Annotated in this window: 107 protein-coding genes and 1 riboswitch; of the genes, 92 read left to right on the top strand and 15 right to left on the bottom strand. The window is 47.0% G+C overall.

All coding sequences use genetic code 11. From position 1 onward, the window contains the following. Positions 1-181 precede the first annotated feature (181 nt). Positions 182-1,705 carry a C40 family peptidase gene (locus BQ9856_RS20945; protein ID WP_077612738.1) on the top strand — a complete coding sequence of 508 codons (1,524 nt, stop codon included), beginning with the start codon at positions 182-184 and terminating at the stop codon, positions 1,703-1,705. Between the two features lie 21 nt (positions 1,706-1,726). Next, positions 1,727-3,082, top strand: coding sequence for an MATE family efflux transporter (locus tag BQ9856_RS20940; protein ID WP_442855554.1), 1,356 nt, complete (start codon positions 1,727-1,729; stop codon positions 3,080-3,082). On the opposite strand, the gene BQ9856_RS20935 is transcribed toward BQ9856_RS20940, so the two are convergent. Next, positions 3,072-5,339: a sensor histidine kinase gene (locus tag BQ9856_RS20935; protein ID WP_077612736.1), complete on the bottom strand. Its 2,268-nt coding sequence runs from the start codon at positions 5,337-5,339 to the stop codon at positions 3,072-3,074. The two genes, BQ9856_RS20940 and BQ9856_RS20935, sit on opposite strands and share 11 nt — an antisense overlap. Positions 5,340-5,347: 8 nt before the next feature. Continuing rightward, positions 5,348-6,043, bottom strand: a complete 696-nt coding sequence (locus BQ9856_RS20930; RefSeq protein WP_077612735.1) for a response regulator transcription factor — start codon at positions 6,041-6,043, stop codon at positions 5,348-5,350. Between the two features lie 228 nt (positions 6,044-6,271). Between BQ9856_RS20930 and BQ9856_RS20925 the strand changes: the two genes are divergently transcribed. Beyond that, positions 6,272-7,012 carry a LysM peptidoglycan-binding domain-containing protein gene (locus BQ9856_RS20925; protein WP_235839276.1) on the top strand — a complete coding sequence of 247 codons (741 nt, stop codon included), beginning with the start codon at positions 6,272-6,274 and terminating at the stop codon, positions 7,010-7,012. A gap of 27 nt (positions 7,013-7,039) precedes the next feature. Here the strand turns inward: BQ9856_RS20925 and BQ9856_RS20920 are convergent, their stop codons facing one another. Further along, positions 7,040-8,623, bottom strand: a complete 1,584-nt coding sequence (locus BQ9856_RS20920) for a recombinase family protein (protein WP_077612734.1) — start codon at positions 8,621-8,623, stop codon at positions 7,040-7,042. A gap of 259 nt (positions 8,624-8,882) precedes the next feature. Between BQ9856_RS20920 and BQ9856_RS24645 the strand changes: the two genes are divergently transcribed. The 21 genes from BQ9856_RS24645 (at position 8,883) to BQ9856_RS20820 (ending at position 28,936) form a co-directional block, all read left to right on the top strand. After that, a complete protein-coding gene (locus BQ9856_RS24645) occupies positions 8,883-9,056 on the top strand; it encodes a hypothetical protein (protein WP_159442053.1) in 174 nt (57 codons plus the stop codon). Positions 9,057-9,293: 237 nt separating this feature from the next. Next, the gene (locus tag BQ9856_RS20915) at positions 9,294-10,802 is read left to right on the top strand and encodes a peptide MFS transporter (RefSeq protein ID WP_077612733.1); all 1,509 of its coding nucleotides are present in this window, start codon (positions 9,294-9,296) and stop codon (positions 10,800-10,802) included. A gap of 30 nt (positions 10,803-10,832) precedes the next feature. Then, a complete protein-coding gene (locus BQ9856_RS20910) occupies positions 10,833-11,933 on the top strand; it encodes a hypothetical protein (protein WP_200801333.1) in 1,101 nt (366 codons plus the stop codon). Between the two features lie 37 nt (positions 11,934-11,970). Continuing rightward, the gene (locus BQ9856_RS20905) at positions 11,971-13,050 is read left to right on the top strand and encodes a M24 family metallopeptidase (protein ID WP_159442052.1); all 1,080 of its coding nucleotides are present in this window, start codon (positions 11,971-11,973) and stop codon (positions 13,048-13,050) included. A gap of 174 nt (positions 13,051-13,224) precedes the next feature. After that, on the top strand, positions 13,225-13,782 hold the full coding sequence (locus BQ9856_RS20900; protein WP_077612730.1) for a helix-turn-helix domain-containing protein: 558 nt from the start codon (positions 13,225-13,227) through the stop codon (positions 13,780-13,782). A 108-nt stretch (positions 13,783-13,890) separates the two neighbouring features. Next, positions 13,891-14,286, top strand: coding sequence for a glycosyl hydrolase family 18 protein (locus BQ9856_RS20895; protein ID WP_442855553.1), 396 nt, complete (start codon positions 13,891-13,893; stop codon positions 14,284-14,286). 206 nt (positions 14,287-14,492) lie between these two features. After that, entirely contained in the window at positions 14,493-15,317 is an 825-nt protein-coding gene (gene larE / locus BQ9856_RS20890) for an ATP-dependent sacrificial sulfur transferase LarE (RefSeq protein WP_077612729.1), read from the top strand. 336 nt (positions 15,318-15,653) lie between these two features. After that, positions 15,654-16,700, top strand: a complete 1,047-nt coding sequence (locus BQ9856_RS20885) for a methionine ABC transporter ATP-binding protein (RefSeq protein ID WP_077613483.1) — start codon at positions 15,654-15,656, stop codon at positions 16,698-16,700. Further along, positions 16,681-17,361 carry a methionine ABC transporter permease gene (locus BQ9856_RS20880; RefSeq protein WP_077612728.1) on the top strand — a complete coding sequence of 227 codons (681 nt, stop codon included), beginning with the start codon at positions 16,681-16,683 and terminating at the stop codon, positions 17,359-17,361. The genes BQ9856_RS20885 and BQ9856_RS20880 overlap by 20 nt, the downstream gene beginning before the upstream one ends. A gap of 26 nt (positions 17,362-17,387) precedes the next feature. Further along, positions 17,388-18,347: an L-lactate dehydrogenase gene (locus tag BQ9856_RS20875; protein ID WP_077612727.1), complete on the top strand. Its 960-nt coding sequence runs from the start codon at positions 17,388-17,390 to the stop codon at positions 18,345-18,347. 34 nt (positions 18,348-18,381) lie between these two features. Further along, positions 18,382-19,314 carry a MetQ/NlpA family ABC transporter substrate-binding protein gene (locus BQ9856_RS20870; protein WP_077612726.1) on the top strand — a complete coding sequence of 311 codons (933 nt, stop codon included), beginning with the start codon at positions 18,382-18,384 and terminating at the stop codon, positions 19,312-19,314. A gap of 32 nt (positions 19,315-19,346) precedes the next feature. Next, positions 19,347-20,513 (top strand): pyridoxal phosphate-dependent aminotransferase, encoded by a 1,167-nt coding sequence (locus tag BQ9856_RS20865; protein ID WP_077612725.1) that lies wholly within the window; start codon positions 19,347-19,349, stop codon positions 20,511-20,513. Positions 20,514-20,581: 68 nt separating this feature from the next. Next, positions 20,582-20,818: a hypothetical protein gene (locus BQ9856_RS20860; RefSeq protein ID WP_235839275.1), complete on the top strand. Its 237-nt coding sequence runs from the start codon at positions 20,582-20,584 to the stop codon at positions 20,816-20,818. A 114-nt stretch (positions 20,819-20,932) separates the two neighbouring features. Then, the gene (locus tag BQ9856_RS20855; RefSeq protein WP_077612724.1) at positions 20,933-21,910 is read left to right on the top strand and encodes a leucine-rich repeat protein; all 978 of its coding nucleotides are present in this window, start codon (positions 20,933-20,935) and stop codon (positions 21,908-21,910) included. 45 nt (positions 21,911-21,955) lie between these two features. After that, complete coding sequence (locus tag BQ9856_RS20850; RefSeq protein ID WP_077612723.1) at positions 21,956-23,275, top strand: vWA domain-containing protein; 1,320 nt, start codon at positions 21,956-21,958, stop codon at positions 23,273-23,275. 14 nt (positions 23,276-23,289) lie between these two features. Beyond that, positions 23,290-24,804: an ATP-binding protein gene (locus BQ9856_RS20845; RefSeq protein WP_077612722.1), complete on the top strand. Its 1,515-nt coding sequence runs from the start codon at positions 23,290-23,292 to the stop codon at positions 24,802-24,804. Positions 24,805-24,858: 54 nt separating this feature from the next. After that, a complete protein-coding gene (locus BQ9856_RS20840) occupies positions 24,859-25,071 on the top strand; it encodes a DUF378 domain-containing protein (protein ID WP_077612721.1) in 213 nt (70 codons plus the stop codon). A 220-nt stretch (positions 25,072-25,291) separates the two neighbouring features. Beyond that, the gene (locus BQ9856_RS20835; RefSeq protein ID WP_077612720.1) at positions 25,292-26,101 is read left to right on the top strand and encodes a tyrosine-type recombinase/integrase; all 810 of its coding nucleotides are present in this window, start codon (positions 25,292-25,294) and stop codon (positions 26,099-26,101) included. Between the two features lie 381 nt (positions 26,102-26,482). After that, a complete protein-coding gene (locus BQ9856_RS20830) occupies positions 26,483-26,686 on the top strand; it encodes a carbon storage regulator (protein ID WP_077612719.1) in 204 nt (67 codons plus the stop codon). A 109-nt stretch (positions 26,687-26,795) separates the two neighbouring features. Further along, entirely contained in the window at positions 26,796-28,370 is a 1,575-nt protein-coding gene (locus tag BQ9856_RS20825; RefSeq protein ID WP_077612718.1) for a flagellin N-terminal helical domain-containing protein, read from the top strand. A gap of 185 nt (positions 28,371-28,555) precedes the next feature. Then, positions 28,556-28,936 (top strand): zinc ribbon domain-containing protein, encoded by a 381-nt coding sequence (locus BQ9856_RS20820; protein WP_077612717.1) that lies wholly within the window; start codon positions 28,556-28,558, stop codon positions 28,934-28,936. Positions 28,937-29,009: 73 nt separating this feature from the next. Here the strand turns inward: BQ9856_RS20820 and BQ9856_RS20815 are convergent, their stop codons facing one another. Further along, entirely contained in the window at positions 29,010-29,579 is a 570-nt protein-coding gene (locus tag BQ9856_RS20815; RefSeq protein ID WP_077612716.1) for a nitroreductase family protein, read from the bottom strand. Positions 29,580-29,688: 109 nt separating this feature from the next. Here BQ9856_RS20815 and BQ9856_RS20810 point away from each other — a divergent pair, with 109 nt between their 5' ends. From BQ9856_RS20810 to BQ9856_RS20710, 21 genes are all read left to right on the top strand, one after another. Next, positions 29,689-30,015 carry an MmcQ/YjbR family DNA-binding protein gene (locus BQ9856_RS20810; RefSeq protein ID WP_077612715.1) on the top strand — a complete coding sequence of 109 codons (327 nt, stop codon included), beginning with the start codon at positions 29,689-29,691 and terminating at the stop codon, positions 30,013-30,015. Positions 30,016-30,360: 345 nt separating this feature from the next. Then, positions 30,361-30,687 (top strand): hypothetical protein, encoded by a 327-nt coding sequence (locus BQ9856_RS20805; RefSeq protein ID WP_077612714.1) that lies wholly within the window; start codon positions 30,361-30,363, stop codon positions 30,685-30,687. A 147-nt stretch (positions 30,688-30,834) separates the two neighbouring features. After that, on the top strand, positions 30,835-31,581 hold the full coding sequence (locus tag BQ9856_RS20800; protein ID WP_077612713.1) for an MBL fold metallo-hydrolase: 747 nt from the start codon (positions 30,835-30,837) through the stop codon (positions 31,579-31,581). A 76-nt stretch (positions 31,582-31,657) separates the two neighbouring features. Further along, a complete protein-coding gene (locus BQ9856_RS20795; RefSeq protein WP_077612712.1) occupies positions 31,658-32,947 on the top strand; it encodes a dihydroorotase in 1,290 nt (429 codons plus the stop codon). A gap of 9 nt (positions 32,948-32,956) precedes the next feature. Continuing rightward, on the top strand, positions 32,957-34,555 hold the full coding sequence (locus BQ9856_RS20790; RefSeq protein ID WP_077612711.1) for a hypothetical protein: 1,599 nt from the start codon (positions 32,957-32,959) through the stop codon (positions 34,553-34,555). Positions 34,556-34,640: 85 nt separating this feature from the next. Next, complete coding sequence (locus tag BQ9856_RS20785) at positions 34,641-35,525, top strand: amino acid ABC transporter substrate-binding protein (protein WP_139348804.1); 885 nt, start codon at positions 34,641-34,643, stop codon at positions 35,523-35,525. Positions 35,526-35,599: 74 nt separating this feature from the next. Beyond that, the gene (locus BQ9856_RS20780) at positions 35,600-36,250 is read left to right on the top strand and encodes an amino acid ABC transporter permease (RefSeq protein ID WP_077612709.1); all 651 of its coding nucleotides are present in this window, start codon (positions 35,600-35,602) and stop codon (positions 36,248-36,250) included. A gap of 12 nt (positions 36,251-36,262) precedes the next feature. Then, entirely contained in the window at positions 36,263-37,027 is a 765-nt protein-coding gene (locus BQ9856_RS20775) for an amino acid ABC transporter ATP-binding protein (protein ID WP_077612708.1), read from the top strand. A gap of 101 nt (positions 37,028-37,128) precedes the next feature. Then, a complete protein-coding gene (locus BQ9856_RS20770; protein WP_077612707.1) occupies positions 37,129-37,785 on the top strand; it encodes a hypothetical protein in 657 nt (218 codons plus the stop codon). Positions 37,786-37,991: 206 nt separating this feature from the next. Beyond that, complete coding sequence (locus BQ9856_RS20765) at positions 37,992-39,632, top strand: ABC-F family ATP-binding cassette domain-containing protein (RefSeq protein WP_077612706.1); 1,641 nt, start codon at positions 37,992-37,994, stop codon at positions 39,630-39,632. A gap of 152 nt (positions 39,633-39,784) precedes the next feature. Next, a complete protein-coding gene (locus BQ9856_RS20760) occupies positions 39,785-40,807 on the top strand; it encodes a LacI family DNA-binding transcriptional regulator (protein ID WP_077612705.1) in 1,023 nt (340 codons plus the stop codon). Between the two features lie 118 nt (positions 40,808-40,925). Further along, positions 40,926-42,293, top strand: a complete 1,368-nt coding sequence (locus tag BQ9856_RS20755) for a PTS transporter subunit EIIC (protein ID WP_077612704.1) — start codon at positions 40,926-40,928, stop codon at positions 42,291-42,293. Positions 42,294-42,361: 68 nt separating this feature from the next. After that, complete coding sequence (locus BQ9856_RS20750; protein WP_077612703.1) at positions 42,362-43,996, top strand: hypothetical protein; 1,635 nt, start codon at positions 42,362-42,364, stop codon at positions 43,994-43,996. A 52-nt stretch (positions 43,997-44,048) separates the two neighbouring features. Further along, a complete protein-coding gene (gene yiaK / locus BQ9856_RS20745) occupies positions 44,049-45,053 on the top strand; it encodes a 3-dehydro-L-gulonate 2-dehydrogenase (RefSeq protein ID WP_442855552.1) in 1,005 nt (334 codons plus the stop codon). A gap of 128 nt (positions 45,054-45,181) precedes the next feature. Continuing rightward, positions 45,182-45,952, top strand: a complete 771-nt coding sequence (gene cbiQ, locus BQ9856_RS20740; protein WP_077612702.1) for a cobalt ECF transporter T component CbiQ — start codon at positions 45,182-45,184, stop codon at positions 45,950-45,952. A gap of 44 nt (positions 45,953-45,996) precedes the next feature. After that, entirely contained in the window at positions 45,997-46,833 is an 837-nt protein-coding gene (locus BQ9856_RS20735) for an energy-coupling factor ABC transporter ATP-binding protein (protein ID WP_077613481.1), read from the top strand. Between the two features lie 26 nt (positions 46,834-46,859). Beyond that, positions 46,860-47,044: riboswitch (cobalamin riboswitch) on the top strand. A 281-nt stretch (positions 47,045-47,325) separates the two neighbouring features. Beyond that, entirely contained in the window at positions 47,326-48,072 is a 747-nt protein-coding gene (locus BQ9856_RS20730) for an energy-coupling factor ABC transporter permease (protein ID WP_077612701.1), read from the top strand. 3 nt (positions 48,073-48,075) lie between these two features. After that, positions 48,076-48,393, top strand: coding sequence for an energy-coupling factor ABC transporter substrate-binding protein (locus BQ9856_RS20725; protein WP_077612700.1), 318 nt, complete (start codon positions 48,076-48,078; stop codon positions 48,391-48,393). Between the two features lie 97 nt (positions 48,394-48,490). After that, a complete protein-coding gene (locus BQ9856_RS20720; RefSeq protein ID WP_077612699.1) occupies positions 48,491-49,246 on the top strand; it encodes an exodeoxyribonuclease III in 756 nt (251 codons plus the stop codon). A 28-nt stretch (positions 49,247-49,274) separates the two neighbouring features. Further along, a complete protein-coding gene (gene abc-f, locus BQ9856_RS20715; protein ID WP_077612698.1) occupies positions 49,275-51,134 on the top strand; it encodes a ribosomal protection-like ABC-F family protein in 1,860 nt (619 codons plus the stop codon). Between the two features lie 54 nt (positions 51,135-51,188). After that, on the top strand, positions 51,189-53,033 hold the full coding sequence (locus BQ9856_RS20710) for an alpha amylase C-terminal domain-containing protein (protein WP_077612697.1): 1,845 nt from the start codon (positions 51,189-51,191) through the stop codon (positions 53,031-53,033). Here BQ9856_RS20710 and BQ9856_RS20705 read toward each other — a convergent pair. Further along, complete coding sequence (locus tag BQ9856_RS20705; protein WP_077612696.1) at positions 53,030-53,740, bottom strand: GntR family transcriptional regulator; 711 nt, start codon at positions 53,738-53,740, stop codon at positions 53,030-53,032. The two genes, BQ9856_RS20710 and BQ9856_RS20705, sit on opposite strands and share 4 nt — an antisense overlap. 224 nt (positions 53,741-53,964) lie before the next feature. Here BQ9856_RS20705 and BQ9856_RS20700 point away from each other — a divergent pair, with 224 nt between their 5' ends. From BQ9856_RS20700 to BQ9856_RS20660, 8 genes are all read left to right on the top strand, one after another. Next, positions 53,965-54,411, top strand: coding sequence for a PTS sugar transporter subunit IIA (locus BQ9856_RS20700; protein WP_077612695.1), 447 nt, complete (start codon positions 53,965-53,967; stop codon positions 54,409-54,411). 41 nt (positions 54,412-54,452) lie between these two features. Further along, complete coding sequence (locus tag BQ9856_RS20695) at positions 54,453-54,938, top strand: PTS sugar transporter subunit IIB (RefSeq protein ID WP_077612694.1); 486 nt, start codon at positions 54,453-54,455, stop codon at positions 54,936-54,938. Between the two features lie 19 nt (positions 54,939-54,957). Continuing rightward, the gene (locus tag BQ9856_RS20690) at positions 54,958-55,749 is read left to right on the top strand and encodes a PTS mannose/fructose/sorbose/N-acetylgalactosamine transporter subunit IIC (RefSeq protein ID WP_077612693.1); all 792 of its coding nucleotides are present in this window, start codon (positions 54,958-54,960) and stop codon (positions 55,747-55,749) included. After that, positions 55,749-56,582, top strand: coding sequence for a PTS system mannose/fructose/sorbose family transporter subunit IID (locus tag BQ9856_RS20685; RefSeq protein WP_077612692.1), 834 nt, complete (start codon positions 55,749-55,751; stop codon positions 56,580-56,582). The genes BQ9856_RS20690 and BQ9856_RS20685 overlap by 1 nt, the downstream gene beginning before the upstream one ends. Next, positions 56,582-57,724 (top strand): SIS domain-containing protein, encoded by a 1,143-nt coding sequence (locus tag BQ9856_RS20680; protein ID WP_235839274.1) that lies wholly within the window; start codon positions 56,582-56,584, stop codon positions 57,722-57,724. The genes BQ9856_RS20685 and BQ9856_RS20680 overlap by 1 nt, the downstream gene beginning before the upstream one ends. After that, complete coding sequence (locus tag BQ9856_RS20675; RefSeq protein ID WP_077612691.1) at positions 57,717-58,373, top strand: HAD family hydrolase; 657 nt, start codon at positions 57,717-57,719, stop codon at positions 58,371-58,373. The genes BQ9856_RS20680 and BQ9856_RS20675 overlap by 8 nt, the downstream gene beginning before the upstream one ends. 413 nt (positions 58,374-58,786) lie before the next feature. Beyond that, positions 58,787-60,208, top strand: coding sequence for an arginine-ornithine antiporter (gene arcD, locus BQ9856_RS20665; RefSeq protein WP_077612689.1), 1,422 nt, complete (start codon positions 58,787-58,789; stop codon positions 60,206-60,208). Between the two features lie 145 nt (positions 60,209-60,353). Beyond that, positions 60,354-61,349, top strand: a complete 996-nt coding sequence (locus BQ9856_RS20660) for a response regulator transcription factor (protein ID WP_077612688.1) — start codon at positions 60,354-60,356, stop codon at positions 61,347-61,349. 6 nt (positions 61,350-61,355) lie between these two features. Here BQ9856_RS20660 and BQ9856_RS20655 read toward each other — a convergent pair whose 3' ends face one another. After that, on the bottom strand, positions 61,356-62,306 hold the full coding sequence (locus tag BQ9856_RS20655) for a helix-turn-helix transcriptional regulator (RefSeq protein ID WP_159442051.1): 951 nt from the start codon (positions 62,304-62,306) through the stop codon (positions 61,356-61,358). Between the two features lie 247 nt (positions 62,307-62,553). Between BQ9856_RS20655 and arcA the strand changes: the two genes are divergently transcribed. The 6 genes from arcA (at position 62,554) to BQ9856_RS20625 (ending at position 68,016) form a co-directional block, all read left to right on the top strand. Then, positions 62,554-63,792 (top strand): arginine deiminase, encoded by a 1,239-nt coding sequence (gene arcA / locus BQ9856_RS20650; RefSeq protein ID WP_077612686.1) that lies wholly within the window; start codon positions 62,554-62,556, stop codon positions 63,790-63,792. 18 nt (positions 63,793-63,810) lie between these two features. Then, positions 63,811-64,803, top strand: a complete 993-nt coding sequence (argF, locus tag BQ9856_RS20645) for an ornithine carbamoyltransferase (RefSeq protein WP_077612685.1) — start codon at positions 63,811-63,813, stop codon at positions 64,801-64,803. A 14-nt stretch (positions 64,804-64,817) separates the two neighbouring features. Beyond that, positions 64,818-65,756: a carbamate kinase gene (gene arcC / locus BQ9856_RS20640; RefSeq protein ID WP_077612684.1), complete on the top strand. Its 939-nt coding sequence runs from the start codon at positions 64,818-64,820 to the stop codon at positions 65,754-65,756. 154 nt (positions 65,757-65,910) lie between these two features. Next, a complete protein-coding gene (locus BQ9856_RS20635) occupies positions 65,911-67,155 on the top strand; it encodes an AraC family transcriptional regulator (RefSeq protein WP_077612683.1) in 1,245 nt (414 codons plus the stop codon). Between the two features lie 22 nt (positions 67,156-67,177). Continuing rightward, positions 67,178-67,525 carry a hypothetical protein gene (locus BQ9856_RS20630; RefSeq protein ID WP_077612682.1) on the top strand — a complete coding sequence of 116 codons (348 nt, stop codon included), beginning with the start codon at positions 67,178-67,180 and terminating at the stop codon, positions 67,523-67,525. 26 nt (positions 67,526-67,551) lie between these two features. Beyond that, a complete protein-coding gene (locus BQ9856_RS20625) occupies positions 67,552-68,016 on the top strand; it encodes an arginine repressor (RefSeq protein ID WP_077612681.1) in 465 nt (154 codons plus the stop codon). Positions 68,017-68,112: 96 nt separating this feature from the next. On the opposite strand, the gene BQ9856_RS20620 is transcribed toward BQ9856_RS20625, so the two are convergent. The 5 genes from BQ9856_RS20620 to BQ9856_RS20600 all read right to left on the bottom strand — a co-directional run bounded on the left by BQ9856_RS20620 (position 68,113) and on the right by BQ9856_RS20600 (position 73,247). Further along, complete coding sequence (locus tag BQ9856_RS20620; RefSeq protein WP_077612680.1) at positions 68,113-69,066, bottom strand: hydroxyacid dehydrogenase; 954 nt, start codon at positions 69,064-69,066, stop codon at positions 68,113-68,115. A gap of 149 nt (positions 69,067-69,215) precedes the next feature. Beyond that, complete coding sequence (locus BQ9856_RS20615; RefSeq protein ID WP_077612679.1) at positions 69,216-70,448, bottom strand: NAD(P)/FAD-dependent oxidoreductase; 1,233 nt, start codon at positions 70,446-70,448, stop codon at positions 69,216-69,218. Next, positions 70,445-70,897 (bottom strand): 4Fe-4S dicluster domain-containing protein, encoded by a 453-nt coding sequence (locus tag BQ9856_RS20610; RefSeq protein ID WP_077612678.1) that lies wholly within the window; start codon positions 70,895-70,897, stop codon positions 70,445-70,447. The genes BQ9856_RS20615 and BQ9856_RS20610 overlap by 4 nt, the downstream gene beginning before the upstream one ends. Positions 70,898-70,908: 11 nt before the next feature. Continuing rightward, entirely contained in the window at positions 70,909-72,792 is a 1,884-nt protein-coding gene (cooS, locus tag BQ9856_RS20605; RefSeq protein ID WP_077612677.1) for an anaerobic carbon-monoxide dehydrogenase catalytic subunit, read from the bottom strand. Between the two features lie 53 nt (positions 72,793-72,845). Next, the gene (locus BQ9856_RS20600; RefSeq protein WP_077612676.1) at positions 72,846-73,247 is read right to left on the bottom strand and encodes an RrF2 family transcriptional regulator; all 402 of its coding nucleotides are present in this window, start codon (positions 73,245-73,247) and stop codon (positions 72,846-72,848) included. Between the two features lie 230 nt (positions 73,248-73,477). Between BQ9856_RS20600 and BQ9856_RS20595 the strand changes: the two genes are divergently transcribed. The 3 genes from BQ9856_RS20595 to BQ9856_RS20585 are packed head-to-tail and all read left to right on the top strand — an operon-like array spanning position 73,478 to position 76,672. Next, positions 73,478-74,206: a polyphosphate polymerase domain-containing protein gene (locus tag BQ9856_RS20595; protein ID WP_077612675.1), complete on the top strand. Its 729-nt coding sequence runs from the start codon at positions 73,478-73,480 to the stop codon at positions 74,204-74,206. Next, positions 74,199-74,888 (top strand): DUF4956 domain-containing protein, encoded by a 690-nt coding sequence (locus tag BQ9856_RS20590; protein ID WP_077612674.1) that lies wholly within the window; start codon positions 74,199-74,201, stop codon positions 74,886-74,888. The genes BQ9856_RS20595 and BQ9856_RS20590 overlap by 8 nt, the downstream gene beginning before the upstream one ends. Then, the gene (locus BQ9856_RS20585; RefSeq protein ID WP_077612673.1) at positions 74,888-76,672 is read left to right on the top strand and encodes a carbohydrate-binding domain-containing protein; all 1,785 of its coding nucleotides are present in this window, start codon (positions 74,888-74,890) and stop codon (positions 76,670-76,672) included. Before BQ9856_RS20590 ends, BQ9856_RS20585 begins: the two co-directional genes overlap by 1 nt. Here BQ9856_RS20585 and BQ9856_RS20580 read toward each other — a convergent pair. After that, the gene (locus BQ9856_RS20580) at positions 76,669-77,151 is read right to left on the bottom strand and encodes an S-ribosylhomocysteine lyase (protein WP_077613479.1); all 483 of its coding nucleotides are present in this window, start codon (positions 77,149-77,151) and stop codon (positions 76,669-76,671) included. The two genes, BQ9856_RS20585 and BQ9856_RS20580, sit on opposite strands and share 4 nt — an antisense overlap. Positions 77,152-77,346: 195 nt before the next feature. Here BQ9856_RS20580 and BQ9856_RS20575 point away from each other — a divergent pair, with 195 nt between their 5' ends. The 10 genes from BQ9856_RS20575 (at position 77,347) to BQ9856_RS20530 (ending at position 90,346) form a co-directional block, all read left to right on the top strand. Continuing rightward, on the top strand, positions 77,347-79,953 hold the full coding sequence (locus BQ9856_RS20575; protein WP_077612672.1) for a cation-translocating P-type ATPase: 2,607 nt from the start codon (positions 77,347-77,349) through the stop codon (positions 79,951-79,953). A 200-nt stretch (positions 79,954-80,153) separates the two neighbouring features. Beyond that, positions 80,154-81,656, top strand: coding sequence for a glycerol kinase GlpK (gene glpK, locus BQ9856_RS20570; RefSeq protein WP_077612671.1), 1,503 nt, complete (start codon positions 80,154-80,156; stop codon positions 81,654-81,656). A gap of 178 nt (positions 81,657-81,834) precedes the next feature. Beyond that, a complete protein-coding gene (locus BQ9856_RS20565; protein ID WP_442855602.1) occupies positions 81,835-83,268 on the top strand; it encodes an NAD(P)/FAD-dependent oxidoreductase in 1,434 nt (477 codons plus the stop codon). Between the two features lie 13 nt (positions 83,269-83,281). Beyond that, positions 83,282-84,547: an NAD(P)/FAD-dependent oxidoreductase gene (locus BQ9856_RS20560; RefSeq protein ID WP_077612670.1), complete on the top strand. Its 1,266-nt coding sequence runs from the start codon at positions 83,282-83,284 to the stop codon at positions 84,545-84,547. Between the two features lies 1 nt (position 84,548). After that, positions 84,549-84,911: a DUF1667 domain-containing protein gene (locus tag BQ9856_RS20555; protein ID WP_077612669.1), complete on the top strand. Its 363-nt coding sequence runs from the start codon at positions 84,549-84,551 to the stop codon at positions 84,909-84,911. A 179-nt stretch (positions 84,912-85,090) separates the two neighbouring features. Continuing rightward, a complete protein-coding gene (locus BQ9856_RS20550) occupies positions 85,091-85,915 on the top strand; it encodes a glycerophosphodiester phosphodiesterase (RefSeq protein WP_077612668.1) in 825 nt (274 codons plus the stop codon). A gap of 95 nt (positions 85,916-86,010) precedes the next feature. Then, positions 86,011-86,571, top strand: coding sequence for a glycerol-3-phosphate responsive antiterminator (locus tag BQ9856_RS20545; RefSeq protein WP_077612667.1), 561 nt, complete (start codon positions 86,011-86,013; stop codon positions 86,569-86,571). Between the two features lie 12 nt (positions 86,572-86,583). After that, on the top strand, positions 86,584-87,483 hold the full coding sequence (locus tag BQ9856_RS20540) for a fumarylacetoacetate hydrolase family protein (RefSeq protein WP_077612666.1): 900 nt from the start codon (positions 86,584-86,586) through the stop codon (positions 87,481-87,483). Between the two features lie 568 nt (positions 87,484-88,051). After that, the gene (locus tag BQ9856_RS20535) at positions 88,052-89,242 is read left to right on the top strand and encodes an acetate/propionate family kinase (RefSeq protein WP_077612665.1); all 1,191 of its coding nucleotides are present in this window, start codon (positions 88,052-88,054) and stop codon (positions 89,240-89,242) included. A 219-nt stretch (positions 89,243-89,461) separates the two neighbouring features. Beyond that, entirely contained in the window at positions 89,462-90,346 is an 885-nt protein-coding gene (locus BQ9856_RS20530) for a hypothetical protein (RefSeq protein WP_235839273.1), read from the top strand. Positions 90,347-90,427: 81 nt separating this feature from the next. Here BQ9856_RS20530 and BQ9856_RS20525 read toward each other — a convergent pair whose 3' ends face one another. Then, positions 90,428-90,883 (bottom strand): GlcG/HbpS family heme-binding protein, encoded by a 456-nt coding sequence (locus BQ9856_RS20525; RefSeq protein ID WP_077612664.1) that lies wholly within the window; start codon positions 90,881-90,883, stop codon positions 90,428-90,430. Positions 90,884-91,147: 264 nt separating this feature from the next. Here BQ9856_RS20525 and BQ9856_RS20520 point away from each other — a divergent pair, with 264 nt between their 5' ends. The 17 genes from BQ9856_RS20520 (at position 91,148) to BQ9856_RS20440 (ending at position 107,616) form a co-directional block, all read left to right on the top strand. Further along, complete coding sequence (locus tag BQ9856_RS20520; RefSeq protein ID WP_077612663.1) at positions 91,148-91,720, top strand: DJ-1/PfpI family protein; 573 nt, start codon at positions 91,148-91,150, stop codon at positions 91,718-91,720. Between the two features lie 170 nt (positions 91,721-91,890). Next, on the top strand, positions 91,891-94,416 hold the full coding sequence (locus BQ9856_RS20515; RefSeq protein ID WP_077612662.1) for a glycyl radical protein: 2,526 nt from the start codon (positions 91,891-91,893) through the stop codon (positions 94,414-94,416). 35 nt (positions 94,417-94,451) lie between these two features. Continuing rightward, the gene (locus BQ9856_RS20510; protein WP_077612661.1) at positions 94,452-95,369 is read left to right on the top strand and encodes a glycyl-radical enzyme activating protein; all 918 of its coding nucleotides are present in this window, start codon (positions 94,452-94,454) and stop codon (positions 95,367-95,369) included. Positions 95,370-95,396: 27 nt separating this feature from the next. Further along, positions 95,397-96,191 carry a propanediol utilization microcompartment protein PduB gene (gene pduB, locus BQ9856_RS20505; protein WP_077612660.1) on the top strand — a complete coding sequence of 265 codons (795 nt, stop codon included), beginning with the start codon at positions 95,397-95,399 and terminating at the stop codon, positions 96,189-96,191. A 45-nt stretch (positions 96,192-96,236) separates the two neighbouring features. Continuing rightward, on the top strand, positions 96,237-96,521 hold the full coding sequence (pduA, locus tag BQ9856_RS20500; protein WP_077612659.1) for a propanediol utilization microcompartment protein PduA: 285 nt from the start codon (positions 96,237-96,239) through the stop codon (positions 96,519-96,521). Between the two features lie 5 nt (positions 96,522-96,526). Continuing rightward, positions 96,527-97,291 carry a hypothetical protein gene (locus BQ9856_RS20495; protein WP_077612658.1) on the top strand — a complete coding sequence of 255 codons (765 nt, stop codon included), beginning with the start codon at positions 96,527-96,529 and terminating at the stop codon, positions 97,289-97,291. A gap of 15 nt (positions 97,292-97,306) precedes the next feature. After that, entirely contained in the window at positions 97,307-97,726 is a 420-nt protein-coding gene (locus BQ9856_RS20490) for a BMC domain-containing protein (protein ID WP_077612657.1), read from the top strand. Positions 97,727-97,790: 64 nt separating this feature from the next. Continuing rightward, positions 97,791-98,054: a EutN/CcmL family microcompartment protein gene (locus BQ9856_RS20485; protein ID WP_077612656.1), complete on the top strand. Its 264-nt coding sequence runs from the start codon at positions 97,791-97,793 to the stop codon at positions 98,052-98,054. 49 nt (positions 98,055-98,103) lie between these two features. Beyond that, positions 98,104-99,417: an aldehyde dehydrogenase family protein gene (locus BQ9856_RS20480; RefSeq protein WP_077612655.1), complete on the top strand. Its 1,314-nt coding sequence runs from the start codon at positions 98,104-98,106 to the stop codon at positions 99,415-99,417. Positions 99,418-99,443: 26 nt separating this feature from the next. Continuing rightward, complete coding sequence (metK, locus tag BQ9856_RS20475) at positions 99,444-100,625, top strand: methionine adenosyltransferase (protein WP_077612654.1); 1,182 nt, start codon at positions 99,444-99,446, stop codon at positions 100,623-100,625. An 84-nt stretch (positions 100,626-100,709) separates the two neighbouring features. Then, entirely contained in the window at positions 100,710-100,988 is a 279-nt protein-coding gene (locus BQ9856_RS20470) for a BMC domain-containing protein (protein WP_077612653.1), read from the top strand. A 38-nt stretch (positions 100,989-101,026) separates the two neighbouring features. After that, positions 101,027-101,665 carry a phosphate propanoyltransferase gene (locus tag BQ9856_RS20465; RefSeq protein ID WP_077612652.1) on the top strand — a complete coding sequence of 213 codons (639 nt, stop codon included), beginning with the start codon at positions 101,027-101,029 and terminating at the stop codon, positions 101,663-101,665. Positions 101,666-101,684: 19 nt separating this feature from the next. Next, positions 101,685-102,509, top strand: coding sequence for an ethanolamine utilization protein EutJ (gene eutJ, locus BQ9856_RS20460; RefSeq protein WP_077612651.1), 825 nt, complete (start codon positions 101,685-101,687; stop codon positions 102,507-102,509). Between the two features lie 21 nt (positions 102,510-102,530). Beyond that, positions 102,531-103,946 carry an aldehyde dehydrogenase family protein gene (locus BQ9856_RS20455; RefSeq protein WP_200801387.1) on the top strand — a complete coding sequence of 472 codons (1,416 nt, stop codon included), beginning with the start codon at positions 102,531-102,533 and terminating at the stop codon, positions 103,944-103,946. A 46-nt stretch (positions 103,947-103,992) separates the two neighbouring features. Continuing rightward, positions 103,993-105,108, top strand: coding sequence for a 1-propanol dehydrogenase PduQ (locus BQ9856_RS20450; protein ID WP_077612650.1), 1,116 nt, complete (start codon positions 103,993-103,995; stop codon positions 105,106-105,108). Between the two features lie 154 nt (positions 105,109-105,262). Next, positions 105,263-106,600 carry a PocR ligand-binding domain-containing protein gene (locus tag BQ9856_RS20445; RefSeq protein ID WP_235839271.1) on the top strand — a complete coding sequence of 446 codons (1,338 nt, stop codon included), beginning with the start codon at positions 105,263-105,265 and terminating at the stop codon, positions 106,598-106,600. Beyond that, positions 106,597-107,616, top strand: a complete 1,020-nt coding sequence (locus BQ9856_RS20440) for a response regulator (RefSeq protein ID WP_235839270.1) — start codon at positions 106,597-106,599, stop codon at positions 107,614-107,616. Before BQ9856_RS20445 ends, BQ9856_RS20440 begins: the two co-directional genes overlap by 4 nt. 197 nt (positions 107,617-107,813) lie before the next feature. Here the strand turns inward: BQ9856_RS20440 and BQ9856_RS25365 are convergent, their stop codons facing one another. After that, positions 107,814-107,906, bottom strand: a complete 93-nt coding sequence (locus BQ9856_RS25365) for a putative holin-like toxin (RefSeq protein WP_235839269.1) — start codon at positions 107,904-107,906, stop codon at positions 107,814-107,816. A 332-nt stretch (positions 107,907-108,238) separates the two neighbouring features. Between BQ9856_RS25365 and BQ9856_RS20435 the strand changes: the two genes are divergently transcribed. Genes BQ9856_RS20435 through BQ9856_RS20425 form a run of 3 tightly spaced genes read left to right on the top strand, consistent with a single transcriptional unit; the run spans position 108,239 to position 114,139 of the window. Continuing rightward, on the top strand, positions 108,239-111,106 hold the full coding sequence (locus tag BQ9856_RS20435; RefSeq protein WP_077612649.1) for a glycoside hydrolase family 3 N-terminal domain-containing protein: 2,868 nt from the start codon (positions 108,239-108,241) through the stop codon (positions 111,104-111,106). Continuing rightward, complete coding sequence (locus BQ9856_RS20430) at positions 111,103-113,532, top strand: glycoside hydrolase family 3 C-terminal domain-containing protein (RefSeq protein WP_235839268.1); 2,430 nt, start codon at positions 111,103-111,105, stop codon at positions 113,530-113,532. Before BQ9856_RS20435 ends, BQ9856_RS20430 begins: the two co-directional genes overlap by 4 nt. Positions 113,533-113,545: 13 nt before the next feature. Then, positions 113,546-114,139, top strand: coding sequence for a hypothetical protein (locus BQ9856_RS20425; protein ID WP_077612648.1), 594 nt, complete (start codon positions 113,546-113,548; stop codon positions 114,137-114,139). A gap of 180 nt (positions 114,140-114,319) precedes the next feature. Here BQ9856_RS20425 and BQ9856_RS20420 read toward each other — a convergent pair. Then, a partial coding sequence (locus BQ9856_RS20420) for a transposase (RefSeq protein WP_139348654.1) occupies positions 114,320-115,343 on the bottom strand: 1,024 nt, incomplete at its 5' end.

The following is a 115,343-nucleotide window of genomic DNA, read 5'->3' as shown; positions in this document are numbered from 1 at the left end:
TCTAACTGCGTTTTCCTTATTTTTACTATATCACAACCTGTGTTTCCGTGCAATGAGATAAATTCCCTTTCCCTTTCCGGCAGATTTATGCTAAAATAGACCTGATTTTACATAAAAAGCACCCTTCGGGTATTCCTTTATACCCAAAAACATGGACGTAATTAGGAAAGGAATCTGATTTATGAATATAATATGGAAAAGGCGCTCTGTATATTCCGTGCTTATGGCGGCAGCGGCTGCCTCTCTTCTGGCTGGCTGCCAAAAGACAGAAACGGTTACGGCCCTTGACGGAGCCACACCTTCCATTGCCATAGCAACGGAAGAAAAGAAGGAACTTAAGCCGATTGGCGTACTCACCCCGGGTGGAGACTTAATGCCAAGGCTTTCCGATGTTCCGGCATTAAAAGAGAATCCAATCCCTGAGTATTTGCGGAACGGAGTGGAGCATCCCGTGGTGGCAAGCCTTCAGGAACGCCTGATGGATCTGGGCTTTATGGACAATGATGAACCGACTCAGTACTTTGGAAGCGTGACAGAGGCGGCCGTTAAGACGTACCAGCGGCAGAACGGCCTGGCTCAGGATGGGATTGTGGGTCAGGAGACTTTAAATAGCATTATGTCACCTTCAGCCAAATATTATGCCGTATCCAAAGGCGTAGCGGGCGATGACATCTCAAGGATCCAGAACCGTCTTTATGAATTGGGATATCTGGCAAATTCCGGACAGATTTCGGGAAGCTTTGGGGATGAAACGGAAGCGGCGGTCAAAAAGCTCCAGGAAGTCAATGGCTTAAACATAGATGGAAAAGTAGGACGCCAGACCATAAATTTACTCTACAGCGATGAGATCAAACCCAATTTTCTGGCTTATGGGGAAAAAAGCGATGTTGTTTTATCCTGCCAGCAGCGTCTTAAGGAGCTGGGATATTTAACCACTACCCCGGATGGAGCCTACGGCGATGACACAGTGACTGCAGTCAAACAGTTCCAGTCCCGTAATGACCTGGTGGTGGATGGGTATTTAGGGCCCTCCACCCGGCTTGCCTTAACCAGTGCGGAGGCCCAGCCAAACGGTTTGATGCTGGGAGAACAGGGGGAATCCGTCACCCGGATCCAGCAGCTGTTAAATAAATATGGATATCTGGCCTCTTCCAATGTAACAGGCTACTATGGTGAGGTGACAGAAAAAGCGGTAAAGGCATTCCAGAGCAACAATGGACTGAACGCGGATGGATCTGTGGGCCAGCAAACCATGAACAAGCTTACGGGAAGCGGGGTCAAAACAGCTGGCTCCTCCGGTTCCTCCGGCGGATCAGGCAAAGGCGGGACCGTTAAGGGAGGTTCCGGCGTAAGCGGACTTCTTTCCATTGCCAGGTCCAAATTGGGACGCCCCTATGTATGGGGAGCAAAGGGGCCGAATTCCTTTGACTGTTCCGGATTTATATACTGGTCCCTCAATCAGGCCGGAGTCAGACAGAGCTATTTAACCTCATCCGGCTGGAGAAACGTAGGGAAATATACGAAGATCACCAGCTTTGGAAGCCTGCAGGCAGGGGATATCGTTGTAGTGAGCGGACATGTGGGAATCGCAGCCGGAGGCGGAAAAGTGATCGATGCCTCTTCCAGTAACGGACGTGTGGTAGAACGTTCTTTAAGCTCCTGGTGGAAGAACAACTTTATCTGTGGCTGGCGTATATTTGGATAGGATTGGTTTAGAATAATGAGTATGAAAAAGCAGAAAAAAGCAATTGATATGATAACGGATCCGCCGGGAAGGGCTCTTCTTCTCTTCGCCCTTCCCCTGATACTTGGGAATTTATTTCAACAGTTTTATAATATCATAGACTCTGTGGTGGTGGGACGCTTTGTGGGCGAGGAAGCTCTGGCGTCCGTAGGTGCATCCTATTCCATCACCAATGTGTTCATTGCCATTGCCGTAGGGGGCGGGATCGGAAGCTCGGTGGTCGTATCCCAGTTCTTAGGGGCAAAGCAGACCGGGAACATGAAGACCGCCATATCCACCACTCTTATAAACTTTCTGTCGGTCAGTGTGGTGCTCGGCGGTCTGGGACTTCTTTTCAATAATCAGATTTTAAGCTGGATGAACACCCCGGATAATGTATTTCATGATGCGTCGGTGTATTTAAGCATTTATTTTATAGGGCTTCCTTTCTTATTCATGTATAATGTACAGGCCTCAGTTTTTCAGGCCCTGGGAGATTCGAAGACACCTTTATATCTGCTTGTCTTTTCCTCCCTTTTAAACATTGCCCTGGATCTGGTTTTCGTGACCCGGTTTTTCATGGGAGTTGCCGGTGTGGCAATTGCTACCCTGATTGCCCAGGGTCTGTCGGCAGTATTATCCTTTGTCATTCTGATAAAACGCCTGAAGACCTATGAGATGACAGAAACGTTTCGTCTCTATGACTGGAATATGATGTTTCATATGATGCGTGTTGCCATTCCATCGACGCTCCAGCAGTCCATCGTCCACATCGGAATGCTCATGGTCCAGTCCGTGGTCAATGTGTTCGGTTCCGCGGTCATGGCCGGTTTTGCGGCGGGAACCCGCATTGAGTCCATCTGCATTGTTCCCATGCTGGCGTTGGGAAATGCCATGTCCACCTATACTGCCCAGAATATTGGTGCGGGGAAAACCGGCCGGGTGAGAAAGGGCTACCGTTACTGCTATGCCATGGCAGGTGTGTTTGCGGTCGTGATCTGCCTTATCATGGTGGCCTGGGGGGATGTCTTTATCCGGAGCTTTTTAAATGAGGGCAGTGCGGATACCGCATTCCAGACAGGTATGGGGTATGTCCGGTTTATCTCGTTTTTCTATATATGTATTGGATTAAAAGCGACCACAGACGGGCTTTTACGCGGTGCAGGAGATGTGGTGGTATTCACGGCCGCCAATCTGGTTAATCTGGCAATCCGTGTATCGGTAGCGGCTGTTTTTGCTCCGGTCATTGGCGTCCAGGCCGTTTGGTTTGCGGTTCCAATGGGCTGGACGGCCAATTATATCATTTCTTTTATCCGGTATCTTACGGGGAAATGGGAGAAGATCCGGCTTATTTCTTAACAGGAAAAGCCACTCCTGCCTTAAATAAGTCCCCGTCAATGTAAAGCTTGAATTCCCCGCCCTGAAGCTCGGTTAAGCTCTTGGCGATGGATATTCCCAGGCCGCTTCCTTCGGTAGTCCGGGCAACATCACCGCGGACGAAACGTTCCGTCAGTTCGTCCGCGCGTATATTTAACGGGTTTTCAGAAATATTCTTCATGGTGAAAACTACCATGTCCTCTTCTCTTGTAATGTCTACGTATACCCGGCTGTGTTCCATGGCATATTTGAATGCATTGTTATAAAGGTTCTCAAGAACTCTCCACAGATATCTGCCGTCCGCTTCGATCAAAATGGATTCGGCAGGAAGGGTGGATACCAATTCCAGATGGCGGATGGAAAATTTCTCTTCAAACTCTCCGTTGGTCTGATGGATCAATTCTACAAAGTCAATGCTTGCGATTTCCAGCTTTAGGTTGCCGGAGCTGGCCTTGGAGGCTTCTACTAAATCTTCGGTCAGGGTCTTTAATCTCTGGGACTTCTGTTCCAGGACTTCCAAGTATCCCTGGATTTTCGGGTCCTGGATCCGCTCCCTTTTTATGAGGTCCACATAGTTGATGATGGATGTAAGGGGAGTCTTAATGTCATGGGATACATTGGTGATAAGATCCGCTTTCAGGCGTTCGCTCCGGACCTTTTCCTGTAAGGCTGCCTCCAGTCCGGTGCTGATGTGGTTGATGTTCTCAGCCAGTTCCCGCTCTTTTCCATTAAATTTACCGGTGTCGATTTTATAAGTGGTGTCGCCCTGGGATATGTTTAACAGGGCCTGGTTGACCTGGTCAGTTTCCCAGGCGTTTTTATACATCTGGTGGAAGACCCAGAAATCAAGGCAGAAAAACAGTACGGCCACCGCTCCCATAAGGATCCGCGATTCCAGACTGCTATAGGTAAATAACAAGAAGCAAAAAGCCAGTATCATGGCAATGTTAAAGGTCAGGAATACGGCATAGGAAATCATGATCCGTGTGGTGAAACGGTGGTGTTTAATATACAGGGATATGTTTTTAAGCCCACGGTTTATCAGGCTGCCGGACCAGAGCGTGCCGGCTTTATACCGTTTTAAAATGCTTAAGGCGGCAGTCAGTCCGACCGCGTAATAAATCAGGACCCGCAGCACCAGTTCCCCGTAATACCATTGTTCATCGGCCAGAAACAGATGGATGATCTTATATGCCAGCTGATCGGAAAGAAACAGGGCGCAGACAGCTGCAGCGGAAAAAAGAATCAGGCAGCTTTCCGCAGGAAGCCGGTCAATCCGGTCCAGCCGGATGGCGTCATATTCGTTGGCCTCATGTCCGGTTAAGCATATTAGAAGATACAGGGTCGCTGCACAGCCTAAAATGCCCAGGCCCAGGCTTATCATTCCGATGATAAATAAAATGCGCATGCGGTCATAGGAAGCCGCAGCCTGTGCATAGGCGTCATTGTATGGATAGTCAGTATCCACTGCCACCGTCATATGATAATTGCCGTTGTTATAGGGATTCATCTTCTCCAGCTGGGAGGAAATATCTTTCGGGGCAGAGTTTAAGTTGGAGTCCACGTAAAGTCCCTCTCCGGTGACATAAAGGTATCTTCCCATGGCTTTAAAGTCATCTAAGGTTTTGCCGGAGACATTGCTGTAAAGCTTGAAATCCTCCGCAGTGTTCTGATAGAGGATCTCAAATTTCAAGTTGCTGGAATTCTGGATAAAACGGTAATAAAAAGAATAGTAGTTGCCTAAGTGGGTGAGCACCTCATAGGACAGCTCGTCCAGGGTGAGAAAGGCTTCTCCCGGTTCTGTGGCCTGGAAATCCGGTTCGTAGGCCCGGTAATCCACCCGTACATCCGAGTCTCCGTCACTCGAATCCGGATGGCCGCCGCTCACCTTAAACTGTTCATTCAGATAAAAACCAAGGGACTTGGCCCGGCGGATCATCTCGTCTACGGTGTATTCACTGGTCGTTCCGGGGCCATCTGTGACGCGGATGATGGGCTTTGAATAATCCAGCCTTCCGTTGGTTTCAAATACTTCCTTATATTTTACATAATTGAAAATATCGTCAATATCGGATTTGAACTGGCGGGTGAAGGCGGGCGTGTCCTCATAGGTCTCATGGGTGATCCAGCTGATGCCCTCTCCGTAATGGGCGTTGTTGTACATGATGGTGACACCGATAACAACAAGAAGGGAGAAGAGCACATGCATGAGAACCACAAATTCTTTTTTTTTCTTCATAAGCGCTCCTATTGTTTCTCGATCTTATAGCCTACGCCCCATACGACTTTTAAATAGCGGGGTTCTCTGGGGTTGATTTCTATTTTTTCCCGGATGTGCCGGATGTGCACAGCTACGGTATTGTCCGCCCCAATGGCCTCCTCGTTCCAGATCTGCTCGTATATCTCATCAATGGAAAATACCTTTCCCGCATTTTTTACCAGAAGCAGCAGGATGTTATACTCAATGGGAGTCAGCTTGATCAGCTCATCATCCACGGTAACTTCCTTATTGTCATCATTAATGGCCAGTCCTCCGCATTTGTATACCTGTCCTGTGGGCTGCTGGTTCATATTGCCCAGCTGGGTGTAGCGGCGCAGCTGGGATTTTACCCGGGCTACCAGTTCTAACGGGTTAAAGGGCTTGGTAATATAATCATCCGCCCCGATGTTTAATCCGAGAATTTTATCGGTGTCCTCGGATTTGGCGGAAAGGATAATGATGGGAATGCTGCTGTTCTCACGGACCTTTAAGGTGGTGCGGATTCCGTCAAGTCCCGGCATCATTACGTCCAGAATCATTAAATCCACCTCATTCCCTTCCAAAAGCTCCAGGGCTTCAAAGCCGTCATAGGCTTTGATCACGTGAAATCCCTCTCCGGTCAAATATATATCAATCGCTTCTACAATCTGTTTGTCATCATCACATACTAAGATATTCTGCATACGAAAACCTCCTTTTCCATTATTATACCATGAAAGCAACGGGTCAGACGCCGCGAAGCGGCATTTGATAAATGCAACATGATAATATACGCTTGCGTCTATTATACAACGAAGGCAGTAAAAAATCACATTACTTTTTTATGAAGAAACGGAAAAAAGCTGTCCGTTCAATCATGTTTCGGATTTTTTCAACATATGTTTTACCAATTCTGGTAAAAGGATGCTTTTATGAAAATTTATGTGGTACAGCAGGGGGACAATGTTGACGCCATTGCCCAGTCCCAGGGTATTCCGGTAGAAACTCTGGTATTTGATAACCAGATTGATCCCCCATACCGCCTGGCTGTAGGCCAGGCGCTCTATATTAATGACGAAACACCTTTGGAAGACAGGACCCCTCTTTATGTATTTGGTTATGCATATCCGTTTATAAGTCCGGAAAATCTTGATAACACACTTCCCTTTTTGACAGATTTATATGTTTTTTCCTATGGTTTTACTTTGGAGGGAGATCTGGTTCCGCCTATGGTTTCGGAAGACTGGATGCTGGAGCGGGCCGTACAGTCCGGAGTGCGTCCCATTCTGACTCTGACTCCCCTGGGACCTGACGGGCGCTTTAACAACAATCTGGTCAGCACGGTGGTACATAATACGGATGTCCAGCAGCGGCTGGTCTGGAATCTGGGCCTTAAGATGCAGGAAAAAGGCTACGGAGGCATGGATTTTGACTTCGAATATATTATGGGGGATGACCGGCTGGCTTATGCAGCTTTTGTCAAGCGGACCACACAGATCATGAACCAGTTCGGCTATCAGGTCACGGTGGCCCTGGCCCCCAAGACCTCGGCGGAGCAGCCCGGGCTTTTGTATGAAGGAGTTGATTACCGGCTTTTGGGTGAAGCGGCCAACCGGGTGTTTCTTATGACATATGAATGGGGATATACATATGAACCGATAAGCTATAGGTAATTTTTAACCCGGAAGAAGAACCGTATTTTAGCGGCTTTCCGGGATTCTGGGATAAAACTGTAATGTGAAATTCGCCGTGTTTCCGGCGCCTTTTTTATTTCGTTCCGTCTTTAAGTAGTCAATATGATTCAATACATTTCTTAGCATGGAGTTTCGCAGCCTGACATCATCTATTTCCCAATACACATCAACTAAATGCTTTATGGCCGGAATGAAATCCCTTTTTGCCTGCTCTCTGGCAGCTGTGCGGTCACGCTCCTCTTTTAAATGTCCTAATTCTGTGATTAATTCTGTTTTCTGGCTTTCCAGGATTTTATGCCGTTCCTGGAATAGATCCAGGGAGTAAACACCTTGCTCTAACAGATCGAAAGCCTTATTGAGCTGTTTTAAAATCTGATTGTACTTTTCCTCCAGGCTGTGGATAGAGTTTTCTAAGACGGACAAAGCTGTCTCATGATCTTTATAGGATTCCTCAAACCAGTCTAATTCATACTCTGGGATCCATTCTTTTAATCCTTCAATGACCTGATCCTCTATCAGGGAGAGAGGAGAAGAAATATTATCACATTTGCTGTTAGGACAGCGCAGGATTGCATAGCGAAGTCTTGTATTGCTGGGCTGCCGGGTCATCATGGTGCCGCATTTGGCGCAGTACACCAGTCCGGAAAGCGGATTTTGTAAAGCATTCGCAGCATTCATGGGATTTGGTTTGCCCGCTTTGATTTTCTGGGCCAATTCGTATTTCTCTTCTTTTATTATTGCAGGAAAGCGTCCGCGGACTATTTCACAGCCCGGATCCTTCGGTCTGGTCTCAATTATCTTTCCATTTATCATTTGCTTATGTACCTTGCGCCATTGCCATCTTTGGTATCCGGCATAAGCAGGATTGCTTAGAATGTCAATGATGGATGAAGCGGACCACGGTTTTCCGCTTCGGGAGGGTACGTCCAGCTCGTTTAACCGGTCCCGGATCTGGTAGGAGCCAAATGGGGCATAGCTGCCATTTTCCTGGAGTTCACCGCTGATATAAAGTTCATAGATGTATTCAACGATCTTTGCCTCTTCCGGTATGATCTCCAGCGTGTAGCCTTTGTCTCCTTTGTGTTTGACCTTTTCATAACCATACGGAGCGGTTCCGGCTATGTACCAGCCGTCACGGAAGGCGGCGATGCGGCCTCTCTGGATTCTGCGGTTGATGGTTTTATATTCCCGGCGGGACATGAAGAGGTTGAATTCAAAGTATTCTTCATCGAACTCATCGGAAGGATCATAGATTTTCAGGGGAGTGATAATTTTTGTATTGCTGAATTTAAATGCCTCAGCTACGGTTCCCTGGTCTTTTGTGTCGCCTCTGGCCAGACGTTCTACCTCCATGACAAGAACGCCTTCCCACATACCCTGCATGACTTCTAATAGTGCTTGCTGCATCTTCGGCCGTGCGGATATGGTTTCTCCGGATACCAGTTCTTTGTAAACGGCACCTACTTGAAGCCCCATTTTTACGGCAAGTTCAGTTAACAGTTGTTCATGGCGGGCTAAGGTTTCGCCTTCGCCCCGGGCTTCTGCTTCTTTGTCGGCCCGGCTTTTACGTAAATACATGAGGTATGACATAGGTGCCTCCTTTTTGTTTCGTTGTAAGGATACGGTTTGATCACAAAACCAGGTCTGATCCTACCCCCATTTAAAATTTTATTAAAATGCCAGTGGTTTTAAACCTTTTTGGCAAATTTTATCCAATTTCTGTTTCGCCTTATAGTAGGATTTTAAATAAAGCGTAACCATGTTCTCTACAGTATTTCAACTTCGTAACCGTAATATGGAAAGGTGTACAACCCGTCACACATAGAATCTGTTAGAAAGGGGCGGTGACATGGCAAGTAAGCCGGTAAAGGAAATAAAGAAGGGAGATACTACTTTTATTTTCTATGATGACTATTGCAAAGACACAACACCTGAAGAGGTTGACACCATTCTAAAGCAAATTGCAAGAGAGGTTTTACCCGCTTTAAGAGCGGCCCATTTACATACAGAGGATACCGCCTGATGGCGGAGCCGGCGGACAAGCAGGTGGAGGCTGAAGAATGGAATGCTGATTCTATCGATAGATTGATCAAAAAGGAATATAATAATCCCGGATTCATATATATGAATAAATAATCATGATTATGAAAATGCAAAATATTAACCGTACAAAGTAATTTTTTGGGGGAGGGAGAAAGCAGCTATGAAGTGGTGTGGATTGGCAGAAGCAGAAAAAGTGAAAGAGAGGAAGTGAAAAGATATGGAAGACAGATCAAAGACTTCCGAAAACAGTTCGGAAAATGAAGTGTTATTAAATGATACTGCATTCCTGGGACAGCCAAAAGGAGTCGGGACTTTAAGTTTTATGCAGCTTTGCAATTCTTTTTCAAATTATGGAATGACTGCGGTATTGATTTACTATCTGTATACTGCCGCACCGGCCGGACTCGGTTTTACCAAACAGAATGCCGCACAGCTTTTGTCACTTTATTCGGGAGCAATTGCTTTGACAGGAATCGTGGGCAGTTATATATGTGACAGAATCCTGGGATGCAGGAAATCCCTTTTTGCAGCGAGGAGTTTCAATGTAATTGGTTTTGTGTGCCTTGCACTGCCTCTGGGTGTGGGCGGTTATGCCATGGCAATGGCATGTCTTGCTATTGGACCGATGTTTGGAGGCAGATGCCTGGAGGCATTGCTTGGAAAGTTTTATGATAAAGCGGATGGGAGACGTGACAGTGCCTATACCATTACTTATGTGATTTCCAATATTGGGGCAGCAGCTCCTGTGATTTCCGGAGCACTGGCAGCAGCCTTTGGCTATCATTCGGCCTTTGCTTCCTGCGCAGTTCTTTCGGCAGTCAGCCTGATTGTATATGCGGTCACCTATAAACCGTTTTTTGGAAATATTGGTATTGAACCGGATGATCCGCTTCCGGATGATAAAAAACGCTCTTTTATTGGAAAGCTGGCATTGGTCCTTGCAGCGGCAATCGTAATTCTTTCGGTACTTTTTATTTCCGGTACGCTGTCTATTCCTGCATTTGCCAATGGAGTCAGCACTGCATCTATTGTGATTCCGATTGTATATTTTGTATTTATTTTTGTAAGTAACAAGACGGAGAAATATGAAAAGAAGAAAGTGCTTTGCCTGGTTCCGGCATTTTTCTGCAATGCGCTTACACTGCTGATCTGGACACAGACTATTTCCATCCTTGCGATTTTTTATGAGGAAAAAGTAAACCGTATCATTTTGGGAAAAGAAATAGCAGCAGCTTCGTTTCAGACATTGCCGGCAGTGCTTGCAGTGATCATAGGAAGTTTCCTTACGTTTCTCTGGACAAAGCTTGGGAAAAAACAGCCTTATGGAACAACCAAAATGGGAGTTGGCACCATGCTCTGGGGGCTGGGTGCATTGCTTATTGCGTTTCTGTATGCAGCATTTCCGGGAGATATTAAAATCAATGCATTGTGGATCGTATTATTCTATGCGGTGCTGATGCTTGGGGAAGGATTTACCAGTCCGGTAGGATATTCCCTTACTGCAGTAGCTTCTCCAAGGGCCTTTCAGGCACAAATGATGACGGTATGGGGAATGTCCATGTCAACAGGGGCAGCCTTGAACACGTTGATTGTCAATTTCTATCAGGAGGGAAAGGAAGTCCCGTTTTTCCTTGGAATAGGAGGACTGGTATGTGTGGCTGGACTGCTGATGGCGGTTTTCGGCAAAAAACTCGGCAATATTCTCGGCCTTGGAAAAGTATCTTAATCTGATATAATGGAAAGGATGGAAAAAAGGATGGAAGAGGATCTCAACACTCCTAAGATTATTCGTGCAGTTTTAATTGATGACCGGAGGATTGAATTATATTGGAACACCCAGATACAGGGAGCGTATGATGAGCGGTCTTTTGCTGTCCGGTATCATGGAGAAATACGAAAATTGACTCATTGGACAAAGGATAAGGAATGGGATTATGGCACGGTTTATCAGAAGGAATCTATGCGTACTACTTTGTGCCTGGAGGAGCCGGTAAATCCGGCTTTGGCAGGAAAACTGACGGTTCAGGTAACCGGAAATATGGCGGATCTGATGGACTGTCCGGTAAATCGGGAAATAATATACCAGGTGACCTATGAAGCTTATTATACACAATTTTTGATCTGCGGATCCGGAGTCACAGTGAAAGCAGGGAAAACAGTCAGTCAAAAAACAATGAAGCTTGCGGCTTCTATTATTGATATCATGTTGGAAAAGATTCCGGAAGCAGCAGAAGTGCTGGTAAAGAAAAAGGCTGAGCTTGCCATTTTTGGGCTGAAAGAAAATGCTTATGATATACCGGAACACCGGCAGGGATATTTATTGGCAACCAGGCCGGTTGCGGGGTTCGGCGGGGATAAAAACAACCCGGTATCTTCTATTTCAGAGGCAAATGTTATCCGGCTCCGAAGCGGCCGGTATGCAACCAGATATTCGCATGAAATGATTCTTGTACATGAATACGGACATGCGATTCATCTGGTTGGGATCAATGCACTTGAGGACAGGAGCCTGGCGGAGCAGGTGAAAAATGCTTATAAGCATGCAAAAGATTCCGGGTTATGGCCCCACACTTATGCAATCAGCAATTATGAAGAATACTTTGCAACACTTGGTACGGTGTGGTTCAATGTTATGCAGGAGGGGGTGGATGGCCGGTGGGATGGCATTCGCGGTCCGGTCAATACACGTGAAGAATTGTATATTTATGATCCGGAGGGCTATGAGCTCATGAAACGGATTTATCCGGAGAAAACACTTCCTGCACCGTGGAATAATAACAGGGATGCTTACAATATTGACGGAAGCCCGAGGTTGTATGATATTGGGAAAGAATTTGCCTGGGATTTCATACAATGATGGAATGAAGATTAAAAAGAATGCAGGAGGAGACAGGATGAATCAACGTTTGAAAGTAATTTTAGAGCATATGGAATCGGACAGACTGGAAGGACTGATAATCAGCAAAGGGTCGGATATCAAGTATCTGACCGGATTTACCGGGGAATATGGAACGTCGGTTCTTCTGGTAACAGGTAAAGCGTGTTATTTTGTTACGGATAACCGCTTTACCTGTCAGGCGGTGCAAGAGACAGAGGGGCTGGAAGTGCTGGCTTACGGCAGCGGTTCGAGTTATTTTAAACAGATAGGGACCCTGATCAAAGAGAATGGAATAAAGGTATGCGGAATTTATGGTAAGGATCTTTCTTATGCGGATTGTATGGATGTAAAAAATTTAAACCCGACGGCTGAATTCATTGAAGCAAACCCATACATAGAAGAAATGCGGGCAGTCAAAACCCCGGAGGAGATAGAAACGATCCAGAATGCCTGCAATATTTCGGTGCGGTCTTTTTATGCACTTTTGGATGTCATAAAACCGGGAGTTACGGAAATTGATATTGCCAATGAATTGGAGTATCAGTTCCGCAGCAGAGGCGGTTCTGGTTTCTGCTTTGCCACAATTGTTGCTTCCGGACCGGATAATGGTGCCAATTGCCATGCAACAGCTTCCATGCGCAGGATACAGCAGGGAGACTTTGTGACAATTGATTTTGGAACCTATTATAATGATTACTGTTCCGATATTACGCGTACAGTGGCGATCGGAAAAGCAGGGAATCCCGAGCTATATAAAATGTTTGAAGTTGTAAAGCAGGCGAAAGATGCAGGCGAAAAGAGACTGAAGCCAGGGCTTGCCATGAGTGAGCTGAGCAAAATCATCACCGGTTTTATAGAAGCAAACGGTTATAAGATTCCTCATGGCCCAGGACATAGTTTTGGTCTGGATATTCATGAAGTGCCTTATATTTCAGCAGAGAACAGTTATCAGCTTCAGGCAGGTGTGATTCATACGATTGAACCTGGAATTTATATCCCAGGTGTTGGAGGCGTCCGGCAGGAAGATGATTATTTGATTACTGATACAGGTTACAGACGTTTGACCCATATCACAGATGATTTGATTGTGCTGTAATTTGTGGGATAAAACGGAGCAGAATAAGAATGTATTTGATGCGGCAGGGCCAATTGTGTGATTGGCCCTTCCAGTTGTCATACAGCGGATATTATTGTAAAATAGGAAAGTATTCATTCATATAGAATGCCAAAGGTATTCTTATATTGGAAATATATTTAAGAGAGAGAGTTTATGAATAAAATCGAGGACATTGAGAAGATTGGAGAAAGAATCAGGGATTTGCGAAAGCGAAGATCGATGACTATACAGCAGTTGGCACAGTATACAAGCCTGTCTATAGGTCACTTAAGTAATATTGAAAGGAACCAGACCAGTCCGACATTACGGGATCTGAATACAATTTGCACCGCTATGGATGTATCCCTGATGGACATAATCAATACAAATGAAGAAGAAAAATTATTTATGCCTAAAGAGGAGCAGACTGTCAGAGATTACCCGGAATTAAAGCAGCAGGTCAGGATGTTTGATTTTGGCAGGCACAGTGATTTTTATGAATATATAATTTATTATGCAGGGAAATGTCAGATTGTTGAAAATGTGCATACATTTCCTGAAATGTGCACTGTTTTGAAGGGAGAGCTTCATATTACTACGGATGGCAACACTTATGTTCTTCAAGAGGGCGATGCGCTTTATATTAAGGCAAGAAGTCCGCATATCGTAGTGAATAAAGGGAAAGAAGACTGTGTTACATTCTGGCATCATCAGAAGAAAATAAGAAATTAGGAAATAATGTAACAGTTGATTTTGTTTATTCAATAAATTTTAGTATATAACCTATCACCTCTCGGCCCATATACTTTTGGCCCTCCTATGGCAGTCGCCCCCATTAATATGGTCAGAAGAGTGGTGGAATATGCTTTAACTGAGATCCCAAAGGAAAAAATCAGCCTTGGAATTCCCAATTATGGATACGACTGGCCGCTGCCTTATGAAAGAGGAGTAACAAGGGCCGAAACCATCAGCAACCTGGAAGCAGTCCAGATTGCCATTGAGCATGGAGCGGAGATCCAGTTTGATGAAGTCGCCATGTCTCCTTTCTTCCATTATTGGCAGTATGGAATCCAGCATGAGGTATGGTTTGAGGATGCGAGAAGCTACAGGGCTAAGTTTGATTTGATCCGGGAATTTGGACTGACCGGTGCCGGCTATTGGCAGCTTATGCAGTTCTTCCGGGCCAACTGGCTGCTGTTAGAGGATATGTTTGAGATAAAGAAAATTGGAGACTGATTCCCATTATGGGGATACCGGCAGGCTGACTGCGGGTATCCCCCGTTCTTTGCCGCCTGGGTAAGCCAAAAATGATTGACATGCAAATGATATATTGCTATAATCCCTATTAACATACTTGAATAGTCTGCTATAAGAAAAAAGGGCAAATAACCGGAACTGCTTTCGCTTTTACGGCAGTTTTACGTCTTATTTAAGGAGTGCGTATGACATTACAGGAAAAAAATAAAGAACTTAAGACCTATCTTTCTCAGCTGGAGAGCGTTGCCGTTGCCTTTTCATCGGGCGTCGACTCCACATTCCTGCTGAAAACCGCTCACAATGTTCTGGGAGACCGGGTCATTGCCGTTACCGCCCGCTCCTGTTCCTTTCCTGAGAGGGAATTAAGGGAGGCGGTGGAATTTTGCAGGGAGGAAGGAATCCGGCATTTTATTGTGGACAGCGAAGAACTGGATATAGAGGGCTTTAGCAGTAATCCGAAGAACCGCTGCTACTTATGTAAGCATGAACTGTTTGAGAAAGTTTCCGACATAGCGGCTGAAAATGGTATTGCTCAGATTGCGGAAGGTTCCAATGTAGATGACAATGGCGATTACCGCCCTGGCTTAAAAGCCGTGGCAGAATTAAATATACGAAGTCCGCTGCGGTATGCCGGGCTGACCAAGGCAGATATCAGAGAGCTTTCCAGGCAGATGGGATTAAAAACCTGGGATAAACAGTCCTTTGCCTGTTTATCCAGCCGTTTTGTCTATGGGGAGACCATTACAAGAGAAAAGCTGTCCATGGTCGACCGGGCGGAGCAGCAGCTGCTGGATATGGGATTTAAGCAGGTACGGGTCCGCATTCATGGAACCATAGCCCGGATTGAAGTGCTGCCTTCCCAGCTATGCGAACTGGCGGCGGAGCCAAAAAGACAGGAAATACTGGCTGCGTTTCATCAGCTGGGCTTCTCTTATGTGACGGCCGATTTGGATGGTTACCGCATGGGAAGCATGAATTTAACGCTTCAGGAGGAAACAAGCCAGGTCTGACCGCTCAGAAAAATAAAGATATTTTTTATTTATTTGAGTTGACAACTGCAGATTACGGTGCTATTATACCAACAAAACCAGTAGGTTAATTAGGTTGAAGGAGGGAATACAGAATGGCAAAAGAGATGAACACAATGATGCTCTGTAAGTGTATGTGTATGGACATGGCAATGTCCATGATGTGTTGTGCTCATTTTTATGTCTGTGCTCCCAGCTTCTCTTATAACCGAAAGCTATCATTGTACCACTGATTTCACGCACAGCGCGTAATCTCAAAAATGGTAGATCAAGAGCGGGGGCCTTACGGCTGCCCGCTTTTTTAGAGGAGGAATGAATGTGATTCAACTGGAGAATATCTCAAAGACTTTCGGAACAGGTCCTTATGAGGTAAATGCAATTCAGAATGTATCGTTGTCCATCGGAAGAGGTGAGATATTTGGCATCATCGGTTTTTCAGGAGCGGGTAAATCGACTCTGGTCCGGTGCATCAACCTGCTGGAGACTCCCACAAGCGGCAGGGTAACCGTGGATGGACAGGAGCTTACAGCGTTATCCCAAAAAGAACTGCGGACCGCCAGAAAGCGTATCGGCATGATCTTCCAGCACTTTAATCTGATGCGCTCCCGCACTGTGTTTGGAAATGTGGCATTTCCTCTTAAGGGCAGCGGCTTGTCTAAGCAGGAAACGGCTGAAAAAGTAAGGGAGCTGCTGAAGCTGGTAGACATTGCAGAGAAAGAAAATGCCTATCCGGGCCAGTTATCCGGCGGTCAGAAGCAGCGGGTCGCCATCGCGCGGGCACTGGCCAACGATCCGAAAGTGCTTTTATGCGATGAGGCCACCAGTGCACTGGATCCCCAGACTACAAAGTCAATTTTACAGCTTCTCCAAAAGCTGAACAAACAGCTGGGGATCACGGTTGTCGTCATTACCCATGAAATGGCGGTTATCAAGGAGATCTGCGGACGTGTTGCTGTCATGGAAAAGGGGCAGGTCGTAGAGCAGGGGGAGGTATTTTCCATCTTTGCAAGTCCCAGAGAACCGGTGACCCGGGACTTCATTCGTACGACTTCAAATCTGCAGAAGATTGAAGGGCTGCTGGCGGAGGATTCCCCGGTTACGAGACTGAAGCCCGGCGAAATGGTCGTCCGGCTGACCTATGTGCAGAAAAATGTATCGGAGCCGTTGATTTCTACGGTATCCAGGAAATTCGACATCGACTTGAACATCATTTTTTCCGATATTGAAATTGTCCAGGATGCGCCCATAGGCGGCACCGTAGCTATCCTGAGCGGAGAGCGGGGACAAATGACAGAGGCAATGGATTATCTGATTGAAAAAAATGTAGGAGTGGAGGTGATTGCAGATGCAGGAGCTGCTTCATAATATCATACCCAATGTGATGGGAAAGCTGCCTGCTTTTTATGAGGCCATCGGAGATACGCTTATCATGGCACTCTGGTCCGGATCCATCTCGTTTGTATTGGGCCTGGTTCTTGGAGTGATCATCACCGTAACAAGGCCTTCCGGCATTTTGGAAAACAGAGGTGTCTATCAGGTCCTGGATAAGATCATCAATTTCTTCCGCTCCATCCCTTTTATTATCCTGTTAACCGGAGTGATGCCGTTATCAAGGCTGATCATGGGAACAGCCATCGGCGTTGAGGGGGCGATTGTTCCACTGGTATTCGGCACGGTTCCCTTTTTTGCCCGTCAGATCGAAAGCGCACTGGCTGAAATCGACCATGGTCTGATCGAAGCGGCGCTGTCAATGGGCTCCGGTCCCTTAGAGATTATATTCCGGGTTTACTTACGGGAGAGTATCGCAGGAATCGCCCGCAGTACCACCATCACGGCCATAAGCCTGCTGGGGCTCACTGCAATGGCAGGTGTGGTCGGAGCAGGAGGTCTGGGGGATTTTGCCATTCGGTACGGCCATGACCGCAATCAGACGGATGTGACTTATGTTACCGTACTGGCTCTGGTACTGATGGTCAGCATCATTCAAATCATCGGTAATCAGGTGGTAAAGAAGAATACCCATTAATGGGATGAGAAAAAGGAGGATGTGGAATGGAATTGCAAAGAAGAAAAATCGTGATTATCGGCGCCGGTCATGTGGGATCCCATGCGGGATACGCACTGATCTCCCAGGGACTTGCCGAGGAGATTGTTTACATAGATACGGACGGGAAAAAAGCAGCGGCCCAGGCCATGGATTTATTTGATGCCACGGTTTATCTGCCGAAGCGGTCCATTGTCCGGGCAGGAAGCTATGATGACGCGGGAGATGCCGATCTACTCATTGTGGCTGCCGGTCCGCTGCCGGATATGAGCAAGGGGCAGACACGGATGGATACGCTGCGGCAGACCATTGAGATCATAAAGGAGGTGGCAGAGCACATCCGTGCTTCCGGTTTCGGCGGAATCATCCTGAATATTTCCAATCCCGCTGATGTAGTCACCCATTATATCCAGTACGCTTTGGAATATCCGCCCGAAAAGATTTTTTCTACCAGCACCACGCTGGACAGTGCAAGGCTTAAGAGAGCGCTGTCAGAGGCTGCCGGAATTGACCAGAAATCGATTCAGGCATATGCCCTGGGCGAGCATGGAGAAAGCCAGATGGTTCCCTGGTCTGCCGTTACCATTGGAGGAAAGCCTTTGAATCAACTGATGGCGGAACAGCCCGATACCTACGGAAAACTGGACCTGGAAGCCATTGCAGCGGAAGGGCGGGCCGGAGGCTGGCATATATTGGCCGGAAAAGGCTCCACGGAATTCGGTATCGGAGCGGCCATTGCTGAGGTGGTACGTGCCGTATTTGGTGATGAAAACCGCATTCTGCCGGTTTCCACGCTGCTTACCGGACAGTATGGGCAGACCGGTGTCTACGCCAGTGTACCGGCGATTTTGAACCGCCATGGGGTAGCCGGTGTGATCGAGTTGTCTTTAACCGAAGCAGAACAGGAGCAGTTTTATGAGTCTTGCCGGACGATGAAAGAAAATTATCAGCTGGCACTCACCCTATAACAAAAAATAAAAACAAAAATTGGAGGAATCGATTATGAAAATCAAAAAACTTATTGCCTTTTTCCTATCCGCATCTACACTTGCCCTGGCCCTTACGGCCTGCGGTGCAGGGGCGGATAAAAGCGGTGGTTCACAAAGCAGTGCGTCCGCTGAGACAGCGTCTCAAACAGCATCTCAAACAGCCGGGGCCGCAACGGAAGCCGCAAAACCGGTTACCGTAAAGCTGGGCGTGGTGGGCAGCATTTATGAGGATCTGTGGGCGCCTGCTAAGGAAGCATTAAAGAATGAGGGAATTACTCTTGAAATTGTTCAGTTTTCCGATTATGTCACCCCCAACAACGCCCTGGCCAACGGAGAAATCGATTTGAATGCATTCCAGCACCGTATTTATCTGGAAAGTGAGATCGAAAACTATGGTTACAAGATTGAAAATATCGGAAATACCTTTATCATCCCTCTGAACCTCTACTCCGGTAAAATAACTTCCGTGGAAGAGATAAAGGACGGGGATACCATTGCCATTCCAAACGATGTGACCAACGGCGGCCGTGCGTTAAAAGTGCTGGAAGCTGCCGGCCTGATCAAAATAAAGCAGGAGGCAGGCTTTAATCCCACGGTGGATGATATTGAAACCTATCATACAGAGATCAGGATCGAAGAGCTGGCTTCCAATACCATTCCGTCTGCTCTGGCTGATGTGACTGCCGGGATCGTTAACGGCAATTATGCCCTGGATTTCGGTCTGAAAACAGAAGAGGCCATATTCAAAGACACCAGTCTTGATGAAGAAAAATACTGGAACCTGATCGCAGCCCGCAGTGAGGACCTGTCTGATCCGGAAAAGGCGGCTTTGTACCAGAAGATTGTAAAGGCCTTCCAGTCTCCGGAGACCGAGAAGGTGTTTAACGATACCTATGGCGGCTATTTTATCAAGGCAGGCTGGGATCAGGATATGTTTACCAAATAAAGCCGGGGCCTATATAACAGGAGGAGAACAAGATGCAAAAATTATCTGATCGGACAGCGGCCTTTACGGATTCTGTCATCCGCCGCATGACGCGGATTTCCAACCAATACGGTGCAGTGAACCTGTCACAGGGCTTTCCTGACTTTGAGCCGCCGAAAGAGATACTGGACCGGATGAAAGAGGTGGCCTATGAAGATTTCCATCAATATTCCATTACCTGGGGTGCCGAAAATTTCCGGGAAGCACTGGCAGCCAAGCAGTCTGAGCTTATGGGCCGTGAAATCGATCCGGGCAGCGAGATCGTAGTTACCTGCGGCAGTACGGAAGCCATGATGGCGGCTATGATGACGGTGGCAAATCCCGGAGATAAGGTAATCGTATTCTCTCCATTTTACGAAAACTATGGTGCAGATACCATACTCTCAGGTGCAGAACCCATTTATGTACCTCTTCATCCGCCTGCATTTGATTTTGACCCGGCTGAACTGGAAGCAGCTTTTCGGCAGCATCCAAAGGCGTTGGTCCTCTGTAACCCATCCAATCCCTGCGGAAAGGTATTTACGCAGGAGGAGTTAAGCTATATTACCGGTCTGGCAAAAAAATATGATGTGTATGTGATCACCGATGAGGTGTATGAACATATCGTCTATGCACCGCACCGCCATATTTATTTCGCCTCTCTTCCTGATATGTGGGAGCGGACCATATCCTGCAGCTCTTTATCTAAAACTTATTCCATTACGGGTTGGCGCCTTGGCTATATCATCGCACCCCCGGAAATCGTGAATGTTGCAAGAAAAGTCCATGATTTTCTTACTGTAGGGGCAGCTGCGCCCCTTCAGGAGGCCGTTATTCCCGGACTTCGCTTCGGAAAGGATTACTATGACGGCCTGCTTGCAAAATATACCCATAAGCGGGACCTGTTTTTGAAAGGTCTCGATGACATCGGACTGGTCCATACGGTGCCGGAGGGAGCTTACTATGTCATGATGGATATCTCTGAGTTCCATTATGAAAGTGATCTGGAATTTTGTGAGGCTTTAGCCAGGGATGTGGGCGTGGGTGCGGTGCCCGGATCCAGTTTTTTTAAGGAGCCTGTAAACCATCTGATCCGTTTCCATTTTGCCAAACGGGATGAGACCCTTTATGAAGCTTTGAACCGTTTGGAGCGGATTCGAAAGAAAATACCTGTACGTTGAGTGTTTCCATAGGGTGGCACGGTGGATTGTGCGCTTTTCTCGAAGCCCAGGATAAGATCCATGAATATATGAAAGAAAACCCGGAGGAAATTCTGGAAATCGCTGCAAAAGAGACAGAGCTTGGCATTGATGCCGCGAAGGAAATGTTCCCGATGTATGATTTTAATACGGAAATTACAGAACACGATATCGAATCAATGGAGAAAACCGAGCAGTTTATGAAAGAGAATGGGATGATCGAAAACGATGTAAAGTATAAAGTTTCCGTTCTGCTTGACGAAAAGAGGCACACCTTCCGAAAATGAAAGGTGTGCCTTTTTACTGGCAAAAGAACCGGGTCCGTTTCAAAAAATCCGTTGCATTTCCTCCGATTTTCTGTTATATTGTTTTGTTAAACGATTAGTAAAGAGGATTTCAGGATGTTTTTATATCAGATTGTGGATGAACATATACGGATTCTTGGATGCCGGGGATATGACGGTACCATAAGAATTCCGGAGAAAATCGGGAACCGGCCGGTGAGCGAACTGGCGGCCTATGCATTCTCCGGCGGATGGGGCAGGGACGAAATGCTTGCATCAGCCGGCAGCAGCATACGCCTGTGTGATGAAGAGGGCAATCCCGTCGCAGCCGAAGAAAAGGATATGCCGCCGGTGATAAGCTGCGGGCGGCTGAAAGATTTATATTTGCCGGATACCGTTAAAAAAATAGGGAACTATGCATTCTATAATTGTTATGAGCTGACTCATTTGGAGTGTTTCAGCTCAATTTCCGATATGGGTTCCGGACTTTTTACCGGATGCTCCGGAATCCGTTTTTTAGATATTCATATTGTGGATGAGAAGCGTTCCTGTATGAAGGAAATGTTATCCGAATTGCGTCAGGAACTTTATGTAAACTATTACAGCAGCAGGGGAAATGCGAGGCTCGTTTTTCCCGAGATGTTTGAGGAATCTGTGGAACACACGCCTGCCCGGATCATTATCCGGGAAATGCATGGCTGCGGCCACATGTACCGCTACTGTTTTGACCGGACGGAGTTTCAGTTCCATAAATACGATGCTTTGTTTCCCCATATCCTGGTACAGGAGCCGGAGCGCGTGGTTGCAGCTCTGGTCCTGGGAAGGCTTTTTACCCCGGTGAGTCTTTTAAAGCAGGACCGGAATATATACGAATCCTATTTAAAGGAGCACATGGCCGGAGCTGCGAAGCTGGCTCTTGGAGAACCGGATCCGTCTCTTTTTCTCTGGCTGGCCAGACAGTATGGACATAACCGGGATGATTTCGATGGGATGGTCGAGATGGCGGGAAAGGCGGATAAGCCAGAGCTGTTAAGCATTCTTATGGAACTGCGGCGCCGGCGTTTTCCTGCAAGGAAACGGACGTTTTCCCTGTAGTATGAGCCTTTTCGGACGGGCAGAATAAGAAGGAGGTTGGGAGAAATGATTGATCCGGTGAAACAAAGGCAGCTTGATGAACTGGCTGAGGTAGAAATCTGCCACGACATCCTGACCAATGCCCGCAATGAGCTGTATATAAACTTCCGGTACCTGGATGTAGCCTTGAGCAGCTTTGGATTTGCGGCCGACCGGGCCGGCCGGGGGGTGGGAACGGACGGATTTGTAATTTATTACCGGCCGGAGCATTTGTTTTCCATATATAAGAGGAGCCGGACTCTGGTGAACCGGGCCTTTCTGCACATGCTGTTTCACTGCCTGTTCTGCCATATGAACTCCAGAGGAAGGCGGGCAAGGGAATACTGGGACTTATCCTGTGATATTGCCGTAGAATCCATACTGGATGGATTCTATGTAAAGTCCGTCTACCGGCATCAGCCGGCCTTCCGCAGGGAAGTATACGGGCAGCTTGGAGAAAAGCTTAAGGTCTTTACGGCAGAGGGGATATACAAAACTCTCCAGGATATGAATTTAACCGCAGACCGGTACCAACGAATGGCAGCAGAATTCTATGTGGACAGCCATGACCGCTGGGAACAGGACGAAGACCCTGGAATCCCTGTGGAGCGCCAGAATAAATGGCAGGACATCCGGGAGAAAATGCAGACGGAAATGGAATCCTTTGGGGAAAAGGATGATAAATCCTCAAAAAATCTTTTGGAACAGGTGAAGGCAGAAAACAGGGAAAGATACGATTACAGGAAATTTTTGCGGAGGTTTGCGGTCCTTAGGGAAGAACCGGAAATTGATCCGGATTCCTTTGATTATGTCTTCTATACTTACGGCATGTCCCTTTATAAGAACATGCCTCTGATCGAACCTATGGAAACAAAGGAGGTTTTTAAGATCGAGGACTTTGTCATCGTGATCGATACCTCCATGTCCGTTTCCGGGGATCTGGTGCGGACTTTCCTTCAGGAAACCTATGGCGTCCTCAGGGAGTCAGAGAGTTATTTCCGGAAGATCAATATCCATATCATCCAGTGCGACGAAGAGATCCGGTCTGATGTGACCGTTACAAGCAGGGAAGAGATGGAGGAATACATGGAGCATTTTACCATGTCCGGATTCGGGGGCACCGATTTCCGGCCGGCCTTTGAATATGTGAACGGGCTTCTAAACAAAGGGGCCTTTAAAAAGCTTCGGGGGCTTTTGTATTTTACCGATGGAAAAGGGATTTATCCGGTGAAAATGCCGGCCTATGATACGGTCTTTGTCTTTATGGAAGGCCAGTATGAGGATATTTCTGTTCCGGGCTGGGCCATGAAGGTGGTACTGACTGAGGAAGATTTAGAAGTTCGATGACAGGAGATTCAAAAATGAATATAAAACGAGCAAAAGAAGAAATTAAGAATACCATTGAAGCTTATCTGTTAAAGGATGCGTACGGTGCTTACGAGATACCGGCAATCCGGCAAAGACCCTTATTTCTCATGGGACCTCCCGGGGTCGGAAAGACCCAGATCATGGAACAGGTGGCAAGAGAGTGTAACGTCGGGCTGGTAGCGTATACCATAACCCATCACACCCGCCAGAGCGCTGTGGGACTCCCATTTATCACGGAAAAGGAATATGGAGGAAAAACTTACAGCGTAACAGAATATACCATGAGCGAGATCGTAGCCTCTATTTACGATAAAATCGAAAGCACCGGCCTTACGGAAGGAATCCTTTTTATTGATGAAATAAACTGTGTTTCCGAAACCCTGGCACCGACCATGCTGCAGTTTCTTCAGTATAAGACCTTTGGAAACCACAGGATCCCGGATGGCTGGGTCATCGTTACTGCCGGAAATCCGCCGGAATATAATAAATCGGTCCGGGATTTTGATGTGGTGACATTAGACCGGATCAAGCTGATTCATGTGGAGCCGGACTATGAGGTGTGGAAGGCTTATGCTTATGAGCATGCTCTGCATCCGGCTGTCATATCCTATTTGAATACCAGGACTGAAAATTTCTGCCGGATCGAGACAACTGTGGATGGCAGGTTTTTTGCCACACCCCGCGGCTGGGAGGACCTATCCAGATTTATCCAGATCTACGAGCGGCTGGGCAAAAAGGCAGATCGGGATGTGGTGGCCGAGTACATTCAGTTTCCGAAGATTGCCAGGGATTTCGCCAATTATCTGGAGCTATACTATAAATACCGGGATGATTATCAAATCGATGAAATCCTGTCCGGTACCATTCGGGAAAGCTTGTGCAACAAGCTGAAACGCGGGGCTTTTGATGAAAAACTTAACGTCATCGGTCTTATTTTATCAAAACTGGGACAGAATTTCCGTGCGGTATCCGATCAGGGAGACAGAACCGGCCTTTTGATGGGAGAACTGAAAAAAATAAGTCCGGAGACAGAAAACCCGGCTTCCGGCTCCATGGCAGACCGGCTGGCTTCTTTAAGGGACCGGTGGAAAAAGGAATGTGACAGCAGACGGGAAGCAGGCCTTTTAGATAGAAGAGAGGATTATTTACGCTGGGATGTAGAAGCACTTCTGCTTCAATATGAAGAAACCCTCCGGAAGGAAGACGTTGTGGATACGGAAGCAGCCTGGGAGCGGATACGCCAGTTGTTTGGTGAGGAAAGTGCCCGGTATGACGAAATTTTGTCAGAGGGAGGAAAAGCCCTGGAGCACGCCTTTGATTTCATGGAAGCTGCTTTTTCCGACGGTCAGGAAATGGTGGTATTCATAACGGAATTAAATACCGGATATTACAGTGTTAAATTTTTAAAGGAATATGACTGTGAAAGGTATTATCAATATAATGAACGGCTTTTATTTAAAGACCGGGAGGACGAAATAAAAACCAGAATATATAGTTTGGGAAAATAATGTATAAAAACCAGATGGCCACCCCATAATAAAGAAAGAAAAGGAGGTAGTGCCATGGGAAATAAAGCATTAGACTACACAGCTCTGACCATAGCCATCATAGGCGCGGTAAACTGGGGGCTGGTAGGTTTCTTCAATTTCAATCTGGTGTCATTTATTTTCGGCAGCATGACATGGATTTCAAGGATCGTGTATGCGCTGGTAGGAATTTGCGGGTTGTACCTGCTCACCTTTTATGGTCGTTCAGAAGTCACTACGGAAAAATAGTAAATGATTTAACAGGGGGCGTTGCAGCATGGCCGGAAAACCTTGGTCATGGAGCAATGCCCTTCATCCATTTAAACGAAGGATATGGAGGAACCGGCTGGAACTGGGAAACAAAATTTTCAAAGTTTTACAGTAAAATAAGGTTTCTATTATTTTTCATGATATCCTCAATAGGACGGCTTCATACAGCCTAATTTTTTTAATGCATGGAGGATTATGAATGGAAGCACAAATGCAGTTTGAAACCTATCTACGGAAGGAAAATTTATCGGAGAATACGATTTTTACTTATGTATGGACGGTAAATTATTATTTTTCTCATTATGATGAAATAAACAAAGAAAACTTATTGGCTTATAAAGGCTACCTGATGGAATGCTATAAGCCGAAAACGGTAAATCTGCGTGTCCAGGCAATAAATAAATATCTGCTTTTTTTGAATGAAGAGCGTTTACAATTAAAAAATATTAAAATCCAGCAAAAAAATTTTTTAGAAAATGTCATAAGCAATGCTGATTATAAATATTTAAAAAAGCGTCTGAAGCAAGATGGAAATATGACATGGTATTTTATCGTATGGTATCTGGCTGCTACGGGGGCACGGGTCAGTGAGCTGATTCAGATTAAGGTGGAGCATGTGGAAATGGGATATTTAGACCTTTACTCCAAAGGGGGCAAGCTCCGGCGGCTCTACATTCCCGGAAAATTAAGAGAAGAAACCCTGGAATGGCTGAAGGAAGCAAATATTTTTTCCGGGTATTTGTTTTTAAACCGTTTCGGAGAACGTATCACTACAAGAGGGATCGGGCAGCAGCTAAAAAATTATGCGGAAAAATACGGAATTGATCCGAAGGTTGTTTATCCCCATTCTTTCCGGCACCGGTATGCCAAAAATTTTCTGGATAAATACAACGATATTGCATTGCTGGCCGATTTAATGGGGCACGAAAGCATTGAGACCACGCGTATTTATTTAAGAAGGACGGCAACGGAGCAGCGGAATCTTATTGACAGGATCATAACATGGTAAAAGAAGGCGCAGCATCATGACAAAGCCTGGTCATGATGCTGCGCCTTTTTTAATAAAAAATGCCTGCCATACCTCCAATTACCGATAAACGTGGAGTATGACAAGCTTTATATGTTCTTATAATGTGTATTATAGGAACATAGGAACTTTAATTTATACACAGTTCCAGCCTTATAAATGCTTGATTTACATTCTGTTTTTAATATCGTCAGTAAGAATTATTTAATAAGTGTTTTTTTAAAATTTATTTTTTATTTTCCTGTAAGAATCTGCCTTTCATGCTTTCATAATAGCTTGTTGTAATACACATTCTGGGAAGATTTGTAAATAAGTTATTTTTTTAACAATATTTGGTTCGCAAAAGACAAGGAGGTGATGCGAATGTTATCTTTGGGAAGGAATCCAGGCGAGTATCTTGTCATTAATGGGGATATCGTCATTCAGGTAGTCTCCGCAGACGGGGACCTACGGCTCGCCATTGACGCTCCAAAAGAAATCTCCATTGTGAGAGGCGAGATTTATGAACAGCGCCATCCCATGCCCCATTGCTTAAAGCGTCTGAGGGAAAAGAGTATGAGATGGTGAGATGACACATGATTTCAGCTTATCATTCAGGGCCCGAATGAGGAGTTTGGAATAGATAAAAAAACAGGGGGAAAAGGAAGTCCCCGTCATAAACCAAGGAGGAAATTTTATGAGAATCCAACACAATATTGCAGCTTTAAACTCTTACAGAAATTTATCAAGCAACAACAGCACCGTATCCAAGAGCTTAGAGAAGCTGTCTTCCGGTTACCGGATTAACCGCGCCGGAGATGATGCAGCAGGACTTGCTATTTCAGAAAAGATGAGAGCACAGATTACAGGACTTGAGACTGCTGAGAAAAATGCCAATGACGGTATTTCTCTGATCCAGACCGCAGAAGGTGCTTTGACAGAGGTTCATTCCATGTTAAACCGTATGGTCGAGCTGTCAGACCAGTCTGCTAACGGTACTTATCAGGATGAGGTTGACCGTGAGAATCTGCAGAAGGAGGTTTCATCTTTAACAGATGAAATTAACCGTATTTCTGAAGGAACTAATTTCAATGGCATTAAGCTGCTGGATGGTTCTCTTGGCTCTTCTTCAAGTGCAAATGTTGCGGTTGATGTGAAGTATGGCGCTTTAGCGAACAAACCGGATGTACTTACATTAAAGCAGGCAGAGAAGACTAATTCAGCCTTTGATATTGATTCAACAAAGCTTACAGCTGGTAAAACGTATAGTTTTGATGTGACATATAGTGATGCCAGTGGCAGCCTGCAGAGCAAGAACGTAAGCTTTACAGCAGCTGGTGCCAGTGCGGGTGATAACGATGCTGTTCTTAAAAAAGCACTTCAGGATGCATTTGGCTCAGATGTTTCCGTATCCACTACTGCCGGTGATAAATTCAAAATAGAGGCGAATAAAGCGGGTTCAGATAACAAGCTGGAAATTTATAAAGTCGACGTAAAGGATGATGCCGGTGCTTCCGTAACCGGTGCAATTGCTGGCAATTCCTTGAAAAATACTGCAGGTACCGATGCATATTATCAGATGGATACACAGAAATTGCTGGGTTATACCGGAGCAGCGGGAACGGATGCATCCGACCATGTTTTTGAGATTAACGGTCAGAAGTTTGCTTTTGCGACAGCTGATGGAGCGAAAAAGCTGGATGCTGATGTAAATTATATTACCGTAGCTGATGCTGCCGGAAAACCTGATGCTACAGAAGTTGCCAGTATGGTATCTATGGTTAACAATAAGACCGGCATTGGAGCAGAGGTTGATGCAACTACAAATACAAGCATTAATTTAAAAGCAGGAAAATCCACTTCAGCCAAGGGAAGTGGCTTAACTCTTCAAATTGGTGATACAGCTGAAAAGTTTAATCAGTTAACAGTAAACGTTGGAGATATGAGTGCAACAGCACTTGGAATTTCCGGAATTGATATCTCTACACAGGCTGGCGCCAAATCTGCGGTTGATAAGGTTAAATCCGCAATTAATTCCGTATCCTCTACCCGCGGTGACTTAGGTGCTCTTCAGAACCGTCTGGAGCACACAATCAATAACTTAAGCGTGACCTCAGAGAATATGACAGCTGCAGAGAGCCGGATCCGCGATGTTGATATGGCAAAGGAAATGATGTCCTATACAAAGAACAACATCCTTGTTCAGTCTTCTCAGGCAATGCTTGCTCAGGCAAACCAGATTCCTCAGGGCGTTCTTCAGTTATTACAGTAATCAAATTTTTAAGGCCCGATGGCAGAATCCGGGGCCGTTGCACGAATGTGCGGCGGTCCCTTTTTAAAGTTCCTGAAATTCGGACAAAATTATCTATGAGGCATTCCCATTTTGTGTTATACTCTTTTTAAGAAGGGCTGATCCTGTTTTAAAAGGAACCTGCTTATCATTTCAGGAGGAATGTTATGTTTTTTATATGCGGCATGAGCCAGGGAAAGAAGATGCTTGATTATACCAAGACCGTGATCTGCAGCCTGTGCGGAGGCTATGGCAGATACCAGGTGTTTATGACCTATCACTATTTCAGCCTGTTTTTTATTCCTGTCTTTAAATGGAACCGGCATTATTATGTCCAGATGTCCTGCTGTAATACGGTATACGAACTGAATCCGGAAAAAGGGAAAAAACTGAACCGCGGAGAGTCTGTGGACATCGGAGAGCAGGATTTAACCATGGTGCAGTCCGGACGCAGGACGGCGGAATGGAACCGGAAGCGCTGCTTAAACTGCGGTTATGAAACAACAGAAGACTTTGAATACTGCCCGAAATGCGGACAGCGTTTTTAGATACAGAGGAAGGGGATTAAAAACAGCCGGTGCCCTGGAAGTAAGGAAGCCGGCTGGTTTTATAACATGGTGATTAAACAATAATGGCATCAAGCTCTCTTTTGGGAACGTAATGTACCTGATTTTCATCCCGGTAATAACGGATATCACCGTCTTCCTTAACGGGGACGATGACCACCTCTTCCTTTGGCTTTCCAAGAGCGAGAACCAGATCAATGGAGTACCGGGAAGGATCAATGTGAAGCGCTTCTGCCAGGCGGGTTCTCTGTACATTCCCCAATATGCATCCCCCGTATCCCTTTTCCACTGCGCCCAGCATCATGGTCTGGGCTGCGACACCGTCGTCATAAAGCTTGTTCTTGCCGAGGGATAAGTCGCATAGGATGATGATGTAGGCAGAGGGGCGTTCCCCTTCCCCCGGGCCGTCCCAGTCCGGAAGGGCACCGGCCCAGCCCAGAGTATCAAATACTTTGGCATTGTCTTCCGGTGTGTTGCATAACCGGAATTTAAGTGCCTGGGAATTAGCCGTGGAGGCGGTGAGCCTGGCTAAATCTACCAGATCCCTTAAGTCTTTCATGGAAATGGCCACATCCTCATAAAACCGGCGGTAGGTGCGGCATTTGAAAACCAGATCTTTCAACATATAAATTTCCTCCTGTTCTGTATGGATTTTATCCGTTTACTTATATAAAAAGTATAGCAGGAATTGAAACAATCCGCAATGGACCGGAGGAAAGAAGGGAGAAACCGTTATGAAAACCAAAGAGGAACTGATTACGTACTGCTTAAGCTACCCGGAGGTTTACGAAGACTACCCGTTCCGTGACCATCAATGGGCGGTTATCCGGCACCGGAAAAATAAAAAGGTATTTGCCTGGATCTATGAACGGAATGGACTTGCCTGCATCAATTTAAAATGCGACCCGGAGTGGGTGGAATTCTGGAGAAATGCATTCCCAGGCGTGCTGCCGGGGTATCATCTGAATAAAAAATATTGGAATACGGTCCTTCTTGACGGAACCGTACCCGATCAGGATATCAGGCGGATGATTGGGGAAAGCTATGATTTAACCTCATGATATTCCGGTTCCGTAAAGGAATGTGGTAAAATATTACAAAAATACATTATTTTTCAATAAAAAATTATCAATATTTTGGAGTAGACAAAATTAAAACAATTCGAATAAAAAAAATTCAAGAGCATATTTTCATAACTTTACAATTATGACTCCCTGCGCCAATTGTAATAATTTTTAAGAATTTACCTGATTTTTATTAAGAAAAAAATCATGGAAAGGTCATTGACTTTATATTCTTAAGGTGTTAAACTTGGACTCGACTTCAAGGACATAGGACAACATGAAGTCGCGGCAAACATATTAACCAATAACACCTATGTAGTTGTAAAAAGGAGGAGAATAATTATGAAGTTAACAACAAAGAAACTTGTACTTACAGGCGTAGCCGTTTTAACAATGGCATCTATCTCTGCATGTGGCAGCAGCAAGACATCTGAGACAACAGCAGCAACTGAGGCTGAAGTTACAACAGAAGCTACAACAGAAGCAGTTACAACGAAAGAAGAGACCAAAGAAGTTGTAGGTGTAGATGAGAGCAAGACAGAAGATGCTTCCTTAGAAGAGTCTTCTGACGAAGAGAGCAGCGAAGATGCTTCCGCAGATGCAGAAGAATCTGAATCCGCAGAAGCAGGAGCTAAAACTGTATCTGAATCTACAAAGGCTGCAAACTAATCAGCAGGAATATCGGCTCAATCAGGAAAGTTGAATTTCCGTGGCGGGGACAATTGTCCCCGTCTTTTTTGCGTTCCTATGCTATGCAGAGTGATGGATGTTGTGATATAATTTTTCCAAATAGCCATAAAAAGGAGGTCGTTTCGGATGAAAATCACTTATATCCATCATAGCGCGTTTCTGGTGGAGCTTGAGACCGTAACTCTGTTATTTGATTACACGGAAGGTGCATTGCCTGAGTTTGAGAATAATAAGCCCCTTCTGGTTTTTGCCAGTCACCGCCATGGGGACCATTATTCCGAAAAAATACTGGAATTTAAGAAAATTCATGAGAATACCCGGTATATCTTGTCGGCTGATATAGGGAGAAGGCGGCTTTCGAAAGAGCTTTTAAAAGACGTGACCGCCATGAAGCCTGATGAAAGGCAGGATTTCCGGCTTCCGGGAGGAAGCAGCGGTGGCCTTACCCCTGCAGATGGGAACGGCGATGTACAGGTTCTGACCTTCCGTTCTACCGATGAAGGCGTTGCTTTCCTTGTAAAAGCGGAGGGAAAGGTCATTTACCACGCCGGGGATTTAAACAACTGGAGATGGGAAGGAGAACCGGACAGCTGGAATGACAGCATGGCAAAGAAATATTCGGCTGAGGTGGACAAGATGGCAGGCATGCACGTTGACGCGGCCTTTCTTCCTCTGGATCCCAGGCAGGGGGGAGCCTTTCTGCTGGGATTTGATGAATACATGAGAAAGGTCCATATGTCCCATGCCTTCCCCATGCACTGCTGGGGAGATTTTTCCGTGATCAAAAGGTTAAAGGATATGGATATTTCCGAGCCCTACCGGGACAGGATCGCTGATATCCGGAAAGACGGGGAGTCCTTTGAAATCGGATAGGAGCCGCTTTTTGAAATTGCTGCAAAGAAATCAGCAGCAGCGGACGATAAATAAAGAGGAAAGGGAGGAATAGAAGATGATATGGATTAGAAATGCTCATGTGGTAGACCCTGGCAGCCAGGTGGAACGAGACGCGGATATCTGCATTGCGGATGGAAAAATTGCCGGGATAGGCGAGCAGCTTGATTTGTGTACCGCTCCTGTTTCAAAAGAAGATGTGGTGATTGATGCCTCCGGACTGATGGTTGCACCGGGGCTTATTGATGTTCATGTTCATTTCCGGGATCCGGGGCTTACCTACAAAGAGGATATCCAGACCGGTGCCAGAGCGGCTGCAAAAGGCGGATTTACAACGGTTGTGTGTATGGCAAATACCAAACCTCCCGTGGATAACGTAAAAACCCTTCAATACGTCAGACGGGAGGGAAAGAAAACGGGGATCCATGTGCTGCAGGCTGCCGCCGTATCCAAAGGACTTCTGGGAATGGAACTTACGGATATGGAGGAATTAAAAGCCCATGGAGCGGTGGGATTTACGGACGATGGAATCCCGCTGCTTGATGAGAAGCTTGTAAAGGAGGCCATGGAAATGGCAGCCAGGCTGGATCTCCCATTAAGCTTTCATGAGGAGGATCCTTCTTTTATCACAAACAATGGAATCAACCACGGAAAGGTATCCGGCCAGCTTGGAGTCCATGGTTCCCCGTCGCTGGCAGAGGACTGCCTTGTGGCCAGGGACTGCATGATCGCCCTTCACACCGGTGCAGCCGTGGACATCCAGCACATCAGCTCGGCGGCCTCAGTAAAGATGGTAAAGCTTGCGAAAGAACTGGGGGCCCATGTGTATGCGGAGGTGACGCCTCATCATTTTACCCTGACAGAGGAGGCGGTATTAAAGCACGGGACGCTTGCAAAGATGAACCCGCCCCTTCGGACGGAAAAGGACCGCCAGGCCATTATCCAAGGATTAAAGGATGGAAGCATTGATATCATTGCCACAGACCACGCTCCTCACAGCCCGGAGGAAAAGGCAAAGGAACTGACGGAAGCCCCAAGCGGTATCATCGGCCTGGAAACCGCTCTGGGACTGGCCGTAACGAATCTTGTGAGGCCCGGCCATTTGACAATGCTTAAGCTTATGGAAAAAATGAGTCTGAATCCTGCCAGGCTGTACAAGCTGGATTCCGGCTGTGTGAAGGAAGGAAGCGCTGCAGATCTGGTGATCTTTGACCCGGAGGAGGAATGGACGGTGGGTGAATTTGTATCGAAATCCTCCAATTCCCCATTTACAGGGGAAAGATTGTTCGGAAAAGTAAAGTATACCATTTGCGGCGGCCGGATCGTTTATCAGGATGAAAGAGATTAGGAAAAGGACATGGACATAAAGGTACAGGAGCAGTCTTCTGCCGCGGCAGCCAAGGGGGAACCTGCGGCTCAGGATATTCAAAGAGCAGCGGAAGAAGCAGTGCTAAGAGGAAAGCTGGAAGCTGACGGCAGGTTTATCGAAGAACTGACTCAGAGAACCGGGGAAGATGAGGAAGAGAGAAAACAGGACAGCGCAAGGGAAGCCGGGACGGAAAGGGATACAGCCGCGCTATCGGATGAAAGCAGACATTATAAACTGAGCCCGGACGAGCTTTCAGATCTTGATAAGATGTGGGGGGAAAAAGAGGCAGATCTGGCGTGGCAGGACATTTTGAATTGGAGCTCTTCTCCGGCGTTGCCCGTAAAAGAAGAACTTTTAAACCTTGCCGCAGTATATGACGAACTGCTTCGCCAGATTCTCATCAATACGACGGCAGGGGTGAGGGAAGGCCAGTTAGATGCGCTGAATCAGATATTATCGGATCTTTTGATGGAAATGCTGAATACCCGGCTGGGGGAGCTTCATTCCCTTTTTAAAAGCTTTGGAACCGCAGATTCCATGAGATCTTTGCAAGCCGCTCTTTACCGCAGCGTGACGGGAAATTCTCCGGATTATAAGGAACTGGAGCAGGTATTTAAGGAACCGGACGGTTTCGGGAGAGAATCGGGCGCTGCCGGAGGTCCGGGCGGTACGGGAAATATCCACGTTCCGGTAAATGATGCGGAAAGCGGCAGTCATCAGGGGATCATCTATCAGCCGGCCGGTGAGGGACGCATTAAAAATAACATACAATATACAGCCAGGATGCAGAAGGAAGCGGCCGCGGCCCTGCTGGAAGGAAAGGCAGGAGCTTACGGTGCGGACGCATCGATTTCTCCTATGGGTAAAAATCCGGTTTACGCTCCTGGCGACTTAGAGCAGGCAGAGCGTTTTGCCGGATATATGAATCATGCGGGGAATTTATTTGCGGCGTCAGGGCTTTCCGGCGGGAGTGCGGAGCTTTATGGCTTTCTGGCGGCGGTAATGACCATAAAATCCCAGACTTATGCAGCCGTTTCCGGAATGGATAAGGGTCTGTCCTCCGACCTGCGGGAAGCGGTTGACAAAATGATCGATTTCTATATTCAAAAGGCTTTCCGGGAGTCAGGGGATAATAAAAGAACAGGGAATCATATGCGCACATTTGAACCCAAGGCAGCTTATAAGATCTATTATTATATGATGAATCTTTACCAGTCGACCAGTAGTTTGCGGGAAACCGTTAACAAAGGGATCCGGCATGCTTTCCAGCAATATTTAAAGAAAAAGGAACTTATACGGGATGAAGAAGACAGAGGTTTCTTTTTTACAAAAGAAAAACGGGATGCCATAGAGGACTGGAAGGAAGGAAAGCGGGTCCTGGAACGGGACTGGAAAGAATTTCTTGATTATCTGGGCAGGGAAGACTTAGGGGCTGTTCCCCCCGGGGTTCTGGAACTCAGCCCGTGGGGAATGTTCGCGGAGACGGAAAAGCCTTTGACAGGAGGAACGGTAAGCCCGGTTCTGACTTTCGGGGCGCTGGCTGTCATATTTCTTCTGATTATTTTCATCAGTTACATGGGAATCTGATCATTGATCAAGTAAAAATTTCTTCTTTACAGAAACGCTTTACTGTGCTACCATGGTAACACATGAAAATTCAGAGGAGGATGGAATTATGAAGAAGGTTTGGAAAGCGGCGGCAGCGATGGGGCTTGCAGTTCTGCTGAGCGGTTGTTCCGGGCAGAAGGATGCCGTTACGGCTACCACAGCAGATACTAAGGCGGCAGATACTACGGCAGCAGATATTACGGCCCCGGGCACTGCGGCAGCGAAGACGGAGGAGAATGGGAAAGCTGCTGACGCAAATACATTTACGGTTGGCTTTGACCAGGATTTCCCGCCCATGGGCTTTGTAGGAGACAACGGGGAGTATACCGGATTTGATCTGGAGCTGGCCAAAGAAGTGGCTGACCGCCTTGGCAAAATCTTTGTTCCGCAGCCCATTGCATGGGATGCCAAGGACATGGAGCTGGAATCCGGAAATATCGACTGCATCTGGAACGGCTTTACCATTACAGGCCGTGAAGACAGCTATACCTGGACAAAACCCTATATGGAAAACAGCCAGGTATTTGTAGTGGGAAAGGACTCCGGCATCAAAACGCTTGCGGATCTGGCAGGGAAGGTCGTAGAGGTACAGGCGGATTCCTCTGCAGAAAAGGCCCTGCAGGCAGACGGAAAGCTGGCGGAAACCTTCGGTACCCTTCAGACAACACCGGATTACAATACTGCATTTATGGATCTGGAAATGGGCGCGGTTGATGCCGTTGCCATGGATGTGATCGTAGCAGCCTATCAGATCGAGCAGAGAAAAGCGGATTTTGTCATATTAGAGGAAGCTCTGGCGGCTGAGGAATACGGCGTAGGATTTAAGAAAGGCAACGAAGCCTTAAGAGATCAGGTTCAGGAACAGCTGGAGGCAATGGCAGCCGACGGAACCTTAAAAAAGATTTCAGAAAAATGGTTCGGTAAAGATGTAACTGCCATTGGAAAATAAAGATCATTCAATTGGGTTCCGGTCCTGTAAGGAAGGGCCGGATCTCATTTTTAAGAGAACATGGAGGAGAAATCATGGCTTTAACGAAGATACTTTCACAACTGGCAGGGGGTATGTGGGTCAGCATCCAGATATTTATAGTGACGCTGGTCTTTTCTCTGCCCCTTGGTCTTATCGTATCCTTTGGAAGGATGTCAAAGAATCGTGTCATACAAGCCATTGTTAAATTCTATATTTCGGTCATGAGAGGAACTCCATTGATGCTTCAGCTGATGGTGGTGTATTTCGGTCCCTATTACTTATTTGGCATGAAGGTGGGGAACGGATATCGCCTATGGGCCGCATTCATTGGCTTTGTGGTCAACTATGCGGCTTATTTCGCGGAAATATACCGGAGCGGAATCCAGTCCATGCCTGTGGGACAGTATGAGGCATCGAAGCTTTTAGGCTATACAAGGACCCAGACTTTTTTCCGCATCATATTTCCCCAGGTGGTGAAACGGATCCTGCCGTCTGTGACCAATGAGGTCATTACCCTGGTTAAGGATACATCCTTAGCTTTCACCATCAGCGTCCTGGAGATGTTTGCGGTTGCCAAGGCTCTGGCTTCTTCCCAGACCAGCCTTATTCCCTTTGTTGCGGCAGGGCTGTTTTACTATGTCTTTAACCTGATCGTAGCAGTCGGGATGGAGTACATAGAAAAGCGGATGAACTATTATCAATAGGAGGAAGGAAAGATGTACTTACTGGAAATGAACCATGTTCAGAAAGCATTTGACGGCCAGGGTGTGCTTCGCGATATTTCCCTGTCGGTAGAGGAAGGCGAGATCGTATCCATCATAGGCCCATCCGGTTCCGGCAAGTCCACCCTGCTTCGGTGTGCCACCATGCTGGAACAGATGGATGGCGGCGAACTGACCTATCTGGGGGAAAAGGCTGCATGGAATGGGAAGGATGGAACATCCATTTATGCAAAAAAGGAAAAATTGAAGGATATACAGAAGAATTACGGCCTGGTGTTTCAGAACTTTCATTTATTTCCGCATATGACGGTCTTAAAGAATGTTACCGATGCACCGGTCCATGTGCAGAAAAGAGACAAAGAAGACGTGTATGCCGAAGCTATGGAGCTGCTGCGGAAAATGGGGCTTGAGGACAAGGCTAATGCATATCCCTGCCAGCTATCCGGCGGCCAGTGCCAGCGGGTAGCCATCGCAAGGGCACTGGCCTTAAACCCCAGGATCCTTTTTTTTGATGAGCCGACTTCCGCGTTGGACCCGGAGCTTACCGGTGAAGTGTTAAAGGTCATCAAATCACTGGCAGATATGCAGATCACCATGGTCATCGTGACCCATGAGATGGCGTTTGCCAGGGATATCTCAGACCGGGTCATCTTCATGGCTGACGGCGTGATTGTCGAGGAAGGTACGCCTGAAGAGGTTTTCGCGTCTAACAATGTGAGGACCCAGAGCTTTTTGGGAAGGTATGGCGAAATTTTGTAGAAGATGGAAAATTTAAGAAAAAAGAAAAAGATTTTTCACAAACGGATGGTATACTAGATGTGAAATCATAGGTAAAACAGGAAAGAAAGAAGAGGATGCTTATGAAAAGAACATGGATTGTGGCGTTGGCCGTCTGTGCGGCCGTTTTATTTACAGCCTGTGGAAAATCAACGAAAAATACGGAAAGTACAGGGAATACGGCAACCGAGACAACAGCCCGGGATTCCGGAAATACGGAAAGCACCGCAGAGGCAAGTCAGGAGGCACCCGGCGATGGGGCGGAATTTAAGATACTGACCGGCAAGGTTACAAAGGTTGCCGATAACATGGAAAGCATGACCGTGTTAAACGGCGATACAGAGACTACAATTGATTTGAGCAACGTGGTGGTGGAGACTTCCTATGCCGTTGAACCTGAGGTGGAAGTTTCTGTTATCTACAAGGGGGAGATCTCCGGTTCGGATGCCGCCAATGCAAAGATTGTTCTGGTACTGGATTCCCAGGAAAGCATGAAGGTAGAGGAAGCGACGGGAAGCGTCGTGGACCAGGCTATGAGTACCTTTACCATTAAGACGGAATCCGGGGAAGAGCTTGGATTTGTAAAGGACAACTTTGAAGGGCAGGATTCCGGTGTACTGGGGAAAGCCTCCGGTGACAGCAACGGCAGCGGAGCCGTGGTAAAAGTGACGTATGTAACAGTCAGCTATGATGCGGGCAGCAAATCGAATTTCCCGTTAAAGGTGGAAGCTGTAAAGTAAAAAAATGGTTAAAATCCCGGATTTACAGGGCTTTTTTGATAAAAGACTTGCAAATTCGGGATTTTCATGTACAATAAGAGAGATAACAGAGGAAGGGGCCAGCAGACCCCTATTTTGATGACCTTGGCATAATATGATAAGTCAAAGACAATAACAGAAATTCCGGTATAATGAAATAAAAGCAGATTACAGAAAGGGAAACAGAGATGATTAGTGCACATAATGTAACATTAAGAATCGGGAAAAAGGCATTGTTTGAAGATGTAAATATTAAATTTACCGAAGGCAACTGCTATGGTATGATCGGTGCCAATGGCGCCGGAAAGTCCACTTTCCTTAAGATTCTTTCCGGTGAATTGGAACCGACGAACGGTGATATCGTCATAACGCCGGGACAGAGGCTTTCCTTCTTAAAGCAGGATCACTTCAGATATGACGAATTCCAGGTGCTTGACACCGTTATCATGGGCAATGCCAGACTTTATGAAATTATGAAGGAGAAGGATGCCATCTACATGAAGGAAGACTTCACGGATGAGGATGGGATCAAGGCAGCAGAGCTGGAAGGCGAATTTGCCACCATGAACGGCTGGGAGGCGGAATCCGATGCGGCCAACCTTTTAAACGGCCTCGGGATCGAGACCGATCTGCACTATAAATTACTGAAGGAGCTGACCGGTGCCGAGAAGGTTAAGGTGCTCCTTGCCCAGGCATTGTTCGGAAACCCGGATATCCTGCTGCTTGACGAGCCGACCAACCACCTGGATTTAGATGCCATCGCATGGCTGGAGGAATTCCTCATTAATTTTGAAAATACGGTTATCGTTGTATCCCATGACCGTTACTTCTTGAATAAAGTCTGCACCCACATCGCAGACATCGACTATGGAAAAATCCAGCTTTATGCAGGTAACTATGATTTCTGGTATGAGTCCAGCCAGCTGATGGTCAAACAGATGAAGGAAGCCAACCGGAAAAAGGAAGAGAAGATCAAGGAGCTGCAGGAGTTTATCCAGCGTTTCTCCGCCAATGCTTCCAAGTCCAAGCAGGCGACTTCCAGAAAACGTGCCCTGGAGAAGATCGAACTGGATGACATTAAACCATCCAGCCGGAAATATCCTTACATCGATTTCCGTCCGGCCCGTGAGATCGGAAATGAAGTATTAAGCGTCAACAACTTATCAAAGACCATTGACGGCGTTAAGATTCTGGATAATATCTCCTTTACCTTAAACCGTGAGGACAAAGTGGCCTTAGTGGGACCAAACGAGCTGGCAAAGACCATTCTTTTTAAAATCCTTGCCGGAGAGATGGAGCCGGATGAAGGCGATTATAAATGGGGACTTACCACCAGCCAGTGTTATTTCCCCAAGGATAATACTGCGGAATTTGATAACGATGACACCATCGTGGACTGGCTGACCCAGTATTCCCCGGAAAAAGAAGCTACTTATGTACGCGGCTTCCTGGGCCGCATGCTGTTCGCCGGAGAGGATGGCGTAAAGAAGGTCAAGGTCTTATCCGGTGGGGAGAAGGTGCGCTGCATGCTTTCCAAGCTGATGATTTCCGGCGCCAATGTACTGATGCTTGATGAGCCGACGGACCATCTGGATATGGAGTCTATCACCGCATTAAACAATGGGCTGGTGAAGTTCCAGGGCGTTTTGATTTTCTCATCCCGTGACCATCAGATCGTGGAGACGACCGCAAACCGCATTATGGAGATAGTGAACGGACAGCTGATCGACAAGATCACTACCTACGATGAATACCTGGCAAGTGATGAAATGGCTCGTAAGAGACAGGTGTTTACCTTGACCGAGGAACAGGTAGAAGAGAATAAATAGACTTTATCAGGATTCCTGTGAGGGCAGCAGCCTGGCAATTTAAAAATTGCCAGGCTGTAACTTTATATTGGAAAAGAGGTTTCGGAAACAGCAGAAAAATAGTATGATAGAAGAAAAGCGGGCAAGACGAAACGCAATGAAAGGATTTGGATATGACCATGGTTACAATGGAGGAAGTTGCCAAGGCTGCACATGTATCACGTGCTACCGTATCAAGAGTATTATCGAATCATCCATCCATTACGATGGAAACCCGGAGCAATGTCATGTATTGGGTAAGAAAGCTGGGATATGAACCGAATCAGGTGGCGCAGAGCCTGGCAGGAAACAGGACCAATCTGATCGGTGTATTATTTTCCGATTTATCCAATCCATTGTATGCTTCTTTGATGACATCCATCGTACATGAGGCTGAAATATATGGATATAATGTAATTCTCGGCGACGCTCAGAGAGAAAAGGCGAGGGAAGCCAGCATCATCAACGGATTTAAACGGCGGAAGGTAGACGGGATTATTGTAAGGCCGATCGGAACTCCTAATAAAAAATTATACAGCGGAATAAGCATTCCCATGGTCAGCCTTTTTAAGCGGACGGAAAAGAAGAATATTATTATCAGCTCAGAGGAAGGGGGGATTCAGGTAGCAAGGCATTTTTGTGAGCTTGGACACAGAAATATCGGTTATATAGGCCCCATAAGATCCCTGGCCGGAAATAACAAATTAGAAGGATTCCGTTCAGAGCTTGAAAAGAACGGGCTGAAATTAAAAGCTGTTCTGGAATGCAATCAACATGAGACGGTGGAAAATCAAAGGGTCTATGAAATCATCAGCCAGTATTTTAAAGTTCATGATCCCGAAAAAGTAACTGCCTGGTTTGCACACAGCGATATCGCTGCCAGTGACATCATAAAGGCATTAACAGAATATGGCCTGGAAGTGCCGAAAGATGTGATTGTATGCGGTTATAACAATACCCTGTTAGCCAGAAAGATGATTCCAACGTTGTCTTCCGTGGCCTCACCGATCGAAGAAATTGCAAAGAGTGCGGTAGGCATGCTGCTGAATGGAATAAATGGAAATATGGAAGAGGAATTGATTCACCTTTCTCCAAGGCTGGTAATACGTGAATCAACCTCCAGGGAACTTGTACAATCAGCACAAATAAAAATTTAAAATTAGGGCATAATATATAAAAATCGCATGACATCTTGACAGCTGATCACTTCTGTTATATTCTTAATATATCTTAATGAACGCGCGTACATTGTTGCATATAACCAAGGAGGATCATATGAGTAAAGAAAGACAAACAGCTGAACAGATCCTGGTTCACGTTGGTGGTCAGGAGAATATTTTAAACGTAGAGCATTGCGCTACGAGATTAAGGCTTGTTCTTAAAGATGGAACAAAGTTCAACAAGAAAGAAATAGAACAAATTGAAGGAGTAAAAGGAAGCTTTCTGGCATCCGGGCAGCACCAGGTTATTTGGGGGACGGGCTTTGTGAACAAGGTATATGCAGAGTTCCTTGAGATCACAAAGCTGGACAGCGCGAACATGATGTCTAAGTCAGAAGCCACGGCTGCAAATATGAATGTCTTTCAAAAGGCATCAAGGCTGCTGGGAGATGTATTTTTTCCTATCATACCAATCTTAGTTGCAACAGGTCTTTTCATGGGACTGCGCAGCTTTATCACAAATCTCGGTGTGGAATTAGACCCTACATTCCTGGCCTTGTCCCAGGTATTGATCGATACCGCATTTGCGTCTCTTCCGGCACTGGTGACGTATTCCGTCATGAAACGGTCCGGCGCTTCACCGGCACTGGGGATTGTAATCGGTCTTATGCTGGTGGCCCCGCAGCTTCCCAACGCGAATCAGGTGGCCAGCGGAAATATTGAGCCTATCTATTTAAGCCTGTTGGGCTTAAACATACCGATTATCGGGTACCAGGGTTCCGTATTGCCGGCATTAATTCTGGGTGTGATCGCGGCCAAGATTGAAAAGGGCCTTCGAAAAATCGTACCGGATGTTCTAGATTTGATTGTTACTCCATTCGTTACACTTTTTTCCAGCATGGTCATAGGTTTAGTTGTCATAGGGCCTGTCATGCATATAGTCGAAAAGGGACTGGTTGCGGCCATTTCTTTCCTGATGAATATTCCGTTTGGAATAGGTGGATTTATTGTTGGCGCGCTGCAGCAGGCGGTGGTGATCACCGGACTTCATCATACATTCAAGGCACTTGAAATAGAGCTGCTTGCCAATACAGGTGCCAATCCATTTAATGCTCTGGTCTGCGGCGCGATCGTTGCTCAGGGGGCGGCGGGCATTGCGGCAGCACTTAAAACAAAGAACAAAAAACAGAAGTCACTGTATCTTACATCTGCGGTTCCTGCATTTTTGGGAATCACAGAGCCGCTTATTTTCGGCGGGAATCTGCCAAGACTGGTACCATTTGTCTGCGGCTGTATCGGAGGCGGTTTTGCCGGTATATTCGCTTCTGTTTCAGGGCTTGCGGGAACCGGAATGTCGATCACGGCAATACCCGGAATCTTATTGTATTTAAATGGGCAGCTTGGGAAATATCTGATCGCATGTGCCATCGGATTTACAGTAGCATTTGGATTGACCTATGTGTTTTATAAATCTGAAGAATAGTTTAACTGAATCAGGTAAGTAGCGAAGCGGATTGCGAATATCCGCTTGACCGTATAATAAGGAGTATCATGGAACGATTATATAATAATATAACGCTGCCGGATTTGTGGCCGCCGCATTACAGAGAAGAAACATTGGATAAGCCGCTGCGCGTTCCATATCTGGAGGACAAACCGGATTATATTGATATATCGGTTGGCAGGCAATTGTTTGTGGACGATTTTTTGATTTGTGAGACGGATCTGATCAGAGAGTTCGGGAAACCGCAGGTCTCGGAAAGCCCAGTTTTATGGCCACAGACCAGCATGGAACTGAATGACGGATATTGTACATGCGCCTGCCCCTTCAATGGTGGAGTGTTTTATGATGCTCAAAGCCGGAAATATAAAATGTGGTATCATGCAGGCTGGTTTGATGGCAGCGCTTACGCGGAAAGTGACGATGGGTTCCGGTGGAAACGGCTGAGTCAGATCGCTCCCGGGCACTCGGACCGGGTGCTTAAGCACATTCCGGGTTATATGAGGGATGGAGATGCCGTATGGCTGGATGAGTATGCCGGGACCCCGTATGAGAGATATAAGATGCTGGTGTTTTACCGGTGTTTTGAGGAAGATTACAAATATTACCACCGAAAGCCCAAGCATGCGCATGATGATCCATCCTCTGTTCCTCCTAAGGAAATAACGGTATTATATAAGTCCGCAGATGGAATACATTGGGAGGAAGCCGGTACAACAAGCCATTCCGGGGATAATACGACCTTCTTTTATAATCCATTCCGTAAAAAATGGATCTACAGCATGAGGACCTTTTCTGAGCTGGACAGCAGGGTAAGAGTACGCAGCTATTATGAAACCGACGATTTTTATAAAGGCAGCCGGTGGTCTAAGGAGGATTTAAGCTTCTGGGCGAGAACAGATATTTACGATAAGCCGGACCGGGATCTGGGATATTATACGCAGCTGTATAATCTGGATGCAGTGGCTTACGAAAGCGTGATGCTTGGTATTTATTCCGTATTTATGGGACCTCCGAATTTTGTATGTGAAAAAACCGGGCTTCCCAAAATCAATGATTTAAAGATCGCCTTCAGCAGGGATGGGTTCCACTTTGACAGGCCTACTTATGAGGATTTTTTAAGTTCTTCGAGGAAGGAAGGAAGCTGGGATTACGGATACCTGCATCCGGCTAACGGCATTTGCACGGTGGCAGGGGATGAACTTTATTTTTATTATTCCGCATTTTCAGGCAAATCGCCTCATTTCGGCAGCCATAAATACTCAGGCGGAGCCGTGGGGGTGGCGAAGCTGAGGCGTGACGGGTTCGCCGGCATGAAGGCTTTCCATTCGAAGGGATCATTAACAACAGAGATTTTAAAATACCAGGGTGAGTTCCTGTTTGTAAATGCAGACTGCACAGGAGGGAAACTGTCCGCCGAAATTCTGGATCCGGAAGGAAATGTGATTCCGGGATATTCCGGGCAGGATTGCAATGTGATGACGGAGGATAAGACAAAATACCGGATCACTTGGCGGGATAAAAAGAGTTTAAAAGAGGTAAGGCAGGATAAGATCCGAATCAGATTTACGCTGGATCATGCCACAATATATGCTTTTTGGATCACGGAGGGTGAAGAAGGGAAAAGCCATGGTTATCTTGCGGCAGGATCTTTGGAGCTTAAAGCGGGAAATAAGGATGACTAAAGGACAAAACGCATATTTTGCAGTTTATTATGCCTGTTAAGGAGAATGATTCATGATGAGAGTTCCGTATGAAACAATGGTAAGCGAGTTTAAACGAGTGCTTGTAAAAAAAGGCTTTCGTGAAGAGAGAGCAGAGGCTGCGGCCGTAATTTTCGCGCAGAACAGCCTTGCCGGTGTTTATTCCCATGGGCTGAACCGCTTTCCCAGGGTGGTGGAATATCTGGAGAAAGGGGAGATAAATCCGGATCTGGAGGCTGTGTGCGAGCTTAAGATGGGAGCATTTGAACGCTGGAACGGGCAAAGGGGATTCGGTCCGCTGAACGCAAAGCTCGCCATGGACAGGGCCTGTGAACTGGCAAAGCAGTATGGGATCGGTATCGTGGCTCTGGGCAACAACAATCATTGGATGCGCGGCGGAAGCTATGGGTTTCAGGCGGCGGACCAGGGCTGTATCGGCATCTGCTGGTCAAATACCTGCCCGAATATGCCGGCGTGGGGAGGAAAGGACCGGAAGATCGGCAACAATCCCATCATTTTTGCAGTTCCCAGAAGCGACGGCCGGCATGTTGTGATTGATTGTGCGGTCTCCCAGTTTTCTTATGGAAAGCTGGAAGAGTATAAGCTTAAGGGGCAAATGCTTCCGGTGCCGGGCGGCTATGACACGAAAGGAAATTTAAGTACAGATCCGGCCGAAATTGAGAAGAGCTGGCGGGTACTGCCTATGGGATACTGGAAAGGCAGCGGTATTTCCATTGCCCTTGATTTAATTGGGACGGTTCTGACCAATGGGAATTCCGTCCATACCATAGCTGGGTTTGGAGATGAGATAGGGCTTTCCCAGGTAATGATCGCCATAGACCCGTCAAAAGCGAACAGTCCGGAGCTTACGGATCAGATCGTAGATGATATCATTGCTGATATCAAGTCCTCTGAGCCGGCAGTGGAGAACGGTGAGGTGCTGTATCCGGGAGAACCGGAGGCGATCGCCATGAGGGATAACATGGCAAACGGAATACCGGTTGCGGAAGAAAAATGGAGCCAGGTGCTTGCAATGTAAGCAGAGTGCGGGATATAAGAAGAGTGAACCCCTGGGCAGATAGCCGAAAGCTGTTTGTCCAGGGGTTTTTTACATGATTGCACGATTCTTCCGTATGGCGTATAATCAGCCTTGTAAAGGAGGTGAGAATGATCGATACCATTGATTATTATGCCTATGCTTCCCGTATGAGGGGGTGGAATCCGCAGCTTAAGGCGGCGGTGGCAGTGGCTGCGCTGCTTTTTTGTATTGCAGCAGATGATGCACGGGTATCCGGGGCGGTTATGTTATCCATGGGCGGGATCACCATTCTGGCGGGAGGTCTTTCCGGGAGGAAATATCTGGCGCTTCTCAGGATCCCGCTTGCATTTCTTGTTTTGGGGACGGCTGCCGTTGTAACGGATATTTCTAAGGTGCCTTACGGACGGGCCCTGGTTTCGGTGCGGGGATATTATCTGTATCTGACGGAAGGGGGGCTGGAACTGGCTTTTTGTCTGGTTTTAAAGGCTATGGCCTCATTAAGTGCCACGTATATGCTGGTGCTTTCCACTCCGGCAAGCGAGGTGATCTGTGTTTTCCGAAGACTCCATGTTCCGAAGATCATTGTTGAACTGATGAATATGATCTACCGGTTTATCTTTGTGATGACGGAAACCCAGTGCTATATGAGGCGGGCAGCTGAGTCAAGGCTGGGATACTGTGATTTTAAGACCTCCTGCCGGTCATTTGGGAGTGCAGCCGGCAATTTATTCGTGGTTTCCTTAAAAAAGGCCGGTGCGTATTATGACGCCATGACTGCCCGGTGTTATGATGGGGAGCTTTTGTTTCTGGAGGAGGAGAAAAAGGTGAAAGGCTGGCAGATCGGGGCGGCTGCCGGTTATTTTGTATTTCTGGTGCTGGTACGGGGGCTGCCGGGGTAGCCTTGCCGGATGGATCAGAGCAGATGATAAGGAGTTGAACGATGATGGAAGAGATCCTTTTGCAGGCGGAAAACCTGTCTTATTCTTATGGGCAGGGAAACCAGGCGCTTAAGAAAATTAATTTTACCGTGAAAAAGGGAGAGAAAATTGCAGTTCTTGGTTCGAATGGAGCTGGGAAATCCACCTGTTTTCTAAATCTTAACGGTGTGTTGTGGCCCGAATCGGGCCGGATCCGTTACCGCGGAAAGGAAATTGGGAAAAAGGATTTGAATGAACTGAGGAAAAATGTGGGGATCGTGTTTCAGGATGCGGATAACCAGATCATTGCTTCCACGGTGTTTGCAGAGGTCTCCTTTGGTCCGGTGAATTTAAAGCTTCCAAAGGAGGAAGTGAAGAGGCGGGTGGAGACAGCATTGGATTGTATGAATTTAATGCCCATGAAGGACAGGCCGCCCCACTATTTAAGCGGAGGGGAGAAAAAGAGGGTCAGCATTGCAGATATCATTGCCATGGAATCGGAGATCGTCATATTCGATGAGCCGACCGCGTCCCTGGACCCGGTCAATGTGGAAATGTTAAAAGATGTTCTGGATAAGATGGCCGGAATGGGGAAAACTCTTATGATTTCTACCCATGATGTGGATTTTGCATACCGGTGGGCAGACCGGGCGGTGGTTTTTGCAGACGGACGAATCATAGCCGACGGACCGGTGAGAGAAGTGTTTGAGGATGAAGAACTGTTAATAAGGGCTAATTTGAGGAAGCCCATCCTGCTTGAGGTTTTTAATTGCCTGGTCCGGCACCGGATTTTAGAAGCGGTCCCCGGCCGGCCAAGGGATGTGGACGAGCTTGAAATGTTTTTAAGCGGTACAAAGAATTGACAGAAAGGTTTGGAACAGCTACAATACAATCGTATCACGTGAAAGGTGCCTGTGAAATTCTCCGCAGGATAATAGGGAAAAGGGTGCAAATCCCTTACGGTCCCGCCGCTGTAAGTGGGGAGCAGGGCTCAATAAATCACTGGGAAACCGGGAAGAGGAGCTGCTGTGAAGATACACGAGTCAGAAGACCTGCCTTTCATAAGGAAGTTCGATTCGCCTATGGCTCATCGAACGGCTGATTTACTAAATTAAGGCTGCGCCTTCATGAAGTAAATGATGCCTGCGACGCATCCGGTTACGAGCGATGACCGGATGCCGGGAAGTCTTTTTGTTGTATAAAGATTTACCCTGTGAGCGCCGGTCTGATGAGTGGGAATCATCGGAATTTGGTGCTTATTTTATTGGAACACCCTGCGGGTATACCTTTACATCCAATAAAGCGGGGTGGGCCCTGCCCAGAAAGCTGGGTGGAAATCGGAAAGGAGAATGAAAATGAGTAAGAAAGAAAAAAGAATCATGAAACTTGTCATTGCATTTGCCCTGGCCTTTGGAATTGTTCCAAGCGCTTATGGAATGCACATTATGGAGGGGTATCTTCCAGTGGGATACTGTATCGCCTGGGGGGCCGTTTGCGTGCCGTTTCTGGCAGCGGGATTTTTCTCCATCAGGAATAGGCTTAAAGAGAACAGGAAACCCATCACCATTCTGGCCATGTCGGGAGCCTTTATTTTTGTCATATCATCCTTAAAGATCCCGTCAGTAACCGGAAGCTGTTCCCATATGACAGGAACCGGCCTTGGAGCCATTTTATTCGGGCCGTCTGCGGTCAGCATTCTGGGAATGATCGTGCTGATATTCCAGGCCATATTACTGGCCCACGGCGGTCTTACGACGCTGGGCGCCAATACCTTTTCCATGGCAATTGCAGGACCGTTCGTGTCTTTTGGAATTTATAAATTATGCAAAAAGCTAAAGGTAAATAAGCTGGTCAGTGTTTTCCTGGCGGCAATGCTGGGAGATTTATTTACCTATTGTGTGACAAGTCTCCAGCTGGCTCTGGCTTATCCGTCCCAGGCCGGCGGCGCAGGGGCTTCTGCCGTCAGGTTTTTGGGAGTTTTCGCTCCCACCCAGCTTCCGCTTGCGGTCATTGAGGGGATCTTAACTGCAGTGATTGTCATTACCCTTGAGACCTATGCTCTTCCTGAGCTGTCAGCAATCGGATTTTCAAAGGAGGGATAGGATATGAGCAGAAAAAACAAGCGGATAATAGCAGTTTTATTGATTTTGGTGTGCCTGATCGCGGCGGTGCCCCTTTTCGCCTTAAAGGGAGCGGAATTTGGAGGCTCCGATGATGCGGGAAGCCGGATGATATCGGAAATCCAGGGGACCGGGTACGAGCCATGGTTTACCCCGGTGTTGGAGACCTTGATTGACGGGGAGCTGCCCGGAGAGGTGGAAAGCCTGCTTTTTTGCATTCAGACCGGAATCGGAGTGGGAATCTTAGCCTTTTTCATGGGACGGTTCGTAGAACGGAAAAAATGGCAGGAAAAACATACATAATGTGGGAAATGCAAAAGGGAGGAATGAAAATTCTTCCCTTTTCTAATCCACAGGAAAATGGTATACTGTCTTTATCTTTAGTTTGAGGTGAAAAACGATGAAAAAAATGATTTCCTGGAATGTAAACGGCCTTCGCGCCTGTGTGGAGAAAGGCTTTTTGGATTATTTTAACGAAGTGGATGCAGATATTTTCTGCATTCAGGAAAGCAAGCTGCAGGAGGGACAGATCGACCTTGCCCTTCCCGGATATTATCAGTACTGGAATTATGCGGAAAAGAAGGGGTATTCGGGAACGGCTCTGTTTACAAAGGAGGAGCCCATAGCGGTCGCTTACGGAATCGGCGTGGATGAACATGATAAGGAAGGAAGGGTCATAGCTGCCGAATTTCCGGATTATTATGTGGTCACCTGCTATACGCCAAATTCCCAGAATGAACTGGCCCGCCTCCCGTACCGAATGACATGGGAGGATTCATTTCTCGCCTATTTAAAAAAACTGGAGGAGAAAAAGCCGGTAATTTTCTGCGGGGATTTTAATGTGGCCCATAAGGAGATCGACTTAAAGAATCCCAAAACCAACCGGAAAAATGCAGGCTTTACCGATGAAGAGAGGGAAAAGTTTACCGTTCTTCTGGAAACCGGTTTTATTGACACGTACCGTTATTTTTATCCGGAGCAGGAGGGCGTGTACTCCTGGTGGTCATACCGGTTCAGCGCCAGACAGAAGAACGCAGGCTGGCGCATTGACTATTTCTGCGTTTCGGAAAGCTTAAAGGACAGGCTTGCGAGTGCAGCGATCCATACAGAGGTAATGGGTTCAGATCACTGTCCGGTGGAGCTTGTGATCCGTTAGAGGGACAGACAGGAGAGAAAGATAAGGAATGAATTTACTGACTATTGAGCATTTAACAAAATCATATACGGAACGGCTGTTATTTGACGATACCAGCTTCAGCATAAACGAGGGGGAGAAGATCGGCCTGATCGGCATTAACGGAACAGGGAAATCCACCCTGCTGCGGATCGTGGCAGGACTTGAGGAACCGGATGAAGGAAATGTGGTCAGGGGAAGGAATTTAGATATCCGCTTCCTGTCCCAGAATCCAAAGTTCCATGAGGGCGATACCATTCTTTCAAGCATTGTCCGGGATAACGAAGGCCACGGGCATGTGTGGGATCTGGAAAGCCAGGCAAAGGCCATGTTAACCAGGCTGGGCTTTACGGATTTTGATTCCAGGGTGGAAACCCTGTCCGGCGGCCAGCGAAAGAGGGTGGCATTAGTCAGTGTCCTCCTTGGGACGGCGGACTTGCTGGTTCTTGATGAGCCCACCAACCATTTGGACAGCAGCATGGCAGACTGGCTGGAGGATTATCTGCGCCGTTTTAAGGGCGTTCTTTTCATGGTAACCCATGACCGTTATTTTTTAGATAGCGTAACCAACCGGATCGTGGAGCTGGATAAGGGAAAGCTTTACAGCTATCAGGAGAGCAAGGTGAATGGCGGCGGAGCCGACAGAGAGAGCACCCTGGGGTGCTATGAAGGATATTTAAAGCTGAAAGCAGAGCGCATGGATATGGCGCTGGCAACGGAACGGAAGCGCCAGTCCATTTTAAAGGTGGAACTGGAATGGATGCAGCGGGGAGCCAGGGCCCGTTCTACCAAGCAGAAGGCTCACATTCAGAGGTATGAGTCCCTTCGTGACCAGAAGGGGCCGGAGTTTGACCAGACCGTGGAGCTGGATTCCATTGCAAGCCGTCTGGGGCGGACCACGGTGGAGCTGGAGGGGATCACCAAGGCGTTTGGGGAAAAGGTTTTGATGAAGGACTTCACTTATATTTTCCTGAAAAACGACCGCATCGGCGTCATCGGTCCCAACGGAAGCGGGAAATCCACCCTTATGAAGATCATTGCAGGGTGGCTGGAGCCCGATGCCGGGACGGTTACCGTGGGCCAGACGGTGAAAATGGGGTATTTCTCACAGGAGAGCGAGGATATGGATGGCAGCGTAAAGGTCATTGATTATATCCGGAATGTGGCGGAGTACGTAAAGACGAAGGAGGGAAGCGTCAGCGCTGCCCAGATGCTGGAACGCTTTCTGTTTCCGTCAAGCGTTCAGTACACTACCATTGAAAAGCTGTCCGGCGGGGAAAAAAGAAGGCTCTACCTGCTTAGGATCCTGATGGAAGCTCCCAATGTGCTTTTGCTTGATGAGCCGACCAATGATCTGGATATCCAGACTCTGACGATTTTAGAGGATTATCTTGACAGCTTCCAGGGGATCGTGGTTACGGTTTCCCATGACCGCTATTTTCTGGACCGTGTGGTGCGCCGGATCTTTGCTTTTGAGGGGCAGGGGCAGGTGACCCAGTATGAGGGCGGTTTTACGGACTATCAGGCGGCATTTCAGGAGAAATACCCGGATGGTATTCCAGGCCGGGAAGAGGGAACCGGGAAAAAGACGGAGGCTGTGGAGAAAAAGAACCGGGAGAAGCCAAAGGGGGATAGAAAGCTTAAATTCTCCTTTAAGGAGCAGCGGGAATGGGATACCATAGAGGAAGACATGGCTGCTCTGGAAGCGAAGATCGAAGAATTGGACGGACAGATCGGAGAGGCAGCCAGCAATTACAGCAGGCTTAATGCACTGATGGAAGAAAAGGCAGAAAAAGAGAGGCTTTTGGATGAGAAGATGGAGCGGTGGCTGTATTTAAATGATCTGGCAGAACAGATCGGGAATCAGTAAAATGCAGCAGGAGCTGTCCCGGTATCGGACCGGAGAGGCGGAGGAGATAAGTATATGGAACAGTACAAGATCGCAGAACATGAAAACCGGGGGTATCCCATGGGACTTTCAAAGGTTTCCGGCGGGATCCATTTGTGCGTGGCCGCAGAAGGCGGGGAGTGCCGGGTTTTGTTTTTTAAGGCCGGCGGGGAAGAACCGGTCCGGACCCTTTCCTTTCCTGTGGAGTCCAGAAGAGGCGATGTCTGGAGCATGACCGTTCCGGGAGATGATTTCGCGGATCTGGAATACTGTTTTGAAATCGATGGGAGGCCGTTTTCCGACCCTTACGGAAGGAGCTTTACCGGGCGGGACGTCTGGGGAGACTTAGAAGGTGTTTTCCCCCTTTTAAAGACTCCGGTGAAATTTCCGGAATTTGATTGGGAAGACGACAGGCTGCCTGAAATTCCTTATGAGGACTGCATACTATACCGGCTTCATGGACGTGGATTTACAAAGCATGTATCATCAAAAGTAAAAAATAAGGGGACCTTTCAGGCCGTTCAGGAAAAAATTCCTTACCTGAAGGAACTGGGAATTACTACGGTGGAGCTCATGCCGGTGAATGAATTTTCAGAGGTTATCATGCCGGAAAATGTGCCTGGGAACCCATATGGTGTGGATAAACCCACCGGAAAATTAAATTATTGGGGATATGGACCCGGATTTTATTTCGCTCCCAAGGCTTCCTTTGCTTCCGGAAAGGGAAAGGATCCGGCTTTTGAGTTTAAGACCCTTGTGAAGGCTTTCCATAAGGAAGGTCTGGAACTGATCACGGAGCTTTATTTTACCGGAAAAGAATCCCCTTCTTTTGTTCTTGACGTGGTCCGTTTCTGGGCAGAGGAATTCCATGTGGACGGAATCCATCTGGTGGGGTTCCCGCCCCTGGATCTGATCGGAAGGGACCCTTATCTGAGCCGGATCAAGCTCCTGGCTGTTTCCTGGGATTCGGTTAAGGGAGGAAGGCGGAAGCACTTAGGCGAGTATAATGACGGCTTTCTGGTGGATATGCGGCGGGTGTTAAAGGGAGATGAGGACCAGATGAGCAGCCTGGTTTTCCGGAGCAGAAGAAACCCGGCAGAATGGGGCGTCATAAACTATATGGCCAATACCAATGGATTTACCATGATGGATATGGTGTCCTATGATACCAAGCACAACGAGGGAAACGGGGAGAACAACCAGGACGGCAATCCTTATAATTATTCCTGGAACTGCGGGGCAGAGGGGCCGACAAAGCGGAAAAAGGTCGTGGAGCTTCGGAAAAAGCAGCTTAAGAATGCCTTTCTTCTTTTGCTTCTGAGCCAGGGCACTCCCCTTATCATGGCGGGAGACGAGTTTGGTAATTCCCAGTCAGGCAATAATAATGCATACTGCCAGGATAATGAAGTATCGTGGATCAACTGGAATTTATTAAAAACCAACCGGGATATTTTTGAATTTGTGAAAAATGTGATAGCCTTCCGCAAAGCTCATCCGGTGTTTCATATGCCAATGGAGCCAAGGATCATGGATTATTTAGCATGCGGATTCCCGGATGTGTCCTATCACGGCGTCAGGGCCTGGTGTCCGGAATTTGAGAATTTCAGACGCCAGCTTGGGATCTTTTACTGCGGGGAATATGGAAGGAAGCCGGATGGGACTGCGGACAATCACTTTTATGTGGCTTATAACATGCACTGGGAGCCACATGAATTTGACCTTCCCAATCTGCCTAAGAAAGAGCGGTGGCACGTGGCCTTCCATACGGATGAACGGGAAGGAAACGGCATGTATCCGGAAGGAGAGGAGCCGGCTGCGGAAGGGAAACGGTTCCTGGTTCCGCCGAGGACCATTGTGGTGTTTATCGGGAAGCCATCTTAATCCAGCCGGTAAGTATACATGCTTCCGATATAATAGGTATCAATATATTCTATTATGGTATCCTGGCCGCTGCATGTAATATGGGATACCTTTAACAATGCCTCGTTTTCTATCTCCAGTAATTTTTTCTGTTCCGGAGTCGGAAGCGCGGCGGAAAGTGAAAAATCAATGGTATGCAGATCACTGAAGCCGAGTTTCTTCACATATTTAAAAAAAGAATTTTCCAGGCAGGCAATGTCGATTGCAGGAATTGTTTTACAGGGGACATAGTTGTAGCTGATGCTGATGATCATGCCATTGCCTGTCCGTATCCTAGAAAAATAATGGATCAGATCATCGGGTTCTGCCCCAAGCTTTTGCGCTATTTCAGGAGAAATATCGGCCCCCCGGTAGATTCGGTACTCCAATAGCCTGGCCCCAGGTTTTAATCCAATAGATTCCATATCTTCTGTAAAACTGTTGGGCTGATAATGAAACTGCTTTTGTACCAGAGAGCTGGTCACAAAGCTTCCCTTTCCGGCAATCCTTCGAATGTATCCTTCCGTTGTGAGAGCCGAAATTGCCTTGTTTACCGTCATCCGGCTCACTTGAAAACGTTCGCATAATTCTGATTCCGTAGGAATCTGATCTCCCGCATGCAGCGTATGATTTTTTATGTCTTTTAAAATACAATCCTTTATTTGTATATACTTTGGTTTATTGATCATAAAAGCACTCCTTGTAAAGCATATTTGCCTCATATTATTATATATCGGGAAGCACTAATTGTCTATACATAATATTATAAAAACTTTGTGTAATATTGCAACAAAAAAAGTTGCAATATTATTTTTTTTGTGATAATATATGAAAAACAAATGAAATGCATATACCTAATAATAAGGTATATACATTATAGAAGCGCAAAGAAATTTTGGAAGAAAGGAGAAACATGAAAAATATTATTTTGGTTACACATGCGGATTTTGCAAAAGGCATTTTGACATCATTGGAATTGGTCATGGGAAAAGCCGATCATATTGATTATGTCAGCATCAGCGCTGAGGAAACGATTCCTGATATTACAGCGATGATTGAAACGAAAGTGAACAGCTTTCATAACGACGGGTGTACGGTTATTATCAGTGATATTATCGGAGGCAGTACTACCAGGGCTGCGATGGAACTGATAGGAAGAAGGGAAAAAATCTATCTGATAACCGGCTTGAATCTGGGATTACTGCTGGAAGTAGCCATGATACCATTAAGCGGAGAGGAACAATCGGACAGGCAGGCTTTAAGAAATGCAATTGAAAGTTCAAAACATACCATAAGCCTGGTCAATGACAGCATGGAAGAACAGGATTTTAACCAGGTATCCGGGTTTGATGAGCTTTAGATGGAACAAATGCCGCAGAAGGTGCGGCACTGGAGGTAAAAATGATAAAATTATTACGTGTGGATGACCGGTTGATTCACGGTCAGGTTGCAGTAAGCTGGACTTCATTTTTAGGTGTGGACACAATTGTGGTTGCCAATGATCACGCAATCGAGGATAAGCTGATGCAGATGGCTTTTCAAATGGCAAAGCCTCCTCAGGTGACATTGTCCGTGAAATCGCTGGATGGGGCGGCGGCGGTGATTAACAATCCGAAACATGCTGCAAGAGTGATATTTGTTGTGACAGCCAGTGTACAGGATGCTTTTTATTTAATGGAACGCTGTGATTCCATTTCAGAAGTATGCCTGGGTGGCATGAGGAAGGCGCCGGATAAAAAAATGGTGGAAAGGCAGGTTTATCTGGATCAAGAAGATATGGAGGCGATCGAGAAGATACATGCCATGGGAAAAGACGTTTTTTTACAGGCAGTACCAACAGAGAAGAAACTGTTGTACGACGATATTGTAAAGGAGTTTCACAGATAAGGAGAAGGAGGATACGTATATGGTATGGAAAGCGTTATTGCTGGGAATTCTTGCCGGATTTGCTATCTTGGATGGGCGGGTCTTCGGACAGCATATGCTTGACCGGCCAATTGTGACCGGTCCGATTGTAGGTCTTTTATTGGGAGATTTACAAACAGGTATTGTAATGGGGGCTGCTGTTGAACTGGTGATGATGGGAATCGTTGGCATTGGAGCGGCTACACCTCCTGATGTGGTATCGGGAGGGATTCTGGCAACCGCTTTTGCCATCATGTCCGGACTGGATATGGATGCGGCGGTAGCGTTGTCTCTGCCGATCGCCACACTGGCACAGTCTGTCGGCATTTTAGACCGGACCATTAATGCAACCTTTCTTCACTGGGCAGATAATGCCGCAGAAGAAGGGGATTACAGAGGAGTTGCAAAAGCATTCTGGTCAGGTGCAGGGCTTTTCTGGATCAGTTCGTTCCTGGTAGTGTTCTTGGGGGTCTGCCTTGGCTCCAATACGATCGCAGCTTTTGTAGATTCGCTTCCTGCATTTATATTGAGCGGATTAAAGATTGCCAGCGGAATGCTCCCGGCGTTGGGAATCGCGATCTTAATGCAGCTTATTTTTGATAAATCCAATGCAGCGTACCTGTTTGTCGGTTTTGTACTCACCGCACTGCTTGGAATGAGTACGGTGGGAGTGGCTATCGTGGGAGCTGTCATTGCTTATACGGTTTATCAGTCGGCCACACAAAGGAAAAAAGAGCAGATGGCATTTGCGATGACACAGACCATGTCGGATGATTTAGGAGGTGAATTGTGATGGCACGTTTGGAAGAGGCTTATTCCGAGAACAGTCTGGTTACCAAATCAGATATGAGAAAGACCTTTTGGCGTTCCTTTCCGCTGCAGGGATGTTTTAATTACGAGCGCATGCAGAATGTAGGCTTTTGTTATTCCATGATACCGGTTCTAAAGCGCCTGTACCCTGGTAAGGAAGAAGCCAGGGAAGCTTTGAAAAGACACCTGTCTTTTTTTAATACAACGCCTCAGGTGGTCAGCTTTATTACCGGTGCATGCGTCGCTTTGGAGGAGCAGAATAAAAAGTCCAGAGAGGGTTTTGATATTGAGTCAATTACAGCCTTAAAGGCAGCTTTAATGGGACCCATAGCCGGAATCGGGGATTCCTTCTTCTGGGGTACATTCCGCATCATTGCGGCAGGCGTAGGCTGCGGCCTGGCATCAAAGGGGAGCCTGCTTGGAGCTGTGCTGTTTTTGCTCATTTTTAATATACCTCATTACCTGGTAAGGTATTATGGTTTAAGGCTGGGATATAAGAGCGGGATCAATTTTATCGAAGCGGCCCAATCCTCCGGTATGGTCGAAATTCTTACCAACTGTGCAAAGATCATAGGGCTTTGTGTGGTAGGAGCGATGATTGCATCAATGGTGGCGTTTTCAACGCCCCTGGTATTGACTGTGGGAGAAACCAGCGTTGAGATACAAGGAGTATTTGATCAGATCCTTCCTAAGGTTCTGCCTCTTTTATTGACATTTGGCATATATGGATTATTAAAGAAAGGATACAAGACGGTAACAGTCATGCTGGGAATCATCGTAATCGGCATAGTCTGTGCGTTTTTTGGGATATTATAATGGAATTTCAGTCAAAGATGTATGATTATATCTGTGAGACCCCTCATGTGCTCACTGATATTATAAAACGGAGAAAAGAGATAACAAAAGAATTTGTGACCTGTTATCAGGATAAAACAATTGAACAGGTGTATGTGATTGGCTCAGGGACCAGTTATCATGCAGGCCTTTCCGCAAAAGCTTATCTGGAAGAGATTTTAAATATTAAGGTTTTTAATGTTTATCCGACTCAGTTTGAAAGAAATGAAAAAGTTTTTAACAAAAACACTCTGGTTATTGGGATATCTCAGGGGGGACAAAGTCTTTCGACGGTAGCCGGTCTGGATACAGCCAGAAAGCGGGGGCTCTGTACGGCTGCCATATCAGAAAACCCAACGGCTCTGGTATTTGAACATGCGGATACCAGGACAAGACTTGAAGTAGGAAATGAGAAGTGCGGTGCGAAAACAAAAGGGTATGCCGGGACAACCGTTACACTCATGATGATGCTGACAGAATGGGCACTTGCAAAAGGCATCTTAACAGAGAAAGCTGCAGAGGGTTACTTTGACCGGATGTCTCAGGTGATAGCCAATATGGAACTGGTCACCGCAGAAGCCACAAAATGGTATCATCGGATAAAAGAAGAGTTCCTTCCTGCAAAACGGATTATTGTAGTAGGTTATGACGGAATGTATGCCGATGTCCTGGAAGGGTCTTTGAAAATACTTGAGACGGTACGTCAGGGAGTTACCGGGTATGATATTGAAGAGTTTTTCCATGGTATTTATAATTCCATCAGTGAAGCTTCCCATATTTTTTATCTGGCATCCAAGGGAGATTATAAACCCCGGACAGTAAAATTGATCGATATATTAAATGAATGGACTCCTCATAATTATATGATCGCTTCGCCGGAAGGGCTGGAGAAAACAACGAAAAGAGACTTGATCTGCGATTTTATTGAGGATCCCCTGTTTTCGCCATGGGAATATATCATCCCATTACAGGTAGTCGCCTGCCTGGCACCCCAGGATCTGGGAATTAATCCTGATATACCAAAAGATCCTGAATTTCATAAAAAGATCGGAAGCAAGATGCTTGACGGGATCAGGGACCAGTATACAGTTGATCCTGCCGCTTCAAAGGAGAATCATGATTAAAGCGGTTATTTTTGATATGGATGGGCTGATGTTTGATACAGAAAGCTTATATGATATTGCATGGGAACATGCAGGCAGGCAATTTGGATATGAAATAACGCCGGAGGATTTGAAGCCCATGCGCGGTGTGAACCAGACCGTGGTAAAGGAACTGTTTTTTAAGAGATTTGGGCAGGATTTTGATTTTATGAAGATCCGTCAAAGCAGAATTGATTACATGGAACAATACATAAGAGCGCATGGTCTGCCTCACAAGCCGGGTCTCATGGAGTTACTTAAGTTTTTAAAAGAAAATGGATACCAGATAGCAGTTGCTACCTCTACCTATAAAGATCCGGCAGATAGGTATCTCACAACGGAAGGGATAGCTGATTACTTTGATGTCTGTGTTTACGGGGATATGGCAGCGAAGAGCAAGCCGGATCCGGAGATTTATCTGGAAGCGGTACAAAGGCTGGGAAGAATGCCGGATGAATGCCTGGTTTTAGAGGATTCCCCGAATGGCATACTGGCTGGAAGTAATGCAGGATGTCCGGTTATTATGATACCGGACTGCATTCAGGCAACAAAGGAAGAGGAACGGAGAGCTGTAAAAATCCTGCCGTCCTTAAGCCAAGTTATTTTATATTTAGAAGGCAGCCTTTCATAAGCCGGACGGTGTAGAATGACCGGGATCAACCATAGATACGCACAATATAAGCACGAAGGATTGCCGGACAGAACGGTATCCTTCGTGCTTATATTGTGCGTATCTTTAAAATTGATTCATAATATCCGGGTCTGCAGAAAGACCTGCTTTTTTATAAAAGGAAAAAAACCGGCAAATCCCTTGTTGATTTGTAAGAATTAAAATAGATAGTCAGTCAGGAAGATTATTTAAATATACATGCATGATCAGCCCTAATCGGATAAATATGCATGATTTAATTTATATTATTAATTTTATATCAAAAAGAAACCGTTAAAATCGGATGCATTTTTACAAAAAAATAACCAGCTGGAGTCAGTCATCTTTTTTCAGATTTCGATACCATGGAAGAATAAACACATAGGAGGTCTTTCATGGATAAGGAATCGAACAAACTGGGATTGTTGGCTTTAACTGCGTTAGTGATCAGCTCTTCCGTGGGAAGCGGCATATTTGGTATCGCATCGGATATGGCAGAGGGGACAAGCCCCGGAGCGGCAATTGCAGCATGGATTATTACAGGTACAGGAGTTTTGATGCTATGTCTGTCCCTGACGAATATTATTAATAAACGTCCGGAATTAAGCGGGATTTTCAGCTATGCCACGGAAACATTCGGACCGTTTGGCGGATTCGTCAGCGGTTGGGGTTACTGGTTATCCGCATGGCTTGGGAATATCGCTTTTGCAACAATTATGATGAGTGCTCTCAGCTATTTTATACCTGCACTGGGAGATGGAAGCAATCTGCTTTCTATCATTGCCGCGAGTGTGATCCTGTGGCTGATGTGCATTGTTGTAAACAAAGGAATTGAGAGTGCAGCGGTTCTTAATACGGTCATAACGGTCTGCAAGCTGGTTCCCCTTCTTTTCTTTACGGTTGCGGCAATCATCGCGTTTAAAGCAAATATGTTTACTGCGGATTTCTGGGGGACTGTGTCCGGGAACTTTTCCGTAAAGGAAGTGCTGTCCCAGGTAAATTCCAGTATGATGGTACTCATGTGGGTATTTGTAGGGATTGAAGGTGCAGCGATGATGTCGGACCGCGCGAAGACAAAATCAACGGCCGGTAAAGCTACCGTGTTGGGCTTAGCCGGACTTTTATGTATCTATCTGCTGCTTTCTTTGCTGCCATATGGCCTGATGGACCGTGCCGAGATCTGTAAATTGAAGCAGCCGGCCATGGCATATCTTCTTTCTCATATCGTAGGGCCGTGGGGAGCCGCTTTTATTAATGCTGCAATGATCATTTCTGTTGCAGGCTGCTGGTTATCCTGGACTATGCTGCCTGTTGAAACTACACTGCTGATGGCCCGGCAGAATCTTCTGCCGAAGAAATTCGGGGAAGTGAACGATAAGAATGTTCCCACATTTTCCCTGGTGTTTATGACGATTCTCTCACAGATTTTCATTTTCACATTGTTGTTTACGGATAAAGCGTATAATTTTGCCTATTCCTTATGTACGGCAGCGATCTTTGTAACGTGGATCCTGGTTTGTGTGTATCAGATCAAGCTTTCCTATGAGCATCGCAGGGAAAAGGGGGAAATGCTGCAGATGATGGCCGGCATTGCAGGAACTGCTTTTTATGCATGGGCGATCTGGGCAGCCGGCATTGGATATTTCCTGATGTGCATGCTTGTTTATATCATCGGTATTTTCCTTTACATAAAAGCCAGGAAGGAAAATGGAATTGAAAAAGTATTTTCAAAAAAAGAGTGGATTGTGATAATGTTTATCATTGCAGGTGCCGCAGTATCTGTTTTTATGCTGGTAACAGGCAGGATCGCCGTTTGATCATTTATACGGAAGCAACATCCGGGAAACCGGATGCTGCTTCCCGTTTATCATTTGTTCTTACTTTAAAAGCGAAATTGACAGGTATAAATTTAAAATGGTATTATCGGCATCAGGATAACTATGCTGATAATGTGAGGTTTAAATGAGAACAACTACTTTTATTTTTGATATCGTTCTGATCATGGTCTTTGTATGCGCATGTACGGTAAATGTAACGGCATATTACAAAACAAAGCATGTTCGGGAACTTGAGGCCGGAATGCTTATGTTCATGTATTGCCTGAATGCCATGATTGTATTCATGTCCGAATTTCTGTCTGAATTACCTTTTTTCGAAGGCGCTTATAATGTTTTGACTTATTTGGGGGTAAAGGTCATCTGCGGAATCGCAATCAGTACCTTGTATTTATGCCTGACTGCAGAATTACTGGAAAAAAAGCTTGGGATACTGCATGGGATCGTTCTGCTGCCGCTTATATGCGTTACGGTTTATGTGGGCGATTTAAATGCATCGGTAAGACAGCATTGGATATTTTATACGATCCGGCAGATTTATCTGGCCGGATTCGTATTTTACTATTTTATTTCGTATGCCGTAAGCAGGGAAAATGATTATAAAATGCGCATGAAGAGATACCGGCCCATCTTTATAATTGCCTGTATTTTCGCTGTGATGATCTTAGCTGAGGATAGTCTGGTTATTTTTCACTTTCAGTATGTGATCAATACGCTTAACATGAAATTGTTTATGGAGCACAACCTTAGTGAGGATGTGTTTTTTGTCATTCTGGCAGTTTTTGCGATCCGGAATGGATTTATTCAGCTGGTCAGCAGAAAGGAGCCGGTAAGGGAGGCCCGGTCCCCGGTACAACAGCCGTTTCAGGGAATGGAACAGGAGGAAGCTGCAGCAGTACTTGAGGATCTGTTTGTTACGGAATATAGCCTGAGCAACCGTCAGCGTGACGTACTGTTTTTGCTGATAAAAGATAAATCATACCAGGAAATGGGGACTGAACTGGGATTATCTGTCGGAACCGTGAAATTTCATGCCCATGGAATTTACGAAAAGACTGATTCAAAGAACCGGTCGGAGCTGATCCGCAAATACCGTGAGTTTCATGAAGCTGATAAGGAATAGAGATCATTATTCCGGATGCGGATCCTTATATCTTTCATAAAGCTCAGATAATTCCCGTTTGGATCTCACTCCTGTTTTTTGACGGATGCTATGTACATGTGTCTTTACGGTAAAAAAAGAGATGAGCAGTTTATCACTGATCTGGCGGTAGGTTGCGTGATTTAAGAGCTCGGAAAGGATGGTCTGTTCCCTTGGAGTGAGTCCATACGCTTCACAGAAGGAATTAAAAATATCCATCTCTCCGCCTGATTGAATGCAGGATGCAGATTCTGAAATCCGGGATTTTGCGGCAGCCTCCCATCCCCGTGGGGCTGCTTTCTTTTGCATATAGGTATATATGCAGGAGGCAGCAGCAGAGCCAAACAAAAAATCAAGAGAAAAAATACGATAGGAATCAATACCGCTGGAGGAGCGATAGAATATTTTAACAAAATTCTCGATCAGCCCGGATAGTGGAAGCAGAACGGCGGCGCAGGAATAAATGTAATGGATACGGCTCTTTTTATGTAAGAGGTAACAAAAAGTGATTCCTCTGTAAAGCAGATAGAGAAGAAAAACAGCGCTGTATAAAAACAGATTTACAAGACTGTTCTTTAACGTAGGAATGACAAGCAGAATCAGGAAAAATACGAGCAAAATAATATATTCGCACCGGCTGATCTTTTTATCCGGCACCAATAAATAGAAGAGATCCAGCAAACAGATTGCAATCACTGTGGAAATGACAGTATTGAATACAGGCATGTTCCTGTAAGCGGCATCATAGACATGGGCGAATTCAGGTATAAATTCGGCCATAGATGTAATCAGCTGGTTTAATAACAAACAGAAGAACAGGACTGTTATGGTAACAGGTGCTTTATCCCGTTTATTTAAGTAGCCGCAAAATGCCATAAGGCATGCACAAGCGTATAAGATCACAAGCAAGTTGTCATAGAGATAAAGTAATATATTCATTGTCTTTTCATCTTTTGAATTTTTTTTCAGTATAGCAAAGCATGAATTTGCTGTCAAGGGATGGATTTGGGCAATATGTATAAGGTTTGGCAAAGGTTTTGTTGAAATTGTAAAACAATGCATAAAAATACTCCGAAAAGTTTATTCCAAACTCTTTCTTTTGGTGGTAACCTGTGTGGGACGTGAAAGCAGAAATGCGGGAACGTTGAAAATTTGCCAATGAAAAAACATAAGGAGGATATTGATTATGCAGGGTATTAACGTAAAAAGTGAAATTGGCCGCTTAAAAAGAGTATTGCTGCACAGGCCTGGAAAGGAATTATTAAATCTGACACCGGAAACATTAGAGAGACTTCTCTTCGATGACATTCCCTTTTTAGAGGCTGCGCAGCAGGAACATGATGCATTTGCTGAAACATTGAAAAGTAATGGCGTTGAAGTATTGTATCTGGAAGATATTATGGCTGAGGTGCTGGACTTAAGCGATGATATCAAGGATGAATTCGTGAAGCAGTGGATCAGCGAAGCTGGGATCTGTACCGGATTGTATAAGAAGAAAATTTATGATTATATGATGCAGTATAAAGATGACAGCAAAGCACTTGTCCTAAAATCCATGGAAGGGATCGTGTTAAAAGAACTTAATTATAATAAGAATGATTCTCTGGTGGATATTATGAGCGATCCGTCCAAGCTGGTCGTCGACCCGATGCCGAATCTTTATTTTACACGCGATCCATTTGCGTGTATCGGTGAGGGGGTAAGCCTCAACCGCATGTATTCCGTAACCAGAAACAGAGAGACCATTTACGGAGAGTATATTTTTAAATATCACCCGGATTTTAAGAATAAGGTTGAGAAATACTACGACCGTTACAATGCCTTTCATATAGAAGGCGGTGATATTTTAAACATTAACGAAAAAGTGCTGGCAGTTGGAATTTCCCAGAGAACGGAGCCGGATGCACTTGAGATGCTGGCTAAGAATATTTTCAGCAATGAAAACAGCACCATTGAGACGATCCTTGGATTTGATATCCCTCACAGCCGTGCATTTATGCATCTGGATACGGTATTTACCCAGATTGATTATGACAAGTTCACCATTCATCCGGGGATCCTTGGGCCGCTCCGCGTATACAAGATCATAAAAGGAAATAGCAGGGGTGAAATTAAGGTCGAGGTATTAAATTCTGATCTTGAGACGATTCTTGAAAAGAGTCTTGGGATTGATCAAGTAGAACTCATCAAATGCGGCGGTGATGATATGATCACAGCCGAAAGAGAACAGTGGAATGATGGTTCCAACACGTTGTGCATTGCGCCGGGAAAGATCGTTACCTATCAGCGCAATACGAGAACCAACGAATTGTTAAAACAGCATGGGCTGAACGTGCTTGAAATACCGAGTGCGGAATTGTCCCGCGGCAGAGGGGGCCCCCGCTGTATGAGTATGCCCCTGGATCGTGAACCGGTAAATTATTAAAGATGAGGAGATAAAAAAATGGCAGTAAACTTAAGAGGCCGCAGCTTTTTAAAATTATTAGATTTTACATCGGAAGAAATCCGATATTTCATTGATCTTTCCAAGAACTTCAAGAACTTAAAAAGAACAAATACACCTCACAAATATCTTGAGGGAAAAAATATCGTTTTATTATTTGAAAAAACTTCTACAAGAACCAGATGTTCCTTTGAAGTAGCAGGCCATGATCTGGGCATGGGAGTCACTTATCTCGATCCGGGCAGTTCCCAGATGGGAAAGAAGGAAAGCATTGAAGATACTGCAAGGGTTCTTGGAAGGATGTATGACGGGATTGAATACCGCGGATACAGTCAGGAACTGGTTACCCGGCTATCTGAATATGCGGGAATTCCGGTCTGGAATGGTCTGACGGATCAGTTCCATCCAACCCAGATGCTTGCAGATCTTCTTACAATAGAAGAACATTTCGGTTACTTAAAGGGGATCAATTTCACCTTTATGGGGGATGCCAGAAATAATATGGGCAATTCCTTAATGGTGGCATGCGCGAAGATGGGGCTTAACTTTACCGCATGTGCGCCAAAAGATTTATGGCCGGCAAATGATCTGGTTTCCACCTGTATAGAGATCGCGGCAGAAAACGAATGCACGATCACATTAACAGAAGATGTGGAAGAAGGTACGAAAGGGGCGGACGTGATTTATACGGATATATGGGTGTCTATGGGGGAACCGGATGAGGTCTGGGAAAGCCGTATCAAATTGCTGAGTCCGTACCAGGTTAATGAAAAGGTAATGGGAAATGCAAAGGATCATGCTATTTTTATGCATTGTCTCCCGTCGTTCCACGATAGGAGCACAACCATTGGGGAAGATATTTACCAGAAATTTGGTTTGGCCGAAATGGAAGTAACAGACGAAGTTTTCGAGTCCAGATATTCAAAAGTATTTGAAGAGGCGGAGAACCGTATGCATACGATTAAAGCTGTTATGTATGCAACACTTTGCTAGAAAGGTCGGTCAGAGTGAAAAGAATAGTAATCGCACTTGGCGGTAATGCGCTTGGTAATACATCAGAAGAGCAGTTGGAACGCGTGAGAATAACGGCAAACGCAGTTGTTGACATAATAAAAGCAGGATACCAAGTTGTTGTGTGCCACGGAAACGGCCCTCAGGTAGGTATGATTCATCTGGCTTTTGAAAAGGGGCATGAAGACGGGATCGTACCGTATATGCAGCTTCCGGAGTGTACGGCAATGAGCCAGGGATATATCGGCTATCATTTACAGCAGGCAATCGACCAGGCATTGGTTAAGAATGATATCAACGATGTGGTGGTCATCACAATGCTGACACAGGTGGTCGTTGATCAGGCTGACCCTGCTTTCCTTAATCCGACGAAGCCGATCGGGGGATATTATGACGGGGAAGAAGCGAAACGTCTGATGGCTGAAACAGGACAGAAGTATGTGGAAGATTCCGGGCGCGGTTTTAGAAGGGTGGTTCCGTCACCGCAGCCGGTCAGCATTTACGAAAGGATATCCTTAAATACGTTAATGAATGCAAATCATGTGGTTATTGCCGGAGGAGGCGGCGGAATCCCGGTCGTTAAGGAAGAAAACGGTTCTTACCATGGGGTACCGGCAGTTGTTGATAAAGACCTGGCAGCGGAAAAATTAGCGGAATTGGTAAATGCGGATGCATTTGTTATTTTGACGGCAGTGGACCGGGTCTCTCTCCGTTTTGGAAAGCCGGATCAGGTGGATCTTGACCGGATAACATTGAAAGAAGCAGAGCGTTACGTTAAGGAAGGGCATTTTGCTGCCGGAAGCATGCTTCCCAAGGTAAAAGCTGCCATGAAGTTTATTGAAAAGAAAAACGATGGCGTATCCATCATATGCTCCCTGGAACGGGTGGCGGAAGCACTGGACGGGAAAACAGGAACCAGAATTGTCAGTAAATAATTGTCAGGAGATCATCCCATTTTATTTGTTTTCAGGTAAAATGGGATACCTTTTAACAATAGATGAATAAAACGGTGAATATTACCGCCTGAAACACTTATATACAAAGAATTATAAGAAGGTGCTACGCAAAGATCTGGAAGGATTTGATAAGATGAAGGAGTATATTGAACTGCAGACGCAGTTTTGCTCAAAAATTGATATTAAAAAAATATGTACGTTTGATTATGAAACAATTACGGAGGGAACTGCTCCGTTATACCACAAAAGTCCGCGTTTCATTTTGGTTAAAAAAGGAAAAGGTAAAATCGCAGCGGACCGGAACGAGTATGAATTAAAGGAAGGAGTATTGTTTTCCATATTGCCGTGGGAATGTACGCAGATCCTGGATATTGAGGAGCCTTTAAGCTTTGAGATCGTGAAGTATAACTATGATGTGGTGGCGGATACACTGAAATCTTCTTCCAGTATTAATGATAATGTATCCATATTAAAGAAGCTTGAGGAAACCTCATATGCATATCTTCAGGGTGATATAAAAAAAGAGGTGGAATATCTGTTTGGCAGGATCCAGGAAGAGGTTGGGGTGGAATCTGTTATGGATTTTCGGGAGCGCAGATCCTATCAGGAAATGAACATCATCATGCAGCTTTCCTCCCTGATCATAACGTTCTGCCGTACCATCATGGAGCAGAAGGCTCCAGCCTGTGTGAAATCAAAAGCATTTGATAACAGAATGCTGATTTTCCGGTACATTTATATGCATCTAAGTGAAAAAATGACATTAGAAAGGCTGTCAAAGCAGTTTTATTTAAGTAAGAACTCGGTCAGAATTTACATTTATGAAAAAACCGGACTTGCCTTTCCTGAGCTGGTGAATGAAATGCGGATCGTTAAGACGATCCATTATCTTCTATATACGGATTTGACATTGGAAGAGATCGCTGCGATCCTTGGCTATGTTGATGCAGCTCATATTTCAAAAGTATTTTCTTATCGAATGGAAAATAAAATCAGTGACTATCGCAAAACCTATCAGAAGGTGTTAAGCATAGCCGATATAGAAGAAAAAAAGCTGGCTTTTCAACTGGTTGAATATATTTCCAAAAACTTCAGGGAGGAAATCCAGGTTTTTGATGTTGCGGAGAAGTTTGGCATTTCCATTGAAGAGATGAATAAACATCTGATCATGCAGGTGGAAAACAATTTTTATGATTTTTTAAACAGGCTGCGGATCGATCACGCATGTGAGCTGCTGCTCTGTACGGATATGCCAATCACGGATATTGCCATTGAGTCAGGGTATAATACGGTAAAAACGTTTCGCAGGAATTTTATTCAGCGCAGGCATTTGCTGCCCAATGAGTTCCGGTTGAGCCATGCGAAGCTGATCAACTGATCATAGAAAGTAAAGAGGCGGTATGATGCAATATAACGACAATGAGTATGTTACATATGACAATTTGATAAAAATGAAATTTAAAGTAGGGAAAATCGTTGCATGCACCGAAGTGAACCATTCCCATAAGCTTTTATGTTTTTTGGTAGATTTGGGGAATGAACAGCGTCAGATTCTTTCCGGCATCAAAGAATTTTATAAAGCGGATGAGGTCATCGGAAAAAAAGTAATGATCCTTGATAATGTTAAATCCATGAAGATGGCCGGTCTAAGATCGGAAGGACTCCTTATGCTGGCGGAAGACCGCAACGGAAATCTGTCTTTGATGGTTCCGGACCGGGAGGTGGAACCAGGGGTTGAGATCGTTTGAAAAGCACTCGGCAGAAGGTGGGGACCATGATTGGTTTAGAGAAAGATAATATGAAAAGAAAACGCCATAAAGCGATTCTTGAACTGGTAGAAAACGAGTCAATCACGACCCAGACGATGTTAAAAGAACGTCTGGGCTTAAAGGGGATTGAGGTGACCCAGGCGACCTTATCCAGAGATATCCGGGAATTGAATTTAATTAAGGGTGCAAATGGCGAAGGCTATGTTCAGAGCAGGATCGTTCCCAGACATCAGATATCCCACAGGCTGTTCGTTCTCTTTACCATGGCAGTAAAAGAAGTGGAATATTCCGGGAATATTATAGTCATCACATGCGAGCCTGGAATGGCTGCATCGGTTTGTTCCATCATCGATGAGCTGGATTGGAATGAGATCGTTGGAACCATTGCCGGCAATAATACTATTTTTGTCATTACAAAAGAAGGTACCGCCCATCAGCTGGCAAAACAGTTTCAGGATATGGATCGTTGACTTTCGGGAAAAGGAAAGACTTCCACGCCCTTAAAAAGGAGGCTGGAAGTCTTTTTCGTGTATGAGCCGGAAGCATCAGGGAAACGGCGGTTTCTTTTAAGGATGATTCACCGGAAACTCAGGCTTTTCTCCATTTAAGACCCGCCAGATGTCTTTGGCAGCATACAATTCCATATTCTCCAGTGCCTGAACGGTGTTTGCGGCACTATGGGGCGAAAGAATGATATTGTCATATTGGAACAGTTCACTATCCACAGGAAGGGGTTCCTGTTCGAAAACATCCAGTCCGGCTCCTTTGATTTTATTTTCCTTAACAGCCTGTATTAAATCCGCTTCCTTTATGATTCCGCCCCGGGAAACATTGATGATATAAGCGGAGGGTTTCATGAAATCAAACTGGTCCTTGGAGACCATGTATCTGGTCTCTTCTGTCAGAGGCACATGAAGGGAAATAAAATCTGCTGTTTTATAAATCTCATTGCAGTCGGACACAAGCCGTATCTCAGCCGGCAGGTTTTCTTCGGTTAAACGGGGATCATAACCAATTACTTTCATTCCAAATCCGTGGACTGCCTTTTGTGCGACCAGGCGTCCGATGTTGCCGCAGCCGATCAGTCCCAGGGTCAGCCCCTGTAATTCTGTGTTAAATACCCGCTTTCTGACGGAAAAATCACCTTTATGGGCTGCGTTTGACATGATTTCGTAATTCTTGGCACAGGCCAGCATAAGTAAGATGGTCTGCTCGGCCACTGCGTTGGAATTGGCAGTTCCTGAATTGGTGATCTGGATCCCGATTTGTTCCGCATATATGGTATCAATGTGTTCAAATCCGGCACTGAAATTGGAAATCACCTTACAGTTCCTTAATCGGTCCAAAACGGCTTTGTCATATTTTATTTTGGAACCGGCACCTGCCAGAATTGCATCACAATCTTCCAGAAGAGGATCATTGGATGAAGCAGGAGCTCCCATGATGACTTCACAGCCTTTCTTTCGCAGGTATTCCACACCGGAGTTGGAAATGGCTTTTGGTATTAATACTTTGTACATTGTTTTCTCCTTTCAAAATTATTTCTGAGTGCAGCAGGCTGACAGGATATGTACTGAAATAGATACAGATATGCTATCACATCCATGACATATATGCAACATGCACCCATGATGGAAAGGAGATTAAAAGGTAATGCCGTTTTAAGAGATCAGGCACCTGCTATCTGATAACAATACTGTCCGGTTTTATCAATCCCATAGAAATCTGCAAAAGAAAGATGGAAGATATCTGTCTTTACAGAATCCAGAGGAATCTGGTTCTTTATTAAGTACTGATAGATGCCGCTGTAGTCTAAATCTCCCTGAATTAACAGGCTCTTTAGGCAGCCGTCATGGAGAATGGCTTTTTTATAACTTCGGGAATCCTCCCGGATGATGATTTCATCTCCGCCGGCCGCCATGCCGTCCCCCAGTGACAGGGTGGTCAGGCCGTAGAAGTTCATGGTATTTTTCATACCGTACTTATCCTCATAAGGTGTCGGGATCCCGCACATGTTGCAGGCGGCGGTATAACCCTGTTTCATGGCATTGGGCCAGATCCCGGAGATGCCGTTTACGTCTCCGGCGGCATATATATGGTCACAGGAGGTTTTCATAAAATCGTCTACTCTGATATAGCGGTCTATGAAAATGCCGCTGTCCGCGGCACAGGAGACAGCAGGGCGGACTCCTGCGGCAACAACGATCATGTCGCACTCAATGATGGTTCCGTCATCAAACAGGACGGAAGTAATACGATCGGTTTCCGGCATGGCGGTTAAGACGGCTTTTTTTCCAAGCAGAAATTTGCAGCCGTGCTGTTCAAATAATTTCTGATATGCGTTTCCTGCTGTTTCGTCCAGCTGTTTCGGCAAAATCCGGTCTGCCATTTCCACGACCGTCACATCCTTATCCTGTTCCAGAAAACCATAAGCAGCATCCATTCCCACCAGGCCGGAACCGAAAATCAGGATCCGGTCCGCTTTTTCTGCAAATGCCCTGATCTTTTGGGCATCGCTTAAATTCCGCAGTCCAAAGACATTTTTGGCCTCTTTAAAATTCATGATGGGAGGAAATACGCTGTGAGCACCGGTGGCGATGAGGAGGCGGTCATAGGAAATTCTTGTCCGGTCGTCTAATTCTACTTCCTGCTTTGCCGTATCAATGTGAATGACTTCCCGGTTTTTTATCCAGGTAATATCAGCGGCTTCAAAAAAATCGTCTGGTACAAAGGAAAGTGTCTCTTCGCTTCGTTCGCGGCTTAAATATTTGTGAAGCATGCAACGGGAATGAACATGATCATCAACGGATATCATGATGATCCGTGCATCCGGCTCTAATTCGCGGATGGTTTTGGCAGCCATAATGCCGGCTGCTCCCACACCTATTATCACATGAGTCATCTTGATACCTCCTCAACATAAATTGCTTTGGTCGGGCACGCTTTTACGCAGCTGGGTCCGTCTTCCCGGCCGGAGCAGAAATCGCATTTGATCACCCTGGTTTTTGTTCTGGTGTCTGCTTTCAGCACGCCGTAAGGGCAGTTCATAACACACATGAAGCAGGAACCGCATTTTTCTTCGTCATAAAGGACAAGCCCGCTTTTCCTGTCCTTTTTAAGGGCTCCGCTCATGCAGGACATGACGCACTCCGGCTGGTCGCAGTGACGGCAGAAGATGGGAATATAGGTGCCGTCTTTTCTATTAATAATGTGATTCCGGGATTCATTGTCAGGATCTGTCAAATCCAGATCATAGATGGTTCCGGCATCTTTTCTGTGAGCCTGCATACAGGCTACAAAACAATTCTTGCATCCGTCGCATTTGGTTTCATCAATGAATATTCGTTTCATATGCCGCCCTCCTATATATTAAGACCAGTGCGTTTCTCCATAATGATCTTTTCCAGTATATTGGCACTTTCCACTGCATCCGAATTGATAATTACCTGTCCGCCGGTTAAATTCTTCATGCCTTCCGTTAACACCTTAACCGCAACCTTGCTTCCGGTCACAAATGGAGGCAGGCCTAAATGGAGGGGCAAACCAAGGGATAATCCAAAGCATCCGTCTGCCAGGGCCTGTTCCTCCAGCCACTGTGCGGCAGAAAGGACCAGCGGTAACTGAGGCAGGTCGATTCCAAGCTCCCCGGCAATTTCCGTTGCCACGATTTCCAGACGTCCGATTGCCAGACAGGGACCGAAATTGAGGACCGGCGGGATGCCTAATTTCTTGCAGACTTCTTTCAGCTTTGGCCCTGCTGATTCCGCTGCTTCCGGAGTCATCAGACCGCAGTTTTCAATGCCGCCGGAAGAGCATCCGGCTGTCAGCACAATGATGTCCTTTGCAATCAGTTCTTTTGTAAGCTCGACCGTCAGCACGTCATGCCCCCCGGCTGTTAAGTTGGAACAGCCTACCACGCCTGCGATCCCCTTGATGTCGCCGGAAATGATGAGATCAATGAGGGGCTTTAAACTTCCGCCTAAGAAGTCTTTTAAGGAACCTTCGCTGACACCGGTAAGGGTATTGTCATATCCGTGTTCCGGCAAAAGGTTCATGGGAACCGCACCGCGCCGTTCCCGATAGGCTTTGATCACCTTATCGATAATTATGCTGCTCTGCTCTTCCCGGCGGTCAAAATCAAATTTCATGAGTTCGGCATTGGACTTCTTGGCTACATCGTCCAGGCAGATCTGCTTGATCTTTAATTCCTCACAAATCGGCTCAATTCCCGGCAGGGTGCAGTTGAATTCAGAAAGAACGGCATCAATGGCACCGGTTGCCAGGATCGCTTCACTGGTATAGTTATTTCCTGCATGGCCGTCAAAGACCTGGGTATAATGAGCGCCTCTCAGCTGCAGATCCTGGCCCACACAGGTACAACCCACTAATTTAAATCCCCTGGCACCAACTGCCTTTGCCTTTGCAATGGCTTCCGGAGAAATGAGTTTTTCCTGTAAATCAACAAAAATGGTGTGCTGATGGCCTGTGATCATGATATTGATGTAATCCGGGTCAATGACGCGGAGACCGACAGGAGCCATGCGAAGCTTTGGCTGTCCAAGCAGTACATCATTAAGAAGATTTGTCAGGGTCAGGCCGTAAATACCGGTAGAGATTCCCAGCTTCAGACAGTCTACTAACATGTCAAGGGGATCGGAGTTTAAGTTGGTGGAGCATTTAACAACGCCTTTGAACACTTCAGATTTGGCTCCGCCGGGCATGATGCCCAGTTCCCTCCAGCGTTTGACACGGGGAGCGTAAGCGACTTTTTCGGTCAGCTCCATTTCAACATATTCCGGCTTATATAAATCCGCTAATACGGCATCCGCGACCATTTCCGCTTTTTTATAGACATCACTCTCTTCAATGCCGAAGAGGTCAGCCAGGTGGTTTAAGGATTCCAGTCCCTTTAATTCTCCCCTGGCCTTAGCCGTATTTTTTAAGTTCAAGGCAGTATTTTCCACAATGTGTATGTAACAGCCGCTTCCTGAGGCAATAGCCCTTAAAAAGTTTCTGGTTACAATGGTGTCTGCATTGGCACCGCAGATTCCCCGGGGAGAATCAGGTGTGATGCGGCAGGGGCCGTTGGCACAGAGCCTGCAGCAGACTCCCTGCAGTCCAAAGCCGCATTTTGTACGCTGCTTCTCCACACGATGGTGGGATGTCTCCATTGGTAATGACAGAATAAATTTTTCCAAAGGCTTGTCGGCACTCTGGCAGGTATTGCACCCATAACATTGGTTCATTGTTTTTCCTCCTTTTAATACTATACTATTTTAGTCCAGATTAAATGAAAAAATTATCCATGCAGAATTTTTGCCAAAGAACATTCCTTAAGCTCCTGGTTCAGTATATTCTGGATCCGGCAGAATTCCCGGTGAACAAGGCAGGGAGCTTTGGGTGAATTGACGGAACATTCATAGCCGGACTGCATGCATTCAATCAGCAGCAGCTTGGGATCTATGACGGTCAGGATATCGTATAGGGTTGTGTTTTCCAAATCACAATTCAGAGCATAGCCGCCCGTACTACCGCGGTAACTTTTAATAAATCCCGCTTTTTCCAGCTTCCTTGCGATTTTGTAGGCGATGGCAGAGGTTATCTGCTCCTGCTCACAAATCGTTTGAATGTTTGCAATTTCGCCGGAGGCCAGTGCTCTTATGATTCGTATTGCATAGTCGCATTCTCTGGTAATCAGCATGTAACACCTCCATGTCATAAGATTAGCATACTGAACTTAATTGGTCAAGATTTATCATTAAAATAATTTGACCTTGTCAAGCAGCGAAGCGGATTGCGGATATCCGCTTTGACATATACTCCGGCGGGGTGTGAAAGAACTGTGAACTCTTTATTATTTCAAGTTTTTTTAAGGTTAGTTCTGTATAATCCTGGTAAAGAAACAGAAAAAAACAGGTAAGGAGGCTTTTTATGAGCGGATATCAAATGACTTTTGAGCGTTTCGAAATAAAGTATCTGTTAGATCCGGTACAGGTTCGGGAGCTTAAGAAAAAGCTGGAGGGGAAGATGGTCACAGACCGGTACGGCAAGTCTGTCATCTGCAACATTTATTTTGATACCCCGGATTCCAGGCTGATCCGGGAATCTTTGGAAAAACCGGTTTATAAGGAGAAACTCAGGTTAAGAAGCTATGGTATGCCGAAGGAAGACGGATCTGTATTTCTGGAACTGAAGAAGAAATACAAAGGAATTGTTTACAAACGCCGTGAGGTCATGAGCCTGGCGGAAGCAGAGGAGTATTTGTACCGCCGGGGAAGGCTGGAAAGAGACAGCCAGGTCCTCCATGAGATCGACTGGTTTCTGGATTATTATAAGCAGGTGGTTCCGGCTATGTATATCTCTTATGACCGGACAGCCATGTACGGCGTGGAAGAGGAAGCGCTTCGGCTAACCCTTGACGGGAATATCCTGTGGAGAGATGAGGAATTAAGCCTGGATCAGGGTTCCTGGGGGCAGCCCCTTCTGGAAACGGGCTGGTGCCTGATGGAAATCAAGATTGCGGGCGCCATGCCTGTGTGGCTTGGACATATCCTGGATGAGCTTCGGATCTATCCGGCCTCCTTTTCCAAATACGGCCGGGCCTATGAGAGGCAGACTAAGATGAAATTACAGAATAAAGGAGGAGAGAATTGTGCCTAATACATGGTTTCAATCAATTTTAACAGCGGATACAACTGCAACTTTTTCGGTGGGCACCTATCTGGCCTGCATGGCCGTTTCCGTGGTCCTGGGGCTGATCATCGCCGGGGTGTTCATGTACCGGAATACCTACACCAAGGGCTTCGTAGTGACACTGGCCCTTATGCCTGCCATTGTGCAGATGGTGATCATGCTGGTTAACGGCAATCTGGGAGCCGGAGTGGCGGTCATGGGAGCTTTTTCCCTGGTGCGTTTCCGTTCGGTTCCGGGAAGGGCAGAGGAGATCAGCAGCATTTTTCAGGCCATGGCAGTAGGACTTGCCACCGGAATGGGATACATAGGAATCGCCGTTCTCTTCGTTGCAATTATAGGGGGAGCCGGCATTCTCCTTACTTCCAGCCGGTTTGGCCGGCAGAAAACAGAGATCCGGGCGCTTCGCATCACCATACCCGAGTCACTGGACTACACCAGTGTGTTTGATGAAATTTTTAAACAGTATTTAAAGAAATGGGATTTAAAGCAGGTAAAGACCACCAATATGGGAAGCCTTTATAAGCTGGATTATGAAGTGGCGCTTAAAAACACCGGGGAAGAGAAAAAAATGATCAATGATCTAAGGTGCCGCAACGGCAATCTGGAAATCTTTTTCGGCAGACCGGTAATCGGTAAGGAGGAGTTGTAATGACCAGAAAACAATTAAAAAAAGGCAGGACTGCGGCCATACTCATGGCGGTCATGCTTGCCATGACAGGAGCATCCGGCTGCGGGAGCCGGAGCAGTTCCCAGACCGGCACATCTTCGTCTGCTGCGGAGAGCGGGGAAAAGGCGACTGATTCTCAGGCTGGGGAGTCCACTTCGGCCGTGGATACGGAATTTACGGACCGGGACAAAGACGGAAGCTATTCGGAAAGCGATGCGGTCAGGATTAATTTGAATGGGAGCCAGGCAGAAGCAGAGGGAAAGAATGTAAGTGTCTCCGGGAGCACGGTGACCATAAGCGGGGAAGGGACTTATCTCGTAACCGGTACGCTGGAAAACGGCCGGATCATCGTAGATGCGGCGGATACGGATAAGGTCCAAATCGTGTTAAAGGATGCAGACATCCATTGTGAAACCAGTGCGGCAATCTATGTGAAAGAGGCGGATAAGGCTTTTATCACCCTGGCAGAAGGGAGTTCCAATAAGCTGAGCGGCGGTGCGGAATATACGGATACGGATGACAATACGGTGGATGGCGTTATATTCAGCAAGGCCGACTTAACCGTAAATGGAAGCGGAAATCTGGAGATTGATGCGGATTATAAGCATGGGATCGTGTCAAAGGATACTCTGGCTGTTACAGGCGGGACGATTACAGTTGATGCAGTATCCCAGTGCCTGTCGGGAAAGGATGGGATAAAGATCCTTGACGGGACTTTCCTTTTAACGGCTCAGGGAAAGGCTGTAAAATCAGACAACGCGGATGATACCACACTCGGCAATATTTATGTGGCAGGGGGCGTTTTTACGGTCAAATCGGAAGATGATGCCTTTCATGCCGGCGGAAGCATCCGGGTCGACGGCGGGACTTTTACCGTGGAAAGCGGTGACGATGCGTTCCATGGGGACCAGGATGTTACGGTAAATGGCGGAACGCTGTCGGTAAAGAAATCCAATGAAGGGATTGAAGGCTGCCGCGTTACCATAAACGGAGGCGACATTTCCATTACCGCCGAGGATGATGGGGTAAACGCCGCAAATCCAAACTCCTCCAATGATCCGGATGCCCGGGACGGCGGCCAGGAAGGCAGACAAAAAGGCATGCCGCCGGAAGGCCAGATGCCTGAAAGGGGAAACAGCACTGAGGATGGCCGGACCCGGACAGACATTCCGCAGCCGCAAGAAGGCACGAACGGGGAAACAGCTTCGGAAGGCGGCCCCAGACCGGGCGGAATGGGCGGCGGAGGTTCCATGGAAAATGATGCCAATGCGTATGTAAAGATAACCGGAGGCACCCTTACGGTAGACGCCGGAGGAGATGGACTGGATTCCAACGGAAGCCTGTTTATATCCGGAGGAACGGTTTATGTGAGCGGTTCGGTAAACGGCGGAAACAGCGCGATCGACTACAACGGCGACGGAATCATAACCGGCGGCATGGTGATTGCGGCAGGAAGTTCCGGAATGGCCCAGGGGTTTGGCGATTCCTCTTCCCAGTATTCCATTTTGCAGAACTTAACCGGAGAACAGGAAGCAGGAAACGCCATAACGCTTACTGACGAGGACGGAAATGTGCTGATCAGCTGGACACCGCAGAAACGGTATTCTTCCGTGGTGGTAAGCTGCCCTGAGCTGCAGAAAAGCGGGATCTACACCCTTACAGCGGGATCAGAAAGCGCAGAACTGACTCTGGAATCCGTGGTGACCTCCAATTCTGTCCCCGGGCAGGGAGGTCCCGGCGGCATGGGACCGGGAACCGGCCGCTAATCCTCCGGATATATCAGATGCTCGTCATCAATTCCATACAGTATGGAATCGAGGAATTTTCTGGCCAGGTATTTTGCCATCCCTAAATTCATATCCAGATAATTCCCGCAGTCCCTGGCAGCGGCACCGGGTACCTCCCCTTCAAAATCCCGGATGAATTCGTACATCTCCGTGATCAGCGGAACAATGTCCCTGGATTTGTAATTGCCGGACAGCAGCAGATAAAAGCCGGTGCGGCAGCCCATGGGGCCGAAGTAAAGAACCCGGGAAGCATAGGATTCGTGGTTACGTAAGAAGGTGGCTCCCAGATGCTCAATGGTGTGGATTTCCGCAGTATTCATGACCGGCTCGAAGTTGGGGCGGGTCATGCGGATGTCAAATGTGGTGATGACAGAGTCCCCGGCCTGGTCTTTACGGGAGACATAAATGCCAGGCAGAAGTTTCAGATGGTTGATGGTAAAGCTCGTGATTTTTTCCATTGTTATCATGTCCTTTCTTGTCATGGTTGCTTTCGGTTTACGGGTTCCTCATCTCATGGAAAAATTATAATAAAAAATCCGGTTCCGTGCAATAGGCAACATAGATATAAATGGCAGAAACAGCAAAGTAAAATCATTCATTAAAGTCCATTCCCGCTTCATACCATAGTAGGAGAAACGGGAAGGAGCGTCAGCATGGAAGAATGGTTTCGTTTATCAGAGGAGGAGGTCCTGGTACGGCTGAATGCGGGCCGGAATGGACTGGATCCCAGAGAAATCCTGAGGCGCAGGCAGGTCTATGGTCCGAATATGCTTAAAAAGGCGGAACGGAAAAGCGCTCTCCAGGTATTTTTGGACCAGTTTAAAGATTTATTGGTCATCATCCTGATTATAGCAGCGGTTATCTCTATGATATCCGGTGATGTGGAAAGCACGGCCGTTATATTTGCAGTGCTTCTGCTAAATGCAGTTTTAGGAACCGTGGAGCATCAAAAGGCAGAAAAGTCCCTGGACAGCTTAATGGCTTTGTCGGCACCTGTTGCAAAGGTGATCCGGGAAGGCCGGAATCAGGAAATCCTGTCTGCACAAATCGTACCGGGAGATATCCTGCTTTTGGAAGCAGGGGATATGGTGGCGGCGGATGGCCGGATTCTGGAAAATTATTCCCTTCTGGTCAATGAAAGCTCTCTGACCGGAGAGTCGGTCAATGTGGAGAAAAGGACCGGAAAAATCGAGGAAGAAAAGGTACCTTTGGCGGAGCAGGTGAATATGGTATTTTCCGGCTCTCTGGTGGCAGCCGGAAGGGCAAAAGTGCTGGTAACGGGGACCGGTATGAATACGGAGATCGGCCGGATCGCTTCGCTGATGAATGACGCGGGAGAAAAAAAGACGCCTCTCCAGGTGAGCCTGGATCAGTTCGGAAGCAGGCTGGCAGCAGGGATCCTTTTTGTCTGTGCCGTGGTTTTCGGCCTCAGCATTTACCGACGGATGCCGGTTTTGGATTCTCTGATGTTTGCCGTGGCGCTGGCAGTTGCCGCGATTCCCGAGGCATTAAGCTCCATTGTCACCATTGTGCAGGCCATGGGCACACAGAAAATGGCAGGGGAAAACGCGATCATAAAGGATTTGAAGGCTGTTGAGAGCCTTGGCTGTGTCTCGGTCATCTGTTCCGATAAGACGGGGACCCTTACCCAGAACCGGATGACCGTACAGCAGGTTTATGTTAACAACCGCCTGTATCCCCCGGAGCTTTTAAATCCGGAGATTCCAGTACATAAATATCTATTGTATGATGCTGTTTTAAATAATGACTCCGCCTATGTGGAAGGAAAGCTTATGGGGGACCCAACGGAAGCCGCGCTGGTCCAGATGGCAGAGCGGTCCGGTCTGGAAGAGGATGCCATGAAGTCATACTATCCCAGGGTCGGAGAGCTTCCTTTTGATTCAAAACGAAAGCTTATGAGCACCCTGCACCGGATCGAAGGAAAGCGGCTCCTGTTTACCAAGGGAGCGGTGGATGTGCTGCTTCCAAGGATTACCCATGTCTGGACCGGAGAAGGGATCCGGGCTGTAAGGGATGGGGACCGGCAGGCCATGATGGAACAGAACATGGAGTTTTCCAGGCAGGGCCTTCGCGTCCTCACCTTTGCGTGCCGGGACTTGAAGGAGGATGAAGAACTGACGGAGAGGTCGGAATCCGGGTATACCTTCCTCGGAATGATCGCCATGATGGACCCTCCCCGCCCGGAGTCAAGAAACGCGGTCCTAAACGCCCGCAGAGCGGGGATACGGACGGTCATGATAACAGGGGACCATAAAATCACAGCCTCTTCCATAGCGGAGAAGATCGGCATCCTGGGCGAGGGGGACTTAGCGGTCAGCGGGCCGGAGCTTGACGATATGCCGGAAGAAGAGCTGGGCCACAGGCTGGAGCGCATCAGCGTCTATGCCCGGGTTTCGCCGGAGCACAAGATCCGGATCGTGCGTTCCTGGCAGAAAAAGGGCCATATTGTGGCCATGACCGGGGACGGCGTTAACGATGCTCCGGCCTTAAAACAGGCCGATATCGGTGTCGCCATGGGGAAAATGGGGACAGAAGTGTCAAAGGATGCATCTGCCATGATTCTTACGGATGATAACTTTGCAACCATCATCAAAGCAGTAGCCAACGGCCGTAACGTTTACCGGAATATCCGGAATGCCATTAAATTTCTTTTGTCCGGGAATATGGCAGGGATCCTGTGTGTATTGTATACGTCCTTCCGGGCCCTTCCAACCCCGTTTGCGCCGGTACATCTGCTGTTTATCAACCTCCTGACCGATTCCCTGCCGGCCATTGCCATCGGCATGGAAAAGGCGGAAGCCGACCTCCTGGCGCAAAAGCCCAGAAACCCCAAAGAAGGGATATTAACAAAGCGTTTTGTCCTTCAGATTCTTCTTCAGGGTGCTCTGATCGCCGCATGCACCATGACCTCCTATCACACCGGCCTGGTTACGGGGAGCGAGCAGGCAGCCAGCACCATGGCGTTTTCCACCCTGACTCTGGCAAGACTGTTTCATGGCTTTAATTGCCGGAGCAGCCACTCCATATTAAAGATCGGCCTTCGAAGCAATTTATGGAGTATTATGGCCTTTGAGGCCGGAGCGGTTCTTCTGGGGGCAGTGCTGTTCATACCGGGGCTTCATACCTTTTTTTATGTGGCGGATTTAACGGCAAGGCAGTTTGTCACCATATTTATTTTTGCATTCGTTCCGACACTCGCGATCCAGGCATTTAAGACGGTGAGAGAGAGCCTCCATTGAGAAAATAATCCCTTCGAAATCTTGACATACCTTATGCATCATGGTACTATAAAGTATACAAAAATAGATAGCCTAAGAGATGACAGAGCCAGGTGATGAGTGCGGGAAACCGTTCATTTACGAGGCTCTTTCTTTATCCCTTGAGAAATATTTAACAAGCAGCGGGGAATCAAGGGCGATTACTGGAAGGGGAAGAAATTATGGGAAGATATGTCATTGCCTTAGATCAGGGCACGACGAGTTCCAGGTGCATCCTGTTTGATGAACAGGGGACCATCTGCAGTGTAGCACAGAAGGAGTTTACTCAGATTTTTCCAAAACCGGGCTGGGTGGAGCATGATCCCATGGAGATCTGGTCCTCACAGCTTTCCGTGACCATGGAGGCCATGGGGAAAATCGGGGCGCATTACAGCGATATTGCTGCTATTGGAATTACAAACCAGAGGGAAACCACCATTATCTGGGACAAGGAAACCGGGGAGCCGGTTTATAATGCCATCGTATGGCAGTGCCGCAGGACCGCAGACCGGATTGAAAAGCTGAAGGAGGATGGACTGGAGGACCGGATCATCGAAAGGACCGGTCTCATCCCGGATGCTTACTTTTCGGGAAGCAAGATCGAGTGGATCTTAGACCATGCGGAAGGCGCGAGAGAACGGGCGGAACGGGGGGACTTACTGTTCGGAACGGTGGACACATGGCTCATCTGGAACCTGACAAAAGGCTGTATTCACGTGACGGATTATACCAATGCGTCCAGAACCATGCTCTTTGATATTCATAAAAAATGCTGGGATGAGGACATTTTAAACTATTTCCGAATACCCAGATGCATGCTTCCTGATGTGAAACCGTCAAGCTGTATCTACGGCTATACATCTTCTGATGTAATGGGCGGGAAGATCCCCATTGCAGGGGCGGCAGGAGACCAGCAGGCGGCACTGTTCGGCCAGTGCTGCTTTGAAGCAGGAGAGGTGAAGAACACCTATGGAACCGGCTGCTTTCTCCTTATGAACACCGGAGATAAGGCGGTGAAGTCGGAGCATGGGCTTTTGACCACCATAGCGGCCGGCGACCAGGAGAACATACAGTATGCCCTGGAAGGAAGCGTATTTGTGGCAGGCGCTGCCGTGCAGTGGCTCCGGGATGAAATGCGCATGGTGCGGTCCGCTCCTCAGACGGAGGAATACTGTGCCGCGGCAGAAGATACAGGCGGCGTCTATATGGTTCCGGCCTTTGCAGGGCTGGGCGCGCCTTATTGGGACCAGTATGCGAGGGGAACCATTGTCGGGGTAACAAGGGGAACCAGTAAGGAGCAGTTTATCCGCGCTGCGGTGGAGTCCATGGCTTATCAGGTCTATGACCTGATCGAAGCCATGGGGCAGGACTCCGGCATTCATTTAAAACAGCTAAAGGTGGACGGAGGCGCCTGCGCCAACAACTTCCTCATGCAGTTCCAGTCCGATGTCTTAAATGCCCGGATCGTGAGGCCGGAATGCATAGAGACGACCGCTCTGGGCGCTGCATATCTGGCAGGACTTGCAGTGGGGTATTGGAGGAATAAGGATGAGATAAAGAAAAACTGGAAGGTGTCCAGAGCATTTGAAAGCCAGATGGAGGAGGACAGCCGGAAAAAGCTCATCCAAGGCTGGAAGAAGGCAGTGAAATGTGCCCTCTGCTGGTCAGAAGACGCCGGGCTTTAAAAACCGGCAGAAAAATCTTGACAATCACACAGGAACTGTGCTAGCATGAAATCAGTTAAATAGAAAACCTTTGAGAAAAAGAGTAAGGGTAATATTGCGGAGGAATCCGTATATTTCCCTTACTCTTTTTTCTGTTATTTTAAAGGTAACCATGACGGATATGGAGGAGAAAAATATGATGGAAATGAATTACGATGCAGCGGTCATCGGCGGCGGCGTAATCGGCTGTGCAATTGCAAGGGAGCTGTCGCGCTATGATCTTAACATCTGTGTCATTGAGCGGGAGGAGGATGTCTGTTCCGGTACATCAAAGTCCAACAGCGCCATTGTCCATGCGGGCCATGACGCGGTGCCTGGATCTTTAAAAGCGAAATTTAATGTAGAAGGCAACCGTATGATGGAAGAACTGGCGGAAGAACTTGATTTTTCATTTATTCGAAACGGATCTCTGATCCTTTGTTTTTCAGAGGAAGATATTCCCGCTTTAAAGGCGCTCTATGAAAGAGGAGTGAAAAACGGCGTCCCCGGCTTATCCATTCTCTCCGGAGATGAAGTGAGGACCATGGAACCGAATGTGACCGAAGCGGCAATAGCGGCTCTTTATGCGCCGACCGGCGGTATTGTATGTCCGTTCGGACTGACCATTGCGCTGGCGGAAAATGCCTGTGACAATGGCGTGGACTTCCTATTTAATTCCGAAGTAAAAGAGATTTTAAAGGTTCAAAGCGGATATGATTTAAGGCTGGAAGACCGTATGATCCATGCGGCATATGTGATCAATGCGGCGGGTGTTTATGCGGATGGATTCCATAACATGGTAAGCGAAAAGAAGCTGCACATCACAGCAAGAAAAGGGGATTATTTACTGCTTGATAAAGAAGCGGGAGCCCACGTGGCCCATACCATTTTCCAGCTTCCCGGCAAGATGGGAAAAGGTGTCCTGGTAACTCCTACGGTACACGGTAACTTATTAACCGGTCCCACGGCAACCGACGTGAAGGACAAAGAGGAGACCAGGACAACGGCAGGGGAACTGTCGGACATCATGGAGAAGGCTGCCTGGGGAGTAAAGAACATCCCGTTCCGCCAGGTTATCACTTCCTTTTCCGGTCTTCGTTCCCATGAGGATGGCGATGACTTTATTGTGGGAGAGGTCTCGGATGCGGAGGGATTCTTTGATGCGGCCGGTATTGAATCTCCGGGACTTACAAGCGCGCCTGCCATTGGGGTATATGTTGCCGGTCTGGTTGCCAAAAAGGCCCATGCCAAAAGGAAGGATCATTTTACCGGAACCCGTAAGGGAATTGTAGATCCGCGGAAACTGAACCTTAGGGAGCGGGCAGAGCTCATTGAGAAGAATCCTCAGTACGGCACCATAATCTGCCGCTGTGAGGAAGTCAGCGAAGGAGAAATCGTAGATGCCATCACCCGTACCCTGGGAGCAGTTTCCTTAGACGGAATCAAGCGCCGCGTGCGCGCCGGCATGGGCCGGTGCCAGGCAGGCTTCTGTACTCCAAGAACCATGGAGATCCTGGCGAGGGAGACGAACAGGAAGATGGAAGATATCTGTAAGAACAGGGCCGGTTCCAATCTGCTGGCCGGTCATAAATAGGGAGGTGGGCGACATGACAGAGCATGATATTGTAATAATCGGCGGAGGACCGGCAGGTCTCGCTGCAGCAGTGGCGGCCAGAGAAGCCGGCATAACGGACATAATGATTCTGGAAAGAGAGGCTTCCCTGGGCGGGATCTTAAATCAGTGCATTCACAATGGTTTTGGCCTGCATACGTTTAAAGAGGAGTTAACAGGGCCGGAATACGCGGCCCGTTACATCGGGATGGCAGAAGAGAGGAAGATCCCGTATCTATTAAACACCATGGTCCTTGATATCAGTAAGAACAAAGAAGTGACGGTCATAAACCGGGAGGACGGCTTAACAGTTATAAAGGCCAGATCCATCATTCTGGCCATGGGCTGCAGGGAACGTCCCCGGGGAGCCCTTAACATACCCGGCTTCCGTCCGGCAGGAATCTATTCTGCAGGGACTGCCCAGAGATTCATGAATATCGAAGGATTCCACGTAGGAAAAGAAGTGGTGATCTTAGGTTCCGGCGACATCGGACTTATCATGGCCAGACGATTGACTCTGGAAGGTTCCGAAGTGAAGGTGGTTGCAGAGCTGATGCCTTATTCCGGCGGTTTAAAGAGAAATATCGTACAATGCCTGGATGATTACGGAATTCCGTTAAAGCTCAGCCACACGGTAGTGGACATTGAAGGAAAGGAGCGGATAACCGGAATCACGCTGGCTCAGGTTGACGAAAACCGGAGGCCCATAAAAGGCACAGAGGAACATTACAGCTGCGATACCCTTCTTCTTTCCGTGGGCCTGATCCCGGAAAATGAACTGTCAAAAGGTGCAGGCGTTGTCATGGACCAGATCACCTCAGGACCTGTGGTAGGCGACCGGCTGGAAACCAGTACAGAAGGTATATTTGCCTGCGGCAACGTGCTTCACGTTCACGATCTGGTTGATTATGTATCCGAGGAGGCTGCCCTGGCCGGTGCCAATGCCGCCGCCTATGTGAAGGCGGACACAGAGAAAAAGACAGCTCATACCGTGGAATTAAAGGCCGAAAACGGAATCCGCTATACGGTTCCCCAGACGCTTGATGTGGAGAACATGCAGGATAAGGTGACGGTGCGTTTCCGTGTGGCAGACGTATACAGGGACCGGTACATCAGTGTTTATTATGATAATGTACGGATATCCCGCAAAAAGAAAAAAGTGCTGGCGCCCGGGGAGATGGAGCAGGTGGTCTTAAAGAAAGACAGCTTTAAGGAATATCCGGATCTGAAAAGAATCGTTGTCTGTACGGAGGTGGAATAACATGGAAGTAAAAGAATTGACCTGCATCTGCTGTCCCCTGGGCTGTCCGTTAACGGTGCGCCTGAATGGAGACCGGATCGAAGTGACCGGAAATTCCTGCGGCCGTGGTGCCGAATATGGGAAAAAAGAGGTCTTAAACCCTACCAGGGTGGTAACTTCTTCCGTCCATGTAACCGGCGGTGACATGGAAATGGTGTCGGTAAAAACCAAGCAGGATATACCGAAGAACAGGATTTTCGCCTGCATGGAGGAAATCCGGAAAGCAAGGGTTTCTGCTCCGGTATCCATTGGAGATGTCATTATCCCCGACTGCGCAGGAACCGGTGTACCCGTCGTTGCAACCAGGAATATAAAAAAAGTATAGAATTGTTATGGAAGAACAGCCTCGTAATTGCCGAAAGCCGTCCGGATTACTGCCGGGCGGGCTGCGGCTGCACGAGGCTGTTTGGCATAAAATGAAGGGGAACGTGTGGAATATTTCAAAAGGAAATGTTATACTTTAGAAAAGATCAGGAGCCATTTATAAAGAAAAGAGGGATAGCCATGAAAGTTTTTGCTCACAGAGGTTACAGCGGAAAGTATCCGGAAAATACCATGCTTGCTTTTAAGAAAGCAGCTGAGACAGGCTGTGACGGGATCGAACTTGATGTACAGCTTACAAAGGATGGAACCGTGGTGGTGATCCACGATGAAAGGATTGACCGCACCACGGATGGAACCGGATTTGTAAAGGATTTTACCTATGAGGAGCTGAAGACTTATCACGCAGGAGCAATCTGCGGTGATAAGGTTGAAAGAAAAACATCTTTCAACCTTGAGTTTGTGAATCAACTGGATATGCAAGCATATCCGCTTGATTCATTAGTATACAAATATGGTTTTCAGCCGATTCCTGCTTTTGAGGAATACTGCATCTGGGCCAGGGATCAGGAACTTATTACAAACGTGGAAATCAAGACAGGTGTATATTATTATGAAGGCCTGGAAGAAAAGACCCTGGAGCTGGTCCGTAAATACGGGCTTGAGAAAAAGGTTATTTTTTCTTCCTTTAATCATGTATCCCTGATCCGTCTAAAGGAACTGGCGCCTGAAATGGAGTGCGGCGCGCTGCTTGACCACAGAGGGCTTGGAAATGCCGGATATTACTGTGACCGGTATCATTTCGAATGCTATCATCCGGGCGTAGAAGGGCTTACAAAAGAGCATGTGGCAAATTGCAGGGAATACGGGATCAAAGTGAATGTATGGACGGTCAATGACATGCCTGCTTTGGAACGGATTTATGAATGGGGCTGCGAAGGAGTCATCACCAACTTCCCGGAAGACTGCATGCGTTGGATTGAAGGCAAAAACGCTTTACTTTCATAAGAAAATGAAGAAAGGGAAAAAATTGCCTTGACGGTGGGTAAAAGGCTTGATAAAGTAGAACGAGATCCATATTTTGTGGGGGCGGAGGAATATTAATGAAGGCGATTGAACTACTGGAGGCATCACCGGTGATTGCAGCGGTTAAGGATGAGAATGGATTGAAGCGATGCTTTGAATCAGAATGCCAGGTAGTATTTATCCTGTATGGCAATATCTGTAATATCGGCAGTATTGTACGTCAGATAAAGGAACATGGGAAATATGCCATCGTTCATGCGGATCTGGCTCAGGGCTTGAGCTCCAGGGAAATCGTTGTGGACTTTATGAAACAGAACACTTATGCGGATGGGATTATCAGCACAAAGCCTCTTCTTGTGAAAAGAGCGGTTGAATTGGGGTTATTTGGGGTGCAGAGGACCTTTATTATTGATTCCCTTGCCATGAGTACGACAAAAAAACAGATTGACACGTTTCATCCGGATCTGGTTGAGATCATGCCGGGGGTCATGCCCAAGGTATTGAAGGAGATTCGGGCTTATACGGATATTCCCATTATTGCAGGCGGACTGATATCAGACAAAAAGGATATCATGGCAGCCTTTTCCGCAGGTGCGGATGCAATCTCTACCACGAAGGAAGAGTTATGGTTCATGTAAAAGGAGGATGCTATGAAATTAGTAACATACGAGGTTGACCGGAGAAAAGATATTGGGGTAGTGAGCAGAGACGAGACATGGGTCTTTCCTCTCAGGGCATTTGGTATGGAATATAAGGAGATGCTGGAGGTTGTAAAGGGCTTAAGCCATTCAGAGCTTGATTTACTGGAACATGCTTCCGGTCTGGATCCTTATAACAGCAACGTTGTGGGAGCTGCTATGATGTCGGAGGTAAAGCTTCTGGCACCGGTCCCGGTACCGGAACAGGATATTATCTGTCTGGGGCTTAATTACATGGAACATGCCGCCGAGTCCGCCCGTTTTAAAAAAGAGGAATTTGACGGAAAGCGTCCCAATGCGGTCTATTTCTCCAAAAGAGTGAACCAGGCAGTGGATCCGTACGGAGAGATACTAAGCCACAGTGATATGGTGGACAGTCTGGATTATGAGGCGGAGCTGGCGGTTGTCATCGGAAAGGACGCCAAAGATGTGGCACCGGAACATGTAAAGGATTATATTTTCGGTTATACCATCATCAATGATGTCAGTGCACGGAATGTACAGAATGCGCATAAGCAGTGGTATTTTGGAAAGAGCCTTGATGGATTTACGCCTATGGGGCCCTGCATCCTTACCGCCAATGCCGTTTCCTATCCGCCGGAGCTCTCCATCCAGTCCAGGGTGAATGGAGAACTGAGACAGGACAGCAATACCCGTTTGATGATATTTAACATTGACCATATCGTCAGCGAGCTGTCAACGGGTATGACGCTCCGGGCAGGAACCATTATTTCCACCGGGACTCCAAAAGGGGTAGGAATGGGCTTTGAGCCGCCGAAGTTCCTGGCCGCCGGAGATGAGGTGGAATGCCGGATCGAGGGGATCGGGACCATTAAGAATAAGGTTGTGTAATATAAAAAAGAGCGGGCGTTCACAAGGTGGAAGCTCTCAGTGATTATTAAAAGTTTTTACAGACACCGCCTATCCTGTTGGCTGACAGGGTAGGTATATTTTTGTTTTCGCTTATTGTGCCTATCTATGCAGGTTAGCAATGCGGTACGTTCCTGATTGCACTGCTAACTTACATAGGAAAAAAATAGCCTACCCTGCAGCAACAGGATAGGCGGTGTCCATTAAGACATTTTGCTTTAACTGGAAGCTTCCACCTTGTGTGGCGGTTGCTCTTTTGTAATTCTAATATATCATATCTTGAATAACGTTTCAATGGTTTATCTTTAATTATTAAAATTATCAATATCCCATTCCAGTGAAACTATAACTTTAAGCAGACAACACAAAGAGAATTCCACAGGTTATCCATAACATTTTTCCAGACTTTCAACGGGTTGATTACGTAAACTGGTATGTATTTTACAGATTTCCTGTCTGTATCATACGCGTTATTTAAGCCCCGCCGATGATATAATATATTATCTGAAAGGCACAGACAGAATAAACAAGCTTGTAGGAGGATGTATTGATGTATATATTAGTAATTAACTGTGGAAGTTCTTCGTTAAAGTACCAGTTGATTCATTCTGATTCGGAAGAAGTTCTTGCAAAGGGTATCTGTGAAAGAATCGGTATTGACGGAAGCAAGATCACCTACCAGCCGGGCAGCGGTGAGAAAGAGGTGGCATTTTTCCCGATGCCTACGCATACACAGGCGATCCGGAAGGTTCTGGATGCCCTGACCAATGAGAATACCGGTGTTATCAAGAGCCTTGATGAAGTTGGTGCGGTAGGGCACAGGGTGGCTCACGGCGGCGAGACATTTACCGCATCTACCCTGATCACAGAGGAAGCCATCAAGGCCATTGAGGATTGCAGCGACCTGGCACCTCTTCACAATCCGGCCAATCTGATCGGCATTCGCGCATGCCGGGAACTTATGCCCGGTACTCCAATGGTAGCTGTGTTTGATACGGCATTTCACCAGACCATGCCGGATAAATCCTATCTGTACGGGCTTCCATATGAATACTATGAGAAATATAAAGTGAGAAGATATGGCTTCCATGGAACCAGCCACAGCTATGTGTCAAAAAGGGCTGCGGAATTTTTAGGAAAGCCATATGATTCCTTAAAGACCATCGTATGCCATCTGGGCAACGGCTCCAGTATCTCCGCTGTCCTGAATGGGAAGTCTGTTGATACAAGTATGGGCCTTACTCCGCTGGAAGGGCTGATCATGGGTACCAGGAGCGGAGATGTGGACCCCGGCGTTATGCAGTTTTTAATGCACAAGGAAAACATGAATATCGATGAAATGCTTGATGTGCTGAATAAAAAATCCGGTGTACTAGGCATGTCCGGTGTGTCCAGTGACTTTCGTGATCTGGAGAATGCAGCCGGCAACGGCAATAAGATGGCAGCAACGGCTCTGGATTCATTTACGTACCGCGTCGCTAAGTATATAGGCGCTTACACAGCAGCCATGGGCGGTGTGGATGCGATCGTCTTTACTGCCGGTGTTGGCGAGAATGACAAGGTGACAAGAAAAAAAGTCTGCGATCATGTTTCCTTTTTAGGCATCGGGATCGATGATGAGGCCAATGCAAAGTGCGGGCAGGAGGTCCTTATATCAACCCCTGATTCAAGGGTTGCTGTTCTTGTTATTCCTACCAATGAAGAACTGGCCATTGCAAGGGAAACACTTGCCATGGTGTAATACATACCGAAAATTTTAAATACTGCTGTGCGGGTGATTTTGCAACCGGTACGGCAGTTTTTTATGTTTTAAATTTACCCTTTTTCTGTGTGAATATGATAAGGGTAATGGATATGGATAATGTTAAAATTTACTTTGCAGAGCATAAGAAGAAGGGGGGACAGATATACGGGGGTTGCCGGAAGGCAGATTTAAATTAGAAAAAGGAGAATTCTACATATGAATATTTTTGCTTTCATTGCATCATTTGGAGGGGGAGTCATAGGAGCTTATATGGGAGCACTTCCCGCATTTATCATGACCGGGGCAATTGCCATTGCAGGGGCGGTGGCTTCTATGGCAGGGGGAGCGGACATGACGGTGGGTTTTGTGGCCTTTGGCTCTTACCTTGGTCCTCATATCGCATTTGCTGGAGGCGTGGCTGCCGCCGCATATGCAGGTAAGACAAAAAAACTGGGAAGCGGTACTGATATTTTATCTTCCCTGTACGGTTTATCAGATCCCATGACATTGCTTGTGGGCGGTATTTTCGGAGTCATCGGATTCCTGATCCATCACCTGACAGGTGCTGTCCTCCATTTAAATACGGATATTCCCGGCTTTACTGTTATTATTTCAGCGATTATCGTACGTTTTGTATTTGGTACCGGCGGACTTGTAGGGAAGGCTGAGCCAGGCGGGATCAGAGAATACTTCACTGCCGGTAAAGGTCTTGTGTGTAATGTCCTCCTTGGATTGGGAGTGGGAACGGCGGCTGGTTTTGTGTATCAGGTGCTCGTTGACAGCGGCGCGTCCGCGGCTGTAACAGGCAGTTATCCTGTTCTTTGTTTTGGGATCGCGGCCTTTTCCCTGATATTTACACAGACAGGCTTTGCAATGCCGGCCACCCATCACATTGCCCTCATTTCTGCTTTGGCAGCAGTCTCTTCCGGCAATCCTGTCATGGGCGTTATCTTTGGTATTTTGACTTCATTATTTGGTGATTTTATAGGCAAAACTTTTAACAGCTGCTGTGATACTCACATTGATCCGCCCGCATTTACGATCTTTGTTTTCACTTTTATTGTTAACATTCTGTATGGCAGCGGTTTCTTCCGCGCATAAACGATGAACGAGGTTAAAAGTAAATCAACCAGGAGGCAGCTGATCCGTTCAGCTGCCTCCTGGTTGATTTGTGTGTTCATTTTATAGGGTGGACGCATGTCTGGCCACAGCCATGTCCTGTTCCACGGTACCGCCAGAAACGCCCAGGGCCCCGATGCAGCGTCCGTTCCGTATAATGGGGATTCCTCCGCCAAAGATACAGAACCTGCCGGGATGGGTCTGCTGAAGGCCGTAAAGGGGCTCTCCGGGAAGAATGCTTTTGGCGGCTTCCTCCGTAGGAGAGCGGAGAGCGGCGGCGGTGTAAGCCTTGGAGCAGGCAATGGATATGCCGGCCAGGAGAGAGTCATCCATACGGTGCATGGCAACTAAGTTTCCGCCGTCATCTACCACGGCAATGACCATGGGAACATGGATCGATTCCGCCATTTCCTCCCCTTTCCGGATCATCAGTAAGGCATCTTTTAAGGACAGCCGCTCATACTTTAATGCCTCGGCCACGGCAGCGGCTATCTTCTGGGTCATGTGGGAATCACTCATACAGATCCCTCCTTTTTGTACTGAAATAGAAATCCCGTTCCTTTTAATTATAAAGAAAAAAGCGGACAGGTACAATGACTGCACGATCTAAAAAATGGAACAATCCAATACTGTTTCACTAAATGGGACAGGTCTGAAAAATGCAGAAAATCAGTTTGTGTATTACTGGAAACTGTCCATTGATTTTTATAATATAAAAAATGAAGGCAGAAAGGCGGCAGAAGGGAGATATCCTGCCGCGGGAAAGAGAAAAGGAGGTATTAGATGAAGAGAGTGTTGATGCTGGCCGGTGATTATACGGAAGACTATGAGGTTATGGTTCCATACCAGGCACTTTTGATGGCTGGCCTTAAGGTGGATGTGGCGTGTCCGGGAAAGTCGGAAGGGGACTTCATAAGAACTGCAATCCATGATTTCGAGGGGGATCAGACATATTCAGAGAAGCCTGGACACAATTTTGTTTTGAATGCATCGTTCCAGTACTTAAAGCTGGAGCAATACGACGGCCTGTTTCTCACAGGCGGCCGGGCGCCTGAATATCTGAGGCTGGATCCCAGAGTTCTTGATATGGTGCGGTATTTTATGGAACTTAAGAAGCCTGTTGCGGCGATCTGCCATGGAGTGCAGCTTCTGACGGCTGCAGGTGTGCTGGACGGGAAAGAGGTGACGGCATACCCCACTGTCAAACCGGAGGTGCTGGCAGCAGGCGGCAGTTATATTGAAAAAGAATCTCATGAGGCAATGATATATGAGAATCTGGTAACATCACCTGCCTGGCCGGGCAATGCTGAGATATTAAAGGGGTTCTTAAAATTGCTGGGCGTGAAAATTATCTGACCCTGTAAGAAGTCTGGATTGTATATTTTTTATGTTTTAATATTGTTCCATCTTTTCCGGTCAGATGGGATATGATGAGGAACAGAGGTGTCTGCATGGGAAATGCAGCGTGTGGAGTCCTTAAAAAGAATGAAGTTAAAAAACCATATAAATGTAAAGGAGGATATTTTATGATTGCAAAAGGGTTTACGGAACCGACCGAAAGAGTGAAAAGGCTTAAGAAAGCGATCGTGGATGCGGTCCCATATGTAGAATCCGAGAGAGCGGTTCTGGTAACAGAGTCCTACAAAGAGACAGAGGGTCTGTCACCGATTATGAGACGGGCCAAAGCAGCTGAGAAGATATTCAACAATCTTCCGGTCACCATCCATGATGACGAGCTGATTGTCGGTGCAATCACAAAGAATCTGCGTTCTACCGAAATCTGTCCGGAATTTTCTTATGAATGGGTGGAAAAGGAATTTGAGACGATGGGCACCAGAATGGCGGATCCCTTCCAGATTCCAAAGAATACGGCTGCAGAACTGGCGGAAGCTTTTAAGTATTGGGAAGGAAAGACCACAAGTGCTCTGGCTGATTCCTATATGTCCCAGGAAACAAAGGACTGTATCGCAAATGGCGTATTTACCGTAGGAAACTATTTCTACGGCGGCGTAGGCCATGTATGCGTTGATTACGGCAAAGTGCTGGAGATTGGATTTACCGGAATCATCAGGCAGGTAATTGAGGCTATGGAGAAGCTGGATACCAGCGATCCTGAATATATCAAAAAGAAAAACTTCTACGAGGCAGTTGTTATTACATATACCGCAGCCATTCATTTTGCACACCGGTATGCGGCAAAGGCAAGGGAAATGGCAGCAGCATGCACGGATCCGGTAAGAAAGGCGGAACTGCTTCAGATTGCAGCCAACTGTGACAGGGTTCCCGAGCGGGGAGCGGCCAACTTTTATGAAGCATGCCAGGCGTTCTGGTTTGTACAGATCCTCCTTCAGATCGAGGCCAACGGACACTCCATTTCTCCGGGCCGCTTTGACCAGTATATGTATCCGTATCTGGCGGCGGATAAGGGGATTTCCAAAGAATCTGCACAGGAACTGGTTGACTGCATCTGGGTGAAATTAAATGATGTGAACAAGACCCGTGATGAGGTTTCCGCACAGGCATTTGCAGGATATGCGGTATTCCAGAACCTGATCGTCGGCGGACAGACGGAAGACGGCTTAGATGCGACCAATGACGTATCCTATATGTGTATGGAGGCAGTCGCTCATGTAAAACTGCCTGCACCCTCCTTCTCCATCCGTGTTCACCAGAATACTCCTGATGAATTCCTGTACAGGGCCTGCGAGATCACGCGCCTTGGACTTGGCGTTCCTGCCATGTACAATGATGAGGTGATCATCCCGGCGCTCTGCAACAGAGGCGTTTCCCTGGCAGATGCGAGAAGCTACTGCATCATCGGATGTGTGGAACCCCAGTGTCCGCATAAGACTGAGGGCTGGCATGATGCGGCATTCTTCAACATCGCAAAAGTTTTAGAGATCACCCTTAACAATGGTAAGGCCGGGAACAAGCAGTTAGGTCCTGTAACCGGTGATATCACCTCCTTCACCAGCCTGGAAGATATTTTTACAGCTTATAAAAAGCAGATGGAATACTTCGTATATCACTTGGCCGAAGCCGATAACTGCGTTGACTTTGCACATGCGGAGAGGGCGCCCCTTCCATTCCTGTCGGCGTTAGTAGATGATTGTATCGGAAGAGGAAAGAGCGTTCAGGAAGGCGGTGCCATCTATAACTTTACAGGTCCTCAGGCCTTTGGCGTAGCTGACTCCGGAGACTCCTTATGCGCGATTAAGAAGCATGTGTTTGAAAGTAAGGAAATTACCATGGCCCAGTTAAAGGATGCGCTGGATCATAATTTCGGTTATTCATGCGAAGCTTCCGCACCTTTAAGCGAGTGCTCTGACGAAACGAAAATCTATGAGGCTGTGAAACGGATTCTCAGCAATAATGGCTCCATTAATTTAGCAGACTTACAGGTCCAGTTAAGCAGCCCGGCAGGACAGACCTCCGGCTGCGGCAAGGAAGACTATGCCCATATTAAGAGAGTTATGGAAAATACCCCATGGTTCGGCAATGATGAAGACGAAGTGGATATGATCGCAAGGCGCTGCGGACAGATATACTCCTATGAGGTGGAAAAATATAAGAACCCACGCGGCGGACAGTTCCAGGCCGGATGCTATCCTGTTTCTGCAAATGTATTGTTCGGAAAGGATGTAGCTGCGCTTCCGGATGGAAGACTGGCTAAGACACCACTGGCTGACGGCGTATCCCCAAGACAGGGCAAGGATACCAACGGGCCGACGGCAGCAGCCATGTCCGTAGCAAAGCTGGATCATGCAAATTATTCCAACGGTACCCTTTACAATCAGAAGTTCCTTCCTTCCGCACTTGCAGGAGACGAAGGCCTGATGCGTTTTGCATCCATTGTCCGTTCCTATTTTGACCATAAGGGAATGCATGTGCAGTTTAACGTAATTGACAGGGATACACTTCTTGCAGCCCAGGCTGATCCGGACCAGTATAAGGATCTTGTGGTCCGCGTTGCAGGATACAGCGCACAGTTTACCGTACTGGCAAAAGAAGTTCAGGACGATATCATCAGCCGTACGGAGCAGACCTTTTAGTCAGGCTCCGGCATAAAACAGGGAAGGGAGCCGGCATGGATTCAATCAATTATAATTTAACGGGAGCCGTTTTTGATATTCAAAGGTTTTCCCTGCATGATGGACCGGGAATCCGTACAATCGTATTTTTGAAGGGCTGCCCTCTTTCCTGCCGGTGGTGCAGCAATCCGGAATCTCAAAGCGCAAAACCTGCCATTTTGTATAAAAAAAATGACTGCCTCCACTGCGGACGTTGTACAACCGCATGCAAACGGGGGGCGATCGGCCCTGAACATAAGAACTGGGTGGACAGGGAACGATGCAGCGGATGCGGTGAATGCGTAAATGCATGTCCGGCAGGAGCCCTGGTCTTAAAAGGGAAAACGATGACAGTCCAGCAGGTGATTCGGGAGCTGAAAAAGGATGCTACGACCTACCGCCGTTCCGGAGGGGGCATCACATTATCCGGCGGAGAGCCGCTGGTCCAGTATGAATTCGCTTCCGAGCTTCTTAAGGCGTGCAAGGGGCAGGGCTGGAACACTGCCATAGAAACCACAGGCATTGGAACCGCCGAAGCAATTGAAACGGTTATTCCCTATGTTGACACGGTACTTCTGGATATCAAGCATATGGACGGAGAACAGCATAGGAAGTTTACGGGAGCCACCAATGAAATGGCTTTAAAAAATGCCCTCCGCATCAGCCGGATATCGAGGACCGTGATCCGTGTTCCGGTTATCCCGGGCTTTAATTACTCGACAGAGGCAGTTAAGGCGATCGCGGAATATGCAAAAACTCTGACAGGGATAAGAACCATACATCTGCTGGCGTATCATTCTTTCGGCGAAAACAAATATAGCCTGTTGGGGAAGGATTATTCAATGAATCATGTGAAACCGCTGAATCCCGAAGATTTGGAGGAATGCAAATCCGTGGTTGAGGGTTATGGTTTCCAGTGTGTAATTGGCGGTTAGAGACAATTTGAGAATGGAGGAAGAATCATGGATCAACAGTTAATTGAAAAGGTAATGAAACAGGTTTCTGATGAGCTGGGAATCAAGCAGGCTGATGTTAAGGCTGAATCCGGCAAAGCAGATAACTTAGGCGGCAGTATCGGGCTGACCGAATTTGTAGGAACTGCGATCGGTGATACCATTGGGTTGGTTATTGCAAGCGTGGATCCGATGTTAGCTGACGTAATGAAGTTAGGCAAATACCGTTCCATCGGTATCGTGGGCGGCAGAGTCGGTGCAGGCCCCCAGATATGGGCGGTTGATGAGGCCGTAAAGGCAACGAATACGGAGATCATTTCCGTAGAGCTTCCAAGAGATACCAAGGGCGGAGCAGGACACGGAAGCCTGATCTATATTGGCGCTGACGATGTATCTGACGCAAGAAGGGCGGTTGAGATCGCACTCCAGGTACTGCCGAAATATTTCGGTGATGTATATGGGAATGAAGCCGGACACTTGGAGTTCCAGTACACCGCAAGGGCGAGCTACTGTCTGGAGAAAGCCCTTAAAGCTCCTGCCGGCAGAGCCTTTGGCATGACATGTGCAGGCCCGGCGGCAATCGGGACTGTTCTGGCAGATATTGCGGTAAAGGCCGCTAACGTAGAGGTTGTGGGATACTGTTCTCCTGCTGACGGTACCAGCTATTCCAACGAGGTCATCCTTACGTTTACCGGCGATTCCGGCGCTGTAAGGCAGGCCGTAAAGGCTGCAATCGAAGCAGGAAAGAAAATGTTAGGTGCATTGGGAGAGGAACCTAAGCCTACGACAACTCCATATATCTGATAAGAAATACACAGGAAAATGGGATCCAATAAAGGAGGTTTTAATATGAATGCAGATGCATTAGGTATGGTTGAAACAAAGGGATTGATCGGCGCGATTGAAGCGGCAGATGCCATGGTTAAGGCGGCAAATGTTACATTAGTAGGATATGAGAAGATAGGCTCCGGGCTTGTTACCGTTATGGTTAGAGGAGATGTAGGGGCCGTGAAGGCAGCTACGGATGCCGGTGCAGCCTCTGCGGCGGCAGTTGGCGAGGTTGTATCCACCCATGTGATTCCACGTCCTCATACGGATGTTGAAAAGATTCTCCCAGCCCTTGAAACGAGGTGAAAGGCTTGGGAATCAGCGAAGAACAGTTAAAAGAACTGGTACTGCGCATACTGAAGGAGCTGGAAAAAAAAGAGGCGGATGGGAGGCAGGAGAACAGGCAGAAGCTGTACATGGTCTGTTCGGTCTCCTGGGATGAAGCATATGAGGATTTTCTTAAGGAAATGGAGCAGTCCGTAGAATACAGCATATATCCTGTGATTCCTGCTTCGTGGCAGGAACAGGGATATGCAGCGGTATTGCAAAAATATAAGTCCTGCAGCGGAATTGTTTACCGCTCCTTAGAGAAACCGGAAGATCTGGAAACGGCAGTTACCGTATTCCCGGCAGTACCGAGGGATATGCTTGTAAAAGCTGCACTCTGCATCAGCGATACTTATGAAACCTCATGGATTTCAGACTGTATAGAGATGGGAAGCCGGATCGTGTTTCTTCGTTCTGGCCTTAAAAGGTTCTCCGGCAGGGAGCAGCCTGCCTATACGAAGCAGATCATGGCCTATTACAGGCAGGTTCTGGAATATGGCATTGAAATCTGCGGCATGAGAGAATTATCAGGCAGGGAACCATACAGGCCGGCGCCCCAGACCGGAAACCCGGAAAATATCCCACAGCTTCCTTTAAAAACGGAACATGGAAAAAAGCGGGTTATAACAGCATCGAATGTTGACAAATTCGCATCGGACGGGGTCCTTTCCCTGCAGCAGGGCGATATTGTCACAGATATGGCAAAAGACAGGGCGAAGCTCTTGAATATTGTACTTAAGGAAACTTGATAGCGAGGTGATAGGATGAAACAGGCATTGGGATTGGTTGAAATCCAGGGATTGTCGACTGCAGTCGTGGTCGCAGATACCATGGCGAAGGCAGCTGATATCCGGATCCTGGAGATTGAGAACTCAAAAGGTCTTGGATATATGACCATCAAGATTGCCGGGGACGTTGGAGCTGTGAACGCGGCTGTGAATGCAGGACGGCAGGTCGGGATCACGAACCGGAAGCTGGTTTCCAGCAAAGTCATTCCGAGGCCTTCTGATTATGTGGAACATACATTTTGTGATCCAAAACCGCTTAAGACGGCCGCTCCATCGGAGCAGAAACAGCCGGAGATGCCGGCAAAAGCGGAGAAAGAGCCGGAAAAAAAGGAACAGGAACCGGCCGGGACCCCGGCAGCAACAAAGAAGACCGATACGGCAAAACATAAAAAGTAGCGGACACATAAAAGCGCCATATAAATGAAACAGCCTGGTCTTCCATGAAAGGAATGGGAACAGTATGAGATTGGCTAAGATTATAGGTACGGTTGTGGCTACCAGAAAGGATGAATCTCTGGTCGGCTACAAGCTGATGATCATCAGAAGGATTGACGGAGATGGTAATTTCATTGATTCAGAGGAAGTGGCTGTGGATTACGTAGGAGCCGGAATCGGTGAAACGGTCCTTATTGGCCAGGGCTCTTCTGTCCGCGTAGGTAAAACGAAACGGGAGGCTGTCATTGATATGGCGATTATCGGAATCGTCGATACAATGGATCGCTGACAGCCGGTTATTGATCGTTAATTTTAGAGGAAAGGAGGGAATGTATGACATGAAAAGCAGCATTTATACCAATGTTACAGATGCTGTATCAGCAGCAAAGGGAGCTTACTTAAGGTATGCGGAGCTGACCTTAAATGAACGGCAGGAGATACTGGAAGGGGTAAAGGCAGCGCTCCGTCCCATTATCAATGAACTTGCAGCCATGACAGTGGAGGAGACCGGCATGGGCAATGTAAAGGATAAGGCCGGTAAAATAAGCCTTGCTATTGAAAAAACCCCCGGTGTGGAGGACTTAATTACAGAAGTCAATACAGGAGATCATGGCATGACGCTGTATGAGCTGTCTTCCTTTGGAATTGTCTGCGCGGTCCATCCCTGTACGAATCCCTGTGCAGCATTGATCAACAATACCATAGGCATGCTGGCTGCCGGAAATGCGGTCATTCATTGCCCGCATCCGAGAGCAGTCAGGGTCTCACAATTCCTGACTAATGTAATCAGCGATGCCATCCGGGATGTCTGCGGCATTCATAATCTTGTTGTAACCCTGCATGAAAGCCTGATGGGATCCACCACAGAGATTATGAGCCATCCGGACGTGGACTTAGTGGTCTGCACCGGAGGCAGCAATTCCCTGCGGCAGGCCATGACATCCGGAAAAAAGGTAATCGGAGCCGGGCCTGCCAATCCGGTTGCGATTGTGGACGATACTGCGGATTTAAAAAAAGCTGCAAGAGATATTGTACAGGGGGCCTCCTTTGACAATAATCTCATGTGCACATCGGAAAAATGCATGGTCGTGGTGGAAGGTGCGGCAGACCGTTTTATCCTTGAACTGCTGAAAAACGGTGTACATTATGTAAAAGATGAAGCGGATATCAAAAAGCTTCTTGATGCGGCGGTAACAGAAGATTTTACCATAAATAAGAGGCTGGAAGGCAGGAATGCCAATGCGATTCTCGAATATGCGGGTATCCCATGCGCCAGCCCGGTAAAGCTGATCGTTGCGGAGACGGAACGGATTCATCCCTTTGCTACGCTGGAGCTTTTGATGCCCCTTGTACCCCTGGTTAAGGCCGCAGATTTCGATGAGGCACTGGAGATCGCACTGGAGGTTGAACAGGGATACAAGCATACGGCTGCCATTCACTCCGAATCCATCGAGCATTTAAACAGGGCTGCAAAGAAAATGCAGACCTCCGTATTCGTAAAGAACGGGCCGTCTTTATTGGGAATCGGTTTTGATAAAGAAGGCCATACCAGTTTTACAATTGCCACAGCAACGGGAGAGGGAACTACGTCGGCGAGACATTTTACAAGGAGAAGAAGGTGTACGCTGACCAGTGGCTTTACGCTCCGTTAATTGTTAAGAAAGCAGGTTGATGGAATATGGAAGGACACGATGACAGAACATACTTTGTGACTTCAGAATCCGTGACAGAAGGCCATCCTGACAAGGTATGCGACCAGATTGCAGATGGAATTCTGGATGCTTATCTTGAAAAGGATCCAAAATCCCGGGTTGCGGTCGAGGCCATGGCATCTGCCAATACCCTGATGCTTGCAGGAGAGGTCACCTCCAAAGCCCAGGTGGATGTTGTGGCGAAGGCAAGGGAAATTATCAGGAAGATCGGTTACGTGGAATGCGGAAAAGGATTTGACGCCGATACGTGCATGATCTTCACCAATATCCATAACCAGTCCCAGGACATTTCCATGGGGGTGACGAAAAGCGGCCATGGAGAGAAGGAAGTTCTGGGAGGGGGCGACCAGGGGATCATGTATGGATACGCCGTAGATGAGACAGAAAGCCTGATGCCGCTTCCCTGCCATATGGCAAACCGTCTTGCAGAACGGCTGGCTTACGTAAGAAAAGTCCAAAACGTGGATTTTCTGTATCCTGACGGGAAAACCCAGGTTACGATGAAGTATAACGGGGCAGGCGAGCCTGTCTGCATTCACAGCATTGTCGTTTCCGCCCAGCACAGGGAAGAAATCCCCCATAATGTGTTAGAGGCATTTATCCGGTGTACCGTCATTGATCCTGTCATAGATCCCAGATGGCTGACCCCGGACACAAGGATCCACGTAAATCCCACAGGCAGATTTGTGACCGGAGGTCCGGCAGGCGATGTAGGGGTCACCGGAAGAAAGATCATGGCAGATACCTATGGTACCATTGGAAAACATGGCGGCGGAGCTTTTTCAGGAAAGGACCCGACAAAGGTGGACCGTTCGGCCGCTTATATGGCCCGCTATGTGGCAAAAAATATTGTGGCGGCAGAGCTGGCAAGGCGGTGCGAGGTTTCACTGGCCTATGTGATCGGCGGGATCGAGCCTGAGGCCATTACAGTAAATACCTTTGGTACCGGAAGAATCCCGGACAGCCACATAGAAGCACTGATAAAAAATGTATTTTCCTTCCGGGTAGCCGATTATATCTCTGAATTAAATTTAAGAAGTCCCCAGTATCTCAAAACGGCGGCTTACGGGCACTTCGGCAGAACAAATCAGGGATTCCGGTGGGAAGAAACGGATAAGGCATGGATTTTAAAACAGTTGGCATTTTAACCTTATCAAGCAGCGAAGTGGATTGCGAATATCCGCTTTAACCAAAAACAGTTCAAACAATATGAAAATCAGGAGGAAAAACAGATGTCAAACGAAGCGTTAGGAATGGTTGAAACGAAAGGTCTGGTAGGAGCGATCGAAGCAGCAGATGCAATGACAAAGGCAGCAAACGTGGCATTGATCGGATATGAGAAAATTGGTTCCGGGCTGGTAACCGTTATGGTGCGCGGAGATGTGGGTGCGGTCAAGGCATCCGTTGATGCAGGGGCAGCTGCCGCAGCAAGCGTAGGCCAGGTAGTATCCCAGCATGTGATCCCAAGACCACATACGGATGTTGAGAAGATTTTACCGAAGTCATTATAATATGCCGGTATGAAGAATTCCAAAAGGGGATGAGAGTGATGGTGAATGAAGAACTGTTAAAACTGGTTACCCAAAGGGTAATGGAAAAAGTAAATGAATATAATGCATACAAAATCCCTATAGGAGTTTCAAACAGGCATGTCCATGTGACCCAGGAAGATTTGGAAACGCTGTACGGCAAAGGCTATCAGCTTACCAAGAAAAGCGATTTAAAACAGCCGGGCCAGTATGCCAGCAATGAGACCGTCATAATCCGGGGACCAAAGGGAGAGTTTGACAGGGTGCGGATACTGGGGCCGGTCAGGAAACAGAGCCAGATCGAGATTTCGAAGACAGACAGCTTCCGTCTCGGAATCAGGCCGCCGATCAGGGAATCCGGAGACTTGTCGGGAACTCCGGGCCTGGAGATGATCGGCCCAAAAGGAACCGTATTCCTCCCACAGGGGGCGATCATTGCCCTGCGTCATATTCATATGACGCCGCAGCAGGCGGATGCCATGGGAGTCAAGGATAAAGAAATCGTAGAGGTTGAAACCTTTGGGGAGAGACGCGGTATATTCGGTGATGTCCTCATAAGAGTATCGGATCAATTCTCCCTGGAAATGCATGTTGACGTGGATGAAGCCAATGCCTGTGCTCTGAGTAATAATGATTATGTGATGATCCGGCGTAAATAAAGCGGAAAAGAGGGGTTATATGCTCATAACCAATGAAGTGCTGTCTGATTTTGCAGAGCTGATAAGAGAGAAGAAATGCAGATCCTTTTCCGGGCCGTTAAAGACTGGCGTGGATCTGGGAACTGCCAATATCGTGATCGCTGTTACAGATGAAGACAACCATCCGGTTGCAGGTGCCACTGCAGTTTCGAAAGTGGTAAAGGACGGGATCGTCGTGGATTTCGTAGGGGCCATACAGACGGTCAGGCGTTTGAAGGCTCACTTGGAGGAAATGCTTGGAGTAACGCTGGAAACGGCTTCTACTGCGATTCCTCCCGGGATTATTGAGGGAAATGTGCGGTGCATTTCCAATGTGGTGGAAGGCGCCGGGTTTGAAGTCTTAAGTGTCATTGACGAGCCTACTGCGGCGGCCTCCGTATTGGGAATCACAGACGGTGCCGTTGTGGATGTAGGCGGCGGCACCACAGGCATCAGCATCCTGAAGGACGGAAATGTTATCTTTACCGCAGATGAACCTACAGGGGGCACTCATATGACCCTGGTCCTGGCCGGATATTATGGGATTTCCATAGAAGAGGCCGAGGAATTAAAGAAAGACAGGGATAAAGAAATCGATGTCTTTCCCATTATAAAGCCGGTGGTGCAGAAAATGGCTTCCATTGTAAAGCGGTACCTTGCAGATTATGATGTGGACCGGGTTTACGTGGTAGGCGGAGCCAGCTGCTTTAAAGAATTTGAAAGTACATTTGAAAAAGAACTGGGGATAACAACCGTCAAGACAAATGACGGGCTGCTCGTTACCCCGCTGGGCATCGCGTGGAATGCCACCGCAGATCCCATATAAAGGAAAGAAGGTTTGAAACTCTTGGAAATGGATATAAAAGTAATCGAGCAAATGGTGGAACAGGTTTTAAAGGAGATAAAGCTGGAACAGCCTCAGAAGTTTACGGAAACCCAGGTGGAAAGATACGGCATATTTGAAACAATGGATGAGGCGATCGCCGCATCAGAAGAAGCTCAAAAAAAGCTGTTATTTTCAAACATTGCCGACCGCCGGAAATATGTAGACGTTATCAGAACCACCATATTAAAGAGAGAAAATCTGGAATTGATATCCAGGCTGGCAGTGGAAGAAACAGAGATCGGCTGCTACGAACATAAGCTGATCAAAAACCGGCTGGCAGCCGAGAAAACGCCGGGAACAGAAGACCTGGTCTCGGAAGCAATGACAGGAGATAACGGGCTTACACTGGTGGAATATTGTCCCTTTGGGGTGATCGGTGCGATCACACCCACCACCAATCCGACTGAAACGATCATCAACAACTCCATCTCAATGATTGCAGGTGGAAATACGGTTATCTTCAGTCCTCACCCAAGGGCAAAAAAAGTTTCACAGATGCTGGTAAAGATGTTAAACAAAGCCTTAAAGGAAAATGGAGCCCCCTCCAACTTAATTACCATGGTGGAAGAGCCGTCCATTGAAAATACCAATAAAATGATTGAGAATCCCAAGGTACGTCTGCTGGTAGCCACAGGAGGGCCTTCCATCGTAAAGAAGGTGCTTTCTTCCGGTAAAAAAGCGATCGGTGCAGGAGCGGGCAATCCTCCGGTCGTAGTAGACGAGACAGCCGATATCGAAAAGGCTGCAAAGGATATCGTGGACGGCTGCAGCTTTGATAATAACGTTCCCTGTATTGCAGAAAAAGAAGTATTTGCAGTGGAGGCCATCTGTGATCATCTGATCCATCATATGAAACAGAACGGCGCCTACCAGATTACAGATAAAGCAGTTTTAGATCAGCTGGTAACTCTGGTAACCAATGAAAAGGGAGGCCCCAAGACACCCTTTGTGGGCAAGAGCGCTAAGTATATTCTGGATAAACTGGGGATTGCAGCCGACGACAGCATCCGGGTCATTATCATGGAAGTGCCAAAGGACCACCTTCTCGTACAAGAGGAAATGATGATGCCGATCCTGCCGGTGGTACGTGTTCCGGATGTGGATGTGGCAATTGAATATGCTCATGAAGCAGAACATGGAAACCGCCATACAGCCATGATGCATTCCAAAAATGTAGAAAAGCTGAGTAAAATGGCGAAGATTCTGGAAACCACCATCTTTGTTAAGAATGCCCCCTCTTTCGCAGGAATCGGAGCGGGCGGAGAAGGATATACCACCTTTACCATTGCAGGCCCTACAGGGGAAGGCTTAACCTCGGCAAGATCGTTCTGCAGAAAGCGCAAATGTGTTCTGACCGATGCATTCAGCATCCGCTGATTTTGGTCACGCCCATGGACAGACTGACTGTTAAGGAGAAGCGCATATGTCAAATGTATATATAAAAACCAGGATACGCAGCGGACGTTATGCAATCGAGTATCTGCAGAATATCCGTAATAAACGGATTTTGGTGGTCTGTGACAGATTTCTGTCGGAAAGCCGTGCCATCAATTACATAACAGATGCTCTGGATCCCGGCAATTCCGTGGAAATTTTTGATCAGGCAGTTCCGGACCCCACCACTTCAGTGGTGGGAAAGGGGTTAGGCATGATCTGCAGGGTACGGCCTGAAATCGTCATAGGATTTGGCGGCGGATCTGCCATCGATACGGCGAAAGGAATTATTTATTTTGCCGGGTTACGGGAACTGGTCCCAAAGCCGGAATTTATTACAATCCCCACAACCAGCGGGACCGGCTCTGAGGTTACGTCGGCCGCCGTTATAACGGATCCGGAAAATAAGAGCAAGCACCTGATCTCATCGGATGATATCCTGGCGGATGTGGCAATTCTGGACCCAAGGCTTACATTGTCTGTCCCGCCTTCTATCACGGCAAATACGGGGATGGATGTGTTTACCCATGCCCTGGAAGCTTATGTTTCCACAGGTTCTAATGTATTTTCCGATGCGCTGTCGGAAAAGGCGGTGGAACTTCTTTTAAAAGCACTTTTAAGCTGTTACGGAGACGGTAAAAATCTGGAGTCAAGAACTTTGATGCATGAAGCGTCCACCCTGGCCGGCATGGCCTTTAACACAGCCGGCCTGGGCGTTAACCACAGCATTGCCCACCAGCTGGGGGGAACATTTCATATTCCCCACGGACTGGCCAATGCCCTCCTGTTAAACAGGGTGATTGAATATAACAGCGTGAACCATGATGTCATGAGGAAATATGCCGCACTTGCTTATAAGGTGCAGTTAGCCGGCATGGATGAAGCTCCGGAGTTTGCCGTGAATGCTCTGAAAGAACTGATTACAACGCTTATGCACTGCATGAATATGCCGTCCTCCATAAGGGAACTGGATATTGACCGCGACGAGTACGAACAACAGCTGCAAAATATGATAGATAATGCCCTTATGGATAATTGTCTGTCCAGTACCCCGAGAGAAATCGGAACCGCTTCTATTAGAGAAATCCTGTTAAGTATTTATTAAAAGCGGGTAATAAGTACTGCATGACAGAATAAGCGTAAGGCCGAGCTGATTGAAACATACAGCCCGGTCTTCTTGTATTATCTGGAAACAGAAAACAGATTGTTTCAGAGTGGGGAAAATGGTAAAATAATAATAATAGTATGGAAGAGAGGTTATGGAGATGGAAGAATATCAGGATCTGATCCACATGGCTGAACTGCCGCCGGATACGTTAGATGAATATTTCATAACAAATGATGAAGGAAACATCAATAAACTGGACATTATCCATCTATTTGGAAAAGAAAAGCTGGAAAACATACAGGAAAGTCTTTCCAAGGCAACAGGGCTTGCTTTTGTCACGGTGGATTACAGGGGAGAGCCGATCACAGAGACAACATTCTTTTCCCGTTTCTGCAGGCAGGTCCGGAGCAATCCTGAGGCAATCGAAAGGTGCAAATCTTCCGATGCATTCGGGTCTATCCAGGCGGCGGTCACGCAGAAGACAAACGTATACTACTGTCCATGCGGCCTTTTAGAAGTAGCGATTCCGATCATCGTGCGCGGGCATTATCTGGGCGGCTTTATCGGCGGGCAGATTCAATGCCATGATGCGCCGGAGTCCGTCAGCCGTCTGGCTTCCGTTATGCGCTCTCCTGAGTCGGACGAGGTGGTGTCCCAGTGTCAGGAGCTGCTGGAGGAAATTCCCGTATTTTCTTATGAAAAATTCATGGATATTGCGAATCTTGTGTTTCTCGTAATAAACCAGTTAAGCGAAAATGAAATCAACCAGCATATGCAGGAAGATATACTGAAAAAGCGCATAAAGAAGGTACAGGCCTCAAACCAACGCTATATGAAGGAAAATGTTCAGAAAACCCGGGAATTGCAGGAACTGAAAATCCTCTCCAACCCCTATGAGATTCTGGACATCCTGACATCCTTAATGAATCTGGCTATTCTGGAAGATGCTTCCCGGTTCAATGAAATGCTGAGTTCTTTTATCGAATACACAAAATATAAATATATGGAAAAGGGAACCTTCGTTCTTATTTCAGGAGAACTGGAACACGCGGAGCAGTATCTTAGATTCCAGCAGAAGAAGTTTGGAGGGCGGCTGGAGTATTCCATTCAGGTTCCGAGAGAAATGCACATGCGCAAGATGCCGTCGGATATCCTTCTGCCCTTTATCCAGAATGCCCTGTACAACGGAATTATGCTGAAAAAAGAGGGTGGGAAAATCTCGGTGACAGGATACTTAAGAAACAATAACCTGGTGCTGGAAGTCAGTGATACCGGTTCCGGGTTGAGCGATGCAGAATTGGAAGTGAAATATGAAACGTATAAGGACAAGCATGAAGGCTATTATATTAAGCTTGGGATGGACTATGCAAAAGAGAAAATGAGGCAGCTTTTTGGGGAAGAATATGATATTATTGTAGAAAGTTATAGGAATAAAGGATGTAAGAGCATCCTGGTCTGGCCTGAGCATCATGAAGAAAGGACTGAATGATCATGTACAGGGTTTTGATTGCAGATGACGACATTCTTATGCGTGAAGCATTGAAAATAATGATAACCAAAGAAGAATCGTTTAAAGTGGTCCAAATGGCCGGAAGCGGAGAAAGCGCAGTGAGAGCATGTAAGGAGGACGCAATTGATATCGTGTTCATGGACATGCTGATGCCCGGAATAACCGGACTGGAAGCGGGCAGAATCATCCATCAGTTAAATCCGGAGATAACGATTTATATTCTATCAGCCTATGCAGCTAACGTATTAATCCGCAGCGCAGCCAGGGATGCAATCAAAGACGTGCTGGAAAAACCCATTACATGGGACTGTCTGAAGAAAATACTGGAAAATTACAAGACAGATCATGAAGATTCGGTCTCAAGACAGCAGGAAGCTCTGACATCGGTTTTAAGGCGCAAGGATTTCGGGGAATTCTATGGGGGCCTCTCCGGGATCATTGATGATATTTACGAGATTGCCGGCGGCGACTCCGTAAGGCTTATCAAGGTCTTCACATACCTGGGCCAGAATCTTTTAGACACCAGAAATGTCTACGATGAAAGCAGGAGCATCGGGGAGCTGTTCCCGATAAACGAGGGACTGATCCTGGACAGAAAAACGTCCGAATTATGGCTTTTCCGGATTATGGATTATCTGTTCCAGCAAAACAGCATCAGCCGTTATCCCTTACTGGAAAATATCTTCCTGTATATAGAAAAGCATATCAAGGAAGATATTACTCTGAATAATATCATTGAAAACTGTGCCATCAGCCAGGGATACTTAAGCAGGATTTTCAGGGAACAGCTTAAGGTCAGTGTTACAGAGTATCTCCATATGAAAAAGATGCACCTGGCGAAAGGGTACTTTTATTTTACGGAAGACAGTATTGCTGAGGTGGCGTACCGGCTGGGTTATAATGAAAGCAGTTATTTCAGCAAGGTTTTTAAGAAATACGAGAAAATGACTGTAAAACAATATAAAAACGAGACACGCAGAAAGAGCTCTCCTTAAGAAACTGTTTTCCTGTCCCCAATATTATTGCTGCTGACATTCTGATAAAATGCGTATAGCCCTTGAATTTTCCAAAGACATGATATATAATAGCAATATAAAAGAGCGACCGCCCACAAGGTGGGAGCCCTCAAAGATGATTAAATGTCCTTACGGACACCGCCTATCCTGTTGGCTGACAGGGTAGGCATATTTTGTTACCGCTTATTGTGCCTATCTACGTAGGTCAGCAATGCGATCAGGAACGTACCGCCTAAAAACAATATGCTTAAAGCCTGGTATGTATCCATATGCACCACCTCCCATCTTTTGTAAATTGGGAGGGTTCCACCCTGTACACGGTGCTCATGGAAAATTATAACACTATCAGACCTGTTTCACAATAAGCTTTTCAAGACAATATAAAATGAGGCATGCAGAAAGAGTTCTTCTTAAGAGGCGTGTATAAAAAGGCTTCCGGAAATTCCGGGAGCTTTTTTTATCCGCCAGGACAGACCGGCTGCTGATTGTGCAGAAAATCATACCAGTTATGCACAAAGCGTCCCCGGTCTTTAGAATTATGTTAAAGTGTGATACATACCACACAGACTTGTGGTAACTTGTATTGAGGAGGATGAAAGAAATGTTACAAATCAACATTGATGATGTATTAAAGATTGTCAATCTGTGTGTGCCGTATCTGATCGGACTGGCCGTTGTGGCCGCGGCTGCTGTTGTGGCAATGGTGGCATGCAAAAACAAAAAGGCTGCGGTGAAGTATCTGATCCGCCGTCAGGGGCTGATGGCCATTCTGCTGGCACTGGTCATAGTCGTGAACATGATCTGCTGGGGACCGATGTCCAGCCTGATTTCCCTTGCAACCGGCAGCGGCACGATTTCGGAGGAAACTTCAAATAAAGCCACGGAGCTTTGTACTGAAATTGCGGAAGAAGGGATCGTTCTCTTAAAGAATGAGGAAAACCTCCTTCCCTTGAAGGCCGATTCCAATTTAAATGTATTTGGCTGGGCTTCTACCAATCCGTGCTATGGCGGAACCGGCTCCGGCTCCCTATCAGACGCATATGAGACCGTTTCTCTGCTTCAGGGTCTGGAACATGCGGGATTCAAGCTGAATACCGGGCTTTCCGATTTCTATACGGCATACCGGGGCGACCGTCCCAGCGTGGGGATGTGGGAACAGGACTGGACCCTCCCGGAGCCTACAAAGGATTCCTACGGCAGCGGACTGATTGCAGATGCAAAAGCATTTTCCGATACGGCAATGATCGTGATTACCCGTGTAGGCGGGGAAGGAGCCGATCTGCCGACGGATGTCAGCGCCGTTACCTATACGGATAATTCGACGAAATATAAGGATTTTGAAGCCGGAGAGCATTACCTGCAATTAAGCCGGACGGAAAAGGATATGGTCGATCTGGTATGCTCCAATTTTGACAACGTTATTCTCGTATACAATGGTGCCAATGCTATGGAGCTTGGATTTTTAAAGGATTACAGCCAGATCAAGAGCGCCATCTGGTGTCCGGGTACCGGTCAGTCCGGCTTTGAGGCGCTGGGCGAGATCGTAAGCGGCGCAGTCAATCCATCGGGAAAGACAAGTGATACCTTTGTGACAGATTTAACTGCCACACCCCATTATAATAATTTTGGGAGCTTTATTTATGATAATATGAATGAATTCCCCGGCAAGGCTTTCAAGGGTGAGGCTACCTATCCCAGCTTTGTCAATTATGTAGATGGCATTTATGTAGGCTACCGCTTCTATGAGACTGCTGCAAAGGAAGGCCTGATCGACTACGGTAAAACGGTACTTTATCCCTTCGGATATGGCCTGTCCTATACCACATTTTCCCAGGAGATGGGGGCAATATCGGAGTCAGACGGCACGATTTCCTTTGATGTGACCGTTACCAATACCGGAGACAAAGCCGGTAAGGATGTGGTAGAAGTCTATTACGACCCGCCTTATACCAACGGCGGCATTGAGAAGGCATCTGCAAATCTGATCGCATTTGACAAGACTGATGCCCTGGAGCCGGGAGCGTCCCAGACCATAAAAGTCTCTTTTCAGGCGGAAGACATGGCATCCTACGATACAGGCGGAAAGGGTTCCTATGTCCTGGAGGCAGGTGATTATGGAATCTCCATCCGAACCGATTCCCACAACATAATCGGAGAACAGAAGCTTGCCGTCAGCTCTGCAGTTGTATATGACGAGGCTAATCCCCGATCTTCCGACAAGACGGCAGCAGGTAACCGGTTTGAAGAAGCAGATGGAGGGCTTAACTATCTTTCCCGCGCAGATGGATTTGCAAATTACAAAGAGGCCACAGCCGCACCTGCAAGCAGAACCATGCCGGAAAAATATAAGAAGACCTTTTTGAATAACACGAACTATGATCCGGCGAACTATAACAAAGATACCGATGTGATGCCGGTGACCGGCGCAAAGAATGGGCTGTCCCTTGCCGAAATGCGCGGCCTGGATTATGACGATCCCCAGTGGGAGAAACTCCTTGACCAGCTGACCGTCAGTGAAATGGATACCATGGTCGCCATCGGAGGATATCAGACCTCAGTAGCTAAAAGTGTAGATAAGGTAGGAACCGTGGACTGTGACGGTCCGGCTTCTATTAACAATAACTTTACCGGAACCGGATCCATTGGTTTCCCGTCTGCAGTCATGATAGCATGTACCTGGAACCGCAGTATTGCAGAGGCATTTGGGGAGAGCATTGGTAAGATGGCGGATGAAATGAAGGTATCCGGCTGGTATGCGCCGGCCATGAACACCCACCGCTCCGCTTTTGCAGGACGGAACTTTGAGTATTATTCCGAGGATGGTGTTCTGGCAGGAAAAATGGCAGCCAGTGCGGTGATCGGTGCAGAACAACACGGGGTATATGCCTATATCAAGCATTTTGCACTCAATGATCAGGAAACGAACCGGAACAACATGCTCTGTACCTGGTCTGACGAACAGGCGATCCGTGAAATCTATTTGAAGCCATTTGAAATCGCAGTTAAGGAAGGCGGGGCAAAAGCGGTGATGTCTTCATTCAACTACATCGGGACCGAATACGCAGGTGCCTGCAATGCACTGCTTAACACCGTGCTTCGCGATGAATGGGGATTCCGCGGCTTTGTGCTGACAGATTATTTCGGCGGCTATGGATACCAGAATGCAGATCAGGAAGTCCGGAACGGGAATGATTCCATGCTGGTCGCTTATGACACCGAGACCAACCATGTAAAGGATACCTCCAGTGCCACCAGCCTTCAGGCCATGCGCCGGGCATGTAAAAATATCATGTATACGGTGGTGAACAGCCGTGCATACGAAGGTGATAACGCAAAGGGAGGTCTGCTCGCCTGGCAGGTTACAGCCATTGTGATCGATGTGGTCCTGGCAGCAGGATTCATTGCCCTGGAAGTCAGAATCATGAATGTTTATAAAAAGAAACGGGAGTTGCAGGAAGGGGAAGAATGAAACTGAAACATACCGATATCATTGAAAAGATGACAATAGAGGAAAAGGCAGCCTTCTTAAGCGGAAAAAACGTGTGGCAGTCCCGGAACATCGACCGGCTTGGAATCCCTTCCATATTTTGTGCCGACGGCCCCCATGGAATCCGCAAACAGGCAAGGGAAGGGGACCATCTGGGATTAAATGCTTCCCTTCCGTCCACCTGTTTCCCCACTGCAGCCGCAGTGGCAGGCAGCTGGGATGAAGCGCTTTGTGAAGAGATCGGAACGGCACTGGGAGAGGAAGCCTCGGCGTTAGAAGTGAACGTCCTGCTGGGGCCGGGCCTTAATATCAAAAGAAGCCCCCTTTGCGGAAGAAACTTCGAGTATTTTTCCGAGGACCCCTATCTGTCCGGGAAACTGGCCGCCGCTTATGTAAGAGGAATCCAGGGCCAGGGAGTCTATGCATGTCCCAAGCATTTTGCGGTGAACAGCCAGGAGCTGCGCCGCATGGCCATGAATTCCGTGCTGGATGAGAGAACGCTTAGGGAAATCTATCTGGAGGGCTTTGAGATTGCAGTGAAGGAGGGCAAAGCCAGATCCATCATGACCAGTTATAATGAGGTCAACGGGGTCTATGCCAATGAGAATGAGCATCTGCTGAAGGATATCCTGCGCGGGGAGTGGGGCTTTGATGGCATCGTTATCACCGATTGGGGCGGTTCCAACGACCATGTTAAGGGAGTGGCCGCCGGTTCCAATTTAGAGATGCCCGCACCGGGACTGGATTCAGCCAGAGAAGTGATCGCCGCAGTCGAAAACGGCAGCCTTTCCATGGAAGCTCTGGATAACTGTGTCGATGATCTGATGGATGCGGTGCTTACACTTACGGCCGGCCGTAAAGGCGGAAAGCGTTCCTTTGACCAGGAGGCACACCGCAGGCTGGCCGGGAAGGCGGCAGAGGAGAGCATCATCCTGCTGAAAAACAGCGATGGGCTGCTCCCGTTAAAGCATGGATGCAAGGTGGCACTGATCGGCGACTTTGTATTCACGCCCCGCTATCAGGGGGCAGGCTCTTCCCTGGTGAATCCCATTCATTTGGAGAACATGCAGGAGGCTATAAACGACTGTCCGTTAGAGGTAACCGGCTGTACCAGGGGCTACTTACGAAACGGAAAAGACGATGACGCCTTAAAAAAACAGGCATTAGAACTGGCGGCCGGGGCCGATGTGGTGCTTTACTGCTTCGGACTGGATGAACTGAGCGAATCAGAGGGTATGGACCGCAGCCATATGAAGATTCCGCAGAACCAGATTAATCTGTTGGAATCACTGGCAAAGGTAAATCCCAATATTGTGGGGATCTTAAGTGCGGGTTCCGTCATAGAAATGCCGTGGCATGACTGCTGTAAGGCGATCCTGCACGGCTACCTAAGCGGGGAAGCAGGACCCGGTGCCATGCTTCGAGTGATTACCGGAGAGGTGAATCCTTCCGGCAGGTTAAGCGAGACCTACCCATTGCGGTATGAAGATACACCGGCCTTCCGGTACTTCCCGGGTGCATGGCGCAGCTCCGAATACCGGGAAGGCATTTATGTGGGATACCGTTATTATGATACCGGAAAGGTCCGGGTGCAGTATCCCTTTGGTTACGGGCTGTCCTACACCTCGTTTGCCTACGGCCAGATTCAGGTATCGGAAGATGAGGTCCGTTTCACGCTTACGAACACAGGAGAGGTTGACGGAAAGGAAGTGGCACAGCTCTATGTGGCCGGGCCCAAGGGGAAGATATTCCGCCCGGATAAAGAATTAAAAGGATTTGCAAAAGTATTCTTAAAAGCCGGGGAAAGCAGGACAATCACGATTCCGTTTGATGATAAGACCTTCCGCTACTGGAACAGGGCAACCGGACGTTTTGAAGTAGAAGGCGGCCATTATACCATATTTATTGGAGCAAATGTGGCTGATTTAAGGCTGAGCCAGACCGTTACCCGGGAAGGGACCACGGAGGTATTGCCTTATGAACCGGAAAAGCTTGGAGCTTATTATTCCGGAAAAATACAGGGTGTTCCGGATGAAGAATTTGAAGCCCTGTTAGGCCGGCCGGCTTCGGATGGAACATGGTCCGGGGAATTGGGATTAAACGATGCCCTCTGTCAGATGTATTATGCGAAAAGCCCATTGGCAAGACTGGTCTGGCGGATTCTGACCGGCCTTAAAAACAGGAGTGAAGCAAAAGGAAAACCGGATTTAAATCTCCTGTTTATCTATAACATGCCATTTCGGGGGATCGCTAAGATGACAGGAGGAGCGGTCAGCATGGAAATGGCCAAGGGAATGGTTTTAGCGGTAAACGGCCATTTCTTCCAGGGTATGAAAAAGATAATCGGCGGATTTTTCGCCAATGCAAAAGCGAACAAGACTTATGAAAAAAAGCTTTCCGGGAAATAGAAGGAGGGATCACATGCTGGCAGGCATAAAAGCCGGGTGGAGGGCATTTTCTGATAAACACCCGACCATAGCACAATTTTTGATATTTTTTCTCGTATCCAACGGAGTTACGGTATTGCAGATGGTTTTAATGCCGGCTTTCCGGAATATTTTTGGGATGACCGCTCTGGTGGATACGAATTTCCAGATATGGCATGTGGGTTCGAATCTGGACGGTACGCCGTATTATATATTTAATTATGCCGCAGGAGAGCTTTCATCAGGCGGCGGAGGCGGGCTTGCGTATTTCCTGGCAGTGGAGATCACCATGGGGATCGCACAGGTCATCAATTTCTTCCTTCAGAGAAATGTGACGTTTAAGGCTAATAACAATGCCGCAAAGGCGGCCATGTGGTATGTGATCGCCTATATCATCATCACCATTGGCGCGGCTGCTCTTCAGGGACTTTATAAGGCGCCGATTTATAACCTGTTTATGAATGGGCTAAAGTTAGGCGGAGGGGGAGAGACCATTGCAGATGTGATCACCATGCTGATTAACTCTGCCATTTCATTCTGGGTGTTCTTCCCGATCTTCAAGATTATTTTTAAGAATGATGAGAAATAAAGAGTAAACGGTGGGGGCTGTCGCACTAGTTGATTAAAATCAGCTGGTGCCCAGCTCTTTTGAGTGCTTTTAGAGTTCATTTTTATTCTGGATTTACGAACAAAGAAAAATAGCAGACAACTACTATACCTCTGATTGCCCAGCGGCTTTTAGTTGTCTGCTATTTAAGGTTTTTTAAATTTATGCGCTTTCTTTAAGGTTAAACAGATGTGTTCCTGTACATTCTCTTTGGATCTTATGGTGTAGCTTATTCACGTTGTGAGCCATTGCAAGAAGAACGCTTTCCGCAAGTACATTGTTTTTCCCTCTGCATAGATAGCGATGGAAATTCATATCTGTTTTCACATCAGCAAATGAACCCTCAGCCTGGATGCTTCTGTTCATTCGAAGCTGACAGCCTTCATCAGAGAGAATACGTTCCAGATCTTCTGCTCGTTTTTGTTGGAACACCTTTGATACTTCAAGCCGTTTTACTCGTTCTTCAAAAGGTATCTTACTGTTGTTTCCTTTGATACATTCCCTTTTGTACGGACAATCATAGCAGTCCTCACAGGTATAGATGTTTTTTCTGATTACATAACCCGTTTTGCTTTTCCCTTGTTTCGTACCTGTTAAAACAAGTTTTTTCCCAGCTTTGCAGGTATAGCAGTCGTTTTCTGTGTTATATTCCATGTTTTCTCTGCGGCTTATATCTGTTTTATATTTTCGCGTCTTGGAAATCTCATAGTTTGCAGGCTTGATGAATGAAACCTGTTCATTTTCTTCAATATATAGGTAATTCTCCTCGCTTTCATATCCAGAGTCCGCTACGATGTTTTTATATTTGAAATTTAAATGTTCTTCCATATCTTTCAGAAATGGGATCAGTGTTGTGGTATCTGTTGGCTGTGGCCCGATCGTAAGCCATGTGATGTATTCCGAATCCACACCATGCTGAAGGTTATAGCCTGGCTTCAGCTGTCCATTCAGCATCGCATCTTCTTTCATTCGCATAAAGGTTGCATCTGGATCCGTTTTTGAATAACTATTACGACTACCGCATTGGTAGATTTTCTTTGTGTATTCTTTCAGCTTATCCAGATATTCTTCTAGTCGCTCAATTGAGCGCTGCAACTGTGTTTTACGTTTTCCGATTCCATGGACGAATTCAATTCCTTCTTCGGCTTTGATCTTATAAAGTTTTTTGCGGAGTTTCTTTACATGA

Source organism: Clostridium sp. Marseille-P2415 (assembly GCF_900155545.1).
Classification (GTDB): domain Bacteria; phylum Bacillota; class Clostridia; order Lachnospirales; family Lachnospiraceae; genus Lacrimispora.
This window is presented reverse-complemented; position numbering and strand designations above follow the sequence as displayed.

What these genes read in the sequence shown, in the direction of transcription:
- BQ9856_RS20945 (WP_077612738.1), top strand. Translation starts at nt 182, where the DNA reads ATGAATATAATATGGAAAAGGCGCTCTGTATATTCCGTGCTTATGGCG.
- BQ9856_RS20940 (WP_442855554.1), top strand. Translation starts at nt 1,727, where the DNA reads ATGAAAAAGCAGAAAAAAGCAATTGATATGATAACGGATCCGCCGGGA.
- BQ9856_RS20935 (WP_077612736.1), bottom strand. Translation starts at nt 5,339, where the DNA reads ATGAAGAAAAAAAAAGAATTTGTGGTTCTCATGCATGTGCTCTTCTCC.
- BQ9856_RS20930 (WP_077612735.1), bottom strand. Translation starts at nt 6,043, where the DNA reads ATGCAGAATATCTTAGTATGTGATGATGACAAACAGATTGTAGAAGCG.
- BQ9856_RS20925 (WP_235839276.1), top strand. Translation starts at nt 6,272, where the DNA reads ATGAAAATTTATGTGGTACAGCAGGGGGACAATGTTGACGCCATTGCC.
- BQ9856_RS20920 (WP_077612734.1), bottom strand. Translation starts at nt 8,623, where the DNA reads ATGTCATACCTCATGTATTTACGTAAAAGCCGGGCCGACAAAGAAGCA.
- BQ9856_RS24645 (WP_159442053.1), top strand. Translation starts at nt 8,883, where the DNA reads ATGGCAAGTAAGCCGGTAAAGGAAATAAAGAAGGGAGATACTACTTTT.
- BQ9856_RS20915 (WP_077612733.1), top strand. Translation starts at nt 9,294, where the DNA reads ATGGAAGACAGATCAAAGACTTCCGAAAACAGTTCGGAAAATGAAGTG.
- BQ9856_RS20910 (WP_200801333.1), top strand. Translation starts at nt 10,833, where the DNA reads ATGGAAGAGGATCTCAACACTCCTAAGATTATTCGTGCAGTTTTAATT.
- BQ9856_RS20905 (WP_159442052.1), top strand. Translation starts at nt 11,971, where the DNA reads ATGAATCAACGTTTGAAAGTAATTTTAGAGCATATGGAATCGGACAGA.
- BQ9856_RS20900 (WP_077612730.1), top strand. Translation starts at nt 13,225, where the DNA reads ATGAATAAAATCGAGGACATTGAGAAGATTGGAGAAAGAATCAGGGAT.
- BQ9856_RS20895 (WP_442855553.1), top strand. Translation starts at nt 13,891, where the DNA reads ATGGTCAGAAGAGTGGTGGAATATGCTTTAACTGAGATCCCAAAGGAA.
- larE (WP_077612729.1), top strand. Translation starts at nt 14,493, where the DNA reads ATGACATTACAGGAAAAAAATAAAGAACTTAAGACCTATCTTTCTCAG.
- BQ9856_RS20880 (WP_077612728.1), top strand. Translation starts at nt 16,681, where the DNA reads ATGCAGGAGCTGCTTCATAATATCATACCCAATGTGATGGGAAAGCTG.
- BQ9856_RS20875 (WP_077612727.1), top strand. Translation starts at nt 17,388, where the DNA reads ATGGAATTGCAAAGAAGAAAAATCGTGATTATCGGCGCCGGTCATGTG.
- BQ9856_RS20870 (WP_077612726.1), top strand. Translation starts at nt 18,382, where the DNA reads ATGAAAATCAAAAAACTTATTGCCTTTTTCCTATCCGCATCTACACTT.
- BQ9856_RS20865 (WP_077612725.1), top strand. Translation starts at nt 19,347, where the DNA reads ATGCAAAAATTATCTGATCGGACAGCGGCCTTTACGGATTCTGTCATC.
- BQ9856_RS20860 (WP_235839275.1), top strand. Translation starts at nt 20,582, where the DNA reads ATGAAAGAAAACCCGGAGGAAATTCTGGAAATCGCTGCAAAAGAGACA.
- BQ9856_RS20855 (WP_077612724.1), top strand. Translation starts at nt 20,933, where the DNA reads ATGTTTTTATATCAGATTGTGGATGAACATATACGGATTCTTGGATGC.
- BQ9856_RS20850 (WP_077612723.1), top strand. Translation starts at nt 21,956, where the DNA reads ATGATTGATCCGGTGAAACAAAGGCAGCTTGATGAACTGGCTGAGGTA.
- BQ9856_RS20845 (WP_077612722.1), top strand. Translation starts at nt 23,290, where the DNA reads ATGAATATAAAACGAGCAAAAGAAGAAATTAAGAATACCATTGAAGCT.
- BQ9856_RS20840 (WP_077612721.1), top strand. Translation starts at nt 24,859, where the DNA reads ATGGGAAATAAAGCATTAGACTACACAGCTCTGACCATAGCCATCATA.
- BQ9856_RS20835 (WP_077612720.1), top strand. Translation starts at nt 25,292, where the DNA reads ATGGAAGCACAAATGCAGTTTGAAACCTATCTACGGAAGGAAAATTTA.
- BQ9856_RS20830 (WP_077612719.1), top strand. Translation starts at nt 26,483, where the DNA reads ATGTTATCTTTGGGAAGGAATCCAGGCGAGTATCTTGTCATTAATGGG.
- BQ9856_RS20825 (WP_077612718.1), top strand. Translation starts at nt 26,796, where the DNA reads ATGAGAATCCAACACAATATTGCAGCTTTAAACTCTTACAGAAATTTA.
- BQ9856_RS20820 (WP_077612717.1), top strand. Translation starts at nt 28,556, where the DNA reads ATGTTTTTTATATGCGGCATGAGCCAGGGAAAGAAGATGCTTGATTAT.
- BQ9856_RS20815 (WP_077612716.1), bottom strand. Translation starts at nt 29,579, where the DNA reads ATGTTGAAAGATCTGGTTTTCAAATGCCGCACCTACCGCCGGTTTTAT.
- BQ9856_RS20810 (WP_077612715.1), top strand. Translation starts at nt 29,689, where the DNA reads ATGAAAACCAAAGAGGAACTGATTACGTACTGCTTAAGCTACCCGGAG.
- BQ9856_RS20805 (WP_077612714.1), top strand. Translation starts at nt 30,361, where the DNA reads ATGAAGTTAACAACAAAGAAACTTGTACTTACAGGCGTAGCCGTTTTA.
- BQ9856_RS20800 (WP_077612713.1), top strand. Translation starts at nt 30,835, where the DNA reads ATGAAAATCACTTATATCCATCATAGCGCGTTTCTGGTGGAGCTTGAG.
- BQ9856_RS20795 (WP_077612712.1), top strand. Translation starts at nt 31,658, where the DNA reads ATGATATGGATTAGAAATGCTCATGTGGTAGACCCTGGCAGCCAGGTG.
- BQ9856_RS20790 (WP_077612711.1), top strand. Translation starts at nt 32,957, where the DNA reads ATGGACATAAAGGTACAGGAGCAGTCTTCTGCCGCGGCAGCCAAGGGG.
- BQ9856_RS20780 (WP_077612709.1), top strand. Translation starts at nt 35,600, where the DNA reads ATGGCTTTAACGAAGATACTTTCACAACTGGCAGGGGGTATGTGGGTC.
- BQ9856_RS20775 (WP_077612708.1), top strand. Translation starts at nt 36,263, where the DNA reads ATGTACTTACTGGAAATGAACCATGTTCAGAAAGCATTTGACGGCCAG.
- BQ9856_RS20770 (WP_077612707.1), top strand. Translation starts at nt 37,129, where the DNA reads ATGAAAAGAACATGGATTGTGGCGTTGGCCGTCTGTGCGGCCGTTTTA.
- BQ9856_RS20765 (WP_077612706.1), top strand. Translation starts at nt 37,992, where the DNA reads ATGATTAGTGCACATAATGTAACATTAAGAATCGGGAAAAAGGCATTG.
- BQ9856_RS20760 (WP_077612705.1), top strand. Translation starts at nt 39,785, where the DNA reads ATGACCATGGTTACAATGGAGGAAGTTGCCAAGGCTGCACATGTATCA.
- BQ9856_RS20755 (WP_077612704.1), top strand. Translation starts at nt 40,926, where the DNA reads ATGAGTAAAGAAAGACAAACAGCTGAACAGATCCTGGTTCACGTTGGT.
- BQ9856_RS20750 (WP_077612703.1), top strand. Translation starts at nt 42,362, where the DNA reads ATGGAACGATTATATAATAATATAACGCTGCCGGATTTGTGGCCGCCG.
- yiaK (WP_442855552.1), top strand. Translation starts at nt 44,049, where the DNA reads ATGATGAGAGTTCCGTATGAAACAATGGTAAGCGAGTTTAAACGAGTG.
- cbiQ (WP_077612702.1), top strand. Translation starts at nt 45,182, where the DNA reads ATGATCGATACCATTGATTATTATGCCTATGCTTCCCGTATGAGGGGG.
- BQ9856_RS20735 (WP_077613481.1), top strand. Translation starts at nt 45,997, where the DNA reads ATGGAAGAGATCCTTTTGCAGGCGGAAAACCTGTCTTATTCTTATGGG.
- BQ9856_RS20730 (WP_077612701.1), top strand. Translation starts at nt 47,326, where the DNA reads ATGAGTAAGAAAGAAAAAAGAATCATGAAACTTGTCATTGCATTTGCC.
- BQ9856_RS20725 (WP_077612700.1), top strand. Translation starts at nt 48,076, where the DNA reads ATGAGCAGAAAAAACAAGCGGATAATAGCAGTTTTATTGATTTTGGTG.
- BQ9856_RS20720 (WP_077612699.1), top strand. Translation starts at nt 48,491, where the DNA reads ATGAAAAAAATGATTTCCTGGAATGTAAACGGCCTTCGCGCCTGTGTG.
- abc-f (WP_077612698.1), top strand. Translation starts at nt 49,275, where the DNA reads ATGAATTTACTGACTATTGAGCATTTAACAAAATCATATACGGAACGG.
- BQ9856_RS20710 (WP_077612697.1), top strand. Translation starts at nt 51,189, where the DNA reads ATGGAACAGTACAAGATCGCAGAACATGAAAACCGGGGGTATCCCATG.
- BQ9856_RS20705 (WP_077612696.1), bottom strand. Translation starts at nt 53,740, where the DNA reads ATGATCAATAAACCAAAGTATATACAAATAAAGGATTGTATTTTAAAA.
- BQ9856_RS20700 (WP_077612695.1), top strand. Translation starts at nt 53,965, where the DNA reads ATGAAAAATATTATTTTGGTTACACATGCGGATTTTGCAAAAGGCATT.
- BQ9856_RS20695 (WP_077612694.1), top strand. Translation starts at nt 54,453, where the DNA reads ATGATAAAATTATTACGTGTGGATGACCGGTTGATTCACGGTCAGGTT.
- BQ9856_RS20690 (WP_077612693.1), top strand. Translation starts at nt 54,958, where the DNA reads ATGGTATGGAAAGCGTTATTGCTGGGAATTCTTGCCGGATTTGCTATC.
- BQ9856_RS20685 (WP_077612692.1), top strand. Translation starts at nt 55,749, where the DNA reads ATGGCACGTTTGGAAGAGGCTTATTCCGAGAACAGTCTGGTTACCAAA.
- BQ9856_RS20680 (WP_235839274.1), top strand. Translation starts at nt 56,582, where the DNA reads ATGGAATTTCAGTCAAAGATGTATGATTATATCTGTGAGACCCCTCAT.
- BQ9856_RS20675 (WP_077612691.1), top strand. Translation starts at nt 57,717, where the DNA reads ATGATTAAAGCGGTTATTTTTGATATGGATGGGCTGATGTTTGATACA.
- arcD (WP_077612689.1), top strand. Translation starts at nt 58,787, where the DNA reads ATGGATAAGGAATCGAACAAACTGGGATTGTTGGCTTTAACTGCGTTA.
- BQ9856_RS20660 (WP_077612688.1), top strand. Translation starts at nt 60,354, where the DNA reads ATGAGAACAACTACTTTTATTTTTGATATCGTTCTGATCATGGTCTTT.
- BQ9856_RS20655 (WP_159442051.1), bottom strand. Translation starts at nt 62,306, where the DNA reads ATGAATATATTACTTTATCTCTATGACAACTTGCTTGTGATCTTATAC.
- arcA (WP_077612686.1), top strand. Translation starts at nt 62,554, where the DNA reads ATGCAGGGTATTAACGTAAAAAGTGAAATTGGCCGCTTAAAAAGAGTA.
- argF (WP_077612685.1), top strand. Translation starts at nt 63,811, where the DNA reads ATGGCAGTAAACTTAAGAGGCCGCAGCTTTTTAAAATTATTAGATTTT.
- BQ9856_RS20635 (WP_077612683.1), top strand. Translation starts at nt 65,911, where the DNA reads ATGAAGGAGTATATTGAACTGCAGACGCAGTTTTGCTCAAAAATTGAT.
- BQ9856_RS20630 (WP_077612682.1), top strand. Translation starts at nt 67,178, where the DNA reads ATGATGCAATATAACGACAATGAGTATGTTACATATGACAATTTGATA.
- BQ9856_RS20625 (WP_077612681.1), top strand. Translation starts at nt 67,552, where the DNA reads ATGATTGGTTTAGAGAAAGATAATATGAAAAGAAAACGCCATAAAGCG.
- BQ9856_RS20620 (WP_077612680.1), bottom strand. Translation starts at nt 69,066, where the DNA reads ATGTACAAAGTATTAATACCAAAAGCCATTTCCAACTCCGGTGTGGAA.
- BQ9856_RS20615 (WP_077612679.1), bottom strand. Translation starts at nt 70,448, where the DNA reads ATGACTCATGTGATAATAGGTGTGGGAGCAGCCGGCATTATGGCTGCC.
- BQ9856_RS20610 (WP_077612678.1), bottom strand. Translation starts at nt 70,897, where the DNA reads ATGAAACGAATATTCATTGATGAAACCAAATGCGACGGATGCAAGAAT.
- cooS (WP_077612677.1), bottom strand. Translation starts at nt 72,792, where the DNA reads ATGAACCAATGTTATGGGTGCAATACCTGCCAGAGTGCCGACAAGCCT.
- BQ9856_RS20600 (WP_077612676.1), bottom strand. Translation starts at nt 73,247, where the DNA reads ATGCTGATTACCAGAGAATGCGACTATGCAATACGAATCATAAGAGCA.
- BQ9856_RS20595 (WP_077612675.1), top strand. Translation starts at nt 73,478, where the DNA reads ATGAGCGGATATCAAATGACTTTTGAGCGTTTCGAAATAAAGTATCTG.
- BQ9856_RS20585 (WP_077612673.1), top strand. Translation starts at nt 74,888, where the DNA reads ATGACCAGAAAACAATTAAAAAAAGGCAGGACTGCGGCCATACTCATG.
- BQ9856_RS20580 (WP_077613479.1), bottom strand. Translation starts at nt 77,151, where the DNA reads ATGGAAAAAATCACGAGCTTTACCATCAACCATCTGAAACTTCTGCCT.
- BQ9856_RS20575 (WP_077612672.1), top strand. Translation starts at nt 77,347, where the DNA reads ATGGAAGAATGGTTTCGTTTATCAGAGGAGGAGGTCCTGGTACGGCTG.
- glpK (WP_077612671.1), top strand. Translation starts at nt 80,154, where the DNA reads ATGGGAAGATATGTCATTGCCTTAGATCAGGGCACGACGAGTTCCAGG.
- BQ9856_RS20565 (WP_442855602.1), top strand. Translation starts at nt 81,835, where the DNA reads ATGGAAATGAATTACGATGCAGCGGTCATCGGCGGCGGCGTAATCGGC.
- BQ9856_RS20560 (WP_077612670.1), top strand. Translation starts at nt 83,282, where the DNA reads ATGACAGAGCATGATATTGTAATAATCGGCGGAGGACCGGCAGGTCTC.
- BQ9856_RS20555 (WP_077612669.1), top strand. Translation starts at nt 84,549, where the DNA reads ATGGAAGTAAAAGAATTGACCTGCATCTGCTGTCCCCTGGGCTGTCCG.
- BQ9856_RS20550 (WP_077612668.1), top strand. Translation starts at nt 85,091, where the DNA reads ATGAAAGTTTTTGCTCACAGAGGTTACAGCGGAAAGTATCCGGAAAAT.
- BQ9856_RS20545 (WP_077612667.1), top strand. Translation starts at nt 86,011, where the DNA reads ATGAAGGCGATTGAACTACTGGAGGCATCACCGGTGATTGCAGCGGTT.
- BQ9856_RS20540 (WP_077612666.1), top strand. Translation starts at nt 86,584, where the DNA reads ATGAAATTAGTAACATACGAGGTTGACCGGAGAAAAGATATTGGGGTA.
- BQ9856_RS20535 (WP_077612665.1), top strand. Translation starts at nt 88,052, where the DNA reads ATGTATATATTAGTAATTAACTGTGGAAGTTCTTCGTTAAAGTACCAG.
- BQ9856_RS20530 (WP_235839273.1), top strand. Translation starts at nt 89,462, where the DNA reads ATGAATATTTTTGCTTTCATTGCATCATTTGGAGGGGGAGTCATAGGA.
- BQ9856_RS20525 (WP_077612664.1), bottom strand. Translation starts at nt 90,883, where the DNA reads ATGAGTGATTCCCACATGACCCAGAAGATAGCCGCTGCCGTGGCCGAG.
- BQ9856_RS20520 (WP_077612663.1), top strand. Translation starts at nt 91,148, where the DNA reads ATGAAGAGAGTGTTGATGCTGGCCGGTGATTATACGGAAGACTATGAG.
- BQ9856_RS20515 (WP_077612662.1), top strand. Translation starts at nt 91,891, where the DNA reads ATGATTGCAAAAGGGTTTACGGAACCGACCGAAAGAGTGAAAAGGCTT.
- BQ9856_RS20510 (WP_077612661.1), top strand. Translation starts at nt 94,452, where the DNA reads ATGGATTCAATCAATTATAATTTAACGGGAGCCGTTTTTGATATTCAA.
- pduB (WP_077612660.1), top strand. Translation starts at nt 95,397, where the DNA reads ATGGATCAACAGTTAATTGAAAAGGTAATGAAACAGGTTTCTGATGAG.
- pduA (WP_077612659.1), top strand. Translation starts at nt 96,237, where the DNA reads ATGAATGCAGATGCATTAGGTATGGTTGAAACAAAGGGATTGATCGGC.
- BQ9856_RS20490 (WP_077612657.1), top strand. Translation starts at nt 97,307, where the DNA reads ATGAAACAGGCATTGGGATTGGTTGAAATCCAGGGATTGTCGACTGCA.
- BQ9856_RS20485 (WP_077612656.1), top strand. Translation starts at nt 97,791, where the DNA reads ATGAGATTGGCTAAGATTATAGGTACGGTTGTGGCTACCAGAAAGGAT.
- BQ9856_RS20480 (WP_077612655.1), top strand. Translation starts at nt 98,104, where the DNA reads ATGAAAAGCAGCATTTATACCAATGTTACAGATGCTGTATCAGCAGCA.
- metK (WP_077612654.1), top strand. Translation starts at nt 99,444, where the DNA reads ATGGAAGGACACGATGACAGAACATACTTTGTGACTTCAGAATCCGTG.
- BQ9856_RS20470 (WP_077612653.1), top strand. Translation starts at nt 100,710, where the DNA reads ATGTCAAACGAAGCGTTAGGAATGGTTGAAACGAAAGGTCTGGTAGGA.
- BQ9856_RS20465 (WP_077612652.1), top strand. Translation starts at nt 101,027, where the DNA reads ATGGTGAATGAAGAACTGTTAAAACTGGTTACCCAAAGGGTAATGGAA.
- eutJ (WP_077612651.1), top strand. Translation starts at nt 101,685, where the DNA reads ATGCTCATAACCAATGAAGTGCTGTCTGATTTTGCAGAGCTGATAAGA.
- BQ9856_RS20450 (WP_077612650.1), top strand. Translation starts at nt 103,993, where the DNA reads ATGTCAAATGTATATATAAAAACCAGGATACGCAGCGGACGTTATGCA.
- BQ9856_RS20445 (WP_235839271.1), top strand. Translation starts at nt 105,263, where the DNA reads ATGGAGATGGAAGAATATCAGGATCTGATCCACATGGCTGAACTGCCG.
- BQ9856_RS20440 (WP_235839270.1), top strand. Translation starts at nt 106,597, where the DNA reads ATGATCATGTACAGGGTTTTGATTGCAGATGACGACATTCTTATGCGT.
- BQ9856_RS25365 (WP_235839269.1), bottom strand. Translation starts at nt 107,906, where the DNA reads ATGGATACATACCAGGCTTTAAGCATATTGTTTTTAGGCGGTACGTTC.
- BQ9856_RS20435 (WP_077612649.1), top strand. Translation starts at nt 108,239, where the DNA reads ATGTTACAAATCAACATTGATGATGTATTAAAGATTGTCAATCTGTGT.
- BQ9856_RS20430 (WP_235839268.1), top strand. Translation starts at nt 111,103, where the DNA reads ATGAAACTGAAACATACCGATATCATTGAAAAGATGACAATAGAGGAA.
- BQ9856_RS20425 (WP_077612648.1), top strand. Translation starts at nt 113,546, where the DNA reads ATGCTGGCAGGCATAAAAGCCGGGTGGAGGGCATTTTCTGATAAACAC.